The sequence below is a fragment of the Streptomyces sp. NPDC001220 genome, from assembly GCF_053597895.1.
The window spans coordinates 56,898-172,240 of the sequence record NZ_JBSFJE010000014.1 but is presented as its reverse complement, the minus strand read 5'-3'; the positions used below and the strand labels follow the sequence as shown (position 1 = coordinate 172,240).

Sequence of the window (115,343 nt, the reverse complement as noted above, 5' to 3'; positions counted from 1 at the left end):
CCGGACGCCCCGGTCGTCGTGTGGTGGCCGGTGGAAGCCCCGGACACCCCGTCCAAGGACCCGCTCGGCGCCCTCGCCCAGCGCCGGATCACCGACCTGTACGCCGTCGAGCGGCCGATGGAGGTCCTGGAGGCCCGCGGCCGCAACTACGCGCCGGGCGACACCGACCTGGCCTGGACCCGGCTCACCCTGTGGCGGTCCATGCTGGCCGCCGCCCTCGACCAGGCCCGGGCCGCCGTGACCTCGGCGGCCGTCGAGGCCGAGGCGGACAACCCCAGCGCCGAACTCCTCGCCCGCTGGCTGGAGGCCCGCCTGGGCGTCAAGGTGGACCGCGTGGTCTCCCCCGGCCCGGTCGTCACCAAGGTACGGCTGGGCACCGCGACCGGCGAGATCGTCATCGACCGCCCCGAGGGTCCGCTGGCCACCCTGACCCTGCCGGGCCAGCCGCCGCGCACCCTCGCGCTGAAGGTCCGCGCCACCTCGGAACTGATCGCCGAGGAGCTGCGCCGCCTCGACGCCGACGAGATGTACGCCATCGCTCTCCGAGGCGAGGGCACCAAGGAGACCGCTTCCGATGTCTGACACCCCCCGGCTCACCCGGCGGCCCGAGTGGGCCGCCCTGGAGGACCACCGCGCCCAGGGACAGCCGGTCCTGCGTGAGCTGTTCGCGACGGACCCGGCTCGCGCCGAGCGGTACGTCGTACGGGTCGGCGACCTGTACATCGACTACAGCAAGCACCTGATCACGGACGAGACCCTCGCCCTGCTCCAGGAACTGGCCACCGCCACCGACGTGTTCGGGCTGCGGGACGCGATGTTCCGCGGCGAGAGGATCAACGTCACCGAGCGGCGGGCGGTCCTGCACACCGCTCTGCGTGCCCCGCGGGACGCGGTGGTCGAGGTGGACGGCGAGAACGTGGTGCCGGCCGTGCACGCGGTCCTGGACAAGATGGGCGACTTCGCCGGGCGGGTCCGCTCCGGCGAGTGGACCGGCCACACCGGCAAGCGCATCAGGAACGTCGTCAACATCGGCATCGGCGGCTCCGACCTGGGCCCGGCGATGGCCTACGAGGCCCTGCGGGCCTTCACGGCACGGGAGCTGACGGTCCGTTTCGTGTCCAACGTGGACGGCGCCGACCTGCACGAGGCGACCCGCGACCTGGACCCGGCGGAGACGCTGTTCATCGTCGCCTCGAAGACGTTCACGACGATCGAGACGATCACCAACGCGACCTCGGCGCGCAAGTGGCTGCTCGACGGTCTCGACGGTGACGAGAAGGCGGTGGCGAAGCACTTCGTCGCCCTCTCCACGAACGGCGAGAAGGTCACGGACTTCGGTATCGACCCGGACAACATGTTCGAGTTCTGGGACTGGGTCGGCGGCCGCTACTCCTACGACTCCGCCATCGGCCTCTCGCTGATGATCGCGATCGGCCCGGACCGCTTCCGCGAGATGCTCGACGGCTTCCACCTGGTCGACGAGCACTTCCGCACCGCCCCCGCGGAGGCCAACGCGCCCCTGCTGCTCGGCCTGCTGGGCGTCTGGTACGGCAACTTCTTCGACGCCCAGTCGCACGCGGTGCTGCCGTACTCGCACTATCTCTCCAAGTTCACCGCCTACCTGCAGCAGCTGGACATGGAGTCCAACGGCAAGTCGGTGGACCGGGACGGCCGTCCGGTGGACTGGCAGACGGGTCCCGTGGTGTGGGGCACGCCCGGCACCAACGGGCAGCACGCCTACTACCAGTTGATCCACCAGGGCACGAAGCTGATCCCGGCGGACTTCATCGGCTTCGCCGAGCCGGTCGCCGAGCTGAGCGGTGAACTCAAGGCGCAGCACGACCTGTTGATGGCGAACTTCTTCGCCCAGACGCAGGCGCTGGCCTTCGGCAAGACGGCCGAGGAGGTCCGCGCGGAGGGCGTCGCGGAGGAGCAGGTCGCGCACCGCACCTTCCAGGGCAACCACCCGACCACGACGGTCCTGGCCCGTGAGCTGACCCCGTCCGTGCTCGGCCAGCTGATCGCGCTGTACGAGCACAAGGTGTTCGTCCAGGGCGCCGTCTGGGACATCGACTCCTTCGACCAGTGGGGCGTGGAGCTCGGCAAGGTCCTCGCCAAGCGCATCGAGGCCGCCCTGACCGAAGGCGCCGACGTGCCCGGCCTCGACCCGTCCACCACCGCTCTGGTCTCCACGTACCGCACGCTTAGGAAGTGAATCTGACATGGCAGCCATGCAGTTGGGCCTCATCGGCCTCGGCAAGATGGGCGGCAACATGCGCGAGCGGATCCGCCGCGCGGGCCACACCGTCATCGGCTACGACCGCAACCCGGACGTCTCCGACGTCAAGAGCCTTGCGGAGCTGGTCGACAAGCTCGACGCCCCGCGCACCATCTGGGTGATGGTCCCGGCCGGCACCGCCACCCAGTCCGTCATGGACGAGCTCAAGGACCTGCTGTCCGAGGGCGACACGGTGGTCGACGGCGGCAACTCCCGCTGGACGGACGACGAGAAGCACGCCGCCGAGCTGGGCATCAAGGGCATCGGCTTCGTCGACGCCGGCGTCTCCGGCGGTGTGTGGGGCCTGCAGAACGGCTACGCCCTGATGGTCGGCGGCGACAAGGAGCACGTAGCACGGCTCCAGCCGATCTTCGAGGCGCTCAAGCCGGAGGGCCCGTACGGCTATGTGCACGCGGGCCGGGTCGGCGCCGGGCACTTCTCCAAGATGGTCCACAACGGCATCGAGTACGCCATGATGCAGGCGTACGCCGAGGGCTGGGAGCTTCTTGAGAAGGTCAAGTCGGTGGACAACGTCCGCGAGGTCTTCCGCTCCTGGCAGGACGGCACCGTCATCCGCTCCTGGCTGCTCGACCTCGCGGTCAACGCCCTGGACGACGACGAGCACCTGGACAAGCTGAAGGGCTTCGCCCAGGACTCCGGCGAGGGCCGCTGGACCGTCGAGGCGGCCATCGACAACGCGGTGCCGCTGCCGGCGATCACCGCCTCCCTGTTCGCGCGGTTCGCGTCCCGCCAGGACGACTCCCCGCAGATGAAGATGATCGCGGCCCTGCGCAACCAGTTCGGCGGCCACGCGGTCGAGTCCGCGAAGGAGTGACCGACGGTGGGGGACCTCCTTCTGGTCCGCCACGGTGAGACGGAGTGGAGCCTGTCGGGACAGCACACCAGCTGGACCGACCTGCCCCTCACCCAGCACGGCGAGGAACAGGCCAAGTCCCTGGCCCCGCTGCTCACCGGGCGAACCTGCGCACTGGTGCTGGCCAGCCCACTGAACCGTGCGATACGCACGGCGGAACTGGCCGGCCTCACCGGGGTCGTGCCAGACCCCGACCTGCACGAATGGGACTACGGCGGCTACGAGGGCATCACCACGGTGGAGATCCACCGCTCCCGCCCCGACTGGTACCTGTGGACCGACGGCGTGCCCCCGGGCCCGGCGGGCCACCCCGGCGAGTCGCCCGAGGAGATCGGGGCCCGGGCCGACCGGGTGCTCGCCAAGGTGGACAAGGCCCTCGCGGGCGACGACGGCGACGTGGTGCTGGTGGCCCACGCCCACTTCCTGCGGGTGCTCACCGCCCGTCGCCTGGGGCTGCCGCCCGCCGAGGGCCGGCTGTTCCAGCTGGCGACCGGGACGGTCAGCCGGTTGTCCGTGGAGCACGGGTGGCCCGTGATCGCCGAGTGGAACAAGACGCCGTAGGACGTCTCGTGACGGCCCGTCAGTAGCAACTGGCGGGCCGTTTGCACGTGTTGGACCGCGCCTGGCGACACCCGCCGTTCGCGCCGAGGCCCGAGCCGTAACGCGGCGAGTTTCTACGGCCCCTTTCCTAACCCCTTGTCGAAAGTCCGGCGAAGCCCATAGCCTTGCGCCGCGCCGGTGCCGTCGTACGACCGGGCCCGGTCGTGACGGGATGGGAGGGGCAGCCGCGTGAAGCGCACATCGCGTGACATCCGCACCGCGAACCGCTACGAGGTGCTGCGCCAGGTCATCGCCCGCTCCCCCACCTCCCGGCAGACGCTGGCCGCCGCCACCGGACTGAGCGTCGCCACGGTCGCCACGCTCGTCGGTGAACTGCTCGACCTGCGGATGATCACGGAGGTCGGTTTCGAGGACTCCGCGGGCGGCCGCCCCCGGGGGCTGATGGCCGTCAACACGGCGGGCGGCGCGCTGATCGGCGTCGACATCGCGGAGACCTACGTCCGGGTCGAGCTGTTCGACCTGGGGCTGAACGTGCTGGCCCGCGCCGTGGAGGACACGCGCCCCGGCGAGCACCGGCCCGAGCAGGTGGTCGGCCATGTCGCCGCCGCCGTGGGCTCGGTGGTCGCCCAGGCCGGGGTGGAGGGCGCGCGGGTGCTGGGCGTCGGGGTGAGCGTGCCGGGCCAGGTCGACCGGAACACCGGTACCGCCGAGTACGCGCCCAACTGGGACTGGCACGACGTGCCGTTGCTGGATCTGCTGGCCGAGCACATCGCCTACCCGCTGTACCTCGACAACCCGTTGCGGGCGAGCGCGGTGGCCGAGCTGTGGTTCGGGGCCGCACGCGGGCACGAGAACGCCGTGGTGGTGAACCTCGGGACCGGGGTGGGCGCCGGACTGGTCCTGGGCGGCGGGCTCTACCGGGGGGTGAGCAACAGCGCCGGGGAGTGGGGGCACACGACGCTCGTGCTGGACGGCCGGCTGTGCCACTGCGGCAACCACGGCTGTGTCGAGACCTACGTCGGCGCTCCCGGCATCATGCTCAACCTGCGCGAACTCAGCCCGAGCAGCACGCTGTTGCACCCCGAGGACCAGACGGCGACCATCGACGCCCTGGCCCACGGGGCCGGCGTGGGCGATCCGGTGGCCGTCAAGGTGGTCCGCGACACGGCCCGCCACCTGGGCGCGGGCGTCGCGGACCTGGTGAACCTGTTCAACCCCGAGGTGGTCGTGCTCAGCAGCTGGGTCGCCAGGAAGCTGGGCACACCGCTGCTCGACGAAGTGCGCGAGGCCGTCCGCCGGCACGCGCTGAGGCGGCCCTTCGCCGCCACCGAGATCGTGCTGTCCCCCGTCCCCACCGACCCGGTGTGCCTCGGCGCGGCCACGTTCGCGCTGGAGGGCGCCCTGCAGTCGGTGGGGCAGCGGACCCCCAGACGCACCACCCCCGCAAGGAGCCGTACCGCACCACCTTCATGACGACGGAAGGGATGCCGTTTTGAACCGCACGACCCGTAGGAAGAGATCGGTCCTCGCCGCGGCCACGGCGGCGGCCGTACTGACCGTCACAGGGGGTCTGATCAGCTCCCCGCACGCGAACGCCGCCGACACCCCGGACACCACCGGCGGCGCCGGCACGGCCCCCGCGGAGGTCTCCCCGCATGCCGCCCAGACCATCGACGACATCGGCGCCTCGGGGGCCTGGTGGGTCAACGACCTCCAGCACTTCTCCCCCAAGGTCCAGGCCAGGGTGGCGAAGCTGCTGTTCTCGAAGCAGGGCCTGGACCTCAGCTCGTACCGCTACAACATCGGCGGCGGCGGAGTGGCGGTCACCACCCCGGCGCGCGTGGCCGAGGACTTCCTGAACGCCGACGGCTCGTACGACTGGAGCAAGGACAAGGGTGGGCAGACCTTTCTGAAGTACGCCGCGAAGTACGGCGTCGAGGACCTGATCGGCTTCGTGAACAGCGCGCCCGCCCGGTGGACCACCGACGGGCAGAGCTGCGGCGGCCGGTTGAAGGCGGAGGACGAGAACGCCTACGCCGGGTACGTCGCCGAGGTCACGGACCACCTCGCCCGCCAGGGCGTGAAACTGGACTACATCAGCCCCTTCAACGAGCCGGACAACGACTTCGGCTCGTGCGGCCAGGAGGGCATGCAGGTCACGGTCGACCAACGCGACGACATCGTGAGGGCGCTGGGAGCCGAGCAGCGGGCCCGGCACCAGAGGACCGGGATCATCGCCGACGAGTCCAGCAGTACCGTGCAGTTCACCACCGAGGTCCCGCAGTGGCTGTCCCGGCCGGACACCGCGCAGTACGTGTCCAGGCTGGCCCACCACACCTACAACAACCCGGGTGACGGCCAGCTGGGCAACGTCTACGAGACGGCGAGGACGGCCGGCAAGGCGTCCTGGGCCTCGGAGATCTGCTGCTTCGGCAAGGGCTCGACGGGCTGGAACCAGGAGTACGACCCGACCATCGACAACGCCCTGCTGATGTCCCGGATCATCTACAAGGACTTCGCGAGCTCCCACGACTCCGCCTTCCAGTGGTGGGTGGCCCTCGCGAGCGGGTACGGCAGCGACCCGGACACCAGGAACGACGAGGGCTGGAACGACGGCCTGATCTACTACGACCCGGGCTACGCGACGAACGGCGACCAGACGCTGTACTTCACGAAGCGGTACTACGCGCTCGGCCAGTACAGCAGGTTCGTCAGGCCGGGCTCGGTCGCGCACAACGTGACCGGCGCGCCGGACGGGGTCGAGGTGTCGGCGTACGACCGGGACGGCAGGTGGGTCGTGGTGGTCAACAACCAGAACACCACGGACACCCCGCTGAGCCTGCACTTCAACGGCAAGACGCCGAAACGCGCCAGGGAGGTGGTACGGACCTCGGCCACCGAGGACTGGGCCGACGTCGACAAGCCGAAGGTGAGTTCGGGGACGGTCTCCGCCACCCTCGCCGCCCGCTCCGTCACGACCTTCGTCTTCGACCAGAAGGGCCACGGCAGTTCGGCCGTGACCGGCGCGCTGGTGGGCAGACAGTCCGGCAAGTGCCTGACGGCGGACGCCTCCGGGGCTGCCATCGCCACCTGCACGGGCGCCGGCGACCAGTCCTGGTCGTACGACGCGAAGGGCGCCCTGAAGGGCGCGAACGGCTACCTGACGGCTTCCGGTTCGGGTCTGACGACCACCGCCGCCTACACCGGTGAGGCGGGCCAGCGCTGGCTGCTGAACGCCAACGGCCAGATCCTCGGCGAGGCGTCCGGCAAGTGCCTGGACGTGAGCGGGCAGGCCACCGCCGACGGCGGCAAGGTGATCCTCTACAGCTGCACCAGTGGCGCCAACGAGGCCTGGACCAGGCAGTAGCCGCACCGCTCCGCACGAACCGAGGGCCGCCGGCCACCCCCGGACTCGGCGGCCTTCAACTCCCCCTGCCTTCCGGTCCGTTCGTGATTCCGAACCAGGTGCAACGTTTCGCGCAGACTTCGTCCAACCTCTTGCCGAAGTATTAGCCGAAGGTTAACGTCCCGCACCGCAGCGCAATTCCAGCCATCTGGCTTCCGGGGTTCCCCACGGCCGTAGAGCCGCAGCCGCACTCGACAGACAAGGACGTCAGCATGTCGGCACTCAGCAACAACAACTGGTCCCGCCGGTCCCTCTTCCGGGCGGCCGCGGGCATGGCCGCGGCCGGCACGCTGGCCGCGTGCGGCGGCAACAACGGGCGGGGCGGGGGCTCCGGGTCGGGCAAGCAGCTCACGCAGATGTTCCACGCCTACGGCGAGGCGGGCACCGAGCAGGCGATCAAGCGGTACGCCGCCGCCTACAAGGGAGCCGACGTCACCACGCAGTGGATCACCAGCTCCGACTACGAGAGCAAGCTCTTCGCCACGCTGCTCACCAAGGGCGCCCCCGACGTCTTCGAGTTCCATCCGCAGATCCAGATGGTCAAGAGCGGTCAGGTCGCCGACCTGAGCGACCTCATCGACCCCGTCAAGGACGACTTCAACCCGGCCGACATCAAGTCGCACACGGTGGACGGGAAGATCTACGGCATCCGGATGATCGACGACCCGCAGTTCTTCTTCTACCGGCCGTCGCTCTTCGAGAAGGCGGGCGTCAAGGTCCCGGAGACCCTCGACGAACTGATCGAGGCCGCGGCCAAGCTCACCACCGGCAAGACCAAGGGCCTGTACCTGGGCAACGACCTGCACGCGATCATCAGCCCGCTGATCTGGTCCGCCGGTGCCGACACGCTCGACGACAAGAACGAGATCGCGTACCACACCGACGGCGTCGTCGAGGGCCTGAAGAAGCTGCGCAAGCTGTTCACCAGCGGCGACCTCCTCCTCGGCGCCCCGACCGACTTCTGGGACCCGTCCTCGCTCAACCAGGGCCTGTGCGCCATCCAGTTCTGCGGTATGTGGGCCATGCCGCAGTTCCAGAAGGTGCTCGGCGACGACCTCGGGGTCTTCCCCTTCCCGAAGACCGTCGACTCCGGCAAGCAGTCCGTCTACAACGGCGGCTGGTCGATGTTCGTCAACGCCAAGGGCGACAACGTCGACGCGGCCAAGGAGTACGTCAAGTGGCTGTGGATCGACCAGAAGAAGTACCAGGAGGACTGGGCGACCTCGTACGGCTTCCACATCCCGCCGCGCACCTCGATCGCCGCGACGGCCACCAAGCTCAAGTCGGGCCTGCCCGCGGAGGGCGTGAAGCTCTTCAACGAGTTCGGGCACTTCGACAACATCAGCTGGACCCAGGCGATGATCCAGGGCACATGGGACCTGCTCTCCAACTGCGTCCGCAAGGACGGTGACCCGGAGAAGGCGCTCGACCAGTGCGACAAGACCGTCAACCGCGAGCTGAAGAAGCTCTTCGGATAAGTCGCGGACGGACCGGAACCATGTCGACGACCACGACGCGCGACCTCGCCAACCCCGCCCACGCGCAGGCCTCCCCGGCCAAGCCACGGCGGGGCCTGCGGGGCGGCCGCACCCTCAGCTTCTGGCTCTTCGTCAGCCCCTTCCTCATCGGGCTGATCGTCTTCGTCTACGTGCCGATCGGCTGGAGCATCTACCTCAGCTTCTTCGACGCACGGTTCACCGTCACGCCGGACAAGTTCATCGGCCTCGACAACTACACCTACATGCTGACGGACCCCAAGTTCGTCGGCTCGCTCGGCACCTTCACCGTGTTCGCCGCGTTCATCGTGCCGACCACCTGGGCGGTGTCGCTGGGCCTCGCCCTGCTGGTCGACCGGATCCGGTTCATGCGGGCGTTCTTCCGGTCGGTGTTCTTCCTGCCGACCGCGTGCAGCTATGTCGCCGCGTCCATGATCTGGAAGATGTCCCTCTTCAGCGGGGTCCGCTTCGGCCTGCTGAACACGGTCCTCGGCTGGTTCGGCATCGACAGCGTCGCCTGGCTGGCCTCCCCCAGTCCGCCCTGGTACTGGCTCGTCATCGTGACGCTCCGGCTGTGGCTGCAGTCCGGTTTCTACATGATCCTGTTCCTGGCGGCGCTGCAGAACATCCCCGGCGAGCTGTACGAGGCCGCCGCCATCGACGGCGCCAAGCGGGGCTGGCAGACCTTCCGGTACATCACCCTGCCGCAGCTGCGAGCCACCTCGACCGCGGTGGTCCTGCTGCTGCTCATCGCCGCGTACCAGGCCTTCGACGAGTTCTACAACCTGCTCGACAAGACCACCTGGGGCCGGCCGCCGCTGGTCGAGCTGTACGCCACCGCCCTGGGCACGTCACAGGACTACGGCGCCGGCAGCGCGGGGGCCGTCATCCTGACCCTGCTGATCATCGTCGTCACCCTGTTCCAGGGCAAGCTCATGGGCTTCGGAAGGGGGGAGGAGTCCAAGTGACCACCACCACGCCCGGCACACACAAGTCCGCGCCCTCGAAGGGACGGCGCGGCGGCGGAGTGATCGGCAACACCGGCCTCTGGATCGCCACCGGGGTCGCCACCCTGCTCTTCCTGGTCCCGTTCTACGTCCTGGTCCGCAACGCCCTCACCACGGACACCGCGATCACCGGACCGAGCTGGCAGTTCTTCCCCACACACCTGCAGTGGGGCAACATCAAGGAGCTGTTCGACGACCCGCAGGTCGACTTCGCCCAGTCCATGTGGAACTCGCTGGTCGTCGCCGTCTCCATGACCGCCGGCATCCTGCTGGTGTGCTCGCTGGCCGGCTACGCCCTGGCCCGCATCCCCTACAAGCACGCCAACAAGATCTTCTACGTGGTCCTGGGCACCCTGATGGTCCCGACCTCGGTGACCTTCGTGCCCAGCTTCGTGCTGGTCTCCTCGCTGGGCTGGGTGGACACCTACCGGGGTCTGATCATTCCGGGCCTGTTCAGTGGTTTCACCTGCTTCCTGTTCCGGCAGTACTTCCTGGGGTTCCCGAAGGAACTGGAGGAGGCGGCACGCGTGGACGGGCTCGGCTACTGGGGCGCGTACTGGCGCGTCGTCGTACCCAACTCGCTGAACTTCTTCGCGGCGATCGCCACCATCACCTTCATCAGCGCCTGGAACGCGTTCCTGTGGCCACTGGTCATCGGTCAGGACCCGGGGGCGTGGACCGTCCAGGTGGTGCTCTCGTCGTACATGACCAACCAGACGGTCGTCTTCCACACGATCTTCATGGCCACCGCCATCTCCATCCTGCCCCTGGTGTTCGTCTTCCTCTTCCTCCAGCGCTGGCTGGTGCAGGGGATCGCGCAGACCGGCATCAAGGGCTGACCCGCTTCGAACGACCTGGAGACCGATGTCTTTCCGAACCTCCGCCACCGACTACGTCGAGGACGTCTCCCCGGGCGCAGGCGCCCTGCCGCCCCGCGCCCGGTACCCACGCTCGGACGCCGGGTCGCTGTCGCTGAACGGCAGTTGGCGCTTCCGGCTGTCACCCACGGCCGACGCCGAGGACGACGCGTTCGCCGCGCCGGGGTACGACGCCGGCGGCTGGGCGGAGGTCTCGGTCCCGGGCCACTGGGTGCTCCAGGGCCATGGCGCACCGATCTACACGAACCACCTCTACCCGTTCCCGGTCGACCCGCCGAGGGTCCCGACCGAGAACCCCACCGGCGACCATCTCCGCGTCTTCGATCTGCCCGAGGGCTGGGACCCGACCGACGGCGGGGCGGTCCTCCGCTTCGACGGGGTCGAGTCCTGCGCCCGGGTCTGGCTGAACGGCACGGACATCGGCGAGTTCAAGGGCTCCCGGCTGCCGCACGAGTTCGCGGTCGGCCACCTGCTGAGGCCGGCCGGCAACGTGCTCGCCGTGCGGGTCCACCAGTGGTCGGCCGGCTCCTATCTGGAGGACCAGGACCAGTGGTGGCTGCCCGGCATCTTCCGTGACGTGACGCTGCTGCACCGCCCGGCGGGCAGTGTCCTGGACTTCTTCGTCCACGCCTCCTACGACCACCTCACGGGCGAGGGCACCCTGCGCGTCGACTCCGATGTCGACGGGCGGGTGTCCGTGCCCGCCCTGGACATCGATGTCGCGACCGGCGAGCCGGTGACGGTCCCGGTCGAGGCGTGGACGGCGGAGACCCCGAAGCTGTACGACGGGGTGCTGGCCACCGAGGGCGAGCGGGTGCCGTTGCGGATCGGCTTCCGGACCGTCGTCCTCGAAGACGGGCTGATCAAGGTCAACGGGCGGCCTCTCCTCTTCAAGGGCGTCAACCGGCACGAGTGGCACCCCGAGCGGGGCCGCGCCCTCGACCTGGAGACCATGCGCGAGGACGTGCTGCTGATGAAGCGGCACAACATCAATGCGGTCCGCACCTCCCACTACCCGCCGCACCCGGACTTCCTCGACCTGTGCGACGAGTACGGCCTGTGGGTGATCGACGAGTGCGACCTGGAGACCCACGGCTTCACCGAGCAGGCCTGGCGGGACAACCCGGTCGACGACGACCGCTGGACCCCGGCCCTGCTCGACCGGGCGGCCCGGATGGTGGAGCGCGACAAGAACCATCCGTCGGTGGTGATCTGGTCGCTCGGCAACGAGGCCGGCACCGGCCGCGGCCTGACCGCGATGGCCGAGTGGATCCACGGCCGGGACGCGTCGCGGCTCGTGCACTACGAGGGTGACATCGACTGCCGGGACACGGACGTCTACTCACGGATGTACGCCGACCACGCCGAGGTCGAGCGGATCGGCCGGAAACTGGACGGCGGTACCCATCGGCGTCGTCAACTCCCCTTCATCCTCTGCGAGTACGGGCACGCGATGGGGAACGGTCCCGGCGGCCTCGCCGACTACCAGCGGATCTTCGAGTCGTACGACCGGATCCAGGGCGGCTTCATCTGGGAGTGGATCGACCACGGCATCGAGGACGAGCGCCACGGCTACGCGTACGGCGGCGACTTCGGCGAGGAGCTGCACGACGGGAACTTCGTCTGCGACGGACTGGTCTTCCCCGACCGGGAGCCCTCCCCCGGGCTGTTGGAGTACAAGAAGGTGATCGAGCCCGTCCGGATCGAGGGCGACGGCGCGGACGGGACCGTACGCGTCACCAACACGTACGACTTCGCCGATCTGTCCGCGCTGGACTTCGAGTGGTCGTACCAGGTCGGCGGCGAGACCGTCGAGTCGGGCCCGTTGGCCGTACCCGCTCTGGCGGCCGGTGAGTCGGCCGAGGTGAAGCTGCCGGAGCCGCCGGTCGCCACCGGCAGCGGCGAGACGCAGTGGACGGTACGGGCGATGCTGGCGGCGGACACCGGCTGGGGACCGCGGGGGCATGTGGTCGCCTGGGGTCAGTTCCCCGTCTCGGGGCGGCAGTTGCCGTCCTTCGCCGCCTCCGCCGGACCGGCGGTGTCCGGCGACGGGTCGATCACCCTCGGCCCGGCCGCCTTCGACGCGCGCAGCGGGGCGCTGCGGAGCATCGGCTCGGTGGCGGTGACCGGACTCCGGCTGGACGTGTGGCGGGCGACGACCGACAACGACGACGGCGCGGCCTGGCAGAGCGACGTCCGTCACGGCGCCCTGTGGCGGAAGTTCGGTCTGCACCGGATGCGGCACCGGCTGGACGCGGTGGAGCAGACCGCCGACGCCCTGACCGTGCGCACCCGGGTGGCGCCCGCCGCCTGGGAGTTCGGGCTGGTGACGGTCTACCGCTGGACCACCGACGGCAGCCGTCTCCGGCTCGCCGTCTCGGTGACTCCGGACGGCGACTGGACGGTGCCGCTGCCCCGGCTCGGCGTCCGCTTCGGGCTGTCGGCGGCCGACCGGGTGCGGTGGTTCGGCGGCGGCCCGGGCGAGGCGTACCCGGACACCAAGACGGCGTCGGTGGTGGGCCGTTGGCAGTCGACGGTGGACGACCTGCAGACGCCGTACCTCCGTCCGCAGGAGAACGGCGCCCGCGCGGACGTCCGTTGGGCGGAGCTCGGCGGACTGCGGATCGAGGGCGACCCGGAGTTCTGGTTCACGGCCCGCCGCTGGACCACCGAACAGCTGGACGCGGCCACTCACCGCGGCGACCTCGTCCCGGGTGACACCGTGTGGGTGAACCTGGACCACGGCCAGCACGGCATCGGCTCGCAGTCCTGCGGCCCGGGCGTCCTGCCGCCGTACCGACTCCACGCCGGACCGGCCGAGTTCTCCTTCGTGTTCTCGGACATCGGCTGATCCGCACGGCCCTGGAAGGCCCCGGACCGTGCGTGGTCCGGGGCCTTCGGGCTGCTCAGCGACCGTGCCCGGCGGCCCCGCAGCGGTACAGGGTGTAGCGCGCGACATGGACCGGTGAGCAGTGCCCGATGGCCCAGCGGACCAGGGCCCGGCCCGGGGTCTTCGCGCCCCGGGCGCGGTGGGTCAGGTCGGCCGCGGAGAGCAGGACGTAGCGGAGCCGGCCGGTGTCGATCAGGTGGTGGAAGGTGCCGGGCGCGGGGTACGGCACATGGGCGGTGAAGCCGCCGAGCGGGAGGACGGAGGCGTTGTCCGAGAGGATGTACGGCGCCGCCATCTGCCAGCGGGGCACGGCGGCCAGGTAGCGGGCGCCGTCGCGGTGGGCGGTGAGGTAGGCGAGGACGCGCTGCTGGGCCGGGTTCAGGGCGGAGGCGCCGTTGCGGGTGGCGATGGAGCCCGGTCCGATCCGGCCGAACCCGCCGGGCTGGTTGTAGCGCAGGGAGGTCGCGGACACGGACCAGACCGTGGGCACGACCAGGACCGCGGCGAGGGCCACGGCCAGGGCGGTCCGGCGCGGAGGCGACCCGCCGACGGCGAACATGACCAGCGCCGGCAGGGACAGGACCGCGGCGACAGCGACCGACCAGCTGAAGAAGCGCGGGAAGTACAGGGTGAGGGCCGCGCACCAGCCGACGTTGACGGCGAGGACCGCGCACAGCACGCTCCGGCGCCGTACCCGGGTCACGGCCGTGGCGGCCAGGGCCGACAGGCCGACCGCCACCACGCCCATGTAGTAGGTGTGGCCGGTCACGCTGCCGAAGCTGAAGACCAGGAAGAACGTCACCAGCCAGACTCCCCAGAGCAGGTATCCGGCCACGAAGGGATCGGTGCGCTGCGGGCGGCGGCGCCACAGCGTGACCAGCCCGGCGGCCAGGCCCAGCGCCGCCAGTGGGTACAGCCAGCCCGTCTGACTGGCCAGCCCGGGGCTGAACATCTTCCAGACGCTGTCCCCCATCCCCACCGAAGCCCTGCCGTGCGCCCGGTCGGCGACGATGCTGCCGGTGCCCGCCGCGTCGATGCCCAGCGCCTGGAAGCGGGTCAGGAAGTTGTAGCCGACGACCAGGGCGATCGGCGAGTTGTCGGTCGTGCCGTCGAGGTAGGGGCGGGCGGCGGCCGGGGTGAGACCGGCGGCCAGCATCCAGGACAGGGAGACCACCAGCATGACCGTCCCGGACACGGCGAGGTCCCGGATCCGGCGGCGCAACGTGGTGGGAGCGGCCACCAGATAGGTCACGGCCAGCGCGGGCAGCACCGCCCAGGCCTCCAGCATCTTGCACTGGAAGGCCACCCCGACCCAGACGCCCGCCAGGACGAGGGTGCGCAGCCGGGCGTGGGCGGTGGCCCGCTGGGTGGCCTCGGCGGCCAGCAGCAACAGCAGGACGAACGGCGCGTCCTCGGTGACCGAGCGTCCGAGGCCCACGGTCACCGGGGTGAGCGTGAGGAAGGCGGCGGCCAGCAGCCCGGCGGGTACGCCGGCCCAGCGTCGTACCACCACGTGGAGCAGGACCACCGAGGCCACGCCCTCCAGTGCCTGCGGGACCACCAGGGACCACGGGTGGAAGCCGAGGACCAGCGCCGACAGGGCCTGCGGCCACAGGAAGCCGGGCAGCTTGTCCAGCGTGATGGAGTTGCCCGGGTCGAACGAGCCGTAGAGGAAGGCGACCGGGTTGTCGGTCATGCTGCGGACCGCGCTCGCGTAGAAGGCGTGGTAGGCGCTGTGCCAGATGCCCCAGAAGAAGAGCAGCGCGGCGACGGTGGCGATGCCGGCGAGGATCGGGCGCTCGTAGCGCTGGGTACGGGTGCGCGCCCGGTCCGGCGAGGGCGGCGGCCCCTCGGCACGGACGAGCGGCTCGGCGCTGACAGGGCTCGGCATCGCGGACGGCCTCCAGGACTCCCGGTGTCCAGGACTTCCAGAACGCCCTGGACTTCTCCGGCCTCTAGGACGACTGGATCTCGACGAACGTCACATCCGGAATGTCAAGGAACATTCAGGATGTTCGTGAGTATCGGACGTGGAAGCCGTAAGAATCCTGAACCCCGCCGGTGTCTCACCGGCCTCTCACTGCACGCTCACCCGGCACCGGTTCAACGGGCCGGCCGCCCGGCGTGCTGGGCCGCGAGCCGCACCGGCGCGTTCTGGGCGCCGTAACCGCGATACCCGGGATCCCGCTCGACGAGTTCGAAGAACACCCGTCCGACCGTCCGTGTGTAGCAGTGCCGGAAGCCACCGCCCGCGTCCCGGTCGTAGAGGATGCCGAGGTCGCGGTACGTCTCCAGCTCGCCGTCGGCGAACTCGTACCGGGCGGCGAGGTCGTCGTGGTAGTTGGCGGGGATCGGCAGCAGAACGCCACCGGCCGCCCGGAAGGCACGGGCGGCGGCGACCACGTCCGCGACGGCCAGGGCGATGTGCTGGGCGTGCAGGGTGTCGTCGGCCGGGGCCGCGCCGACCCCGAGGGCGATCCGGACGCTGCCGTCCGCGTTGGTGACGGCCCGGGAGCGCAGCAGCCCGTAGGGGTCGGCGACGTCGACGCTCTCCTGGGCGTGCAGGCCGAGGACGCTGCGGTGGAAGAGGGTCGCCTCGTCGAACTGGTGCCAGGGCTGGGTGAGCGCGAGGTGGTCGAGGTGCGCCGGGCCCGGCACCGGCTCGTGCGGCACCTCGGCGAAGTCGGCTCGCCAGTCGAGGAGTTCGGGGGCATGGCCGGTGACGCAGAAGAACAGTTCGGTGCCGTCGGGGGCGGCGACCGCGTCGAGTGGGGCGTCCTCGGGGGCGCGGCGGCGGGGCAGCACGGGGGCGAGCAGGGCCTCGGCGCGGCGGGCGGCGGCCCGGGGATCGGGTGACTCCAGGCCGATCGCGGCGAGCCCGGTGCCGTCGCGGCGGGCGGCGGGACCGGTGTTGACCAGGATCCGGGCCTCGCCCTGCTCCCACAGATCGACCGGCTTGCTGCGATGACGCGCGGTCCGGGCGAAGCCCAGGGCACCGAGCAGCGCCGAGACCGGTTCGGCGTCCGGCGTGACGAGTTCGGCGAACGCGACCCCCGTCGGCACGACCGGCGCGGGCAACTCCCCCACCCCGACGGCCTCCTGGAGCACCAGCAGTGAACGGTGCGCGTCGACGGCGGTCGGTCCGGCCTCGGCCTGCCGGAAGACGTCGTTGAAGACTTCCAGGGAGAGCGGCCCGTCGTACCCGGTCCGCAGTACGTGCCGGACCAGCCCGGCGACGTCGAAGCCGCCCTGCCCGGGGAAGCACCGGTAGTGACGGCTCCACTGGAGCACGTCCATGGCGAGCAACGGGGCGTCGGCCAGCTGGAGGAAGAAGATCTTCTCGCCGGGGACGGCCTCGATGCCCTTGGGATCGGAGCCACGGGACAGGATGTGGAAGCTGTCGAGGCAGGTCCCGAGGGCGGGATGGTCGGCCGCCTCCACGATCCGCCAGGCATGGTCGTACGTACTGACGTGCCGCCCCCACGCGAGCGCCTCGTAGGCGACTCGGATGCCGGACTCCTGGGCGAGCGCCGCCAGTCGGGAGAGCTGTTCGGCCGCGAGGTCGTCGTCGTCGATCCCGAGCGGGGAGACGGAGGAACAGACGAGAACGGTACCGGCCCCCAACTCCCCCATCAGCTCGAACTTGTGCCGGGCGCGACGCAGATTGCGCGCGAACTCGTCGGCGGGGACGGCTTCGACGTCCCGCATGGGCTGGTAGAGGTCGACGGTGAGCCCCAGATCGGCGCACCGGGCCCGTATCTCGCGGGGCGGGAGGGGGCTGGCGAGCAGGTCGTTCTCGAAGATCTCCACGCCGTCGAACCCGGCCCGGGAGGCGGCGGTGAGCTTCTCGGTGAGTGACCCACTGAGCGAGACGGTCGCGATTGAAGTGTGCATTGCGGCATTCCTCACGTGTTGTGCGACGCCCCTTCCTTTGGGGGCGCGGCGCTGTATCGACATGCGGCTCCGCCGCCCGGGCGCGACCAGCCACAACCGGTCCGCACGAGTCACACGACCTGCCCGGCCGAGTTCTCGGCCAACTCCGCGATGTCGGCGAGCATCCGACCGCTGTCGGGCTCCCTCCCCGTGAACAGCCGAAACGCGTCCACGGCCTGGAACACAGCCATCCCGCCCCCGTCCAGCACCGCGCACCCCGCCGCTCGGGCGACCCGCAACAGCTCGGTCTCCAGCGGCCGGTACACCACCTCGGCCACCCACAGCCCGGGACGCAGCAGCTCGGCCGGCAACGGAAGCCCAGGATGCGCGGCCATCCCCGTAGGCGTCGCATGCACCAGTCCATCGGCATCGGCCAGCAGCCCCGCCAGCCGGTCCGGCGTCGCGGCGACCGCCCGCCCTTCGCCGAAATACCGGTTCAGAGAGCCCGCGAGATCCGCGGCCCGGTCGGCGAGCGCGTCCACGACAGTGACCCGCTCGGCCCCCAGCGTCAGCGTCGCGTGCGCAACCGCGGCCCCCGCACCCCCCGCGCCCAGCTGCACGACCCGCTCCAGCGGAGCGTCCCGCAGCCCCCGCGCGAAGGACGCCGCGAACCCGGTGACGTCCGTGTTGTGGCCGACCGCCCTTCCGCCGGCCTCGAAGACCACCGTGTTGACCGCGCCCAGCGCCTCGGCCTGCGGGTCGAGCGCGTCCAGGTGCTCGATGACGAGCTGCTTGCAGGGGTGGGTGATGTTGAGCCCGTCGAAGCCGAGGTCACGCGCGGCCCGCACCAGATCCCCCACGGCCTCGGGCTCCACGCCCAGCACGTCGATGTCGATCAGCCGGTACAGGTACCGCAGGCCCTGCCGCTGGGCCTCGCGCTCGTGCAGGGCCGGGCTGAGCGACGGTCCGACTCCGGAGCCGATCAGTCCGACGAGAAACGAGTCCTTGGCCACGGGGACCTCCTGAGCTGAGCTCTAATGTACGAACTAGTACGTTAGCTATATCAGGCGGACCGCCCTCCGGGAAGACCCTGGCCGCCGGGCCCGGCCCGCCTTCTAGAATCTCCGGCACCGGAGCCGTACTCCCGAAGGAACCCGATGACCAGCGTCGAAGAACCGGCACAGACCAACGGGCGGACCCGTGACGCCGCCCGCACCCAGGCCGAGATCCTCGACGTGGCCACGCAGGAGTTCGCCCGGGCCGGCTACGACGGTGCCCGCGTCGACGAGATCGCGGCCCGCACCCGCACCACGAAGCGGATGATCTACTACTACTTCGGCGGCAAGGAACAGCTGTTCACGGCGGTCCTGGAGCGGGCGTACGGCGTGATCCGGGAGGCCGAGCAGCAGCTGGACGTCGAGCATCTCGACCCGGTCGCGGCGATCCGCCGGCTCGCGGAGCTGACCTTCGACCACCACGAGCAGCACCCGGACTTCATCCGCCTGGTCAGCATCGAGAACATCCACGGCGCCGAGCACATCGCGGCCTCCGAGAAGCTCGGCAGGATCGGCTCGCCGGCCCTTGAGGTGATCCGCCGGATCCTGGGCCAGGGCCAGGAGTCCGGCCTGTTCACGGCGGACGTCGACGCGGTCGACCTGCACGCGATGATCAGCTCGTTCTGTTTCTTCCGGGTCGCGAACCGGGCCACCTTCGGCGCCCTGTTCGGCCGTGACCTGGTGGACCCGGCACAGCGCGCGCACTACCGGACCATGCTCGGCGACATGGTGATCGCCTACCTCACCGCGGAGCGTGCGGCGGGCTGACCCCCCGTGGCGGGGCGGCGGCCCGACCGCGGCGGGCGGGGAACCGCACGGCCTCTTGACAGCGGGGAAACACGAGCGCAACATCCCTACCCATCGCGACTAACTATCCAGTGGGTTAATTAGCCCCCGCCCGCTGGGTCCGCCGACCCGTCATCCCTGGGAACCGGCCCTCTCCCCCGCCGCTCTCTCCGCCTACGTCGGAGTTCTCCGAAGGAGCACCGCCGTGTCCGTCCCCGCCCCGCCCGCCGCCACCGCCGTACCACCCGGCGGCCAGGCCAGGAAGGCCGCTCTGGCCGCCTGGATCGGCAGCGCCCTGGAGTACTACGACTTCTTCGTCTACGGCAGCGCGGCCGCGCTGATCTTCCCGAAGGTCTTCTTCGACGAGTCGGACCCGGCCACCGCCACCCTGCTCTCCCTGGCCACCTTCGGGGTCGCCTACGCGGCCCGCCCGGTCGGTGCCCTGTTCCTCGGCCACTTCGGGGACCGGGTCGGCCGTAAGAAGATCATGCTCTTCACGCTGCTGCTGATGGGCCTGTCGACGTTCCTGATCGGCTGTCTGCCGACCCGCGCCGAGGTGGGCGGCCTGGCGCCGGTGCTGCTGGTGCTGTGCCGGGTGCTGCAGGGCGTCTCGGCCGCCGGCGAGCAGGCCAGCGCCAGTTCCATGAGTCTGGAGCACGCGCCGCCGGACCGGCGCGGCTTCTTCACCAGTTTCACGCTGAGCGGCACCCAGGGCGGTCAGTTGATCGCCACCCTCGTCTTCATCCCGGTCTCCCGGCTGCCCGAGGACCAACTGCTGTCCTGGGGCTGGCGGGTGCCGTTCTGGCTGAGTGCCGCGGTGGCGGTGGCCGGCTGGTTCATCCGCCGCACGGTCCAGGAGACGCCGGCCTTCGCGCGGCAGGCGGCGACCGACGGTGTCGTACGGCTGCCGCTGGTGACGCTGCTGCGGCACCACTGGGCGGACGTCCTGCGGGTGATCGGGGGCGCGCTGATCGCCTCGGTGAGCACGATCTTCACGGTATGGGCGCTGGCGTACGCGACGAGCGACTCGGTCGGGATGTCGAAGACCTCGATGCTGTGGGTGAGCGCGCTGGCGAACCTGGTGGCGCTGGGCGCGATCCCGGCGTGGGCGACGCTGTCGGACCGGATCGGCCGACGGCCGGTGTACCTGATCGGCGCGGTGGGCAGCGCGGCGGCGATGTCCGGCTACCTGTGGGCGATCTCCACCGGCTCCTACCCGCTGGTCCTGGTCCTCGGCGTCGTGGCCTTCGGTGTCGTCTACAGCGCGGCGAACGGGGTCTGGCCGTCCTTCTACGGCGAGATGTTCTCGACCCGGGTACGGCTGTCCGGCATGGCGATCGGCACCCAGATCGGGTTCGCGGTGGCCGGGTTCGCGGTGACCTTCGCGGCGCAGATCGCGGGTCCGGGCGGAGACGACTGGTCGGCGGTGGCACTGTTCACGGCGGCGTTGTGCGTGCCCCCGGTCGTCGCCGCCCTCTCGGCACGCGAAACCCACGAACTGGCCACGGAGGACCTCGGCGCACACACCCCCCGGGAGGCGTCCCGCCCGGAGACGGTCACTGCCTGAGCCTCCTCGCGGGTGCCCTCCAGACGGTCACGGCCGGAACCTCCCTCGCGGGCGCCCCGGTGCCGGTCACGGCCGGAACCTCCTCGCGGGCGCACGAAGCAGGCGTACGTCCGCCCGGACCGGGGTCCGGGCGGACCGGGGCCGTCAGCCTTCGGCGGCCTGCCGGATCAGCGGCTCGAACTCCCGCCGCACATAGGCGTCGAACGGCTCCGACAGCGCCCCGTCGATCACCCGCCGCACCTGGTGACCTGCCGCGAACTCCTTGATCCGGGCGCGGGATTCGGGCCCCACTCCGCCACCGATGATCAGCACCTCGAACTCCCCGGTGGCCAACAGCTTCCGGGCCTCGTCGTCGGTGCTCACCCCTTCCGCGTCGAAGCCGTCCGCACGCAGTGTGGCCAGCACGGCCGTCACCCTGGCGGGCGTCCTCCCGAGTACCAGTGTCCTCATGGCCGTTCCCCTCCCGTACATCGGCGTCAGCACTCCCGACCCTAGAACCTCAACCGGACTTGAGATCAAGCGTTCCCCCGCGGACGGGCGACGGCGATTTGGTCCCGTGCCGTTCACACCCTGGACATGAGCGATGACCTGCGGGGATGCCCTCGGGTGCGATCGTGTGGCATAGGCCGCCGAGCATGCTGCACAGCGCACGCGTGCGTCTTCTCCCGGTCGGTCCGGCACCGTGTCCGACACCCTTGAGCAACGGCGGGGAACCGATGAACCCGAGCAGAACCGACCGTCCCGAACAGGTCGTCACCGAAGGCGACGCCGACACCGCGGCCGGGGTCAGGCCGCTACTCGACGCCCCGCAGACGGCGGCCGCGGGCATCGCGATGTGGATCTTCGTGGTCGGCCCGCTGATCGGCCTGGTCGTCGCGGTGCCGCTGGTGTGGGGGCGGGGCCTGTCCGCGCTGGACGTCGCCATGGCCGTGGTCGCCTACCTGGTGTCCGGCTTCGGTCTCACGGTCGGCTATCACCGTCTCTTCACGCACCGCTCGTTCAAGGCGAAGCGGGGTCTGCGCATCGCCCTGGCCGTCGCGGGCTCGCTGGGGGTCGAGGGCTCGCCGGTGCAGTGGGTCGCCAACCACCGCCGCCACCACGCCTTCGCCGACCGCGAGGGCGACCCGCACTCGCCCTGGCGCTTCGGCACCGACACGCGTGCGCTGCTCAAGGGGCTGCTGCACGCGCACATCGGATGGATGCTCAAGCGTGAACTGAGCAACCGGGACAGGTTCGCGCCCGACGTCGCCGCCGATCGCGACCTGCGGCTCGTCGGCCGGCTCTTCGGGCCGCTGACCGCCGTGTCGCTGCTGGCTCCCGCGCTGGTCGGCGGGCTCGTCACCGGCACCTGGGCCGGCGCGCTCACCGGGTTCTTCTGGGCCGGCGTGATGCGGATGGCGCTGCTGCACCATGTCACCTGGTCGGTGAACTCGGTCTGTCACGTCGCGGGCAGGCGCCCGTTCGCCAGCCGGGACAAGGCCACCAACTTCTGGCCGCTCGCGCTGCTCTCCTTCGGCGAGAGCTGGCACAACTCGCACCACGCCGACCCCACGGGCGCGCGCCACGGTGTGCTGCCCGGCCAGATCGACCCGTCGGCCCGCCTGATCCGGATCTTCGAGAGGCTGGGCTGGGCGTACGACGTCCGGTGGCCGAGCGCGGACCGTCTCAGCGCCCGCCTGCTGCCCGAACCGGCCGCCCAGCAGGAGTCCGCGGCCTGACGCCGCGCAGCGAGGACCCCGCCCACGGCAAACCGCTGAGGGCGGGGTCTTCGGGCCTCCTGCCCGGGAGGATGCGAACGGGCAGGCTGCTCGGGGAACACGTGGCTCAGCCGGACACCAGCAGCTCCGTCCACTCCTTCGCCACCCGTTCCAGCGAGAAGCCCTCCCGAACCTGGCCGCGGGCCGTTTCCCCGGCCGACCGCCAGTCATCCTGCTCACCCAGTCCGGCGATCGACTCGGCCATCGCCTCCGGGGTGTCGTGGATCCAGCGCCGGTCGTAGATCTCGTCGGCGCCCGGCCACGGGAGGAGCGCGGGCACCGCACCGGAGGCCATGCCCTCGGCCGGGGCGAGGTGGAAGCTCTCGTCGTCGCTGGTGGAGAGCACATGGCCGATGCGGCGCAGCCAGTTCGGCACGTCCGGCCCGAACTGGTCGAAGACGACGGCCCCTTCGAGCAGCGGTGAGGTCTGCATACGGCGCAGGATCGCCTCGTAGTGGGCGCGTTCCTCCGGCTTGTTCCAGATCCACCAGTACTCCCACGGCGGCTTGGACTTGACCGAGAGGTGCCAGCGCCGGTCGTGGGCCCGCAGTACCTCCAGGACGTCGAGGCCGAGGTCGAGGCGTTTGCGGCTGGGCGCGATGCCGATCATGCCGAGACGGTGCCGGGCGCCGGGCGCCTTGGGCCGGTCGAGCTGGTCGACGTCGACCCAGTTGCCGATCGTGGTGATCTTCGAGGCGGGCCAGCCGGTCCGCTCCCGGGTGCTGCGGGCGTAGTAGGGGCTGACGCAGACCACGTGGTCGACGGCGTCGATGTCGACCTGCTGCGGGTAGCCGGCGTCGAGTTCGAAGCGGTGCAGGCGGACGATCAGCCTGCTGCCGCGCCGCTTGTGGCGGCTGTACCAGACCGCCGCCGGGCCGCACCACTCGACGACCACCACATCGGCCCAGTCGGCGAGTTCACGGCTCGCGGCCGGGTCGTGCCGGGCGAGCGCGGGCCAGGCGTCGACGCGTACGTCGAGACCGGGCAGGGCGCGGAAGTGGTCGAGCAGCCGGGTGAGGAACTTCAGGTCGTGGCCGGCCACCCCGATCCGCAGCGGGCGCCCGCGGCCCGCGACGGCGGCCGGCGCGACGGGGAAGGCACCGTCGAGGTGGGCACGCCAGCGGGCGGCCGCGGCCTCCATGGTGTACTGCCGGGCGGCGGCCGCACACCGGTCGGCCGCGAGACGTCTGGCCTCGGCGTCGCGTACGGCGACGGTGACCGCGTCCACCGCGTCCGCGAGGGCCGCGTCGCCGGGCACGAACAGCGGGTAGTCGGTGCCGAGCAGCGCCTCGTGCGCGGGGGTGCGGTTGAGCACGACGGGCAGGCCGAGAGAGCCGAACTCCAGCACCTTGGTGGAGAGTTCGAGGCTGGCGTCGAGGGAGGCGTCGCGCCAGCCGAGGCCGAGGTCGCAGTCGGCCGCGATGCGCATGGCCTCCTCGCGGGGCACGCCGCCGTGGTGGAGGACCTCGGGGGTGGTGTGCAGCGCCTCGGCCATGGCGGTGTCGAAGCCGGGATGGGCGGCGTCCTTGTGGATCTTGTCGCCGACGGCGTGGAGTTCCGCCCGGATGCCGCGTTCGGCGAGCCGCGCGGGCAGCCGGGTCATGGGCAGGGTGTTCCAGCGGGGCGCGAACTTGCCGGTGTAGACGAGGCGCACCGGGTCGTGCAGTCCGTCGCGCTGCGGGACCGGGAGGCCGGGTTCGGGCACCGCGGGCGGGCAGAGCACGGCCCGGCCGCAGGCCTCCGGCACCCAGGCCTCCAGGAAGCTGCGCAACTCCTCGGTCTGGCAGAGGAGTTGCCGGGAGGCGTTGGCGATGCGGACGAGGTCGACGCGGTCCTGTTCGGTCATCTCGGCCGGGGACTGCGGGATGTCGGTGAGGTAGGCCCAGATGCGTCCGTGGAAGTGACCGTCGCCGACGATCTGCTTCACCAGCCGGCGGCCGCGCAGCACCAGCAGGTCGCAGGGCTCCTCCTCGTCGAGGCGGGCGAGCAACTGCGAGGCCTGGTAGGGGGACAGGGGGTGCGCGCCCTGGCCGGGAACGAGGTGTTCCTCGTACGGGCGGACCACGGTGACCCCGGGCAGTCCGGCCAGCGGGTCGGTCAGCCGGCCGGTCTCCACGGGGGCCTTGAGGACGAGCCGGGTCCGGCAGCCCGCGCGGGACAGCGCCTGCACCGTCGACTGGGCCCAGACGGCGGATCCGTCGATGAGGTTGAGGTCCACGTCGCCGTAGACGAGCGCCCTGAGGGTGCGGGTCATGACGGCTCCTTTCCACGCACGGCGAACAGGCGGTGCCCGGCCCGCGACCAGGTGTCCGGTGGGGTGCCGGTGTCAAGCAGCGACCGGCGGACGAGCAGCGGTTTCAGGGTCGGTACGAAGGCGTAGTCGTCGGCGGCGGGGGTGTGTCCCACCGCGTCGGCGCCCGAGAACTCCTGGGCGCAGAGCAGGTCGAGCAGCAGGGTGTCGGGGCGGTCCTCGGTCAGGTCCGTCCAGTCGGCGACCCAGGGTGCGGTGGGCGGTCCTGAGTGCACGGTGACGGAGGCGGCGGTGAGTTCGCCGAGGTCGAGCCCCGCCGGGTCGGCGACGACGACCTCGGAAGGCCGGTGCAGCTGACCGAGGGTCTGGGCTACGAGCCGGGCGACGTCGGTGGCGTCCCGGGGGGCGGCCAGTACGGCGACCCGGCGCTCGGCCGTCGGGGCGGGGGCGCCGGCCAGCTCCGCGAGGCGGGCCAGCCGTACCCGGGTGCTGTCCTGCTGGAAGACGTCCCGGAGCCGGTCGCGGCCGTCGGTGACCGGGTCGAGGCGGGAGAGCGCGGTCCCGGTGTCGCCGTCGAGGACGGCGTCCCAGGGCAGTTGGGACAGTCCCGGTGCCAAGGACGCCGGGCCGTCCCGCCACAGCACCGCCGCCCGGCCCAGTCCCCGTGCCTGGCCGATCAGTTCGGCGAGGCGGCGGTCCAGGTCGGGGGCGTGTCCGGTACCGGTGAGCGTCCAGGGGCCGGCCTCGGCGGTGCAGGCGCCGAGCTGCACCAGGAAGACGTCCGGGTCGGTGCGCTCGACCAGCAGCCGGCCGTCGTGCGGCAGCACCCGGCTGACCACGGCGTCCGCCGCGAAGTCGGCGGCGGTGCGGTCGGTCAGCACGCCGGTGATCACCAGCCGGTCGCGGGGGGCCACGGACAGCGCGCGGTGGGAGAGGTAGAAGCGGTCGTCGGCGGGCGCCTCCGGTGCCGGGGCGGCGCTCGCGGCCCGTGCCGGCCGCCCCTTGACCTTCCGCTGCCGCCACAGCCCGTACAGCTCTCCGGGCAGCCTGGCCGCGCCCCGCTTGGGTGAACGGGCCGCCGACACCAGGGCCTTGCCGACCCGCAGTGAGGTGGAGCCCTCCAGCATGGCCACGCGGGCCTCGAGCACGCCGGTCCGTTCCCGGGCCCCGCGCAGGGCGGAGGCGAGCTGGTCCTTGTCCCGCAGGGCGGTGGCCAGCCGTTCGGCCAGGCCGTCCTCGCGGCCGCTCTCCAGGGCGCGGGCGGTCTCCTCGGCCGCCCGCTCCAGGTCGATCAGGCGGGCCCGCTGGGAGCGGGAGACGAAGTCGGCGAGGACGTACTCGTCGGCGATCCGCAGGGCCGTCGCGAAACCGTCGGCCGGCAGCGGGTGGCCGAACCAGTCGTGCGGCGGCAGGAGTTCCTCGGTGCAGGCGAAGACCGCGCCGGCGTGCAGATGCGTGTAGCCGAGCGCGGCGGCGTGCAGCACCTGGCAGCGGTGGGCCACCAGGGCGTCGAGGAGCCGGTGGTAGGGCAGGTCGGTGCCGGGGTGGCCGAAGACGATCAGGCCGCGGCCGCCGGGCCGCATCCGTTCCAGTGCGGCGAGACAGTCCGCCTCGTCGCCGTGCAGGGCGGGGTCGGGGCCGTAGCAGAGAAGCATCAGCTCCCCCTCGCCCACCGGCTGTTCGTGCCGGGTCGAGTCGACGCCCGGCGGGAGGTGCAGATAGGGGTCAAGACGCAGGCCGCCGCTCGTCGCGTCCACGACCGAGGTCACGTCGTCCAGGTGCGGGTGGAGCAGATCGGTCAGGCGCATCAGCGGGTCCTCGTGAAGACATGGAAGCCGACCCGGTTCTCGCGGAAACCGTAGGGCCGGAAGAGGGAGTGGCTCAGGCCCAGGGGCTCGAGTTCCTTGCGGTAGGCGGCGATCGGCCGGTGCACGATGTAGTCGCCGCGCGGGACGGGCTCGTCGGTGTGCTCGTCGGTGACGATCAGCCGGCCGGTGATGCGGACCAGCGAGGCGAGGTTGCGCAGGCCGGCCGCCCACTCCGCGTCGTCCAGGACGTGGAAGAGGACGTCCACGCACATCACCACGTCGTAGAGCCAGGGGCTGCGCCACTCGTCGAGGGCGGCGAGGGCGTAGCGGGGTCCGCCGCCCTCGGCCCGGGCCTGGACGACGGCCTCCTCGCTGGCGTCGAAGGCGTCCACGTGGTGGCCGCACCGGGCCAGGGCGCGGGCGAAGTGCCCCTTGCCGCAGCCGGCGTCGAGCACGAACAGCGGGGACGCCGGGCTGGACAGGTCGCCGATCAGGGTGAGCAGCTGGCCGAGCCGTACCGCGTAGAAGATCTCGTTGCCGGGCCGGTCCAGGCCGATGTGGCCGCCGGAGGCGAGGTCGTCGCGTTCGCGGTGCCGGGTGTCCCAGTAGGTGCGGACGGTGTGCCCGAGGGTGCGGGAACCGTCGGGGCGGGTGCGGGTGGCGTCAGTCATGGCGCTCCAGCCACTCGGTGAGGACGCGGGCGATGCGGGGGCCGGCCTTGCCGTCCCACAGCGGCGGGCCTTCGGGGTCGGCCGCCGGCGGTCCGTCCAGGACCTTGCGCAGGGCGGGCACCAGTTCGCCGTGGCTCACCAGGCGGTTGGTGCCGTGGGTGACCGTGACCGGGCGTTCGGTCGTGGTGCGCAGCGTCAGACAGGGGACGCCCAGCACGGTGGTCTCCTCCTGGACCCCGCCGGAGTCGGTGATCACGGCGGCGGCGCCCCGGACCAGGCCCATGAACTCGACATAGCCGAGCGGTTCGAGCAGATGGATGCCGGGCGCGTCGGCGAGGCCCGCCTTCCGCAGCGCCTCCCGGCCGCGCGGGTGCAGGGGCACGGCGAGGTCGAGGTGGCCGGCCGCCTCGGTCAGGGCGCGGGCGGCGGCCGCGGCGGCCTCGGGGTCGTCGACGTTGGCCGGGCGGTGCAGGGTGACCACGCCGTACCGCTCGGGCAGTGCGTGGGCGGCGCGAGCGGCGGCCGGGTCGAAATGGTCCAGATGGGTGAGCAGGGTGTCGATCATCGGGTTGCCGACGAGGTGCACCCGGCCCGGGTCGACGCCCTCGCGGGCCAGGTGTCCGACGGCTTCCGGGCTGGTCGCGAAGTGCAGCTCGGCCAGCTGGTCGACCAGGCGCCGGTTGACCTCCTCGGGCATCGCCATGTCGAAGCTGCGCAGGCCCGCCTCGACATGGGCCACCGGGATGCCCAGCTTGGCGGCGGCCAGCGCCGCGGCGAGGGTGGAGTTCACGTCGCCGTACACGACGACCAGGGCCGGGTCACGGGCCAGCAGCTCGCCCTCCAGCGCCACCAGCAGGTCGGCGGTCTGCCGGGCCTGGCTGCCGGAGCCGACGCCCAGGTCGGTGTCCGGGGCGGGCAGGCCCAGCTCCCGGAAGAAGATGTGCGACATCCGTTCGTCGTAGTGCTGACCCGTGTGCACCAGGACCTGGTCGTGCCCGGTCGCGCGCAGGGCGGCGACCACGGGCGCGGCCTTCACGAAGTTCGGCCTGGTCCCTACGACATGGAGTACGCGGCCGTTCATGTCGTACGTTCTCCGCTCTGTCGGCCTACCTTGACGACATGGCCCGACTTCTGTTCCGTCCCATGCCGCGCCGTGTTTTCTGGATCCCCCGTGCACTCAGCTTGGCCGCATCCGTCGCATGGGGCGAGTTGCGGAACGATCCCGCGCGGGCCGCACTGCTCGGCGTACGGCTGCTGCCGGGGCGGGTGCGGCGCGGGCTGCGGCCGGTCGAGCGGCGGCTCGCCGCCCGGGCCCGGTCGGCCGGGCCGGCCGCCATGCCGTCCGCCGCCCGGATCCCGGGGCCCGCCGGGCGACCGGTGCGGCCCGAGCCGGGCCGGGTGCTCCATGTGGTCACCAACGGGCTGCCGTTCAAGCACGCCGGTTACACCGTGCGTACCCAGGCCCTCGCCGAGGCCCAGCGGGCCGCCGGGCTCGATCCGCACGTGGTGACCCGGATCGGGTTCCCGGTGGCGCAGGGCGTCCTGGACGCCCGCCCGCTGCAGATCGTGAACGGGGTGCCGCAGCACCGGCTGCTGCCGCTGAACCTGCCGTACGGGCAGGGCCCGGCGCTGGCCCGCAACGCCGAGCTGGCCGGACGCCTGGTGGAGCGGCTGCGGCCCGCCGTGCTGCACGCGGCCACCGACCACGGCAACGGGCGGGTGGCGCTGGCCCTGCGGGAGACCTACGGGCTGCCGGTGGTGTACGAGGTGCGCGGCTTCCTGGAGGAGACCTGGCTGACCCAGGCGGCGGGCCGCACTCCGGACGACCCGACCTACCGTGCGCGGCGCGCCCTGGAGACGTACTGCATGCGCCAGGCCGACCTGGTGCTGACCCTGGGCGCGGCGATGCGGGCCGAGATCGTGTCCCGTGGGGTGCCCGAGGAGCGGGTCCTGATCGTGCCCAACGCGGTGGACGACGCCTTCCTCGCCCCGCCGCCGGACGGGTCGGAACTGCGGGCCCGGCTCGGTGTCGCGGCGGACGACTATGTGGTGGGCACCGTCAGCAGCCTTACTCCACACGAGGGAATCGGCACATTGCTCCATGCGGGTGCCGAGCTGCGCCGCCGAGGGGTTCCGCTGCGGCTGCTGATCGTCGGTGACGGACCCGAGCGCGGGGCGCTCGAGGCGCTGGCCCGCCGGCTGGGACTCGGCGCCGGCGTCGCGCTGTTCACCGGCCGTGTCCCGCACCACCAAGTGCGCTCCTACCACGCGGTTCTCGACGTTTTCGCGGTGCCGCGCACCGATGAACGGGTCTGCCGGCTGGTCACCCCGCTGAAGCCGGTCGAAGCGATGGCGAGCGGTGTTCCCGTGGCGGCCAGTGATCTCACAGCCCTGCGAGAACTGGTCGAATCGGGAGTCACCGGCCAGCTGATCTCGCCTGAATCTACGCATGCTTGGGCAGAAGCTCTCGAAGTATTGCTTTACAGTCGAGAACGGCGGCATGAATGGGGAGCGTCCGCCCGCGCTCTGGTAGCGCGTGATCGCACCTGGAAGAGGGTCGCTGCCACGACCCGAGACGCGTATCGCGCTCTTGGATGTGTCTGAGGCCCCCGTCGCCCGGAATCGCACCGTCCGGGCCCTTCGATCCATACGGCGTCTGCCGTTGAGGGCGGAGAATCCCTATGCAGGTCGAAAAGGCCGTACCGCTCGGGGAATTGAGCGAATCGCTCGGGGACGCAGAACGGACCGACGGCTTCGAACTGGCCGTCATCGGGCTCGGCTACGTCGGACTTCCGCTCGCGCGGGAGGCGTCGCTGGTCGGGCTGAGAGTGGCGGGGCTCGACCTCGACCCACGGGTCGTGGAGGGCCTCAACGCCGGACACTCCCATGTCGACGACGTCTCCGACGACGACGTCGCCCGCATGCAACAGGCCGGCTTCACCGCGTACACGGACGACGCCTGTCTGGCCCGTGCGCAGACGATCGTGATCTGTGTGCCGACCCCGCTCAGCGAGGACGGCGGTCCCGATCTGAGCGCCGTGACCTCCGCGGCCCGGGCGGTGGCGCGCAGGCTGGGCCGCGGGCGGCTCGTCGTCCTCGAATCCACGACCTATCCGGGCACCACCGAGGAGGTGGTGAAGCCGATCCTGGAGGAGTCCGGACTACGGGTGGGCGACGACTTCTCGCTGGCGTTCTCACCGGAGCGGATCGACCCCGGCAACACCACCCACGGGCTGCGCGAGACCCCGAAGGTGGTGGGTGGCTGCACCCCGGCGTGCGCGGCCCGGGCGGCCGCCTTCTACGGCAAGCTCGTCGACACCGTCGTCCAGGCCAAGGGCACCCGGGAAGCAGAGATGGCCAAGCTCCTGGAGAACACCTACCGGCACGTCAACATCGCCCTGGTCAACGAACTGGCCATCCTGTGCCAGGAGTTGCGCGTCGACGTCTGGGACGCGATCCGCTGCGCCGGTACCAAGCCGTTCGGCTTCCAGGCCTTCCGGCCGAGCGCCGGGGTGGGCGGCCACTGCATCCCCATCGACCCCAACTACCTTTCGTACAAGGTGCGTTCGATCGGCTACGAGTTCCGGTTCGTGGAACTCGCCCGGGAGATCAACGCGCACATGCCTGAGTACGTCGTCCGGCGCGCGCAGGATCTGCTCAACCACGAGGGCCTCGCCCTGCACGGCTCCCGGGTGCTGCTGCTCGGCGTCACCTACAAGCCGGACGTCGCCGACCAGCGCGAGGCGCCGGCGGTGCCGGTGGCCCGGCTGCTGCGGGCCCGGGAGGCCGAGATCGCCTTCCACGACCCGTTCGTGCCCGCCTGGTTCGTGGACGGGGAGGCCGTGCCACGCGTCACCGACGTCATGGCCGCCGTGCGCTCGCACGACCTGACGATCCTCCTCCAGGACCACTCCGCCTACGACCTGCCGGCCATCGGCGACGAGGCCCGGCTGCTCTTCGACACCCGCGGGCGGATCTTCCGGCCCGGTGTCGAGGTGCTGTAGGCGACCTCAGCGGCAACTCCCTTCCCGCCGCCCGGAGTCCGAGGGCTCCGGGCGGCGGGGTCGAAAGGCGCTCAGATGCGGATACTCGTCGTCACCGTCGTCCACCACCCCGAGGACGCGCGCATACTGCACCGGCAGATCACCGCACTCCGGGAACGGGGCCACCACGTCGTGTACGCGGCGCCGTTCTCGGCCCGTGAGGTGCGCCCCCGCGCGGACCTCGAGGGCATCGACCTGCCCCGGGCGGCGGGACGCAGCCGCCGGGCGGCGGTGGGCGCCGCCCGCGCCCTGCTCGCCGACCGCGGCGGCGAGGCGGACGTGATCCTCCTCCACGACCCGGAACTGCTCCTGGCCCTGCCCGGCACCCTGCGCCGCTGGCGGCGGTCCGAGGCGGCACCGGTGGTCGTCTGGGACGTCCACGAGGACACCGCCGCCGCGCTCGCCATGAAACGCTGGGTGCCCCGGCCGCTGCGGCCTCCGCTGCGGCTCGCCGTGCGGGCGGCCGAGCGGCTGGCGGAACGCCATCTGCGGCTGCTGCTCGCCGAGGACGCCTACCAGGAGCGGTTCCGCCGCGCCCACCCGGTGGTGCCCAACTTCACGACGGCGCCGGTGCAGGCGCCCGAACCGCCGGGCAGCGAACGGGTCGTCTACGTCGGCCACCTGTCCCGGGCGCGCGGCGCACTGGACCTGATCGAGACCGCCCGGCACCTGGGGCCCGGTCTGCGCGTCGAGGTGGCCGGCGCGGCCGACCCGGACGTCCGTGCGGCGCTGGCGGCGGCCGACCGGGACGGCGTGCTGCGCTGGCACGGCTTCCTGCCCAACGACCGCGCCCTCGCACTGCTCGCGGGTGCCCTGGCCGGCCTCTCCCTCCTGCACGACCAGCCCAACTACCGTCATTCGCGGCCCACCAAGGTCGTCGAGTACATGGCCCACGGCGTCCCCGTCGTCACCACGCCCACCCCGCTGGCGGCCGACATGGTCGAGCGGCACGGCTGCGGTCTCGTGGTCCCCTACGAGGACCCGCGCGCCGCGGCGGCGGCGATACGACGGCTGAGCACCGACGCGATACTGCGCCACACCGCGGCCCAGCGCGGCCGCGAGGCAGCCGTGACGCACTTCAACTGGCCCGACAAGGCGGCCGAGTTCACCCACCTGCTGGAGACCTGGGCACGGGAGGAGGCCGGCGTCGGACGCGCGGGTGGCGAGGCCGGTACCGGGCGGCCGCGCCTCCGCCCGGCGACCGGAAGCCGGTCACCCGGCCCCGGGCCGCGCCCTGGGCGGGTCGGCTGAACTCGACGCGCACGCAGATCACCACAGGTGCCACGTTGATCACACGCGGAGGCCGGCGGCGGGCGGGCTGAGCGGCAAGCGCTGCCGGCTACGCGTTGGACCAGCCCCGCTCGCAGAGCACGAGCCGGTATCCGTCCGGGTCCTCGACGGTGACGCCCCACCGGTTCCAGTACGGGTTCGGTGACGGCACCCGCTTGCCGCCGTGCTCCTCCAGCCGGGCGACCAGGTCGTCCGGCACCGGGCCGTCGACGTAGACCACCAGCAGGTCCTCCTCGGTGGGCCGCGGCTCGACCGGCCGGCCCGGTTCACGGACCAGCTCCAGATGCCAGCCGGCGTCCGGCCAGCCCAGCATCAGCAGGTCGTGCTCGCCGGGTTCCGGTCCGCCCTCGGCCCGCCACACCACACCGAGGCCCAGCCCGCGCACCCAGAAGCGCTCGGCCGCGGCGAGATCCCGGGAGGGCCGGGCGACGCGGATGTGACTGCGACCGTTGACGGGCATCCTGACCTCTTCCTGAGCTGCCGTTCCCTGCTCGGCAGCCTAGGCATCCGGCCCGCACGGAACCATCGGCCGATCGCCCTCGGTCACAGGGCCTAGGGCCGGCCCCCGGGATCCGCTCAGGCGCGCGGAATGCCGTACGCCCGCTCCACGCGCAGCCGCAGCACCAGCCGGCGGTCGCGGACCATCGCGGCACGGTAGTCGTCCCAGTCGGGGTGCTCGCCCTGGACGTCACGGTAGAGGCGGACGAGTTCCTCGACGGTCTCGTCGTGGGGGTCCTGGGCGACCGGCGAGAGCTCGGCGGTGCCCTCGGCGACCGTGTACGCCCACCGGTCGGGACTGGTGACGTGGTACGAGGCACGCGGGTCACGGCGCAGGTTGCGGGTCTTGGCGCGGTCGTCCGTGATCGAGACCCGGACGGTCCGCTCGTCCGGGTAGTACGCGTGATTGACATTGGACAGCTGGGGACGGCCGTCGCTCTTGAGGGTGACCAGCACCCCGTTGTGGCCTTCGGCGAGCAGCTTCAGAAGAGCGTCCTGGGTCATGCGTGGAACAACCCCGCGGCGCCCGCCCGGCATTCCCGCCACCAGATTTGGTAGACAGTGTCTACCGCCTCCTGGTAGACAGTGTCTATGAACGAGTCCGACATGAGCCTGCGGGACCGGCTGGTCGACGTGGGCGTGGTCCTGGTGGCCGCCGAGGGCGCCGGGGCGCTGACCCTGCGGGAGATCGCCCGCCGGGCCGGGGTCTCGCACGGGGCACCGCGCCGCCACTTCCCCACGCATCTCGAACTGCTCTCCGCCATCGCACGCCGGGGCTTCACCGAACTGGCCGTACGCGCAGAGGAGGCGCTGGGTGACAAAAGGGCAGCGCCGCGCGCACAGGTCGCCGCGCTGGCCCGGGTGTACCTGGAGTTCGCGCGCGACAACCAGGGCATGTACGAGCTGATGTTCCGTCATGATCTGCTGGAGAGCGGTCACCTGCGGCTGCGGGAGACCAGCCTGCCGCTGTTCGGCCTGCTGGCGGACCTGGTCGGCCAGGCGCGCCCCGGTGCGGACGCACGGCTCGTCGCGGGCGCCCTGTGGGCGAACCTGCACGGCATCGCCCAGCTGTGGGCCTGGGGCAGCCTCCGACTCGCCACCGGCGCCGACGACTTCGCGCCGCTGCTGCGTGCGGCGCTGGACGCCCACCTCGGGCCGGAGGCCGGCCGGTGAACAGGCGGCTGACGCTGGCGAGCAGTGTCGTGGGCGCCATGGTCGTCGCTCTGGACGGCACCGTCCTCACGGTCGCCCAGCCCACCCTGCAACGGGAGTTGCACGCCTCCTTCGCCGAAGTCCAGTGGACCAGCACCGCCTACCTCATCGCGGTGGCGAGCCTGCTGGTGTGTGCCGGGCGGCTCGGCGACCGGTACGGGCAGCGGCGGATGTTCGGGCTGGGCATGCTCGGCTTCGGCGCCGCCTCCGCGGGCGTCGGCCTCGCGCCCGGGATCGGCTGGGTGATCGGACTGCGGGCAGTACAGGGTGTGTTCGGGGCACTGCTGCAACCGGCCACGCTCGGCATGCTGCGGGCCGGGTATCCGCCGGACCGGCTCGCCAGGCCACTAGCAGTGCGTACGGCGGCCATCGGGCTGTCGGCCGCGGCCGGGCCGTTGGTCGGCGGCGCACTGGTGACGGGGCTGGGCTGGCGGGCGGTGTTCTTCCTCCATGTGCTGCCGACGGCCGTCCTCGGGGTGCTCGCGCTGGCCCGGCGGGAGCAGGAGTCTGCGGTCCGCACGCCGCTGGACGTGCCGGGCGCGGTGCTGCTGGCGGTGACCGCGGCCGGCCTGGTGCACGGACTGGTCACCGGTACGCCGCTGAGCCTCGCGATGGCCGTGGTCACCGGGGTGGCGTTCGTCCGGCACGAGCGGCGGTCGGCGAGTCCGCTGCTGCCGCCCGGGCTGATCGGCGCCCCGGCGGTCGGGGCGGCCCTCGGCATCCTGGTCGCCGCTTCGGCGGCCCTGTCCGGCACGCTCTTCGTCGCCGTGTACGCCCTGCAGCGCACGCTCGGCCTCGATCCGTTCGCCAGCGCCCTGCGCGGTCTGCCACTGCCGGTACTGATGGTGGGGTCCGCCGCCGCGTGCCCGGTCCTCCTGCGCCGCCTCGGCCCGCGCCGCACCACCGCGACGGCGATGGCGCTCCTCGCGCTCGGCGTCCTGCTGCTGATCCGGCCCTCGGCGGCGCCCGCGCTGTACGGCGGGTTCGGGCTGCTGGGTGCCGGGTTCGGCACCGTGATGGTGGCGGCGACCCAGGTCGTCGTACGGCAGGCGGACGTGGGGTCGGCCGGGGTGGCGGGCGGGGTGCAGCAGACCGCGCTCAACCTCGGGCCCGCGTTGGGGGTGGCCGTGGCGGGCACGTTGGTGGGGTCAGGGGTCGTAAAGCCGCTGCTCGTACTGGCGTTCCTGGCCGTGCCCGGCGTGGCGGCCGCGTCTCCCTTACCCGGCGCCTCTTCTATAGCGTCCGTCACACCACACGCGGATGAGCGGGTCGGTTCCCCGCTTCCTGCGCGACGATGAGGTCCGAGGTCGGACCGCACAGCGGGACGACACGACCGGAGGAGAGCGATGGCACAGCTGCGACAGGAAGTCGACCCCAGCGAGGTCGGGCTGGACGTGAAGGCTCTGGACCGCCTCGACCAGCACTTCGCCCACTACGTCGACGAAGGGCGCCTGCCCGGCTACCTGGTGGCCCTGGCGCGCGGCGGCCGGATCGCCCACCTCACCACGCAGGGCCACCGTGACCGCGAGGCCGGACTGCCGGTCGAGCCGGACACCATCTGGCGGGTGTACTCGATGACCAAGCCGGTCACCGCGGTGGCGACACTGCTGCTGGTGGAGGAGGGCCTGCTCTCCCTGGACGACCCGGTCGGCCGCCTGCTGCCGGAGTTCGCCGATCCCCGGGTTTACGTGAGCGGTTCGGGCGCGGACATGGTGACCCGGCCGGCCGACGGGCCGATCCTGATCCGGCATCTGCTCACCCACACCGCCGGACTGACCTTCGCGTTCTACCACTCGCACCCGGTGGACGCCCGCTACCGCGAGGCCGGCCTGGAGTTCTCGGTGCCGGCGGGCGCGGACCTCGCCGAGACCATGCAGGTGTACGCGCGTATGCCCCTCCAGTTCGAGCCGGGCACCCAGTGGAACTACTCCGTCGGCTTCAACGTGCTCAGCCGCGTCATCGAGGTGGTCTCCGGGCAGCGGCTCGACGAGTTCTTCGCGGAGCGGATCTTCCGCCCGCTCGGCATGCCGGACGCGGGCCTGCACATCGCGCCCGAACAGGCCGACCGGCTCTCGGAGTTGTACGGCGAGACGGAGGACGGCGGCCTCGCGGCGATCCCCGGGCTGCCGTTGCGCGGCCGCCCCCGCCTGCTGTCCGGCAGCGGCGGCCTCGCGGCGACGGCCTACGACTACCACCGGTTCACGGAGATGCTGCGCCGGGGCGGCGAACTGGACGGCGTCCGGCTGCTCTCCCCCGCCTCGGTGGCCCTGCTGTCCAGCAACAACCTGCCCGGCGGCACCGATCTGCGTACCTTCGGCGCCCCTCCCCACCAGGAGCCCGGCAACGACGGCCTCGGTTTCGGCCTGGGCGTCTCGGTGGTGATCGACCCCGGCCGCACGTTCTCGCCGAGCAGCCCGGGCACCTACGGCTGGACCGGAGCGGCCACCACCGCCTTCTGGGTGGACCCCACGCACGACCTCACCGTGCAGTTCTACACCCAGGTGCGCCCCAAGACCCTGAAGATCCTCCCGGAGCTGCGCCGGCTGGTCCACGAGACGATCCAGGACTAGCACGATCCAAGACTGGCACGATCCAGGACTGGCACGATCCAGGACTGGCACGATCCAGGACTGGCACGATCCAGCACCAGGAGGGTCGTGGACCAAGGGGTGTCCGGTCAGACCAGGTTGGTCTCGGGACGGGACGCGTCGGCCGCGAACCGGCCGGCGCCGAGCGGGCGGACGTCCAGGAAGGGGGCGCGCCCCAGGTAGAGGTCGCGGATCACCTCGCCGACGGCCGGGCCCTGGAGGAAGCCGTGGCCGGAGAACCCGGTGGCGTACAGGAACCGGGAGACCGAGGTCGCCTCGCCGATCAGGGCGTTGTGGTCCGGGGTGTTCTCGTACAGGCCGGCCCAGCCGCCGGTGCGGCGCAGGTCGAGCAGGGCGGGCGCGCGCCGCTGCATCGCCGCGCACAGACGCGGGACCCAGCGGTCGTGCGGGTCGGTGGCGAAGCCCGGCTGCTCGTCCGGGTCGGACATGCCGAGCAGCAGTCCGGGGCCCTCGCCGTGGAAGTACAGGCTGGTGCTGAAGTCGATGGTCATGGGGAGTGTCGGCGGCAGTCCCTGGACCGGTTCGGTGACCGCGATCTGCCGGCGCAGCGGCTGCACCGGCAGGTCGACGCCCACCATCGCGCCGACCGCCCGTGACCAGGCGCCGGCCGCGCAGACCACCGTCTCGGTGGCGATCCGGCCGAGGGTGGTGTGCACGGCGGTGATGCGGGCGCCGTCCTGTTCGATGCCGGTGACCTCGGTGTGACGCAGGATCCGGGCGCCGTGGGCGCGGGCGGCGGCCGCGTAGCCGTGCACGACGGACTCGGGGGTGCAGTGGCCGTCGTCCGGGGAGTAGGCGGCGGCCAGCAGTCCGTCGGTGGCGACCAGCGGGGAGAGCCGGGCCGCCTCCTGCGGGGTGAGCATCCGGCTGGGCACACCGAGGTGGTTCTGGAGCCGGACGCCGGCCTCGAAGGAGGCGACCTCCTCGGGGGTGGACAGGAGGAAGAGGTAGCCGACGCGGCGCAGCCCGATGTCGTACCCGATCTCCTGCCCGAAGCGGGCGAAGGCCTCCAGGCTGCGCGCGCCCAGCTGGATGTTGAGCTCGTCGGAGAACTGGGCGCGCACCCCGCCGGCGGCCTTCGAGGTGGATCCGGCGGCGAGTTCGTCCCGTTCGACGAGGACGACGTCACGGACGCCGGCGCTCGCCAGGTGGTAGGCGATGCTGGTGCCCATCACCCCGCCGCCGATGATCACGACCTGGGCCCGAAGATTCACGCGTGCGCCTCCTGTCGGTCTCCCCTGTTCCTTCCCCGGGAGGCCGCCCGGTACCTCAGGACCAGTGCGCCACCGCGTCCAGGTGGGGCAGCACGTGGTCGAGGCGCTCGCGCTTGGTCCGCAGGTAGGTGATGTTGTTCTCGCACGGCTCGATCAGCAGCGGGACCGTCTCGGCGACCTCGATGCCGTGGCGGACCAGGGACTCGCGTTTGCGCGGGTTGTTGGACATCAGGCGTACCGAACCCACCCCGAGGTCGCGCAGGATGCCGGCGGCGACACCGTAGTCGCGGGCGTCGACGGGCAGACCGAGCGCGAGGTTGGCCTCGACCGTGTCCAGGCCCTCCGCCTGGAGCGCCATCGCGCGCAGCTTGGCGAGCAGTCCGATGCCGCGGCCCTCGTGCCCCCGCAGGTAGACGACGATGCCGCTGCCCTCGGCGACGACCGCGCGCAGGGCGGCGGCCAGCTGGTCGCCGCACTCGCAGTGCTGGGAGCCGAACGCGTCACCGGTGAGGCACTCCGAGTGCAGCCGGGTCAGTACCCGGTCGCTGTCGATGTCCCCGTAGACCAGGGCGACTTGCTCGTCACCGCGGTCGTGGTCCAGGTAGCCGATCGCCTGGAATTTCCCGTAGACGGTGGGCAGCGGTGCATTGACGACGCGTTCCACGCCCGAACGCCGTGGGGACTTCTTGCCGAGTACGCCGATGTTCTCTGTCATGATCTGATTCCTAAGAGGAGACGAAAGGCCGTGAAAAAGATGAATGGTTCGGGCGCGCGTACGGCGGCATACGGCTTGTTGCCGACGGACACCACGGAAGAGGTACGGACCAGGGGGGCGGGCGTTTCAACTCAGGTCGCCGTCCTTCCCGTGGGGAGCTTCGAACAGCACGGTCCCTTCCTTCCGCTGGCGACGGACACGCTCGTCGCCTGTGCCGTCGCCCGGGAGATCGCCGACGCGTTCCCGGTGCACCTCCTTCCGCCGGTGACGATCTCCTGCTCGCACGAGCACGCGGCCTGGCCGGGGACCGTCAGCATCTCCTCGGTGACCCTGCACGCGGTGGTCCGGGACATCGCGGAATCGTTGCGCCGCTCGGGCGTCGAGGCGCTGGTCGTGGTCAACGGCCACGGCGGCAACTACGTGCTGGGCAACGTCGTCCAGGAGGCGTCCGCGCGGGGCGAGCGGATGGCCCTGTACCCGGCCGCGGAGGACTGGGAGACAGCGCTTTCGCGGGCCGGAGTGGAGACCTCGGCGCTCACCGACATGCACGCGGGAGAAATCGAGACCTCGATTCTGCTGCACGCTCATCCCGAATTGGTCCGCCCTGGTCACGAGTCCGCCGATTTCACCGCTGACGACCGCCGTCATCTCCTCACCCTGGGAATGTCCGCCTATACCGAGTCGGGCGTCATCGGCCGTCCCTCCCTGGGGTCGGCGGAAAAGGGGAAGGAACTCCTGGCGAGCCTCGCCGATTCCTTCGGCGCGGTTTTCGAACTGCTCGCCTCGGGGCGGGAGTAGCGCATCCCGGTGTACCAGCGGACGACCAGGACCACCAGCCCCGGCAGGGCCGCCACGAAGCTGAGGACGCCGTAGACGACGGCGGTGGCGAGCCCGCTGTCCGCGCCGAGGCCTGCCGCAGCGAACGCCCAGGCGGTGACGCCCTCCCGGGGGCCCCAGCCGCCGACGTTCAGCGGCAGGCCCATGGCGACCAGGGCGAGCACCGCGATCGGCGTCAGCGCGGCCACGGAGGCGGCGGAGCCGGCGACCCGCGCGGCCACCACGAACATCCCGACGTGCCCGGCGAGGATGACCGCCGAGGACAGCGCGACGCCCGGCCCGGTCCGCCGTGACAGCAGCGCCGTGCGGGCCTCGGCGAGCGTCGCGCGCAGGGCGCCGCCACGCTTGCCCGTGGCCCTGTTCATGCGGACCGCGACCACGACCGCGCAGGCGCCCGCCAGGCCGGCCGCGACCAACGGGGCGAAGCTGCGCGCCTGGTCGCGGACCGGCGAGGGCAGGATCAGCAGCGCGCCCGCGCCGAACACCGTCAACGCGATCTGCCCCGCGGCCCGTTCCAGCACGACCGCGCGGACCCCGCGCCCGATGTCGCCCTCGCTCTGCCCGTGCCGGACCGCCCGGTGCACATCGCCGAGGACCCCGCCGGGCAGGGCCGCGTTGAGGAACAGCGCACGGTAGTAGTCGCCCACGGCGGGCCCGAGCGGCAGCCGCAGACCGAGGCTGCGGGACACCAACTGCCAGCGCCAGGCGCTCAGTACGGTCGTGACCGCCCCGATCACCAGGCCGGCGACCAGCGTCGGGGTGTCGATGCGGCGCAGCCCGTCGACGAAGACGCCGGTGCCGAGCCGCCACAGCAGCACGGCGATGATGGCGACTCCGGCGACGGTGCCCAGGTGGGCGCGGACGGCACGGAAGGTGAGACGCCGGGGCACGGTCACCGGGTCGACGGGCGCGGTCCCGCGGACCAGGGTGGGGGTGGTCATGAGCTGCCTCCGGTCGGCCGGGCGAGTGCCAGCAGGTCGCTGTGGTGCAGGACGACCCGCAGTTCACCGGTGGCGCAAGCGGCGAGCCGCTCGGCCAGGTAGGCCTCGGCGCGCTCGGCCAGTTCGGGACGCTCCTCGACGGCCGCGCCGACCCAGCCGCGCAGCCACTGCTCGGTGAGCGCCTTCTCGTCGGGGCCGAGCCGCCAGGGGCTGGGGTTCACCTTCACGGTGGCGCCGCGGTCGGCGAAGGCCTCGCAGGCGGCGGTGACGGCGTCCGGGCCGAGCATCCCGCCGCGCCGCTGGTGGGCGTTGAAGGCCTCCGTCAGCTCCGCGTCCAGCGGGTGGGGGGTGTCGAACTCGACCCGTCCGGCGACCGAGAGGGTGAGCAGGGCGGGGCAGCCGGCCCCGGCGCAGGCCTCGGCGAGGGTGTCGACCTCCTCGCGGGTGAGCACGTCGAGGAGTGCGGAGGCGGTCACCAGCGAGGCGCCTATCAGCGCGTCGGGGGTGAGCCGGGCGACGTCACCGCGGCGGGTCTCCACCGTGACCCGGCTGCCGTCGGCGGCCACCCGGGGCGAGGCGACGGCGGCGAAGTGCAGGAGGTAGGGGTCGCGGTCGTGCAGGATCCAGTGCTGGGCGCCGTCCAGGCGGGGCGCGAGCCAGCGGCCCATGGAACCGGTGCCGCAGCCCAGGTCGTGCACGACCAGACCGCCCGCCTTGCCGGGCAGGTTGGCCAGCCGGATCCGCAGCGGGTCCAGCAGGTCGTGTGCCCGGGCGGCCGCGTCCGCGCTCTCCCGCAGCTCCAGCCACTCGGGCGCGTACCGGGCCGGCTCCTCGGGCTCGCTCTCGCGCAGGCGTACGGTGGCCCGCTCGCCGAGGCGTACGACAGGTCCGGCTCCGGCTATGACCTCGGTCCGCCCGGGTTCCCCGGAGGCTGCGGCATCCATGTGCTCTCGTCCCACCCCTGCATCGGTGACATCCGTGGGCCCGGGCTGCGCGGGGATCGCGCCGACCGGAGTAGTGGTGGTCGTCTCGCTGCTCATGCCGCCCTCCGGGGTTCGTCGGGGAGTCTCAGCAGGACTCCGGCCAGGCTGCGGGCGGTGGTCGCCCAGCCGTCGAGCGCCGCCCGCCGGCCGCGCGCGGCGGCCTTCAGACGACGGCGTACGTCCGCCTCGCCGAACCAGCCGCGCAGTTCGGCGGCGAGCGCGGCGGGGTCCTCCGGCGGCACGAGGATGCCGGGTACCCCGCCGTCGGGAGCCCTACCGACCGCCTCCGGCAGGCCGCCGACGTCGGTGGCGAGCACCGGGATGCCCCGGGCGAGGGCCTCGGTGACCGCCATGCCGTAGGTCTCGGCGTACGAGGTGAGGACCATCAGGTCGGCGGCGGCGTAACTGGCGTCGAGGTCGGCGCCGGAGCGGGGGCCGGCGAGGTGCAGCCGCTCCGTCAGTCCGTGCCGGGTGATCAGCGACCGCAGATGGGCGACGTACTCGGGGTCCTGGCCGAGGCCGCCCACGCAGGTGCAGGTCCACGGCAGGTCCCGGACCGCCGCGAGGGCCTCGACCAGCCGGTGCTGGCCCTTGCGCGGGCTGACGGTGGCGACGCACAGCAGGTGCGAGACCCCGTCGGTGCCGCCGGCCAGCGGGGCGATGTCGGCACCCGGGGCGGCGACATGCACCCGTTCGGGTGCCAGACCGTGGTGCGAGACCAGCCGCCGTACCGCCCAGTCGCTGGTCGCCACCACGGCCGGCACGGCGCGCAGCACCGCGCGCTCCCGGGCGTCCAGGTCGGCGGCCACCGCCGGGTCGAGCCCGGTCTCGTCGCCCAGCGGCAGGTGCACCAGGACGGCGAGCCGCAGCCGTTCGGCCTCCGGTACGACGACCTCGGGGACCCCGCACGCCACCAGGCCGTCGAGGAGGACGACGGCGCCGTCGGGCAGCTCCCGCAGGGTGCGGGCGAGGGCGTCCCGGCCGGCCGCGTCGGGGCGCGGCCAGGAGCCGGGCACCGGGTGCCGGGTGACCTGCCAGCCGAAGCCGGGCAGGTCCAGGCAGACCCGCCGGTCGTAGGCGTTGCCGCCGCTCGGGGTGGCCAGGTCGTCGACGCCACCGGGCATGACGAAGTGCACGACGCGCAGGGACATGGGCAGGATCCCGATGTTCGCGGGGGCGTTCTCGACGGCCGGGTCGGTGGTCGCCGCGCGCTGCGCGGGCACGTAGGTCAGGGCCGGTGCCCGGCCGAGGGACACGTCGGTCACAGGGCACGCTCGTAACTCGCCCAGGCGACATGTGACTCGTGCAGGGTGACGGTGAGGCCCGCGAGGCCCCGGGCGCCCTCGCCCAGGGCACCCTTCTCGATGCGCTCGGCCAGCCGGTCGGCGATGACCTTCGCCAGGAACTCCGTGGAGGTGTTGATCCCGGCGAAGTCCGGCTCGTTGTCGAGGTTTCTGTAGTTCAGCTCGCTGACCACGGCGCCGAGTTCCTGGGTGGCAAGACCGATGTCGACGACGATGTTGTCGTCGTCCAGCTGCTCACGGCGGAAGGTGGCGTCCACCAGGAACGTGGCGCCGTGCAGTCGTTGCGCGGGCCCGAACACGTCGCCGCGGAAGCTGTGGGCGATCATGATGTGATCGCGGACGGTGATGCTGAACAACGGACGACCCTCCAGGTGCGGCGCGTCTGGTCCCCCGGCTGATCCCTGCCGGGGGATGCCCTTAATACGGCTCTTGGCTTCCCCGTGTTCAGTCCACTCTCACTCTTTTCTCAGGTCAGGACCTCTTGGCGGCCCGCATTGGACATTCCGTCAGCCGACGTCGCCGTAGCGGACCCGGTGACAGAGCGCCGGGATCTCCCCCGAGGCGAGTTTCGGCAGTACCTCCGGGAGCTCTTCGAACGCGCTTTCCCCGGTGATGAGGGCGTCCAGGGCCGGATCGGCGAGCAGGTCGAGGGCCAGGGCGAGCCGGTCGGCGTAGGTACGGCCGGCCCGGGCGGCCGGAGAGACCGTGCCGACCTGGCTGCTGCGCACGGTGAGACGGCGGGAGTGGAAGGCCTCGCCGAGCGGGAGGGCGATCCGCCGGTCGCCGTACCAGCTCAGTTCGAGGACCGTGCCCTCGGCGGCGAGGAGCTCCAGGGCGCGGGTGAGGCCCTGTTCGGTGGCGCTGGCGTGCACGACCAGGTCGCAGCCGTCCAGGGCGTCCCCGGGCGTCGCGAAGTCCACCCCGAGGGCCTCGGCGGTCTTGGCTCGGGCCGGGTCGGCGTCGACCAGCTGGAGCCGTACGCCGGGGAAGCGGGCGAGCAGGGCGGCGACCGAGCAGCCGACCATGCCGCCGCCGATCACCGCGATCCGGTCGCCGACCAGGGGCGCGGCGTCCCAGAGGGCGTTCACGGCGGTCTCCACGGTGCCCGCGAGCACCGCACGCGCCGGTGGTACACGATCCGGTACCACCGTCACCGCGCTCACCGGAACGACGTAACGCGTCTGATGCGGATACAGGCAGAACACCGTACGGCCGACCAGCTCAACCGGACCCGCCTCCACGACGCCGACGCTCAGGTAGCCGTACTTCACCGGCCCGGGGAACTCGCCCACCTGGAACGGCGCCCGCATCACCGCGTGTTGGCTCTCCGGTACCCCGCCGCGGAACACCAGCGTCTCGGTCCCCCGGCTGACTCCGGAGTACAGCGCGCGCACCAGCACCTCGCCCTCGGCGGGCTCCGCGAGGGTGACGTCACGCAGCTCTCCGTGGCCCGGAGAGCGGAGCCAGAACGCGCGGGCCGAGCGGTTCATCGGCATCCTCCTGAACGATCGGGAAGTTGTTCACGTACCGAGATGTGCACAGCGAGAAGTGCACAGGCCGCGCACAGTACGCGGCGTTGATCGACTCTGTCACTCGGCCGGAGGACGTGCGGTGGCCCTGAACAACACATACGAAGCCAGGCTGGTCCAGCAGGAGACCGCTGTGGGAGCGGGCGTGCAGATCCTGTTGCTGACCTTGCTCGGGTCGGCGATCGGCATGGGGCCGGCCGGATGGCTGACGGGGCTCGCGTTCGCGATAGCCACCTGGGCGGTGCTCTCCCGGGCCCTGCACCGCACCCGGCCGCGCACGTTCGGCCCCGCCAACCGGGTGACCCTCGGCCGCGCGATCCTGGTCGGCGGTGTGACGGCCCTGGTCGCCGACTCCTTCGAGAGCTCCCCGCCGGTCACCCTTTTGGTCGGCCTGACCGCCGTGGCCCTCATCCTCGACGGCGTGGACGGCAAGGTGGCCCGCCACACGGGTACTTCCACGGCCCTGGGAGCGCGCTTCGACATGGAGGTCGACGCGTTCCTGATCCTGGTGCTGAGCGTGTACGTCTCGACGCAGCTGGGCCCGTGGGTGCTGCTGATCGGCGCGATGCGCTACGCGTTCGTCGCGGCGGCGAAGGTGGCGCCCTGGCTGAACGCCCCGCTGCCGCCGTCGATGGCCCGCAAGACGGTCGCCGCGATGCAGGGCATCTGCCTGCTCCTCGCGGGCGCGGACCTGCTGCCGTACCTGGCCAACCTGGCCGTGGTCCTGCTGGCGCTCGGCTCGCTGCTGTGGTCGTTCGGCCGCGACGTGGTGTGGCTGTGGCGCAACTCGCGGACGGCGGAGGCGACGGTGACGGCGCGGGAGGCCACGCCGGCGGTGACGGCGACGGAGCGGGAGGCGGCGCCTGCGGTGGCCGCGGTCGCGGAGGAGGAGCGGGTGACGGCCCGGGCGGCCGAGCTGCGCCTGACGGTGCGCGCCGAGGCGCGGGTCGAGGTGCGCACGGAGGAGATGGAGATGCTGGAACTGGCGGTCCGGTGAACTGACCGAGCGCGGCACAGGGGCCCGGACCGGGGGATGGTCCGGGCCCCTGCTGTTTGCCTACGAGCGTGCGCCCCGCGTCCGGACGAAGGCGAACGTGGCCGCCGCCAGGCCCAGGGCGCCGACGATCAGGCCCGCGATGCCGAGGCCCCGCGCGGTGGAGTCGCCGGCGTCGGCCGAGGCGGTCGTCGTCGCCTTGGCGCTGCTCTGCGTCGCCGGTGCCGTCGAGGCCGTGGCGTCGTCGCCCGCCGTGAGCTTGAGCGTCGGCGCCGGGTTCTCCGGCTCCTCGCCGCCGCTCTGCGCCTCCTCGATCCAGCGCACGACCTTGCCGTCGGAGTAGGTCTGCAGGGTCTTGAAGGCCAGCTGACCGGTGTCCTCGGGCAGCTGACCGAAGGCGACGTCGAAGTCCTCGAACTGGCCGGCGCCGATCTTGCCGCCGGTCCAGGTGATCTCGGAGGCGGCCTCGGTGATGGTGCCGTCGTCGGTCTTCACCGGGGTCTTGAGCTTGGTGGTGGTGACCTTGGCGGTCCAGCCGTCCCGCGGCGAGACGAGGACGCCCAGGACCGGGTGGTCGGTGGGCAGGAAGACCTGCACCTTGGTGGTGCTGGCGGTGTTCTCCTCGTTGGGCACCCGGAAGGTCAGCACACCGTCGGTGGCTCCCTTGGCGTAGCTCTCGGGGTGGACGGTGACGTGCGCGGAGGCGACGCCGGCGGCGGCGAGGACCGACGCGGCGGTGAGCGCGGTGACGGTGGCGGCGCGGCGCAGGGCGGAGTTGGCAGACATGGGCGAGTGATCTCCGTACGAGTGAAGTCTGTTAGAGGGTCTTACGGGTGTGAGATCGGGTACGGGATCACGGAAGGGGGGCCGCGCCGGCTCACCGCGTGCCGCAGGGCGAGCAGTCGGCGGGGGCGGGTCGGACCGGCCGGGGCCGAATGCGGGCCGGCGGCCGCGCCGGGCAGCGGGGCGTCGCGCCACCAGGCCGCCAGACCGGGCACGAGGGCGACCGCGCGGCGCAGCAGTGACCACAGCGCCGCCTCACCGCACCGCAGCCACCAGGAGGCGACCAGGGCGGCGAGGACATGGGCGAGGGTGGCGTGCGCGGTCAGGGCGTGGGCGTGCGGGTACGGATGCACCACGCCACCCATATCACCCATACCGGCCATGACATGACCGTGCACATGCATGTGGGCCATGGTCATGGTGGGCGCGGGAGCCGGGGATACCGCGCGGGCCGCGTCGAAGCCGAAGTGCAGGCCGGCCTGGGTGAGCAGCATGCCGACGCCGATCTCCGGCAGTCCGCGCTCGCGCCCCGCGAGGGCGCGCCCCAGGCCGAACACGGCGACGAACCCGGCCGCGTCGGCCCACAGCGGCGGCATCTGTCCCATGGCCAGCGCGTGTCCGGCGGCAGCCAGGAGCACGCACACCGCGGCGAACACCGCGGCACGCAGGCTCCGTACCGCCGGTGACGCATTCATGGTGAGCGATCCTCCCACGGTGGGGGGATACGCGAGGCACGGACGCCCCGTTCACCCACGGCTGGGGTTTTCCCGTGCGACGGCCGCGGTTTGCTGTGCGGGCGGCGGCCGGGCGGCGGCGGACCGCCGCCCGGCTGGGAACCGCTACTTCTTCTGCTCCACCCGCACCCAGTCCACCTCCGCCTGCACTCCCCCGGCCGCGATCTTGTCCACGCTGGACTGGGGCAGGCCCCAGTAGGGGGTGGTGACCTGGTTCCAGCCGGCGGGGTAGGCGCCGCCGAGGGCGAGGTTGAGGATGACGTACTGGTTGTGGTCGTAGACCCACTGGCCGCGGGTGGACTCCACCTTGTTGCGGGTCGTCTCCTGGACCAGGGTGTCGTCGACGTAGAAGCGCATCGCCGTCGGCGTCCACTCCACCGCGTAGGTGTGCCACTGGTCGACGGTGCCGCCGTTCGGGAAGGTCTGGCGGGCGCCGATGTTGCCGTCGGCCGAGTAGCCGGGCCCGTGCAGCGCGGTGCTCGTCCACGTCGGGTAGCCGATGTTCTCCATGATGTCGGTCTCGCCGGAGGCCGGCCAGGAGACCGAGGGGTTGTCGACGTTGCTGCCGAGCAGCCAGAAGGCGGGCCAGAAGCCGTCGCCGACCGGGAGTTTCATGCGGGCGCTGACCTTGCCGTACGTGAAGTCGAAGTGGGTGTTGGTGTCGATGCGGCCGGACGTGAAGTCGTAGGTGCCGCCGGCCGCCTGGGTGCAGCCCTTGCAGTACTTCGCCTTGAGGATCAGTTCGCCGTTCTGCGTCAGGACGTTGTTCGTCGAGTCGACGTACGCCTGGGACTCGCCGTTGACCGGGCCCATCTCGGTCCCGGTGCGGACGACCCGCCACTTGGAGCGGTCGAGTGCGGTGCCGGTGAAGTCGTCGAAGAAGGTGGTCTGGTAGGTGCCCGACTGGTCGCCTGGGAGGGCGGGGTAGGCCGCCGACGCGCTGCCGCCGGTGCCCCAGACCTGGAACTCGTAGAGGGAGTAGCCGAACTGCGCGGTGTAGGGGGCCGGGTTGTAGAAGCTGCGGCGCTCCTTGCCGAGCATCCTGACGTACCGGCCGGTGGCCGGGGAGGGGAGGGTGACGGTGTCGTGCAGGCCCGCCGCGTCCCCGGGGGCCGCGACGTTCGCGCGGCGGGCGGCGACGGCCGCGGCCGAGGGCTCGTACACCGTGCGCCAGTTGACGTTGTCGTCGGAGACCTGGAGCAGGTAGTCGACCGCGAACGCCGACTCCCAGTACAGGTCCACGGAGGAGATCGTGGAGGTGGCACCCAGGTCGACCGAGAGCCAGCGGTCGGCGTTCCAGTCGCTCGACCAGCGGGTGTAGTCGCCCTTCAGGTCGGCCGGCCAGCCGCCGTCGGTGGCGAACGCCGGTGAGTTTCCCGCGTGCTGGTAGTAGTTGGAGTACGCCGGGTGGTTCAGGGCGAGGTTGGTGACGGTCGAGGACGCGGGGGCCGGTTCACCGCCGTAGACCTTGAAGTTCCAGAGCGAGTAGCCGTAGGGGGTGGCGCGTTCGACGCCGCGCATCCTGACGTAGCGGCCGGTGACCTCCTGCGGGTAGGTGCTCGCGGTGACCGAGCCGCCGGTGCCCGCGGTCTCCGTGTAGAACGGCGTCCAGTCCGTGCCGTTCTTCGAGGCCTCCAGGACGTACCTCTTGCCGTAGGCGGCCTCCCAGTCGAGGACCACCCGGTCGATCCGGATCGTCGTGCCGAGGTCGATCCGGATCCAGGCGTCGTCCGCGAAGTTGCTGGACCAGCGGGTCGCGCCGTTGCCGTCGAAGGCCAGGCCGGGGGTGGTGCCGCCGTTCTCGCTGCCGGAGGCGGTGACGGCGTTCGGGTTCGCGGTGTAGGCGGTGTTCGCGCGGTCGGTGTCCCAGGTCACGGCGGCAGCGGCGGCGGACGCCGGTACGGCCAGGACCGGGCCCGAGGCCAGCAGGGCGGCCGTCGCGAGGGCGGCCAGGAGGGTGCGGGGAATGCGGGTCGGCATGCGGGTCTCCTGAGTGTCGATGGTGCACACGTTGTTGCGTTCATGACAGATCAGAGGGTGGTGTCCATGGACCGTCGTGCATGCGTGTGACAGTGCGGTGCGGTGGACGCGGAACTCCCCTGTGCCGCGCCCACCGCCGTTCCGGTCAGGCCGCCCGGCGGGCCTGTCCCCGGTGGTCGCGGATGATGTCCGCGTACCGGTGGCCGCTGCCCTTGATGGTGCGGACCTGGGTGCGGTAGTCGACGTGGACCAGGCCGAACCGCTTCTCGTAGCCGTACGCCCACTCGAAGTTGTCCAGCAGCGACCAGGCGAAGTACCCGGCCAGCGGGGCGCCCTTGCGGGCCGCCGAGGCACAGGCGGCGAGGTGGCCGGCCAGGTACTCCTGGCGCTCGGGGTCGTCGATCGTGCCGTCGGGGCGGACCACGTCCGGGTAGGCCGAGCCGTTCTCGGTGACGTAGAGCTTGCGGGCGCCGTACTCGTTCGTGAGGCGCAGCAGCAGCGTCTCGATGCCGCTCGCGTCGATCTCCCAGTCCATGCCGGTGCGCGGCACGTCGGGGCGGCGCACCGAACGGGCGTACGGAGCGGGCCCGTCGGGGTCGTTCTCGATGTAGGCCGGGAAGTAGTAGTTCAGGCCCAGCCAGTCCAGCGGGGTGGCGATGGTCTCCAGGTCGCCGGGGCGCTCGGGGAGTTCGACGCTGTACGTCTCGACCATGTCGGCCGGGAAGCCGCGGCCGTGCACCGGGTCCAGCCACCAGCGGTTGACGTGCCCGTCGTGGCGGCGGACGGCGGCCTCGTCCTCGGGACGGTCCGAGGCGGCGAACACCGTGGAGAGGTTGTTCACGATGCCGACCTCGGCGCCGGGCGCGGCGGCGCGGATCGCCTGGGCGGCCAGGCCGTGGCCGAGCAGCAGGTGGTAGGAGGCGCGGACGGCGGCCGTGAGGTCGGTCAGGCCCGGGGCCATCTTGCCCTCCAGGTGGCCGATCCAGGCCGAGCAGGAGGGCTCGTTGAGGGTGGTCCAGTGCCGGACCCGGTCACCCAGCCGTTCGGCCACCACGGAGGCGTAGGCGGCGAAGTGCTCGGCGGTCGCCCGCTCGGGCCAGCCGCCCCGGTCCTGCAGGGCCTGCGGCAGGTCCCAGTGGTAGAGCGTGACCGACGGGGTGATCCCCGCCGCGAGCAGGGCGTCGATCAACTCGTCGTAGAAGTCGAGGCCCTTGGCGTTGACCGGGCCGTCGCCGCCGGGCCGCACCCGCGGCCAGGCGATCGACAGCCGGTAGGCGTTGGTGCCGAGCCGGCCCATCAGGCCGATGTCCTCGCGCCAGCGGTGGTAGTGGTCGCAGGCGATGTCACCGTTGTCGTCGCCCGCGATCTTCCCGGGGGTGTGCGAGAAGGTGTCCCAGATCGAGGGTGAGCGGCCGTCCTCGGCGACGGCTCCCTCGATCTGGTACGCCGCGGTTGCCGTGCCCCACAGGAAGTCGTGCGGGAGTGCGGCGAGGTCGATGGTCACGTAATTCCTTTCGCGACAAGCTTCGGAACTGGGGGGGTTCACTTGACGGCGCCCGCCGTCAGCCCCGCCACGAGGTAGCGCTGGAGCAGCAGGAAGCCGGCCACGACGGGGACGCTCACCACGAGCGATGCGGCCATGATCTGGTTCCAGTACACGTTGTTGAGCGTGGAGTAGCCCTGGAGGCCGACGGCCAGGGTGCGGGTGGTGTCGTTGGTCATCACCGACGCGAACAGCACCTCGCCCCAGGCGGTCATGAAGGCGTAGACGGCGACCGCGACGATGCCGGGGATCGCGGCGGGTACGACGATCCGCAGCAGCGCGCCGAGCGGCCCGCAGCCGTCCACCAGCGCCGCCTCGTCCAGGTCCCTGGGCACCGAGTCGAAGTACCCGATCAGCATCCAGATCGAGAACGGCAGCGAGAACGTCAGGTAGGTGAGGATCAGGCCGCCGCGGGAGCCGAACAGGGCGATGCCGGTGGCGTTGCCGATGTTGACGTACAGCAGGAACAGCGGGAGCAGGAAGAGGATGCCCGGGAACATCTGCGTGGACAGCACGGTGACCGTGAAGACGCGCTTGCCGCGGAACTCGTAGCGGCTGACCGCGTAGGCGGCGAACACCGCGACGACGACCGAGCAGACGGTCGCCGCGACTGCCACGATCAGCGAGTTCACGAAGTACCGGGCGAGCGGGATCGTCGACCAGATGTCGATGTACGGGCGGATGGTCAGCCCGCTGGGCAGCCAGCGGAACTTGCCGGTGACGTCCGCGAGGGGCTTCAGCGAGCTGGAGATCATCACGTACACGGGGATCAGGACGAACCCGGTGAGCAGCGTGAGGAAGATCCCCCGGGCCCAGAGGAAGGAGCGCGGCGGGGCCATGGGCGAGCTAGACATCCGAGGTCCTCCGTCCGCGCGAGGTGAACACCAGGTACACGCCGGTCACCACCAGCAGGAAGAGCAGCAGGAGCACGGACATGGCCGAGCCGGTGCCGAAGTTCCAGGTGACGAAGGAGGCCTGGTAGATGTGGACCGAGATGAGGTCGGCGGCCTCCGGGGCGGACCTGCCGAACAGGACGAACGGCGTGTTGAAGTCGTTGAACGTCCAGAGGAACAGGACCAGGATCAGCACCTGGTTGACCGGGCGCAGCGAGGGCAGGGTGATCCGGCGGATCTGCTGCCACATGCCGGCGCCGTCCAGGGCGGCCGCCTCGTACAGCTCCCGCGGGATGTTCTGGAGGCCGGCCATCACGATCAGGAAGGCGAACGGCCAGCCCTTCCACACCGACACGGTGAGCAGTGCGTAGAAGCTGTTGTCGCCGATCAGCCAGAAGGACGGCTTGTCGGTGAGGTGCAGCTGGTCGTGCAGGACGTGGTTCACCAGGCCGTTGTCGTGCTGGAACATGAACACCCAGGTGATGACGGCCGCGTAGACCGGCAGCGCGTAGGGCACCAGGAACAGGGTCCGCAGCAGGCCCCGGCCGCGGAAGGTGTCCTGCATGAACACCGCGGCGGCGGTGCCGATCAGCCAGCACAGGCCGACCGAGAGCAGGGTGAAGCCGACGGTGACGAGGAACGAGTGCAGCAGGGCCTTGCCGACCGGGGCGTTGAACTCGATCGACGTCCGGTAGTTGTCGAACCCGGACCAGGGGGCGGTGCCCCAGTCGCGGATGTAGAACTGGGTCAGCTCCTTGAAGCTCATCACGACGCCGATGACCATCGGTATCAGATGGACCAGGAGTTCGAGCAGCAGGGCGGGCAGGAGAAGCAGGTAGGGCAGTCCGATCCGGCGGATCCGCCCGGGGCGGCGGCCCGAGCCGCCCGCCGCCCCGGGGGAGTTCGCACGCACCGGCTCGTGCACGGCGGTGGTGGTCGTCATGGTGCTCAGGCCGCCGGCATCTGCTGCTGGGCCTTCTCCAGCTCGGCCTTCACGGAGTCGGTGGTGACGGCGTGACCGCCCGCCGCGGCGGCGAACAGGTTCTTCACGGCGGTGCCGACGGTCGTCTCGAACTGCGACTCGGCGGCCACCTGGGGCAGGGCCGCGGCGCTGGTGGCGAGCGTGTTCTTCAGGACCGAGTTGGCGGGAGTGTTGAAGGCCGGGTCCTCCTGGGCGGCCTTGACCGGCGGGATGGAGCTGTAGGCGGTGTTGAGGATCTTCTGCTCGTCGTCGCTGGTCATGAACTTCACGAACTTCGTCGCGCCGTCGAGGTTCTTGGTGTTCTTGAAGACCGCCAGGTTGATGCCGGCGACCATCGAGTTGACCTGGGCTCCGGTGCCGGGGGTGCCGGACTGCACGGGCACGGGGGCGATGCCGTAGTCGCTGTCGCTCATGCCCTGCGACTTGAGGTTGGAGGACGCCGACTGCCACAGCAGCATCGCCAGCTTGCCCTTGGCGAAGTCGCTCACCGACTGGTTCTGCGCGTACTCGGCGTCGCCGGTCGGGATGGTCTTGTCCTTGGCCATCAGGTCGACGTACTGCTTCACCGCGGCGACGACCTTGTCGTCGGTGAAGTTGGGCTTGCCGTCGGCGGTGAAGAAGTCGGCGCCGTGCTGCTTGGCGAAGACGAAGGTGTGGTGGATGTTCTCCGACACGTTGCCGCCCTCGGCGCCGAGCACCGACTTGCCCTTGGCGGATATCTTCTTGCCGTCGGCGATCAGCTCGTCCCAGGTGACCGGCGGCTTGGCGATCCCCGCGTCGGCGAAGATCTTCTTGTTGTAGTAGAGGGCGTAGGCCATCGAGTACAGCGGTACGGCCGCCGGGTCCTTGCCCTCGGCGCCCGTGGAGCCGAGCGCGGAGTCGACGAAGCGGTCCTTGCCGCCGATCTTGCCGAAGTTCTTGGCGTCCCAGGGCAGCAGCGCGCCGGTCGCCTGCAGCGAGGCGCTCCAGGTGTTGCCGATGTTCAGCACGTCGGGGCCCTGGCCGGAGGTGGTCGCGGTCAGGATCCGGTTGAGCAGGTCCGACCAGGGCACGACCTCCAGCTTGACCTTGATGCCGGTCTGCTTCTGGAACTTGTCGAGTTCCGGCTGGAGTACCTTCTTGTCGATCTCGATGCTGGCACCCTGGTTGGAGGCCCAGTATGTGAGCGTCTTCGGGGAGTCGTTGGACCCGCCCCCGGTGGACGAACCGCCACCGCAGGCCGTGGCCGCGAGGGCGAGAGACATGGTGACGGCGCCTACGGCCGCGGCTCGGATGCTGCGCATGGCTCCAGCTGTGCCTTTCCGGGAGTCGAGAACCCCGAGAGGGCTTCGCGAAGGCCGGCACCCGCGATTGCGAAGGCCGAGACCGTCGTTCGGCTTCCGAAGCCCCTCATGGCTTAATTTAGGACGTGAGTTAATCCCCCGAACAGTAGCTCGTCAAGGGATCCGGCACGGGTATCCGTGCAGGCGGGCCGGGGAACACCCGGTTCCGGCCCGGCGGTCCCGCCACGCCAAGCGGCGTGACCTGCGCCGAAGCCGGGTGACCTGGGCAGAGAGCACTCACGGGGCGTTCCACAACGGTTGTGTTTCGACGGGGGCGCGGCGCGGCGAGGGGCGGGCCACCGGGACGGCGACGGGGGCACGGCGCGGCGAGGGGCCGGCCACCGGGACGGCGACGGGGGCGCGGCGCGGTGCTGCGAGGGGCGGGCCACCGGGACGGCGACGGGGGCGCGGCGCGGCGAGGGGCGGGTCACCGGGACGGCGACGCCGGCTCGGGGAGATTGTCCCTGGACCCCCTCCCGGTGTCACCGAGCGGTGGCCGCGGCCGGCGCCGGTACGGAGGCGGGCCTCGACGGCGCGCGGCGAGGGCGGACAGGACCCGGCCGCGGCCGGCAGCGGTTCGATGCCCCGGTCGCGGTGGGCGGAGCCGCACCGGACCGGCTCCGTCGAGGCCGGCGCCCGAACCGTCCGGCTTGTTGACGAAGGTGCTCCGGGGGATGCCGTGCCGGGCGCAGCCGGCGGCCGCGGCGGAGACGGTGACGGCGCGGTCGCGTTCCTGGGGGCGAAATCGGTGACGGTTGTGCCGTCGTACTTCTCGCCGCGTTTGTGGATGGTGCCGGCGGCGAAGAGGATGCGTTCGGTGACGGTGGTCTTTCCGGCGTCGGCGTGGGCGAGGATGCCGAGGTTGCGAACGGCCGCAAGGGAGTCGACGGAGTTCGGGTGCAGTTCGGCGCGCATGGCCCGTCGCCTTTCCCCTGCGATCCCGGGACGGGACCTGGAATGGGCAGCGCAATTTCCCTGCCGCGGAGTTCACCGAGTCACAACTGACGGGACGTCAATTCATCGGCACATGCCAGATGTCGCCGAGCCCGACCGGGCTGCACGGAGTCCGGTACCGGCCGCGCGGCGGGTACCGGGGAGACCGGGACACGAGGATCAGCTCGTAGCGGGAACGGGAAGAGACGGCGGTCGCGCATGACCCTCTCCCCTCATCGTCCGAACTCGTCACGGTAAAGCGCCGCGACCACCTTCCGCGGCTACGGTGCGTGATACCGGGCGAGTCCGGGCAGGGAACGTCGGACACCGCGCCCGCCTTTCCGACCAGGGGACTTGCACTTCCCGGAGATACCGGTTCGTTCGCTTTTCGCCGCCCCTCGGGGAAAGGGTCGACTCGTCGCCCCGACCTTTTCCGGACATTCACGCGGGCGGCATCCATAACCCCGCCGCACCGGAAGGCGCTTTCCGGTTCGGCGAACGACGTGGAGCAGGCCCATCGGAAGAGAACGCCGCAACTGCAGCGATTGGCCGAAAAACGCGCTTTACGGCTCCCAGCGGGACATCGGGACCCTCATACCCGTACCGGTCCGGCCGACTCGGGAAAGGACGTCCGGAACGCCCCGGATGCGCATCGTCGCGGGTGGCGCGCGGAACACGCCGACCTCTTCCGGTCCGGCCGGAGTTGATGTGGAACATGTGTGGACATTCGGTGAAGTGCTGCTTGTGGCTGAGAAATTAGGATCGCGCACCGGGTTCCGGCAGAGGACGCAAAGGCCGGAAAGCACCCCGTCCCGGTGGCCGGTGGATGCTCCACCACTCGACGAACAGGCCTAATCTGATCGGCGAGCAGACCGAATGCGTACGGCAAGTGGACGGATTGGACTGGATTGGACACGCAAAAGACGCGGAGAGCACCGCTCGCCGCGCTGCGCCGGGGTACTGCGATGCCGGTCGCCGCGCAGGTGCTCATCGCGGGAACGCTGTTCTCCCGTCTCGGCGACACCCTCGCCTCGCTGGGGCTGGTGCTGAACGCGGCGGACCGGGACTTCCGCTTCGGGGTGACCGAGGTGATGCTCGCCGAGCTCATCCCCACGGTGCTCGCGGCACCGCTGATCGGCTCCGTGGTGGACCGGTTCAGCGCGCGCACGGTGTGTCTGTGGGCGCTGCTGGCCCAGTCACTGTCCCTCGCCGCGGCCACCGCCGTCGGCGGGTTCCATGTGCGGGTCGCGCTGATCGCGCTGTCCTCTCTGGCCGGAGTGGCCTCGGTGGCCGCCGGGTTCAAGATGCTGCCCGCGGTGGCCGGTGACCGGTACACGGGTCGGGCGAACAGCCTGCTGATGGCCGGAATGTCCGTTGCGGGGCTGCTCGGGCCCGCGCTGGCCGGCTTCCTCAACTCCCGGTGGGGCACCGGCGTGCTCCTCGGGGCGGACGCCGTGTCCTTCCTCGTGCTCGCGGGCTGCACCCTGGTGGCTGTGCCGGCCACCGTGGACGTGGTGATCGGCCGCCGCCCCGCCACGAAGTTCGGGGACGGCTACCGGGCTCTGCGCGACGCCCCGGTGGTGGGCACGCTGATGCCCGCGCTGGCGGCGGCGATGCTGGCCACCAGCATCGAGAACGTCGCCGGCGTCTTCTACCTGCGCGACGTCGTCAACGGCAACGACACCGTCTTCGGCCTCTTCCTGGCCACCTGGGCCCTGGGGTCCGTCCCCGGCGCCCTGCTCGCGGGCCGCGCGGGCTGGTCGGACCGGCACACCCTGCTGATCGTCGGCGGTATCACCGGCATCGGCCTGGGTCTGCTCCTCACCGGTCTGATCCCGGTCGCCGCGGTGATCTTCCCGCTGTTCCTGATCGCGGGCTTCGGCAACGGCGCGTGCAACGTCGGCCTTCGCAACGCGGTGCACTCGCGGGTACCGGCCGAGGTGCACGGCAGCGCCTGGGCCTGCTTCCAGGCGCTGTCCCGCAGTTGCATCGGCCTCGGCTATCTCCTGGGCACCCCGAACCACCTGGTCTCCAGCCAGGGCCAGGTGATCGTCTCGGGTGTCATCCCGCTGGCCGCCATGGCGTGGGCGGGTCTGGTCTTCGTCCGGCGCGGCGAGCACACCGTGACGGAGCCCTCGGCCTGAGCGTCCGACCGGCCGGTCGGACAGCAGCCGGGCCGAACGACGGCACGGGCACCAGTCTTTCGATCCCGGACAGCCGCCCGGCCTTCGCTCGTCATCTGCCGTCCGCCCGCCCACGGGCCCTTCTGGGTAGCGTCGTCGCCGTTTGGACCATCGACCCGGAAAGGCCCCATGTCCATGCAGGATGACACTCCGTCACAAGAAGCGGCCGGACAGAGCAGGCGTGGTTTCCTCCGCAACGCGGCGCTGGCCGGTGCGGGCGCGGCGACCGTGGGCGCGGCCACGCTCGGCGGCACACCCGCGTACGCCGCGGACACCGCCGCCGGCAGGACCGGCACCTGGAGACCGGATCCGACCGCCCTCCGGTTCACCCTCGCGGTGATGCCGGACACCCAGTTCCTCTACTGGGGGAGCCAGGACAGTGTCGACCGGGCGCCGCAGGAGGAGTCGTTCCGTTACGTCATCGGCAACAGCGGCAGGGCCTCCGACGACAACATCGTGTTCATGGCCCACCTCGGCGACCTGACCCAGGACGCCGACCCGTCCTCGTTCCAGCAGGTCGACAAGGCCTTCGGCCTGCTGGACGCGCAGGGCGCCGCCTACAGCGTGCTGGCCGGCAACCACGACGTGAGCGGCGACGACAGCCGCGGCGACACCGCGTACCTGCGGACCATGGGCCCGCACCGGTTCAGGCGCGCGAAGACCTTCGCCGGGGCGGACGCGACCGGCTACAACACCGCGCACGTCTTCGAGGCCGCCGGCCGCTCCTGGCTGCTGCTGGCCCTGGACTGGCGGACCAGCGAGCAGGGCTTCGCCTGGGCCGACGGCGTGATCAAGGCGCACCCGAAGCTGCCGGTGATCCTCACGACGCACGACCTCGTCTACTCGGACTACGATGACAACGTTTTCCCGTACGAGTCCGGTGACCCGGAGGACAACGCCGTACTCTCCGACTACGGCCGCACGGTCTGGGACCGGCTGATCAACGACAACGACCAGATCTTCCTCACCCTCAACGGCCACTACTGGCCGCCCGCGCGTACGACCGCGAAGAACGCCGCCGGCAACGAGGTGCACCTGCACATCACGAACTACCAGAACCGCTACTTCGGCGGTGGCGGCATGATCCGGCTGTACCACTTCGACCTGGCCCGGAACACGATCGACGTGGAGACGGTCAACCCCTGGATCCTGGCCCAGAAGCCGGAGTCCCGCACCGAACTGGCGGCCCAGCACGCCCGGATCACCGGCCCGGTCGACAACTTCTCGGTGCCGATCGACTTCGCCGAGCGCTTCTCCGGCTTCGCCCCGGTGCCGGTCCGGCCGTCCCGTCCGGCCGCCCGGGAGCTGGTGAAGGGCACGCTGGCGTACTGGCGCTTCGACGGGCAGGGCACGCCCGGCAGCGCGCTCACCGCCGGCCAGACCGTCCCCGACCTGTCCGGCAAGGGCAACGACCTGACGGTGGTGACCCTGCCGGGCACCGCCGCCTCCGCGCTGACCTGGTCCGACGACCATCACCCCGACCAGCCCGCACACGCCAGCCTGACGTTCGCGGGCGGCCGGAACCCGCTCCACGGCTCGTATCTGACCACCGGGGCGCAGGCTCCGCTGAACGCCGAGACGTTCACGTCGGGGTACACCATCGAGACGTTCGTACGGATGCCGCTGGACTGGGACGCCGGCCGCAACGGCTGGGCGTCGATACTCAGCCGCCGGGGTTCGGCGGCGGACGCCGGCAAGCACGGCAAGAACACCGATCCCGGCGAGCCCGTGCTCCAGCTCGCCATCTCGAACAACGGCCGCGAGCCGCAGTTCAACCACTACCCGCTCAACGACACCTATCCGACCACCAACTGGGGCCACGGCCTGGTGGAGCTCCGGTGGTGGCACCTGGCGGTGGTCAACGACGGCCGCCGCACGAGGCTGTACGTCGAGGGCGCGCCGGTCGTCGACAACCCGAAGCGCCTGTCGGTCGGCCTCACTTCGCTCGGGCTGCCCTGGCTGGTGGGCGGCCACGAGTACGCGGGCGCCGTCGACATCGTGTTCCACGGCGGCATCGGGGACATCCGGATCGTCGACCGCCCGTTGTCCGGCGACGAGTTCCTGACCGCGAAGTAGCCCGGTGTCCCCCGTCTCCGGCCCGGCCACCGCCTGCCGGAGACGGGCGGCACGCGTCTTGACAGAGCCTTTGGTCTAGTCCTCTTGACGGCGGAGACCTCGAGGAGTTTGGTATGTACCAATACCTGGTCCGGCCCCTCCCCCACCCCTCCGCCCTCCCCGGGCATCCCGAAAGGGCCACTGTCATGCACCTGGCAAGACTCGCGGCTTCCGCGTGCGCCCTGGCCCTCACGGCCACCGGCGCCGCCGTCGCACTGGCCCCCGCCGGCAACGCCGTGGCGGGCAGCGTCTACTCCGTGGCTCCCTACGTCGACATGTCGAACGGTCAGGAAGGCCTGCTCGACACCGCCATCACCGGCCACCACCTCAAGGCCTACACGGCGGCCTTCGTCCTCGGCGTGGGCTGCAACCAGATCTGGGGCGACACCCTCCCCATCGGCAACGACTCCTACACCGACCCGGAGATCGCCAGGGCCAGGTCCGAGGGCGCCTCCGTGATCATCTCCTCCGGCGGGGCGAGCGGCGAGCCGCTCGCGTGGACGTGCTCGAACCAGAGCAGCATCGACGCCGGCTACCAGGCCATCATCAACGACTACGGCGTCACCCAGCTCGACTTCGACGTCGAGGGCGCCGCCGTGGCCGACACCGCGGCCGTGGCCCGTCAGATGCAGGCGATGAAGGACCTCAAGGCATCCAACCCGGGCCTCCAGTTCTCCATGACCCTGCCGGTGCTGACGAGCGGGCTGACCGGCGACGGCGTCAACATCCTCAAGGCCGCCAAGAACGCCGGCGTCAAGATCGACGTCGTCAACATCATGACCATGGACTACTACGCCGGCACCGGCACCGAGATGGGCCAGGGCGCCCTCTCCGCGGCCCGCGCCACGCTGGCGCAGATGCAGTCCGTCGACTCCGGCTACGGCTACGCCAACCTCGGCATCACCCCGATGATCGGCAAGAACGACGACGGGTCCACCTTCACCCTGGCCGACGCCCAGACGGTGGAGAGCTTCGCCGCGCAGAACGGCGTCGGGCGGCTGGCGTTCTGGTCGGCCAACCGGGACCAGCCGTGCAGCGGCAGCGCCAACTCACTGTCCACGTGCAGTGAGATCAGCCAGAACCCGCTCGCCTTCACCGACGCGTTCGTGCCCTACGAGGGCAGTTCGGGCGGCGGCGGAGGCACCACCACCGACTTCTCCCTGGCCCTGTCGCCCGGCTCCGCGTCGGTCGCCCAGGGAGGGTCGGCGACCGCGGCCGTCTCCACCGCCGTCACCTCCGGCAGCGCCGAGTCCGTCGCTCTCACCGCGTCCGGCGCGCCCTCCGGGGTCGGCGTCTCCTTCAGCCCGGCTTCGGTGACCTCCGGGGGCAGTTCGACGCTGACGGCGACGGTCGGCTCGTCGGTGGCCGCGGGCAGCTACCCGATCACCGTCACCGGCACGGCCGCGAGCGGCAGCCACAGCGCCACCTACACGCTCACGGTCACCTCGTCCGGCGGAGGGGGCGGCGGCGGCTCACTGACCAACGCCGGCTTCGAGACCGGCAGCGCGAGCCCCTGGACCTGCACCGGCGGCAGCACGGTCGTCTCCAGCCCGGTCCACAGCGGCAGCCACAGCCTCCAGGTCACGCCGAGCTCCAGCGGAACCGGCGAATGCGACCAGACCGTCACCCTCTCCCCCAACCACACCTACACGCTCTCCGGTTGGGTGCAGGGCCCGTACGCCTACGTCGGTGTCAGCGGCGGTGCCACCGCGAGCACCTGGTCGAACAGCGCGAGCTGGAACCAGCTCAAGGTCACCTTCACCACCGGCAGCAGCGGAACGGTCACCGTCTACGTCCACGGCTGGTACGGCCAGGGCAACGTGAACGCGGACGACTTCGGCCTGAGCTGAGAGCGGCACATCGCGGAGGGGGCCGGTTCCCCGGGCGTTCGCCCGGGGAACCGGCCCCCTCGTCCGTGCCGCGGTGCCGCCTACTGGCCGAAGCCGTAGGCGAACAGGTGGGCGGTACCCGTGGAGCCGGTCACCGGCAGCGTCACCGACGCCACCTGCTTGGCCGGGTCCAGCGGCACCTTCGTGGCGAAGACGTAGGTCTTCACGCTGTCCCGGCCGCCGCTCCCGGTGTTCCGGTAGCCGGTGGTGACGGCCGTCGTGTCACTCGGCAGCGGCTTGGCCGACCCCCCGTTGAGCGTCCAGTCGGAGAAGCCCACCGTGGCATGCGCGGTGCTGCCGTCGGTGTAGGTGACGGTCAGCGTGCCCGAGGTCCCGCTGCCGTCGGTCGGCGCGTTGGCCGCCGCCCCCAGCAGACCCAGCGACGCACCCGAGGTGCCGGCCGGCATGGGGATGGTCTGGCCGGCCATCTCCAGGTTGTCGGCCTGCCCGGACTTCACCGTCGGCCAGGTGTAGGAGACGCCGTCGACGGTGAGGGCGGAGCCGCTGCCGACACCTGCCGCCGACAGGGCGTTCTGCGAGTACGCCCAGCCACCGCCGTCGAATCCGCCCGAGTAGCTGCTGCCGTCGGGGTAGACGCCCTCGTTGGTGTCGTACGGCCACAGCGCACCGGCCTTGGCCACGGCGACCCGGAGGGCCGCCCCGGACAGTGCCGCACCGGTGTCGTGGTCGGTCAGGGCGAACGTGACCGGGAACGTGCCCTCGTCCGGACCCGCCGTCACATGGACCTTCGCCTCGGCGCTGCCCGAGGCCGGCACGGTCAGCGAGCCGGACGCGGTGTCCACGGCGACGCCGGCGGGCGCCGTCGCCTTCCAGTCGACCGTGACGGCCTTGCCGCCGAGGTTGGTCAGGTCGAGGGTGCCGTCATCGCTCGTGCCCGGCCGGAGGACCAGACCGTTGCTGGGACCGGTCGCCGCCAGTACCCGGCCGCCGCCCGTGGTGTCCGACGGCGGCGCCGCCGACGGGCCGGACGCCCAGGAGGTGTCGGGCTCGGTACCGAGCGTGAAGTCCATGGTGCCCGCGCCCCTGAACTGCTGGTACGTCAGCCAGGAGGTGTTCCATGCCTTGCCCTTGACGTCGAGGGACTGCACGTACGGCGCGTCGGTCGCGGCCTGCGGGGCGTTGATCCGCACCGTCTTCCCGCCGAGGGTCACCTGGGCCACCGGGAACACCGGGCTGCCGAGCACCAGGGTGTCCGCGCCCGGGGTCTCCGGGTACAGGCCCAGCTCGGACCAGACGTACCAGGAGCTCATGGCGCCGAGGTCGTCGTTGCCGAACGAGCCGACCGGGGCGTTGAAGTACAGGTTCTGCTGGGCGTCACGGACGGCCGCCTGCGTCTTCCACGGCTCGCCGGTGTAGTCGTACTCCCAGGGGATCTCCACGCTGGGCTCGTTGCTCAGGTCGGCGTCGGTGTTGCCCGGCCGGGTGATGTCGTCGAGCAGGCTGTCCAGGTAGGACGAGTACGCCTTGGTGCCGCCGCGGGCCTGGATGAGCTGCTTCAGGTTGAAGGGGACCATGGGGGTGTACTGGGCGGAGGTGCCCTCCACGAAGCCGTTGGAGGTACCGGGGGTGAAACCGGTCGCGAACTGGCCGTCCTTGTTCTTGGCCTGGAGGTAGCCGGACTGCGGGTTGAAGACGTTCATCCAGTCCTGGGCGCGGGTGGCGAACTTCTCGTAGACGGACGCCTTGCCGAGCGACTTGGCGAAGGCGGCGAGGGCGTAGTCGGCGGAGTCGTACTCCAGCTGGGTGGAGACCGGGCCGTAGAAGTTGCAGCAGCCGTAGCTCTCGTCCAGCGGGAGGTAGCCCTTCGCGTCCCGCACCGACTCGCCGGGGCGGTCGTTGTTCGGGACGGTGGCCTCGTGCTGGAGGGCCGCGAGGGCCTTGTCCGTGTCGAAGCCGGTCGCCCCGAAGGCGTACGCGTCGGCGATGATGCCGGCGGCCGGGTCACCGACCATCACGTAGCTCTCGCCGTTGTTCGAGGCCCACTTGGGCAGCAGGCCGGTCTGGTCGTAGCCGTTGAGCATCGAGGTGACGACGTCGCTCGCCACCTTGGGCTCGACCAGCGCCATCAGCTGGGTCTGGGAGCGGTAGGTGTCCCAGCCCGAGTAGTTGGCGTACTGGGCCTGCTGCCCCTTCGCCAGCTTGTGGACCTGGTTGTCCATGCCCATGTACTGGCCGTTGGCGTCGGAGAGGACGTTCGGGTGCAGCAGGGCGTGGTAGAGCGCGGTGTAGAACTGCGTCCGCTGGTCGGTGGATCCGCCGCCGACCTGGATGTTCTTCAGCACCGTGTTCCAGGCGTCGTGGTTGGCCTTCTCGACGGCGCCGACGTTCCGGTTCCCGATCTCGGCGCCGAGGTTGGCCGCCGCGTTCGCGTCACTCGTGTACGAGATACCGACCTTCGCCGTCACCTTGGGGTTCGACGACGTGTCGAAGGTCAGGTACATGCCGTTGGCGCCGGTCGTGGGAGGCTGGGCGGCCTTGGCGGCCTTCGACAACCGGGACGCGGTACTGGCGCTCGGTGTCAGGGAGGCCGCGCCGGAGGTCTTGGCACCGCTCCCGTGGATCGTCGGGGCCGGCTTCGCCGGGACGGTGAAGTGCTTCTCCTTCAGCGGCGCCGACTTGGACGCCTGCGGGGGCCGGCTGACCTTGCCCGCCTTCAGCGACGTGGCGTCGGGGGTGATGGTGGAGCCGACCCAGGTCCCGCTCGCGGTGAACGGCCGGTCGAACTTGATGTCGAAGTGCAGCGTGTACCGGTTGGCCGCGCCGCAGAAGTGACCGCTGTCGACCGCGCCGCTGATCTCCTTGCTGTTCACCACCTGGACGCGGGTCCCGTCCACCTGGGTGGCGCCCCCGCTGAGCTTGAACAGCAGGTTCGCCTGCTGGTCCGAGGGGAAGGTGAAGGTGCCGATGCCGGCACGGGTGGTGTCGGTCAGCTCGGTCGCGACCCCGTTGGCGTCGGTGACCTTGTAGGAGCCGATGCCGGCCTGTTCCTTGTCGTGGCCGAAGCCGACGGACGTGTTGCCGAGGTCGCCCGTCAGGGCGCCGGTGACCGGCAGCACCGGCAGGTCACCGGCCACGGGGCAGCCGGGCCCGGAGACGTGGGTGAGGCTGAAGCCGGAGATCTTGCTGTCGGCGTACTCGTAGCCGCCGCCGTCCGTGCGGTGGGGCGTGGTGTCGGGGCCCCACTGCACCATGCCGGCCGGCATGTCGGGGCCGGGGAAGGTGTCCACCGCACCGGAGGTGCCGATGAGGGGGTTGACGAGGGACGCGGGGTCCTTCACGAGGGGCGGCGTCGCGTTGCCCGCGGCCTGGGCGCTTCCGACCGCCTGAAGCGGCAGCGCTGCCATGCCCAGGACACACACCGCGACGAGGCGTCGGCGGAATCTTGCTCGGTCGGCTGGTGCAGCTGGACGTCGGGGTCTCACCATCGGTTGCCTCCGCAGCAGTTCGTGCTTCGCACATCAGGTGTCGGCGCGCCGAAAAACACCGGAATGCCGGCGACAGGCAACGGTTCGGGTCGCTCCCACGGCCTGACAACGTTGCCATGCACGAGTGTCGAGTGAAACGCCTGTGCTTGTGGCGTGTCAACGAGGCCAACAAGACTTTCTGAGTGCGAAGTTCACGGCCGACCGCGCACCGGACGCCGGCGGCCGCGGCCCGGGCCGGTCCGTCCACCCGGGTCCGTGCCGTCGCGGACGGGCCCTGGCCGGTCCGTGCACCCGGGTCCGTGGCGTCGCGGACGGGCCCCGGCTGGTCCGTCCTCCCGGGTCCGTGGCGTCGCGGGCGCGAGTCGGCCTTCGGCGCGGGAGGGTCCGGGAGCCGCGCCGAACCGTGCGATTCCTTGCGGGAGTTACGGCCTTCCAGCAAAGGCTCCTCTCCCGGCGGGGGCGAGCCTCGGCCGGGGCGGCGGCAGCGCCTCCGGAGCGTCGGGCGGCCCGGCCGAGCGCCAGGTCACGGCCGGTGCGCGGGGTCAGATCAGTGGGCGAGGTCCGGTCGGTGCACCGGGTCACGGCCGGTGCGCGGGGTCAGGTCAGTGGGCGAGGTCAGGTCGGTGCGCGGGATCCGGCCGGTGCGCCGGGGCCGGTCGGTGCGCCGGGTCCGGTCGGTGCGCCGGGTCCGGTCGGTGCGCCGGGGACGAGGGGTGAAAGGGCGGTGTCCTTTCACCCCTCGTTCTCATCCCTCGTTCTCACCCCTCGTCGCGCAGCTGGGCCGCCAGGGAGGTCAGCGACTCGGTCTCCTCGGTCCGGCCCAGGGCGGTGAGGCGGGAGACCGCAGCGTCGAGGCGGGTGAGGGCGGGGGCGGGGCGCTCCAGGTAGAGGCCCTCCACGACGGACGCGAGTCGGACGCACTCGGCCCACTCGCCGGCGTGGTCGTCCTCGGGTCCCGGTTCGCCGAGCAGAGTGAGGGCCTTTTCCAGCGCGTCCAGGGCGGTGTCGTACGCACCGGCGTAGGCGTTGACCCGCCCGTGTTCGTAGGCGAGGGCGCTGCCCAGGGAGCGGTCCCGGGCCTCGTACCCCGCGTCCCGGGCCTCGTCGGCCACCCTGCCGGCGTCGGCGAGGAGGGCGAGGGCGTCGGCCAGCCCCTCGGCACCCTGCCGCTGGGCCTGGAGGCGGGCGATCTCGCGCAGGCAGCCGCTGAGCTGCTCGTAGCGCGGGGCCTGGGCGTGGGCGGCGAGGGCCTGGTCAGCGGCCTCGCGGGCGCGGCCGAACTCGCCGGACTCGGCGAGGAGTACGGCGGTCTCCGCGGCGATCGCGGCGTGGCTCGCGGGGTCGTCGTCCCAGCCGGCCGACTCGGCCGCGAGGGCGGCGAACTCCGCCGTGGCGGCCTTGAGGTCCTCCCCCGCGTGCAGCGCGCGGGCCCGGTACAGGCGCAGCTGGGCGACGAGACGGTCGCCCGCCTCGCCTGAGGCGACGTCCGGTTCGGCCAGGAGGGAGTCGAGCAGCGCGATGCAGTCCTCGACGCGGCCGAGTTCGAGGCTGAGCCGGGCCACGTTGCTGTAGGTGCAGAACGCCTCCGTCCGGCTGCCGTGGCGCAGTTCAAGCTCCGCGGAGCGCGTCAGGTGCCGCAGCGCCTCGTCGGGCCGGCCCAGGCGCATGCAGGCCTGGGCCAGGTCACCGTGCAGGCGTGCCGTGTCGGTGGAGTCGGACGGCCAGTCGGCGGCCAGCCGCAGGCCCTCGGTCAGGTCGGTGTGCGCGGCCTGCGCGTCCCTGAGGCCGAGCCGGAGCCGGCCGCGCAGGCCGAGCGTGCGGGGCAGGTGCCAGGCCGGGCCGTCCGCCGTCAGCCGGTCGAGGAGCGCGTCGACCTCGGTGACCGCGGCGGGCAGGTCGCCGGTGAGGGCGCGCGTGGTGGCCCGCAGCAGCCGGGCGCCGGAGACCTGTCCGGCGATCCCGTGCCGGGTGGCGAAGGCGAGCAGCAGGTCCACCTCGGCGAGGACCGGCGCGATGTGCTCCTCGTCCCCCGTCGTCTGCAGCCGCAGGCCGAGCGCGCTCGCCCGCAGCCGCAGCACACGGGCCTCCTGGTACGGGGCGAGGCCGGTCGTCTCCTCGTGCAGCCGGACGAGGGCCTGGTGAGCGGCGGTCAGCGCGGCGGCCTTCGCCTCGGGTCCGTCGCCGCCCTCCGCGGGGATGTCCCCCGTGGGGAGTACGGCGCAGGCACGGGCGAGCGCGGCGTGACCCGGTGCCCCGGCCTCGTCGTACAGGCTCGCGGCCGCCTCCCACAGGGCGGCCGCCTGGTCGAAATCGTCCTTCTGGCCGGCCCGGCCCGCCTCGTCGGCCAGCAGGTCCGCGCGCAGCTGGGCGAGCGGCCCCACGGCCGGGTCGTCGGGGTGGGCGTAGCCGGGGTCGGCGACGAGGGTGCGCAGCCGCGCCCAGCAGACCACCGCGTCCGGATGCCCCTGCTCATCCAGCTCCCGTGCCCGGACGATGAGTTCGGGCAGCGACTCGGGGACGGCGGTGGTGGCCGGGCGGGCGGCGGGCACGGCGGCCGGGGCCACGTCGTCGAGGCCGCGGGTGCGCAGGGTCAGCTCCAGCGCGTCCAGGAGAGGGGCGCGGTCGAGGCGGGCCCGACGCCGGTCGGCGTGGGCCGTGGTTCCGTTGCGGGCGTCGAAGCGGGCGGCGAGGTCGTCGGCCCGGCCGCGTACCTCGGCGCGCAGGCCGGACACCGTCCAGCTGCGGCCCGCGTACCCGGCGGCGGGCAGGTCGCCGTGGCCGAGGAGTTCGACGCGCTGCAGGAGGACCTCGACGCCGGTGAGGAAGGCGAGCAGGTCCAGCGGCGAGTCCACGTCGTCGAACAGGTTCCGGTTCTCCGCGAGGAGTTCCAGGCCGCGTGCCTCGTTGCCGGTCAGCGCACAGAACTCCAGGTGCCGGCCGACCTCGCCGGACATCGAGGGGTTGCGGCGGCAGCCGCGGTAACCGGCCAGGTGCAGCTCGCGGGCCCGGTCGGCGCCGCCGGTGCGCAGCAGGGGAAGCAGCGCGTAGGAGACGGAGCGGGCGGGTTCCTCCTGGCAGGACTCCTTCCCGGCCAGGACGGGCTCCCAGGCGCGCAGCGCCCGTTCGTCGTCGCCCGCCGCGAGGTGGTGGAGGGCGCGCTCGCAGATCTCGCAGGCCTCGCAGTCGCTGAGCTGGGTACGGTCCCGTCCCGCCCACAGCTCGTAGGCCAGGTCGGTGCCCTCGCCGACGTGGGCGGCGAGGTGGTACGCCTGTCCGTAGTAGGGCTGGAGTCCGAGACCGGCCTTCTCGTACCGGTCACGCATCTCGGTCAGCCACTGGCGCAGGCTGGCCAGGGGTATCTCGGGCAGGGCGAGCAGGGCGCCCGCGACCCACTTGAACCGCCAGAACAGCGTGTGCCGCAGCCGCTCGTCGAAGACGTCGGGCTGCTCGTCGAAGAGGGTGAGCACGCGGGCGAAGACGACGGGCGACTTCCTGGGCTCGGAGCCGTAGTTGTACGCCTTCTGGAGTGCGAGGAGCGCGTGGACCAGCGGGCGGGGCTCCGCGAACTGCTCGGCGGTGTCGACCAGTTCCTCGGCCGTGACGGTGCGGGTACGGCCGTAGGGGCGCCGGTCGTTCTCCTGGAGCGCCTGGTACAGCTCGTCCGTGTTCTGGGGATGGGGTGCGGTCGGCATCGTCAGCTGTCCTTGCGGAGGGCGTGGGCGAGGAGGTCGAGGAAGGAGCGGTTGATGAGGCTCGACTCGGCGGGCCTGAGCGGGCGCCGGGACAGCATCGCGGCCTGCCCGTAGAGTGCTTCGGCGCTGGTGCGGGCCAGTTCCGGCTCGTCGATGGTGACCGCGGTGCGGACCAGCGGGTTGAGCTGGTTGAGGATCAGCTGGGCCCGCGGGGCCTCCTGACGCAGGTGGCCGAGGATGTCGCCCCACACCCCGCCCTGCTGTTCGCGGGCGAGCTGGGAGCGGGTGCGCTCGTGCCGGGCCTCGCGGCTGTCGAGGAGGAGGGCGGGGGCCGAGGCGGGCTGGAAGGTGCGCAGCGCGACGTCGCAGTCGAAGACGGCGAGGGCGTCACGGGCCTGGGCGAGGTAGGCCGCGGCGGCGAGTTCCGTCTCCCGGTCGACGGGGTCGAGGTGGGCGGTGAGCGTGGCCGGGTCGAGGTCGGCGACGCTGACCTCGGGCCTGATCTCCGGGAGCCGGTGGACCAGTTCACGGTCGTAGGTGTAGCCGCCGTTGACGACGCCGAGCCCGGCGGCCGAGGCGATCGCCGCGACCTGCCGGAACTCCTCGACGCTGGAGGTGACGAGCACGGTGCGGTGGGTGCGTGCGAACTCGTCGAGCGTGGCGTGCCCGGCGGTGGTCTCGAACGGCAGCCAGGGCAGCAGCATCCGCAGGATCTCGTCGTCGTGCACGGCGAGGGACTTCACGGCCAGGTGGTGGGCCTGGAGGAAGCGGCCGAGGAGGTCGGGGTCGCTGGCGGCGGTGCGGGCGATCCAGGCGCGCAGCCGCTCGGCGAGGGCCTCACGGACGGCGGCGAGGGTGTCGTCCTCGTACAGGGACTCCCGGGACGCGGTCGGGCGCAGGCTCTCGGCGTCGAGGACGCAGCGGACGAAGAACGCCCACTCGGGCAGGATCTCCTCGGCCTGCTCGGACAGCAGCATGCCCTTGACGTGCACGCGGTGGCCGTGCCGGCGCCCGGCCGGTACCGCGTCGGGCAGCACGCACGCGATGCCCTTCAGGCCCACGGCCGGCAGGTCCAGCTCGATGGTGTCCAGCGGAGTGAACCCGAAGGTCTCCTCGCCGTAGGCGGCCAGCGCGCGGGCGCGTGCTCCCGGCGTGGGATGGGTACGCGCCCAGGGTGCGGGCTCGGGGTTGACGGACGCGCCCCGGCCGCCGGTGCCGTCGTCGAAGGTCACCGGGTGACGCAGCAGCGAGCCGAAGTGCCGGGCCAGCGCGTGCACCTGGGCCGGCCGGGTCCAGTCGCCGGTGTCGGCCCGGGGCGTCAGGGTGACGGTGGTGCCGGGCTGGGGGCGGGCGGAGGCGGGCAGGGTGCGGACGGAGTAGCTGCCGTCGCCGCGCCCCCGCCACTCCACGGCGGGGGCGTCGGGGGTGCGGGCGGACCGGCTCAGGACGTGGATCTCGTCCGCGACCAGGAAGCAGGAGAGCAGGCCGATGCCGAACTGGCCGATGAAGTCGCCGCGCTGCTCGGCGATCTTCTCGGCACGCTTGCTGCTGCGGCCGATGGTGGCGAGGAAGGCGTGCACGTCGGCCTCGGTGAGACCGACGCCGTCGTCCTCCACCCGGACCACCGAGCCGTCGGCGTACAGGCGGATGCCGAACGCGTCGGCGGGGGCGCCCGGTTCGAGGGTGTGCCGCGCCGTCAGCGCGTCCACCGCGTTCTGCAGGAGTTCGCGCAGGTAGACGCGGGGGCTGGAGTAGAGGTGGTGGGAGAGGAGGTCGACGAGGCCGCGCAGATCCACCTGGAAGGTGCGGTCGGCGCCGGCGTCCTGGCTCAAAGGGGTGTGGGGCAGAGTCATCGGGCAGTCCGGGGTGAGATGAGCGGCGGGCGGGGTGGCGGGTTCAGGCGTTGCGCCGGGCGCGGGCGTACATCTTTTCCGGCTCCGCCGTGTACCTCCACGGCCACTCGGTGAGGGCACCGTCCAGCTCGCGGAAGACATACGGCAGAGCGATCCGCTCCGAGGCGAGGGACAGGGCCATGGCGAAGACGTTGAAGTCCTGCTGCCAGCCAGGGCGGCGCTCGTAGTCGGGGTGGAGGACGCTGCGCTCGGCCGCCTCCAGCAGCTCGTCCTGGATCTCAGGGGTGACGAGGCAGTTGTAACGGTCGGACTCGACCCAGTCCTCGATGTGCGCGACGGCGACCACACAGCCGAGGCGATGTCCGTCGGGTGCCTCGGCGAACGCCGTGCGGGCGAAGGCGAGGGCCTCGCCGGGCTCGCCGTTCCACCGGGGTTGGAGGTACGACACCCACTCGACGTGGCTCTCCAGGTCCAGCGGATCGCGGCGCAGGGCCGCGTCGAGGCGAGTCTCGTTGACCGCGCGGCCGAGCGAGATGCCACGGCCGGAGGTGAGCAGGCGACGCCACGGGGTGACCCACTCCGGCCGCAGCTCGGCCGCCTCCAGCAACTGCTCTTCCGCGATGTGCAGCCGCTTCCGGAAGACGCGCCACTGCTCGGGCGTGACGTCCATGGCACTCGCGCGGGTGCGGGCCTCCCAGCCCCAGCTGACGTGGCGCGCACCGGATATCAGCAGGGCGGTCGCCCGGTGCTCCTTGTCCTCCTCGACGGCGCGGCCGATCCAGTCCTGCACACCGTCCAGGTCGGCCAGTTCACCGAGGACCAGGTCGTCTCGGCCGAGATCGAAGGGGGCCAGCGCCGCCCTGACCGCCGCCCAGTCACCGGCGCCGGCCGCCTCCACCAGCGCGAGCACCCTGGTGTCGCCGAGAGCGCGCAGCGGGTACGTCCCGTTTCTCAGTTTGCGCGGCACGGGAAGGGCGTGCGGATCCGCCGCCGGTCTCTCCCCGCCTCTGCCGAACAGCTTGCCGAACATGCCGCGCCCTCCCCAGGATCCGCGTGATCATCGGAGTGCAGCATAGGCGGCCCCACCGACATCACTTCCACAGGGTTTTCACCGGGGGCTCACGGCCACCGGAGGGTTCAGCGGCGGTGCACGCTGACGGCGTAGCCGCCGCCGTCGTAGGGGTCGGCGTCCCAGGTGGCGAAGCGGTCGGCGAGGGTGAGGCCGGCCGCGGCGCAGCAGTCGTCGTACTCGGGCAGGGTGATGCCGGGCGGCACGGGCAGATGGGCCTCGTCCAGGCCGAAGCCGGCGACCAGCAGGCCGCCGGGGCGCAGGGCCGCGGCCAGGCGCTCGACCACCGCGGCCTCGGTGCCGGGCGCGAGCAACGGGAAGATGTTCCCCGCGGTGACCACGAGGTCGAAGTCCGCCGCGATGCCGAGCCGGCGGGGCTCGAACCCGGCCAGGTCGGCCTGGAACCAGGGCAGTCCGGGCGCCTGCCGTCGTGCCACCGCGAGCATCGACGCGTCGAGATCCACTCCGACGCAGTCGTACCCGAGCTCCGCGAGCCGGATCATGACCCGTCCGGTCCCGCACCCGGCGTCCAGCACCCGCGCTCCGGCGGGCACGAGCGCGGCACAGAACCGCGCCTCGCCGTGCACGTCCTTCCCGCTGCGGGCCACGGCAGCGAACCGTGCGGCGTAGTCCGCCCCGGATGTGCCCCCGGTCAGTTCGTGCCAGCGACTCATGTGACGAACTATAGGCCGAGGTGGGCGGGGTATCAGGCCCCGAAGACCTGGAACTCCGAGACCTGCCCGGCCGGCCAGCCGTTGTTGGCGGTGATGGTGAGTCGTACGTAGCGCGTGGTGACGGTTGCGGGGAGCGTGAGGGTCGCGGTGTTGCCGGTCGCCGGGTCGAAGGTGTAGCCCGCCGAGGCGAGCAGCTGGGCGAAGGTGCCGCCGTCGGTGCTGCCCTGGACGGAGAGCGTCTGGGTACGGGTGGACCAGGCGGTCGCCGGGGGAAGCTTGAGGACGATCCGTTTGATGCCGGTGGCGGCGCCCAGATCGACCTGGATCCACTGTGGGAAGGCGTTGTTGGCGGACTCCCAGTAGGTGTTGGTGTCGCCGTCGGTCGCGTTGCCCGAGGCGTAGACCTGGGTGTGGCTGCTCTCCGAGGTGGGGCGGTGCAGGGCGAGGTTGGTGGTGCCGGAAGGGGGGTCGGTGGTGACGGTGACCTGGTTGGAGGGCTGGGACACGTTGCCCGCCGCGTCGAGGGCGACGACGTCGAAGGTGTACGCGGTGGACGCGCCGAGTCCGGTGACGGTGAACGAGGTGGCGCCGGTGGTGCCGACCTGTGTGCTGGTCGAGCCGGAGACCTGAAGGACGCGGTAGCCGGTCACGCCGACGTTGTCGGTCGCGGTGTTCCAGGCCAGTGCGACGGAGGTGCTGGTGTGCCCGGTGACGGTCAGGCCGCCCGGTGCGGCGGGCGGTGTGGTGTCGCCGCCGGTGGGGAGGGTCGGCCGGGTGGGGCGGGTGGCGGTCAGCGCGATCTGGCCCTTGAGCATGCGGCCGCCGTCGCCGGTCAGGCGCAGGTAGTAGTCGGAGGAACAGGCGGTGCCGTCCTCGTCGAGGGCGAGGAATCCGGAGTTGGTGGGCACCCAGGCCTGGGTCTCGGCGGTCTTGGCGATCTGGTTGCCCTCGTTGTACTCGTCGAACATCGAGATGTAGATGCCCTGCACCCCGGCCCGGACCACGTTGTAGAACTGCCGCCACATGAAGTCGCCGTGCGCGCGCTGCCGGCCGGAGACGTCGCCGGGCAGCACGCACGGCTGGTAGTCGATGCCGTTGGCGTTGCAGTCGGCCTGGTCGGGGACGGTGTAGGTGGTGTAGGCGTTGTCGGCCTCGGTCACGTTGCCGATCGCGCCGACCATCCACGGCGAGATCATGTTGAAGGCGTGGTAGACGCCCAGGAAGCCGGGCTGCGAGCCCCCGGTCCCCGTCCGCCATTCGCGCGGGACGCCCCCGATGACGTAACACCCCTGGCTTTTGAACCAGTTGACGACGTCGAGGCAGGCGTCGGCGGTGAAGGGGTGGTTGGGGTCGTTGAAGCCGAAGCCCCAGATGCAGACGACCGGCTTGCCGTTCTGCTTCGCGTACGCCGGGGACGCGGTGTACGCGGACATCTTGTTCGTCCAGTCCGTCTTGATCTCGGACTGCATGTTCGTCCAGTTGGAGACGTCGTACATGATGTAGAACTTCCGGCCGTACGACTCGGCGGCGCCGCGCACCCTGGTCGCCATGGCGTCGCGGGTGGGGCCCTCGCCGCCGGTGGGGTTGAAGCGCTGGAGTGCCGCGGTGTCGATGTTGTTCTGCTGCATCCACAGGAAGTGGGTGTTCACGGTCTGCTGGTCGTAGGAGGAGAACAGGGTGGCCGGCTGGCCGTTGCCGAGGCTCGCGTACGAGGTCTGATAGGTCTTGGTGAACTCACGCACGTCGGGCCAGCACTTGATGTTGGTGTTGGTCGGGGACGGCGACCGGCCCCAGTCCTGGCTCCAGTGCCACCAGCCGTTGATGGGTGCGCCGTCGCCGATGCAGGCGAACCAGCCCTGGTAGCCGACGGTGACCTTGCCGACCACGTCGCCCGGCGCACTGGCCGCTGACGCGGTGGGGGCGAGCACGGTCCCGGTGGCTCCCACGGTTCCCACCGCGGTGGATGCGATCGCGGCCCTCAGGAAGACTCTGCGTGTGACACCCATCTGGACTCCTCTGGTCGAATGGCCTTCCGGTGGTCGGTGCCGCCGGGCGCGCCCGCGCCCGGCGGCACCACAGGTCGGGTCAGGTGTTCCAGACCTGGAACTCGGAGATCTGACCGGCCGGCCAGCCGTTGTTCGCCGTGATGTTCACCCTGACGTAGCGCTGGGTGGTCGCGGTGAACGTGATGGTGACCGTGTTGTTGGTGGTGGGGTCGAAGGTGTAGGTGGCCGACGATTTGATGGTGGTGAAGGAGGAGCCGTCGGTGCTGCCCGACAGGGAGAGCGTCTGGTTACGGGCGCCCCAGCCCGCGGGGAGCTGGAGGACGACACGGCTCGCACTCTGTGCGGAACCGAGGTCGGCCTGGACCCACTGCGGGAAGGCGTTGTTGGCGCTCTCCCAGTAGGTCCCCTGGTTGCCGTCCGTCACGTTCGACGACGGGTAGACGTCGGTGTGGCTGGACTCGGTGGTGGCCGCGCCGGCTGCCAGGTTCCGGCTGGTCGCGCCCGCACCGGTGCCGGTCAGCGCGACCGTGGTCGTGCCGTTCGACGCGTTGCTGGCGATGCTGAGGTCGCCGGTGCGGGTGCCGGACGCGGTGGGCCTGAACGTGACGTTCACCGTGCAGGAGGCGTTCGCCGCGATCGACGTACCGCAGTTGTTGGTCTGCGAGAAGTCGCCCGTGACGGTGATGCCCGAGACGGTGGCGGCCGCGGTTCCGGTGTTGGTCACCGTGACCGCCTGCGCGCTGCTGGAGGTGTTGAGCGCCTGGGTGGGATACGACAGTGACGTCGGGCTGGCCGACAAGGTCGCCGGCGAGGAGCCGCCGCCGCTGGGGAACACCTCGAAGTCCGACAACTGGGCCGCGTTCCAGCCCGTGTTGGCGGTGATGTTCACCCGGACGTATCTCGCCGTGGCGGCGCTGAACGTGATGGTCGCCGTGTTGTCGTTGGTGTTCGGGTCGAAGGTGTACCCGGCCGACGCCTTGATCGTGGAGAAGCTGGAGCCGTCCGTGGAGCCCTGCACCGACAGTGTCTGGGTGCGGGCCGACCACGCCGTCGCCGGCGGGAGTTTGAGCACGACCTTGCCGACGCTGTAGTTCTGGCCGAGGTCGACCTGGGCCCACTGCGGGAACGAGCCGTTCGTGCCCTCCCAGTACGTCGAGGCGTCCGGGTCGGTGAGGTTCGAGGCGACGTAGGGACTGCTGCTCGAACTCGCCGTCGCGGGCCGCCCGGCGGCGACGTTGGTGGTGCTGTCGATGCCGCTGCCCGTCAGGGAGACGGTGGTCGGGCTGTTGTTGGCGTTGCTGGTGACGGTCAGGTTGCCGTTGCGGGTGCCGCCCGCGGTGGGCTTGAAGCCGACGGTCACCGTGCAGGACGCGCCGACCGCGAGGGTGGAGCAGTTGTTGGTCTGGCTGAAGTCACCGGAGGCCGAGACTCCCGAGACGGTAGCCGACGTGGTGCCCGAGTTCGTCACCTTGACCGTCTGCGCGGTCGCCGACGAGCCGACCACCGTGCTCTCGAAGGACAGGCTCGCCGGGTCGGTGTTCAGCACCGGGCCCGGCGCGGTGCCGGTACCGGAGAGGCTGACGGTGCTGGTGTTCCCGCCCGCGTTGACGGTCAGAGTGCCGCTACGGCTGCCGGTCGCGGTCGGCGTGAACTTCACGCTGACCGTGCACGAGCCGTTCGCCGGGATCGACGAGCCGCACGTGTTGGTCTGGGAGTAGTCGCCGCCGACGGAGACCGACGAGACGGACGCGGCGCTGTTGGTCGGGTTGGAGACCGTCACGGTCTGCGCCGCGCTCGTCGAACCGGTCGCCACCGAACCGAAGTTGAGCGCGCCGGGGGTGGCCGTCACGCCTTCGGACGGGTAGGGCGGGTAGACCGGAGCGGGCCACCCTCCGCAGTACGGCGTGCCGCTGATGCCGGAGTTGCCGCCACCGTCGGTCACGACGAAGTTGCCGCCCGAGCAGTTGTACACGGGGGACGAGTAACCGACGCCGGTCGCCGTGACGTTGGTGAACTTCGCGGCGCCGCCGGTCTGTTCCTGAAGGGCGAAGGTTCCGGTGCCGGCGATGGTCACGTTGTTGAGGTTGACGCCGCTGATGGTGCCCTCGACCCACTGGACCGCCTCGTACGGGCTCTGCTGGATCAGCGCGTTGGTCACGTTGATCGGCCCGTTGATCGCGCCCTGGCTGCCGTCGAACCAGAGTGCGCCCACACCGAACTGCCAGTTCGGGTCGAGGCTGCCGTCCCGGATCAGGGTGTTGTCGGAGATGGTGGTGGTGCCGACCGGTGTGGACGTGAAGCGCTGCCCCACGTGGATGCCGCCGCCCTGGGCGATACCGGAGTCCACCACCCGGTTGCCGCTGACGGTGTTGTCGTGGCCGCCGTAGATCGCGATGCCGTTGGCGAGGATCTGCAGGGACACGGTGTTGTTGGAGATCGTGTCGTTGGCGTCGGCACCGAGGGCGGAGTCCGCCCAGGTGGCGATGCCGTCGTCGCCGGTGTTGCGGATGTCGCTGTTGGTCACCTTGGAGTTGGTGACGCCGCCGTGGAAGTTGATGCCGTCGGCGGTGGTGTCCCGGATGCGCAGGCCGGTGAAGGTCAGCCCGTCCATCGGCCCGTCCATCCAGGCGCCGACCTTCATGTGGTCGATCCACAGGTTGGAGACGGTCGAGTCGCTCATCGCGCCGCCGATGCCGTTGACCTGCGCGCTGTCGTTGCGCTCCTGCACATTGCCGAAGATGGCGAAGTTCTGGAGCCGCACGCCGGTGCTGGCCGAGGGCGCGGAGTTGCCGTAGAAGCCGGGTGCCGTGCCGGTGACGGTCGAGTACCACATGCCGGCGCCGGCGATCGTGACGTTGTTGACGCTGATGTGCCCGGGGATGTTGTAGGTGCCCGGCGGGATCCAGACGGTGCCGCCGGGTCCCGCCGCGCTGATCGCGGCGTTGAACGCGCTGGTCGCGTCGCTCACGCCGGTGGAGTCGGCGCCCTTGCTGGTCACCGACACCGCTCCCGAGGGTGCGGTCAGGGCGGCGCCGACCTGCTCGAAGTCGGCGAAGTCGATCGTGTACGAGGAGGCCGTGTCGCCCGCGTCGACCTGGAGCTTGAAGGTCGTGCCCGCCGGATAGGTGGTGGAGAACAGGCGGTGGGCCTCGTCGTAGAAGTGGTGCGGGTTGCTGCCCGGTGTGTTGGTGAAGGGGTAGCTGCCGTAGTACCAGCTGTAGGCGTTGGTCAGGGTGAAGTCGGGCTGCTTGACGCCGTTGATGTACAGCGACAGCGCGGCGGTGTAGACCGAGCCGCCCGAGGTGTCGGGGATGCTGTACCGGAAGTTGATCGAGTTGGTGGCCACCGGCGTGGTGAAGGTGACGTACTGGCCGGTGCCCTGCAGCGTCGTCGCCTTGCGGTACGACGCCTCGTCGGCCAGCTGGCCCTGGGTGTAACTCGGTCCGATGGGCGAGCCGTTGCTGGCGGAGTTCTCCGCCTGTACCTCGACGTACGGCAGGCTCGCACCGCTGCCACCGGTGGCGGCGGTCGCCGCCGCGGCCGGTTGGACGGCCAGCGTGAAGACGCCGACGACAGTCAGCATCGCGGTACTGACCGCCCAGACGAGGGCTCGTCTCAGATCTCGGATGGAATGGAACACTTGCCACTCCTTTGATCACGAAATGCCGGAACTGTGCCGCTGACACCGCCAGAGAGGGAGGGACGGGACGCAAAGAGAGAGGGGGGAGACAGGAGGCGGTAACGACGCGAGTGGGACCGTAATATCCTCGACATGGACACGCAAGAACTAGACAGAGCATTGCAACAATAAAAATTCAGCCCGCAAGATCTAATGTGCCGTCGGAGGCCGCGCCCGGTGCCGGGCCGCACACATGCCGGTGCCGCCGGACAGGTTGTCCGGCGGCACCGGCGGAGGACGGGGTCAGGAGGTCCAGATCTGGAACTCGGACACCTGGCCCGCGGGCCAGCCGTTGTTGGCGGTGACGGTGACGCGGAAGTAGCGGCGGGTGGCGGCGGGGAAGGTGAGCGTGACGGTGTTCCTGGTGCCCGGGTCGAAGGTATAGGTGGCCGAGGATTTCAGGGTGGTGAAGGTGGTGCCGTCGGTGCTGCCGCCGAGGGTCAGGGTCTGGGTGCGGGCGCCCCAGGCGGCGGGCAGTTGCAGGACCACGCGGGAGGCGGTGCGGGCCGCGCCCAGGTCGACCTGGACCCACTGCGGAAACGTGTTGTTGGCGCTCTCCCAGTAGGAGCCCTGGTTGCCGTCCGTCACGTTCGACGACGGGTACACGTCGGTGTGGCTGGACTCGCTGGTGGGCCTGCCGGCGGCGAGGTCGGTCCCGGGGGTGTCGGTCGTCGCGGCGAAGTCCAGGTGGTTGATGTTCCAGCCGCCGGTGTCCTGGTCGAGTGTCAGGATCTGCCGGCCGGCGGGCAGGGTCACGCGGGTGGTCACGGTGGCCCAGGTCTGCCAGTCGCCGGTGGCGGGCAGGTCGACGGCTCCGGTGAGGTCGGTGCCTGCGGTGTTCGACAGGTGCAGCGCACCAGTCACCGCGGACGGGGCCGCGACACGGAGGCCGAGGGTGTAGGTGCCGGCCGTGGCGACGTCCACGGTGTAGCGGAACCACTGTCCGCCGCCGGTCCACCCCAGGTTGTAGCCGCCGCCGGTGTCCGAGGTGCTGTCCAGGTCCATCCCGTCGGCGCGGTAGGCGTTGGCGTTGCCGTTGACGGAGGTGACGTTGTAGGCCACCCCCTGGCCGCCGGTGTCGTAGTTTTCCGCCTGCACCGTGCCGGGCACGGCGGCCGGGGTTCCGCCGTACGGGCCCTCGGGAGCGGCCGGCGGCCAGTGGTTGTCGCTCAGTGTGGCGACGAACCCGCTGGAGTTGTTGACGTAGGCCGAGGCACCGGCACCGAGCCCGGTGACCGTGTTGCCGGTGATGGTCGCGGAGCCGGTCGGCGCGGGGTAGAACGACGGCGAGATCGCGATGCCGTTGCGGCCGGGATCGTCGACGGTGTTGTCCTGCAGCAGGGTGTTGGTCGAGGTGGAGAAGCCGATCCCGTCGTAGAGGGAGTCGGTGACGGTGTTGCCGGTCACCGTGACCTTGTCGACGATCCCGGTGTTCTGCCCGTCGCCGCCGTTGCCGATGTGCAGCGCGGGCTGGCCCTGGCTGTAGGCGTTGCCGCCGGAGCGGACCACGGTGTTGCCCGTCACGGTCGCGGACAGCAGGTCGCTGCCGTTGACACCGAAGCGGCCGGCGCCCAGTCCGATGTAGCGGGCCGTGTCGCTGATGTAGTTGTTCCTGATCTGGTGGCCGCTGCCCCCATAGATCCCGACACCCTTGCCGCCCCACGGCGCGATCGAGGTGTTGTCGCTGACGGTGACGTCGGTCATCGGGTGGTAGTAGGTCTTTGAACCGTCGCTGTTGGTGTTGTAGTTCACCGAGTTGACGGCGATCGCGTCGTCCCCGGTGCCGCGGACGAAGTTGTCGGTGACCGTCAGGTCGTTGCCGGTGTCGGCGCCCAGCGACACGTTGTTGACGTTGATCCCGTCCGCCCAGATCGACGTCAGCCTGCTGTTCTTCACCGTCCCGCCGGTGCCGGAGGCCCAGAAGCCCGACATGGTGTGCTGGGTCCAGATGCCGTCGGCCAGCCAGTCGGTGCCGGTGGTGTCCATCGCGCCGCCGTCCCCGCCGACGGTGCTCCGGCTGACGGCGTTGGCGTCGATGTGGAAGTCACGCACGGTGCACGAGGTCAGGTCGAACAGAGCCGCCAACGGCGTGTTGTTGGGGACCGGGACGTCCCGGTAGACCGTGCTGTACCAGAGCCCCGCGCCCGCGATGGTGATCCCCTGCGCGTTCAGTCCCGCGGTGCCCTTCACATAGAAGGTGCCCCGGGGGATCCAGAGGGTCTTTCCCTGCTGCTGGGCCTGGTCGATGCAGTTCTGGATGGCGGCCCGGCTGTCCACCGACTGGCCGTCGGCCGCGCCGTTGGTCGGGTTGTCGTCCGCCACCGCGCCGCAGCTCGTGATCGAGATCGAGTTGGCCGGCTGTGTCAGCGGCGCCGGCGGGTTCTCCACGTCGACGGAGTCCACGTCGTAGAAGGACGCGCTGTTGGCGGAGTCCTTGCGCAGCGAGAAGGTGGCGCCCGCCGGGATCGGGGTCCCGGTGACGAAGGTGTGCGACTCGTCCCAGAAGACCCTCGGATCGCCGTCGGCCGGGTTCTGGTTGTCGCTCGTGTTGTAGTTGCCGTTGCCCTCGTACACCCAGCTCTGCCGCGAGTTGAGGTTCAGGGCCTGCCGGAACACCCCGTTGACGTACAGGTCGAGCGTCCCGGTGACACCACCGCCGGACGCCGAGTCCGGGATGCTGGCACGGACGTTGAGGAAGGAGATCGGCTGCCCGGTGCTGTTCGTCCACTGCACCGACTGGCCCGTGTCGTCCAGGTGGACATAGGAGTGGCCCGACGCCTCCAGGGCCGCGCTCGAGTACTGCGTCGTCGGCGCCGAGGTCAGCGACCGGACGGCCGCGCCGCCGGCCGGCGTGCCCGCCTCGGCCTCGTACACCGAGAACGGCGTCGCGGCGCCCACCGCCGCGCCGGCCTGCGTCTGCGCGTGCGCCTGCGTCTGCGTCTGCGTCTGCGTCTGCGCGTGCCGGGGTGCCTTGAACGACGGCGCCCCCTGTGTGGCGGCGGCCGGTAATACGGACACGCACATCGCGCCGACCGCGGCGACGGCGGCCACCGCCAGCCGCCGGGGTCTGAAGATCGTCAGCATCTGAAGCTCCTCAACGGTGTGTGGGGGAACTGGCGCCCCGACCGTACAGAGCCCTCATGCGGCCCGCTAGATTCTGACGAAGCGAAGAATGATTCGCGCAAGGATCTGCAACTTTCTGGCCAAAGTCCGCAAATCCCGGATGAAGCGGTTCTCGACGCAGGGAGGCGCCAGAAATCCCGACATGGAGGCACCGGACGTCCCGACTTGGAGGCGCCGAAAGTCCCGACATGGAGGTGGCGAAAGTCCCGACATGGAGGTGGCGAGAAGCCCCTGCCCGTGGCGGATCTCCCGCCATGTGGGTGGGCGTTCTCAGGTCCGCTTCGGCAGCGCCGGCACGCACCGCCACGCGAGGCACGCGGCGGCCAGGTAGGCAAGCGCGCCGATGGCCATGCTGGTGCGCAGCCCGGTGTCGTAGTCGGTCGCGGTGGCGAGCAGACTGCCGCCGAGCGCGACGCCGGTGGCGCTGCCGATCTGGCGGGTGGTGTTGAACAGGGCGGAGGCGGCGCCCGAGTACGCCGAAGGCGCGGCGCCCATCACGGTGGCGGTCGAACCGGTGAGGGCGAACGAGGTACCGAACCCCGCGGCCATCATCGGGGCCACCAGCAGCGGGTAGCCGGGGTCGGCTCCCGCCGCGGCCCAGCCGGCCAGTCCCAGGGCGGCCAGGAGCATGCCGGTGACCACCAGCGGGCGGTCGCCGGTACGGCGGGTCAGCCGACCGGACAGGACGGAGGCGAACATGGTCATCACCACCGCCGGGAACAGCGCCAACCCGGTGCCGAGGGCGCTGAAGCCGCGCTGGTGCTGGAATTCCAGACTGGCGGTGAACACCATGCCGTAGAAGCCGAAGTTGAACAGCAGGCCGATGGCGGCGCCACCGCTCATCGCACGGGACCGCAGCAGGCTCGGCGGAAGGACGGGAGAGCGGGCCAGCCGCTCACGTACCGCGAACGCCGCGGCGGCCAGCACGGCCAGGACCACCCCGGCGAGAACGGCCGGATCGGACCAGCCTCGCCGTCCGGCCTCGTTGAGCGCCGCGGTCAGCAGCGCCACGGCCGCCACCACCGCACACTGCGCCGGCCAGTCCAGGGCCCGGTCCGTGCGCCTGGGCGAGCGTGCCACGTGCCGCAGCGTCAGCGCCAGGCAGGCCACGCCGACGGGCAGGTTGATGAGGAACACCCAGCGCCAGCCCATCGTGGAGACGAGCAGCCCGCCCAGCAGCGGACCGGCGGCGGCCGCGATGCCCGCCATCGAACCCCACAGCCCGAAGGCCCGCGAGCGCTCGGCCGACGCCGGGTAGGCCTGCTGGAGCAGGGCCAGGGAACCGGGCACGATCAGAGCCGCACCGAGCCCCTCCGCCAGCCGCGCCGCGACCAGGAACGGGGTGCTCGCGGCGAGCGCGCACGCGGCCGAGGACAGCGTGAACACGGCGACGCCCGAGCAGAAGATCCGGCGGTTGCCCAGCCGGTCGCCCAGCGCGCCGCCGGTCAGCAGGAACCCGGCGAAGACCAGGGTGTATCCGTCGGTGATCCACTGGATGCCGGTGAGCGAGGCCGACAGCTCCCGGCCGATCACCGGCACGGCGACGTTGATGGCCGTCACATCCAGGATCACCATGAAATACCCGGCGCACACCGCCAGCAGCGGCGCCCAGGACCGTCGTCCGGACGCCGGGGCCGGTTCCGTGAACGCCACGATCCGCACTCCGTCCCGTCTGCCGACACACGACCCAGAAGCCACCATAGGGGACGTTTCGCAAACCTTGGTGGCACTTCGGACGCGGCCCCGCCGCCGCGCGTGGCGTCAGCGCGCGAACTTCTCCTTGGCAGCCGGGGTGACCGGGGTGAAGAAGTTGACGAGGTTGCCGTCGGGGTCGCGGAACAGCAGCGACCGGTTGCCCCAGGGCATCGTGGTGGGCTCGGTGACGAACTCGGTGACGAAGCCGGTCAGGTCCCGGTGGACGCGGTCCACGTCGTCGACGAGGAACTCGGTGATCACACTGCGGTTGTCCGCCGGGTGGGCGGAGCCAGGGGCGAACAACGGAACCGTGCGGGTCCCGGCGATCGCGAGGGTGGCGCCCGCGGTCCTGAGTTCGGCGAAGTCCGCGGTGGCCCACGCCGCCCGCGCCCCGGTGGCTCGCTCGTAGAACTCGACGAGGCGCGCCACGTCGCCGGTGATGATGCGGATCGAGACGAAGTCCATGGGATCTCCTTGGCTGCTGTGCTGAAGACGTGCACTGCGCAGGCTAGGGAAAATAGTGGACAGAATCAGTCCGGTATCCGCGCTAGGTTAAGACCATGCCTCGCCCCACCGGCCGCGTGCTGACCCTCCTGGAGCTGCTGCAGTCCGGCGGCACCCGGACCGTGGCCGAACTCGCCGACCGGCTCGGCGTCGAGGGGCGCACCGTGCGGCGGTACGTGAACCAGCTGATCGACCTGGACGTGCCCGTGGAATCGGTGCGCGGCCGCTACGGCGGGTACCGGCTCGCCCCCGGGTACCGCCTGCCCCCGCTCATGCTCAGCGACGACGAGGCGCTGGCCGTGCTGCTCGGCCTGGTCTCCGGCCGCCGGGCGGGGTTGACGACGGCGGAGCGCACGGCGAACGAGACGGCGTCGGCGAAGATCCGGCGGGTGCTGCCCCAGCACCTCGCCCGTCGGCTCGACGCGCTCCTGGAGACGCTCGCGTTCACCGAGCGGCCCGGCGGTTCCGACACCCCGGACGCCGGTGTCCTGCTCACCGTCGCCGATGCGGTGCGCCACCGCCGACCGGTCTCGATCCGCTACACCGACCGCGACGGCCAGCGCAGCGAACGCACGCTGCACGCGTACGGGATCGTCGCCCACTCGGGCCGCTGGTACGTCACGGGCCGGGACGCCCGGGTCGGCGAGGACCGGACCTTCCGGCTCGACCGCATCACGGACGCGAGAACCCTGCCCGGCTCCTTCGAGGTGCCCCCGGGGCCAGGTCCGGCAGAGCGCGTGCTGTCCGGGTTCGCGACGGCCGAGTACCGGCACGAGGTGACCTTGCGGATCCACGGGACGGTCGAGCAGATCCGCGCCCGCCTTCCCGCCTCCGTCGCGAACCTGGAGGCGTACGAGCCGGTGGCGGACCAGGACCCGGCGGGCGAACGGTGGCTGCGCGTCGAGCTGCGGGCGGAGCGGCTCGACTGGCTGCCTCCGGTGCTCGCCTCGCTCGACCGGCCGTTCGTCGTGGAACGCCCCGACGAACTGCGCCACCTCGTCGCCGCGCTCGCCGACCGCCTCGCGTCCTACGCCCGCGAAGCGTGACGGCGAAGGCGGCTCAAGCTCCGCGATCCGCCCGGTGCCCTCGCTGCCTCCCCATGAGAACCGGCATCCCGCGGGCGCATGCGTCCGGGCCTCCGCCGTCCAGCGGGATCACCCGGCGCAGTCAAGCCAGTGGGCGAGCGGAGGCCGGTGCAGGCGCGACTGCGTCACCCGGCTTACGGGTCGCTTCTCGGGGGTCGCAGGACGGCGGCGCCGGCCCGCACCATCACGGACACCGTTGACCCCGCCCATTGCACGAGGTCACGCGGCAAGCCGGAGTCGAGCTCGATGGTCACCCGCACGTATCGGGTGTGCAGCTGAGTGACTTTGACGGGACGCGGTACGACGGCGTCCGGTCCCCGCTGCAATGCGGCTCGGTAGGTGTCCTTCCGCTGATTCATGCCTTGTCCTGTCGCTTGATGAGTTCGTCCGCGAGGTCCATGTACGCCGAGGCCTTGACTTCCACCGGACTTCCGAATGACTGGGCGTACAGGTCGAGCCGCGGAATGTGCGTGGACAACACGTCGAATCCCCGCTCGGTGAGAGCTTCGCGGGCGTCGGCATCGGGACCCGTACGCGTCGCTTCGGCGCGATTCGTTCGGTTCAGCAGAACGGCGGCGTGGGCCGGCTGGACGCGCAGGGACTGTACGTCGCCCATCTCGCCGCCGATGGGCGCCATGCGATCCAGCTCGATGGGAGCTGGAGTCACCGGCACGATCCATTCGCTCGCGTACCTCATGATGCTGCGGGCGATGTGCGCGTGGTCCTCCATCTGCGGAGCGTCGAACACGACGGCCTGCCGGTCGCCCAGGAAGTCGTTCACGCGCCGGTGCACATCGCCCACCGGGAGAGCGACCACAGGAAACGGGAAGCCACCTGCCAATTCGCTCCAGCGCAGCGCGGAGGAGGCGGGGTCGCTGTCGACCAGTAGCGGGGGGACACCCGACTCGTGGAGTGCGTGGGCCAACCAGACCGCGCTGGTCGTCTTTCCCACCCCGGGCTTCAGGTTCACAAAGGCGTAGCTCAGCGGCACACGAGTCAACGTATGGTCGCGAGCGGCTGCCCGGCCGTCGACTCGGGGCGCACAGTGCCGTCATTCACCCTGCGGCGCCGGTGAATCATTCGTATGGGCCAGTACGGAACTCGCAAGGCCCGAGGGGGATCGACAGTGAGCCGGCAGCTCTCGCCGGGACGATGGCCGGCTCGTCGGACGGCCTCGTGGGGGTGTGCAGGCCGCAGTCGTGTCGCTGGTCTTCCCGGCGTTGGTGACGGTCACGACGACCCGGTCGCCGGGCTTTGCGGTGCAGCTCTTCGAGGACGTGCACTCGTGGCTCTGGCGGGCGCACACCACGACCCGGGACGCTCCCCCGACCCGGGCCGCTTCGACGTCCGGCGGCCCGCAGGCGCTCACGTCGCCTTCGGCCACGGCATCCACTGCTGCCTCGAGCGCCGCTCGCCCGCGCCTCCGGGCAACCCTGGGCCGCACCCGATACGGCTCGCCCAGGGGCCCGCGGAACCACGCGCTGCCCTCGAGGACAACCTCGTGAGTCTCGGGCTCCCACAGCTCTCCCTGGTCAACTACCTTGCGGGCGCGGGTGCCCAGCCGGCCGGACTGTCGGCCCGACCCCGGTCAGCGTTTGATGCCCACGCCCGCCAACAGGCTGATCTCGGCGTCCGCGATCTCCGCACCGTCGGCGGGTCCGGCGGGCCGCCAGCGGTGGCAGCAGACGATGCCGGGTTCGATCAGGTCGAGCCCGTCGAAGAAACGGCGGACGTCGCTGTGCGAACGGAACTGCACCGGAGACCCGGAGTTGGTGTAGGCCTCCGCGACCTTGTTCCAGGTGACGGGATCGAAGTCGGGCGTGCAGTGGTTCATGGCGAGGGCGCTGCCCGTCGGCAGCGGGTCGAGCAGCCGGTGGACGATGGCGTACGGGTCGTGCGGGTCTGTGACGAAGTGCATGAGCGCGTTGAGGGAGAGGGCGATGGGCTGGTCGAAGTCCAGGATGTCGGAGTCCTCCACGGCGCTCATCAGCGCATCGGGGTCGGTGACGTCGGCTTCGACGTAGGCCGTGCGTCCCTGCGTCGTGCTGCGCATGAGGCGTTCGGCGTACTTGAGGACGAGGGGGTCGTTGTCGGCGTACACGACGCGGGCGTCGACCGCGACGGACTGGGCGACCTGGTGCAGGTTGGGCTCGGTCGGGATGCCCGTGCCGATGTCGAGCCACTGGCGGATGCCGTGCTCCTGCGCCAGCACGCGGGTGGCCCGGTGCATGAACGCACGGTTCTCGCGCGCGGTCACGGGGAGGCCGGGGTGGGCCTTGGCGGCGACCAGGGCGGCCTCCTTGTCGACCTCGAAGTGGTCCTTGCCGCCGAGGAAGTAGTCGTACATCCGGGCCGAGTGCGCCCTGCTCGTGTCGAGATTCCGGCTGGCCTGACTGGTGGTCATGTTCTCCCTTTCATGCGTGTGTTCATCGGCCCGCAGGCCAGGAACGGGACCGGTGTCGTTGTCCCTTCTGACCGCCGCCGGTTCACCCGGCGGCCAAGTGATCAGCCAGGCCCTCCTTGACCCCGCGGATGAACGCGGCGGTCTCCTCCGGCGGGTAGATCTCGCCGGTCCGGCCGGGTCGGTCGACCGCCGTACGGCCTCGCGGCCGTCGGCGAGTTGTTTCGCCTCGACGCACTGACCACCGTTCGGCCCGCCAGGGCCGCTCCCAGCCCTGTTCCCCGAGACTGTGGGCCGGCATCCCGTTGCGGATGCCCTCGTCGGTGATCGTCATGAGTACTCCTTGCGCATGCGGTTCAAGAGCGCCCTGCTGTCCTCGGACGACGTCAGCAGCGCCATACGGGAATGCGCCTCGAGATGGGCGACGACGTCCGCGCGCTGGTCCAGGTAGACGGAGGCGGACAGGAGTTCGCTGTAGACGATGTCGGGCAGCTCGGGTTCCTCGAACCGGAAATACGTGAAGGGAGCACACGCCCCGACGTGCGCACCCGCGGCGAAGGACACGATGTCCAGGCTGACATGCGCGAGCTGGGACACGTCCAGGAGCCGCTCGATCTGCTCCCGCATCACGTCAGGGCTGCCCACCGCCCGGTGCAGGACGGCTTCCTCCATGACCACCCACAACGTGGGGGCGTCCTCCCGCTCCAGCAGGCTCTGGCGGCGCAGCCGCAGCTCCACGCGGCGCGCGAGCTCCTCCTCGTCGCCGTTCGGCAGCCCGCCGCGCAGCACGGCGCGCGCGTAGTCGGGAGTCTGCAGGAGGCCGGTGACGTACTGGGGTTCATAGGTGCGCAGGGTCTTGGCGCTGGTCTCCAGGCTGACGTAGGCAGTGAACCAGCTGGGGACGACGTCGCGGTAGGAGTGCCACCACCCGGGCTCGTTGGCCTGCTCGGCCAGGTCGACGAACTCGTCGATCTCCTGGCGGTCCGCGCCGAAGGTCTCCAGGAGCTTCTCCACGTAGAGAGGCTTCAGCGCGACCTCGGCCTTTTCCAGCCGACGGATCGTCAGAGTCTTCACGCGCAGTGCTTTTGCCGCGTCCTCCAGCGAGACACCGGCACCGAGCCGCATGTCCCGCAGCCGGCGGCCGAGGACCATGCGCAGGACCGTCGGCGCACTGGTCCCGGAATGGGCTTCACCCACGCCGAACCTCCTGAAGGATCATCAACAACACCATTCTTGCAGTGACTTGATGACCACGCCAGGGTGATATCCGACTTCTGAAATTATCAGGGAGTCGGTTGCAGCGGGAGCACGATCACGCGCATAGTTGACATGTGAGCGGTCAAGCCACAGCTCTGACGCAGCATCCGGCCCGGAGCTGACGGCCGGCCCCTGACGCCATGGGCACCGGCCGGCGCGGAATGTGGCGTCAACCCCGGCAACGACGGCCCGGATGCGGCGTGGCCAGGCCCGGCCTGCTGCGCAGCAGGCCGGTTCCCGCCGTCCGACGGCAGAGACCGCCGTCGGCACCGCACGGCCCCGCTACGTCCCCCTTCACGCGGCGAGGAACCCCTTCTCCTCGATCGACCTACAGAAGGCGCCCATGGCCCCCCACAGCGAAACCGCTTCTCCCGTCGTGCTGTACGTATGCGCGGACCGAGCCCCGGGTGCGCGCGGGGCGGCCACGCTGTGCGCACAGACGGAGGGCCACGCGTTCGCCCAGGAGCGCGGACTGACGATCGCCGAGGTCGTCACCGACACGTACGGTGAGCCCGACCCGGCCCAGCGCAGAGGGTGGCAGCGGGTGAGGGAGCTGGTACAGACAGGCCACGTCATCGCGGTACTCGTCCGCTGGCCCAGCGCCATCGCCCCGGAGTCCGCGCACGAACTCCGGAACCGCGAGACCACCTGGCTCCACGACCACGGAGTGCGCATCCAGTACACCTGGGCGCCCTTGTCTTCGCGCAGCGACGAGGCGCGGTGATCCCCTTGCCGAACCTCATCCATGCAGGTGGGAGCGGCTGCCGCGGGTGTCCGGAGCACGGCCGTACGTGCTCGCGGTGATCGAGCACACGAACCGGCGCATACGGATCCTGGGCGCGACCGGCCCGCAGGCGAGCTGAGAGGTCTACGCCCGGTTCCGCTCCGAACTGGAGCGCTCCTACGCCGACACCCACAAGGCCGAGGACTCCGCCCGACGCCTCGGGTACGGCGTCAAAACCCTCACCCGCGTCTGCCGGGGCCCGCAGGGATTCCCGAACCCGGGCTTCACTGCCGTCAGAACCCTGACCGCTCGGCCCTCACAACCGCGGCCTGTTCAGTCGGACTGCCGAGCGATTGTTTCGAGTCGATCGATGACCGACATCTGGACAGCGCGCCTGGGCACGTGGGACGTCCCGCCCCGGCGTGCGCACCGCGTCACACATCGCACCCGCACCCGCACCCGCACCCGCCCCGAAGTCGGACGCGACGCACAACATCGCCGGCATCAAGGACCCGTCGGTCGTCTACTACAACGGCAAGTACCACGTGTTCGCCAGCACGGCGAGCGCCTCCGGGTACAACCTCGTGTACCTGAGCTTCAGCGACTGGTCCCAGGCGGGCTCCGCCACCCACTACTACCTCGACCGCAGCGCCATCGGCACGGGATACCGCGCGGCTCCGCAGGTGTTCTACTACGCGCCACAGCGCCTGTGGTACCTCGTCTACCAGACCGGGAACGCCTCGTACTCGACCAACGCGGACATCAGCAATCCCAACGGCTGGAGCGCCCCGCGGAACTTCTACTCCTCGATGCCTGCGATCATCGCGCAGAACATCGGCAACGGGTACTGGGTCGACATGTGGGTGATCTGCGACAGCACCAACTGCTACCTGTTCTCCTCGGACGACAACGGGCACCTGTACCGCTCCCAGACGTCCGCCTCGCAGTTCCCCAACGGTTTCACCAACACCGTCATCGCCGCACAGGACACCAACAAGTACGCCCTCTTCGAGGCGAGCAACGTGTACAAGGTGCAAGGCAGCAACCAGTACCTGCTCCTCGTCGAGGCCATCGGATCGGACGGACGACGCTATTTCCGGTCCTGGACCTCCAGCAGCCTCGCGGGCTCGTGGACCACGCTGGCCGCCTCCGAGAGCAACCCGTTCGCCCGGGCGAGCAACGTCGCCTTCCTCGCCGGGACCTGGACGAAGGACATCAGCCACGGTGAGATGATCCGCGCCGGCTACGACCAGACGCTGACCATCCCCGCCTGCAAGCTCCAGTACCTCTACCAGGGCCACGACCCCAGCGCGAGCGGCGACTACGACACTCTGCCGTGGCGGCTCGGACTGCTGACACAGACCAACTCCGCCTGCTGACCGCTCCCGGACGATCCCGCCGCCTGTGGGGCGCGGGATCCGCCGGGATCCGTTCCTCGACAGGGTCGAGGAACGGATCCCGGCGGTCACACACCGCGGACCCGCACCGACCTCAAAGTGAAGCTCGCTCCAACGAGGACGGCCGGACCGACGGCCAAGATGCCCATGCGGGCCGCGTACGACGCCCGCGCCGACGAACTGTATGTGGCGTACGCCGACGCCCCCGGTCCGAACGGACAGTCCAACGGCAGCGTGCACAAACTGGCCGTCGCCGCCGGATCTTTTGCGGCGGCGACTCGTCACGCTGCACGATGCCCGGCCGCAGAGAAACCCCGATGAGGTGTCGTCCGTCCGCACAACTCGCCTTTTTTCAACGTCCGTCGGGCGCGCGCCCCGGTGTCTCCCCGCCTGATCCGCCGGTGTCGCCGCCGGCGAGCAGCTTCTCGGGAAGCACGACGGCGAGCACGGCACCGACGAGGAACAGCGGGACCAGGTAGGCGAAGACCGGTGCCAGGGCGTGCTGGTAGGCCTCAACTACGGCGTCCTGAACCCGAGTCGGCAGAGCATGGACGAGTGCGGGGGTCAGGGACTCCGTGTCGCCGACTGTCGTGCGGCCGGTCGAAGACAGCCGGGTGCCGAGTTGGTCGGTCAGCCGGCTGGTGAAGATCGCGCCGACCGCGGCGTTCCCGACCGTCGCGCCGATCTCCCGGAAGAAGTTGTTGGCGGAGGTCGCGGTGCCCACGTCGGCGGCGGGGAAGGCGTTCTGGACGGCCAGGACGAGGGTCTGGGACATGAGGCCGATGCCCACGCCCATCAGGAAGAGGTAACCGCAGATCAGGGCGAGAGGCGTGTCCACCTGGAGAGTGGAGAGCATCAGGGCCGTGACGGCGATGACGAGCGAACCGGCGATCGGATAGATCCTGTAGCGGCCGGTCCGGCTCATCCGCAGGCCGACCGGCAGGCTCGCGCCCATCAGGCCGACCACCATCGGCAGCAACAGCCACCCGGACTGCGCGGCGGTGACGCCGTAGACCATCTGCAAGTACGTGGGCATGTAGCTGACGACCGCGAACATGCCGACGCCGATCACGATCATGCCGATGAGGGTGGCGATGTCGAAGATGGAGCTGCGGAACAGGCGCAGCGGGATGATCGGTTCGGCCACCCGGCTCTGCGAGTAGAAGAACAGGGCCCAGGATCCAACACCCGCGCCTGTGAGGCCGAGGACGAGCGGGTCGCTCCACGAATAGTCGGTTCCACCCCAGTCCGCGACCAGCACAGTCTCTTGCGCGTTCATCCCACTCGGAACAGCAAGTCGGCGTCGCGCTGTTCAGTGGCCGCGCGAGGCGAACACCACGATCTCCACGGTCGCCGTCGCCCGGCGCAGCAACCAGCAGCTCGAACATCGCCCGGTGACAGTTCTCGGAAGCATGGCGGGCCTTCTGAGCAGGTCGTGGACTCCCTCGCCCGATACGGACCGGTCACCACCTCGCTCGTCCTGCGCAGCTACCCACCCAAGTCGTTGCCGACGGCAGTGTCGACAACACCCTGACCAGCGGCGCTTGGCCCGCCCCCTACCCGAAGACCCTCCGCTTGATTTCCTGACGGTAATCCTCGAGCGTCCTGTCGAGATGCACGGCGGTGGCCTGGGCCGCGGCTTCCGACCGGCCGTCACGTACGGCTTCGTAGATGGCGGCGTGCTCCTCGACGGCAGCCTCGGACTGTGCAGTCAGCGTGTCATGGATACCGAGGGCACTGGACTGTCTCTGCAGCCGACGAGCGTCGCGCACGGCGTCGACCAGGAAGCTGTTGTGGGAGGCTGCCGCGACTGCGGCATGGAAGTCGTCGTCAGCCTGGTTGAACACGTCGACCCGTCCTTGGACGAATCCGTGACGACACGTCTCCACGGCCACTTCCATCGCCCGGAGCTCGGCAGGGGTCGCACTCGTCGCCGCAATGCTGGCCGCGGCCATCTCCTGGATCCTGCGGAACTGGAACAGCATGAAGATGTGGTCCAGGTCGGTAGGTCGGAAGAACCCACCCCAGCGACTGGCACTGAGCATGCCCTCGTCGTCCGAGACGAAGAGACCCCGGCCCTTGTGCGCTCGGATCCGCCCGAGGGCAGAAAGGATCTTGACGGCCTCGCGCACCACCGCCCTGCTGGTGCCCAGCCGCCCGGCCAGATCGTTCTCTGTCGGCATTCGGTCGCCGGGGACCAGCCCTGACTCGGCAATGAACTCCAGGATCCGCTCCGCGACGAGCTCATAGCCCGGACGGTAGTCGCGCCCCGCGGCCGCCCCTCCGCCCAAAGGCGTCACCGCGTTGGACACCGACGAGGTCCCGGTCGTGGACGTGTCGTTCATCTGCTTACCCCCATCGCTGGTCTCACAGAGCGAGCCCATCCCGTCGAAGTCACTCTACTGAACACCTCACCCAACCAAATGAATCGTACTTATCTTGTGGAGCTCCCGGCAACTGCTCACTGTTTCTCATCGCATATTCAGCCACATAACTGACTAATCGGTACAGATCAGCGGACTACGTGGTCAGGGAAGCCAATTTTTTGACTGCACATCTTCTTGACCCGAACGCATATAAGGCGCCTAATTTCGAGCGATGACCCTCTGGACGCCAGCCACGTAATGGAGTCGCTCATGACCGCGATGAAGCAGTCCGTTGTCCGAAGCAGAGCGCTGGCCGAACGGCGATCGGTTCTCCTCGCGGGGTGCGTGGCCGTCGTGATCGCGACCGCCACGGCCTGCGGGGGCGGGGCCGCGAGCACGAACAGCAAGGACGGCTTCAACCAGGTGCCGCAGAGGGACGGGGCCCTGACCGTCTGGGTGGACTCGACCCGGCTGGCTGCCGCGAAGCTCTACCAGAAGCTCCACCCCGACGTGAAGCTCGACATCGTCACCTACGACGGCGACGCCAACGGATCGAACTACCTGCAGACGAAGGTCCAGCTCTTCAACCGCACCGGCAAGGGCTGGCCGGACGTCGTCTTCAGCTCGCAGAACAACGAGGTGACCTGGGCGGTCGACGCCAACTTCGCGGCCCCCTTGGACAAGGGCCTCGTCCCGGCGCAGACCCTCGGGAAGTTCGCCGAGGGCGCCAACGACGTCTGCACAGTGGGTGGCACGGCCTACTGCCTGCGCAACGACCTCTCCCAGGCCGTGCTCTGGTACAACGCCCCGCTGATGAAGCAGTTCGGCTACACGGTGCCCACGACCTGGGAGAAGTACCAGCAGCTCGGCGAGAAGGTGGCCGCCGAGCACCCCGGATACCTGGTCGGCGACGCCGGCGACTCCTTCACTCCGGAGATCTACCTGTGGGCCGGCAAGTGCGGCGCCAACCACATCACCGGCGCCAAGTCCGTCTCCGTGAACACCACCAGCGCCGAGTGCACGAAGATGGCCGAGCTCATGGACGTACTGATCAAGAAGAAGTCCATGTCCATCAGCGGGGTCTTCAGCACCGACTTCGGCAAGAACAAGGCCGACAGGGTGCTGATGATGCCCGGCCCCTCCTGGTACGGCGGCGCGCTGTTCAAGGAAACCTTCAAGACCCCGGCCAAGCAGATCGCGGCGGCGCCCATACCCCAGTGGAGCGGTGAGACCTCACCGTCCACCGGCAACGTGGGCGGCGGTACCTGGCTGCTCTCCCAGCACTCCGAACACATCAAAGCAGCCACCGACTTCCTCACCTGGGTCACGACGGACGATGCCTACCAGGGCAAGGTCGCCCCCGGCTTCCCCGCCTACGCCCCGGCGGCGGAGACCTGGCTGAAACAGCAGAACGCCTCCGGCTACTTCGCGGGGGACATCCATGTGCTGAAGGACGCTTCCACCGAGGTCTGGCCGGGCTGGGGCTCAGGTCAGTTCAGCCAGGAAGCGATCTGGGCCGCGACGGTCAAGCCCGGTCTGACGCAGGGCAAGACCATCGTCTCGCTGTTGCCCGCCTGGCAGGACTCCATCGTCAAGTACGCCCGGTCCAACGGATACAAGGTCGCGCAGTGACCGTGACCCACTCCCCCGTCGGCTCTGTCGGTCGGCATCCCCGCGGCGCCCGGCGGCAGAGCCGGGCGGGTGTCGCGTTCGTCGCCGCCTACGTCGTACTGCTGATCGCGTTCGGTGTCGTCCCGACCGCCTATGCCGTCTACTTCGCCTTCAGCAACGCCCAGGGCGCGTTCACCGGCTTCGACAACTTCGTCACCACGATGCGGGACTTCCGGTTCGTGCCGGCCCTCGGGCACGTCGGGCTCTACCTGCTGTTCTGGCTCGTCTCGCTCGTGGTGACCGTGGTCGGCCTCGCGTTGCTGCTGCACCGGCTCGCCTCCGACGGCGCCGGGAAGGCCCTGAGATTCCTCTTCTACATTCCCGGTGCCCTCGCGGGCGCCGCGAGCGTGCTGGTGTGGCTGTTCATACTCGACCCCACAGTGAGCCCGGTCAGTTCCCTCCTGAACGCCCTCGGATACGACACGTTCGGCGAAGTCATCGCCCCCGGCCACCTGCCGCTGCTGTTCACGATCATCGCGTTCTGGACCGGCGCGGGCGGCTGGATCGTCGTCATCTACGGGGCGCTCAACAACATCCCCAAGGACGTGATGGAGGCCGCCCGCATCGACGGGGCGGGTGCCTGGCAGACCGCCTGGCGGGTGCAGATCCCCATGCTGCGCAAATGGATCGTCTACATGGTGATCCTTGCCTTCGCGGGCGGCGCACAGCTCTTCGTCGAGCCACAGCTGCTGTCCCTGGCCAGCGTGGGAGTGGCGGGACGCGACTACTCGCTCAACCAGTTGTCGTACGACTTCGCCTTTCAGATGAACAACATCAACGGCGCCGCGGCCGTCTCCGTCGAGCTCCTGATCGTGAGTCTGTCGGCCGCCGCCCTCTTCGTCGCACGGTCGGGATTCTTCGATGCCGAGTGAAACCCCCACGCACCCCGGTGTGCGTCCACGTCACGGAAAAGTCGGCGTGAGCCCGAGCCAGCCGCTGCGCAGGCCCACCCGTTCCCGCCGCCCTCCCGCCCGGCGCTACGCGTCCCGGGCGCTGATGGCCGCCGTACTGGTCGCGTTCACGGTGTTCTTCGTCCTGCCCGTGCTCTGGCTCGTCCTGGCCGCCACCAAGACCGACCACCAGCTCGTACACGGCAACCCGCTCTCCTTCGGCTCCTGGCACGCGCTCAAGGCCAACTGGCACGCGCTGACCGTCTTCCAGGACAACGCGATCCTGCTGTGGCTGCGCAACTCGGCGATCTACGCGGGGATTTCCCTGGTCATCACGCTGTGCGTGGCCGTGCCTGCCGGTTACGCGCTGGCGATGACGGAGTTCCGCGGACGCCGCGCTCTGCTCGTCGCCACGCTGATCGTGATGCTGATGCCGAACGCGACGCTGGTGGTCCCCCTGTTCCTGGAGCTCAACGCCGTGCATCTCATCGGGACGATGTGGTCGATCATTCTGCCGTACTCGTTCTACCCGTTCGGGGTGTATCTGACGTACATCTACTTCACCACCGCGGTGCCCCGGGACCTGCTGGCGGCCGCCCGCATCGACGGATGCAGCGAGTTCGGGGTCTTCCGGCACATCGCCCTTCCTCTCGCATCGCCCGTCGTCGCCCTCGTCGGCTTCTTCAGCTTCGTGGCCAACTGGACCAACTACTTCCTGCCCTACGTGATGCTGCCCGAGAGCGACCAGATGCCGGTCCAGGTGGGTGTCGGCACGCTGCTCAGCAGCGTGCCCTCCTTCAATCCGACGGTCGGATCCCTCGCCATCGAGCGGCCTCAACTCGCCCTGGCCACCTTGGTCGCGATCACTCCGGTCCTGGTCGTATTCCTGTTCTCGCAGCGCTTCCTGGTCGCCGGAATGCTCGCCGGCGCCACCAAGGAATGAAGACGCGGACCGCCGTCCCGCCGACCCTCGCGCGCTTCCGCTGCCTTCCCCTCCCGAACGGAGACGTTCCCATGCCCTTCAGTCCTGCCGATCGTTCTGCCGGCGAGGACACCGCCTCCTCCGACGGCCCGGTGTCCTCTGCCGGAGTGCGAGCCAGTGTGCCCCTGCTCGAACCTCCCGGCTGGGCGCCGGCACAGCGCGCGCTGTTCGACCTGCTCGACCACGCCTGGCGCCGTTTCGAGCGCGAGTTCACCGGCCCGGACGGCCGCCTCAACTACAACGGGCGGCTCACCACCCGTGACGGCGTCGACGACTTCTACGAGGTGTTCTTCAACTGGCCGCAGCTGTATCTGCTCGGCGGTGCGGACGACTTGCTGCCCGCCGCCGAGAGGCACTGGGAGGGCGTCACCCGGCAGCTGACCGAACTGGGCATGCTCCACGACGAGTTCGAGCGCGGCTACGACTGGTTCCACCAGGGCGAGAGCCTGCTGCTGCTGTACTTCCTGTGCATGGCGGCCCCCGAGCGCTGGTCACAACGCGCCGTGCGCTTCGCCGAGTTGTACGTCGATCCGGCGAAGGGCAACTACGACCCCGCCCACCGCATCATCCGGCGCCCGCACAACGGCAGCGACCCGGAACGGCGCGGTCTGTCCGACACCGACTCCTACCCCTGGCTGCCCCAGGAAGCCGAGTTGTACGGCTTTCCGCTCGACTGGATCCAGCCGGCCGACGCCCCCGCACCCCCGCTGTCCGCTGACCCGCGCCTCGGTAGCCAGATGCGCGATCGCATGGGCAGCGGCGACACCGCGGTCAACCTCGCCGCGGCCGGACTGGTCCTCAACGCCTGGATCCTGTCGGGCGAGGCACGCTACCGCGACTGGATCGTCGAGTACGTCGGCGCGTGGCGTGAGCGTGCGAAGGCCAACGGCGGCGTGATACCCGACAACGTCGACCCGGACGGCACGGTCGGCGGCCTCCTCGAAGGGCGCTGGTTCGGCGGGCACTACGGCTGGTCCTGGCCGCACGGCTGGCACAGTGTGGGCCATGCGGCATGCGTGGCGGCACTCGCGGCGGCGACGGTCACCGGTGACGACGAGTACCTCTCCATGGTCACCACCAGCCTCGACACCCTCATCGGTCACGGCAAGGTGATGGCCTTCACCGAAGCCGATTCCAGCCTCCCCGCGAAGTGGCTCGCCCAACTCGGTCCGGACATCTTCACACCCACACTGCACATCCCCTTCCGCCACAACGACTCCGGATGGTTCGACCACAACCCCGTCACCCCCGCCGTGCCGGTGGCGCTGTGGCACCACACGGCCGCTCCGGCCGACCGGGCCCGCCTGGAGGGACTGCGCGTTGCCAGCGGACTCGACTGGCGTGGCGTGCGGGCCTTTCGGGCCAAGGAGGAGTCCGGGCACGAAGAGGCGTGGTTCGCCTTCCTCGCCGGCGACGATCCCGGCTACCCGGAACGGATCCTCGCCGCAGCCCAGGCGCAGGTCCGCCACCGTCTCTCCCGCATGGACCGCTACCGCGATCTGGACGTGGCCGAGGAGGACATCCACGTGTGGCAGCAGTCGAACCCCGTGGTCACCGAGGCGCTCGTACAGCTGACGTGGGGCGGTCCCCAGGTCCTCTACAACGGCGGCCTGCAGCAGGCGCGGGTGCGCTACTACGACGGCGAGGCGCGCCGCGCGGGACTGCCGCCCGAGGTGGCTGCCCTGGTGACCTCGATCGCCCCTGAGGCCACCGTCGTCGAGTTGGTCAACCTCTCCGCCGAACATGCCCGGACGGTCGTCGTCCAGGCCGGTGCCTTCGCCGAACACACGATCACCTCAGTGCGCTACACGACATGCGACGACGACTCGTGGGTCGGGGACATGTACGACTACGGCCACGGTGAGCCGACCGTCGCCGAGGTGGAAGCGCCCGTCGGCAGCAACCTGCTCACCGTCGTGCTGCCCGCCTCCACCCGCACACGGCTCACGCTCCGGCTGAGCCTGCGTACGCGGACACCCAGCTACCGCACGCCGTTCTCCGCGGATGCGCCCGGGGGGTCCGGCGCCTTCCTTCTCGGCGGGGAGGCCGGGGAGTGAAGAGGATCGCCCAGACCATCAGGCTCCGCCCGGAACGGCGCAAGGACCACCTCGCCCTGCACGCCACTGTCTGGCCCGCCGTCGAAGCCGCGCTGCGCCGCGCCCACGTACGCAACTACAGCATCTTCCGCCATCACGATCTGGCATCTCGGCGACCCGGGCACCGACCGCCCCTCCTAGAACGCAGGCGACGTGCGGGACTTCCCGCGACGCACTGCGCAACGAGGTAAGGAGAACAACAGCATGAGACCCGCACGGCTCATCGTGGGACTGTTGCAGACGCTGCTGGTGGCAACAGCCGTCGTCCTGCCCGCACAGGCGGCGCACGCGGCAGACACCAGCTTCTACGTAGACCCCACCAACGGCAGTGACAGCAACTCGGGAACCAGCACATCAGCGGCCTTCAAGACGATCGCCAAGGCACGCGACGTGGTGCGTACGGTGAACTCGGCCATGTCCGGGGACATCGTCGTGAATCTGCGCGGGGGCACCTACCCCCTCACCAGCCCGGTCGACTTCACCAGCGCCGACTCGGGAACCAACGGCCACAACGTCATCTACAGGGCGTACGGCTCGGAGACCCCGGTCGTCTCCAGCGCCAGGTCCATCACCGGCTGGACATCGGCCGGCAACGGCCAGTACAAGGCATCGGTCGGCGACCTCGACTTCCGGCAGCTGTACGTCAACGGCGTGCGGGCCACGCGCGCCCGCTACCCGGACGTCGGCTCCCACTTCCAACTGCAGGGCAGCGACAAGACGGCCCAGGTACTGAAGGTCCTCAGCTCCCAGGTGGCGAACTGGGACCACTTCAGCCGCGTCGAGATGGTGCTGCAACTGCAGTGGGCCGAGAACTACCTGCGGCTGAAGTCGTACACCACGAGCGGCGGCCTGGCGAGCGTCTCGATCCAGGACCACGAGGCGGGCATCCTCTTCCAGCGACCGTATCCGCTGCTGTCCAACGGCTCTCCCCTGCACTTCGAGAACGCCCACGAGTTCCTCACCGAGCCCGGCGAGTTCTACCTCGACAGGGACGCGCAGACGCTCTACTACCTCCCCCGGGCGGGCGAGACCATGGCGTCGGCCACCGTGCAGGTCCCGACCCTGGAGACCCTCTTCGACATCAAGGGAGACAGCCTCGGCTCTCCCGTCCACAACCTGCGGTTCTCGGGCATCACCTTCACCCAGACCAACTGGACCGAGGCCGGCGACAACGGCCTGCTCAACGGTCAGGGCGGCAACTACAACATCTCCGCAGACCCCAGCAACAAGCAGTACGTCAACCGGCCGCCGGCCGGTGTCTACGCCGCGAACGCCGACAACCTGTCCTTCACCGGCAACACCTTCACGAAGATGGGCTCGACAGCCCTGGACCTGCACCACGGCGTCCACAACTCGGCAGTCACCGGAAACGTCGTCCAGGACATCGCGGGCAACGGGATCGTGGTGGGCAAGTTCTCGGATCCCGGCGTCGAGTACCACACGGTGTACAACCCGCCCGCCTCACCCGCGGGTGAGGACGCCCGCGAGGTCGTCAGCGGGGTCACCGTCACCAACAACCTGATCAACCGCACCGGTCAGGACTATCTCGGCACCGCGGGCATCAACGCGGGCTTCGTGCACGGCACCACCATCGACCACAACGACATCTCCGACTCCCCCTGGGCCGGGATCTCCCTGGGCTGGGGCTGGCAGTCCGCCACCAACGCGGAGGGCGACAACTCCATCAGTTACAACCGCATCGGCAACGTCGTGAACCAACTGTGCGACACCGCGGGCATCTACCACCTCTCCAACGACCCCGGGACGGTGATCAACAACAACTACGTCCACGACGTGGTCCGCACACCCACCGCGTGTTCCTCGGGCGTGGGCGGCATCTACCTCGACGAGGGCTCCAACAACATGACCGTGGCGAACAACGTCCTGTCGCACACCGACAACTTCGTCATCCAGAACGTCAACGGCTCCAGCGTCACCCTCTCCAACAACACGACGACCGGAGTCTCGGTGATGCAGGCCTCGGGTCTTGAGCCGGCCTACCGAGGACTGTCGGCGAAGATCGATCTCGCCTACGGCAGAACGACCACCGCATCGTCCGTCTACGGCTCCAACTGGGCACCGTCCAAGGCCAACGACAACGACCCCGCGACCGGCTGGTCTCCCACGGGGAGCGACGCCGCGGCCTGGTGGCAGGTCGACCTCGGCGATGCCTACGCACTCGGCCAGTACTCGTTCACCACCCGCCAGGACATCGACCAGCCCGCGACCCGCGGCGACTTCGAGATACGCGGCTCCAACGACCCCACGTTCGCCGACTACACGGTGCTGGGACGGCAGGACGCCACGATCCTCCCCTACAACGCGACGCTGACGGCCAAGATCGACGCACGCCAGAAGTTCCGGTACGTGCGCGTCGCCAAAACCGACGGCGGCTACTTCTACATCGGCGACTTCGGCGTCCAGCAGGCAGGCGGCGCGCTGGAGAATTCGCCCACCACACCATCCTTCAACGCGTCGACGTACTACACGATCAAGAACGTCAACAGCGGCCTGCTTGCCGATGTCTACCAAGCATCGACCGCGGACAACGCGAGCGTGGTCCAGTGGCAGAGCAACTCGGGCACCAACCAGCAGTGGAACATCGTGCGGGTCAGCGGCAACCTCTACAAGATCGTCAACCGGAACAGCGGCAAGGTCCTCGACATCTCCGACGGCTCCCACGCCAAGGGCGCGGCCCTGGTCCAGAAGACCTACAACGGCGGCAACAACCAGCTCTGGTACTTCGAACCGACCAGCAACGGATACGTCATGCGCAACTTCGAGAGCCGACAGGCCCTGGAGGTGCCTGGTAACTCGACCACCGGAGGGACCGCGCTCGGCCAGTGGACACCGCTGAACCAGACCAACCAGCTCTGGACCATCCAGTGATGCCCATCGGGTGACGACAACTCGCCCCCTCCCAGGTCGATTTGACCGACGCAGGGCGACCGGCCCTCGCCCCCCCCTGCCTTGAGCGAGCCGGCTCGTCATAGGGCGAGGATCTGCCACTGTTCCTGGGGGGCTCGGTTGTAGGTCCACTGATCGACGTTGGCCCCGTCCTCAGTGGACCCGCCGTCGACGTTGAGCGAAAGTCCGCTCAAGCGGTTGGTCAGGTAGTAGTAGCCGTCGCCGGCGGGAGTCACGGCCCAGTGCTGCTGCGGCACACTGTCGTCCGACCAGATACCTACGTTGCCGCCGTCGTCGCGGGAGAGGCCGGCCACTTCCATCAGCTTTCCGCTGTTGACGTTCTTGATCTTGTAGTAGCCATCGCCGGTGGATATGAAGGTCCACTGCTGTGCCGTGTTGTTCAGCCAGGGCCACTGCTGGACGTTGCTCCCGTTCGCGGTACCGAAGTTGTAGACGTCGGCCACCTCGCCGCTCCTGCGGTTCACCAGACGGTAGACCGTCGTGTCGCCGGGCAGGACCCGCGACTGCAGAACCGGCTTGGCGGTCCTGCCGCCGATTCTGACCCCGCCGACGTTGGCGTAGCCGCCGGTCCCGGCATCGGCCTGGATCCGCACGTACCCCACGCGCCGGGCGGGCCACTCGGCCACTTTGGTGGCGCGGTCTCCTGTCCACGTACCGGTCGCGACCTGGGTGAACGTCGCGCCGTCGGTACTGGTGTAGATGGTGTAGGAAGTGATGTCCCCGTCCGTGTTCCCGGTGCGGCTCCACTGCTTGGGCAGGTACTCCAGAGTCGAGATATCGCTCCACACTCCGCCGAGGTCGATGGTGATCGCTTGCGGGAGTGACAGGCTCCAGGTCGACCAACAGGTCTCGAAACCCTTGTCGCTCAGCCCGTCGATCGCGTTCATCGGCCCTTCTCCGGTGTGGAAACCGGTCGCGTAGGCACTGACCGGCGTCACCGGATGTTCCGCGCGCAGCATCTGCGTCGGGAGCGCCGCCCGTGAGGTGTCGGGGCTCCAGGCTGCTCCGACCTCGGAGAGCCGCGTCACGATGTTCGTGTCCAGGAGACCGTCGCGGGCGGGCGGGCAGTTGAGGATGAACGAGGTGTACTTCGGTTCCAGATCCGCCAGATGGGACAGGATCGACGCCTTGCTCAACGGGTCGGTGGTCGGCGTGGAGGGATGCCAGAACCATCCGTCGCTGATGGTCTGGCCCTGCAGGGACGCATAGGTGTTGCCGGCAGGGGAGGTGACGCCCAACGGCTCCTCGAAGTAGATCGCGTCCCCGAGGAAGGGCACCGACAGCCCGCCGTGGTCGATCATGACAATGTCCGGCTGGAGCGACTTCACGTGCTTCCGGATGCGCTGGTAGGAGACAGCTGACTGACCCATCTGCCACGCGTAGCCGTCAGTGACGAACATGTCGATGGCGCCGTAGTTGGTCAGCAGTTCGGTGATCTGGTTCAGGATGTACGTCAGATCGGCCGGCTGGATCACCTGGTCCGCGGCCACGCCGTGACGGGTGTCGTAGGCCTGCACGGTGTAACTGCGGTCCCAGATCGAGAAGTACAGGCCCACCTTCAGGCCTTTGGCTCGGAATGCCGTGACGTACTGGGCGACGATGTCCTGCGGATAGGAGCTGTTCGCGACGTTGTAGTCGTTGTACGCGGTCGGCCACAGGCAGAACCCGTCGTGGTGCTTGGTCGTCAGCACCCCGTAGCTCATCTTCGCCGCCGCGGCCGCCGCCGCCCACTGCGCGCAGTCCACCGCCGACGGGGCGAACAGCTTCGGGTTCTGGTTGGGCGCGGCCCACTCCTCATTGGTGAACGTGCCCATGTTGAAGTGGTTGAACATGCCGAACCGCATGTTCACCAAGTTGCTCAGATTGGTCTGCGGGCCGGCCGCCACCGCTTCGGCCACCAGGCCGGACAAGGCCGGCAGCACCGGCAGTCCGGTCGCCGCTACCGCGACACCTGCGGCGCCCAATAGCGTCCGCCGGGACAGTCTTCCAGAAGACATGCTCACACTCCCAGTTCCATGTGGTGTGGAAGAGACCGGTCGCGCCAGGACAAAGTGCGCGGAGAAAGCCGAGAAGCTGGGTGGGCACGGAAGGCGCCATACGCACGGGTCTCAAGCGCCAGGTGTTACACATGAAGTTCGAGCATGTGACCCGCTGGTGTCAACGGCTTTGCAGGGATGAAAAGCCTTTCACAGAACGGCGTTTTGGTCGTGATGAACTGATATGACGGCTTTCATCACGCGACAGACATTCCATGTATGCACGTTGCCGTACGCCCGATCGGAGCGCGGACCAACGCCGGCTCGGACCTGCGCGAAGCACTGCACGACCTTGCCATCGACGCCGTCGCTTTTCCGTCCAAACGCGCGGTTATCATCAACGTCACCGTTGGCATGCGGAATCGGAAACAGATCACGCAGGACGAGGAACTCCACCTCAGTGTCTACTTGTGGAATTCTGGGCCGGTCCGCGTCTCCAAGGGCTGACCAAAGCGGACATACCCGTTGACGCCGTCGAGGCAAGGAGTTCCATTTGTCCCTGACGGACAGAGCCATCGAACAGATCCGGGAGCTCATTCGAACGGGAGCACTGCCTCCCGGGTCGAAACTGCCGCCGGAACCGGATCTGGCCGGCCAGTTGGGCCTGTCCCGCAACCTGGCTCGCGAGGCAGTCAAGGCCCTGGCCGTGGCGAGGGTCTTGGAGGTGCGACGCGGCGACGGCACCTATGTCACCAGTCTTCAGCCCAGCGTGCTGCTCGAAGGCCTCGGCGGCGCGGTGGAACTGCTCCAAGGCGACTCGGGTGCACTGCTGGATCTGATGGAAGTACGACGGTTGCTCGAGCCCGCTGCCGCCGCGCTGGCCGCCACTCGTATGTCGGACACAGCTCTCACCGAGGTGAAGCGGCACCTGGACGCGATGCGAGAGGCGCACGAGGACGTCGAGTTGCTGAACTTCCATGACGCGGCTTTCCACCGCGCTGTCGTCTCGGCCACCGCGAACGAAACACTCCTGACCATCCTGGACGGGATCTCGGGCCGCACTCTGCGCGCCCGCATCTGGCGCGGACTTGTCGATTCCCAGGCCGCTGGACGGACCCTGGCCGAGCATGAAGCCATCTATGAAGCATTGGCCATCGGCGACGCCTCTCTCAGCCAGGCAGCCGCGCTCATGCACGTCAACAGCACCGAGCGGTGGCTGCGGGAACACTTGCGCCGACCTCGGAGCGGTTCCACCGCGGCTACGACGGTGGAACCGCTGTCCGGCATGCCACCGTGACGTCCAGGGTGTACGGGCAGCTCATCCATGGTGTGGATAGGCGGGATAGCGGATTCGGATCGTGGGGAGGATGGCGGCCGAGGGCCCGACGACCCATAGTCGTCCGTACCGCACGCCGCTGTCCGGACCAGTCGCCGGTGTGCGGCCGTCCCCGGCATGCCGTGCGCCGTCGGTGCCCGTGTCAGGCATGCCCGCTCCCGTACACCGTCCCTGGAGTCGCCATGCCCGGTTCCGTTCCGTCGCCGTTCACCACCGCGGTCGACGATGCCGCTCCGTCCTCTGTCCCCGTCTCGGGCCCGGCTCATCTGCTGCGCGTGTCTCTGCTGATGGCGGGCAGCTGTCTGCCGATCCTGGGTGCGGTGCTCATCGCCCCGGTGCTGCCGAAGATGCAGGACCACTTCGCGTCCGTCCCGGGAGCCAAGGCGCTGGTGCCGCTCGCGCTGACCGTTCCGGCGCTGTCGCTGGCGGTGTTGGCCCCTTTCGCCGGGGTGATCGTGGACCGGCTGGGCCGTAAGCGTCTGCTGATTGTGGCGACCCTGCTGTACGCCGGGTTCGGCACCGCGCCGATCTGGCTGGACTCGCTGGGGGCGATCATCGTCAGCCGCGCCCTCGTCGGTGTGGCCGAGGCCGCGATCATGACCTGCTGCACCACACTCATCGGCGACTACTACTCGGGCCGCCGACGAGTGAAGTACCTCGCCCTGCAGACCATGTGCGCCTCCGCGTCGGCCACCGTCTTCTTCGTGCTGGGCGGCGCCGCCGGGTCGGCGGGCTGGCGTGTGCCCTTCTGGGTCTACGCCGTGAGTCTGGTACTCGCCCCGCTGATGGCCACCGTCCTGACCAACCCGGCACCCCGCACGACAGCGGAAGTGACCTCGCCCCCGGTCGTCACACACCAACGCGGCTTCCCCTGGCGGCAGTTGGCGGGCATCTGCGCCCTCACCTTCTTCGGGGCGATGGTGTTCTACACCGTCCCGGTCGAGATGTCGTACCTGCTCGACGACCTGGGGGTGGAGAACTCCGGCGTGATCGGCCTGGCCACCGCGATCGCCAGTGCCGCCACCGTGGGCGGAGCGGTCACCTTCGCCCGCCTCAAGCGCTCCCCCGACCCGATACTGCCCGCCGTTCTCGCGGTCTGCGCGATCGGCTTCGGGGTGATGTTCCTGGCGGGGAACGCCCCGCTGTTGGTCGTCGGAGCAGTCGTCAACTGCGTGGGCACCGGCGTGCTGTTGCCCGCTCTCCTCACCAGTGCCATGTCCCGGCTGGCGTTCGAGGACCGGGGCCGCGGCACGGGGCTGTGGCTGGCGGCCTTCTTCGGCGGCGAGTTCGTCTGCCCGCTCGTACTCCTCGCCGGAGAGTCGGCGGTCGGCAGCCTCGCCGGTGCGGTGGGGGTGCTGGGGCTGCTCGCCGCAGCCGTCGCGATAGGTCTGTGGGCACCTCATAGGCATACGGCAGGACAACCCACCTAGGGGCGCGGGGAACTGCGCGACCAGCCACCGACACGCCACGGTCGCAGCTGCCACGGACTGTGCATCGGCGGGTGCGGCTGTTTCGTGGCTGGTCGCGCCCACGCGGCGGAGCCGCACATTGATACAGCCCCGCGCCCCTTAGGGGGCTTTCGTGAGCGTTGCGCCTACCTCCGCGGCCTTCCGCCTCAGCCAGATATGCGCCGCATCCTGCGCATGCACCGGGTGCCACCACATCGCCTCCTGCACCGGCACCGCCTCGAACGGGCAGGGCAGGACACGCACCGCGGCCGAGCGGACCGCCCGACGCGCCAGGCGCTCCTGGATCATCGCGACCCTGCGGGTTCCCTCGACCATGTGGGGGAGCAGCTGGAAGGTCTGCACCGAGACCTCCACCCGGGGGCTGATGCCGATCATGCTGAGCTGCCGGGTGGCGGGGGCGTCGTAGGGGCGCTGGTAGACGGCCCACGGCAGGCGGGCCAGTTGGTCGAGGGTGAGTTCGTCGCCGACCTCGGGGTTGTCGTCGGCGACCATGCACAGCCAGCGGTCCTGGTGGAGGTCGACGGCAGGGAAGCCATCGATGATTCCGTGCGGCAGCAGGAGACCGTCGACAGTGCTCAGCACCGTGGCCGTGTTCTCCACCGCTGCGGGCGTCGAGTGCTCAAAGGCGAGCCGGATGCCGGGCGCCTCCCGGTGCAGGGCGCGGGAGAGCGCGGCGCCGAACACGGCCGCCCCGTAGTCGGAGGCGAGCAGGGTGAACTCGCGCACCTCGGCGGCCGGATCGAAGTCGGCCTGGCTGGCGAAGACGCGTTCCAGCAGGTCACAGGCAGTGGCGCTGCGATCCCGCAGGGCCACCCCGAGGGGTGTCAGCTCGTAGGCGTTGCCGGTGCGGGCGAGTAGCTCGTCGTCGAAGTGGCGGCGCAGCCGGGACAGCGCGGCGCTCATCGCGGGCTGGCTGAGCCCGACGCGCTCGCCGGCCCGGGTGACGTTGCGCTCCTCCAGCAGCGCACGCAGCGCCAGGACCAGGTTGAGGTCGAGTCGGGACAGGTTCACCAGGCACCACCTATGCGAGCAGGAGCCATTCACGCCATGGATTTGGAGCATCCACAGGATCTATTTCCGTGATTGGTCGATCGAGGCCACAGTAGACCGCAACCCAGCAGGAGGAAATCTGATGGCAACGCTCGCGCAACCTGCCGGCCCGTTCGCGCTCGGCACGTTCTCCGCTCCGGACGGTGATCCGTTCCCCGGCCTCCTGGCGAAGGAGCGTGTACTCGATCTGAGCAACGCCCTGGACTGGGCGCCGTCCGCCCTGCGCGCCGTGGTGGAGCGGTGGGAGGAGACCCTCCCCGTCCTGCACTCTCTCGCGGACGACGACACTCTCGGCTGGCGGCCCCTGGAGGGCCTGCGCGTGCACGCCCCGATCGAGCCGCGCCAGATCTTCCAGTCCGGCGCCAACTACCGTCAGCACGTGATCGATCTGGAGGTCGCCCACCGCTCCCCCGACGACCCGCGCACGGTCGAGAAGGCGCGGGCGGAGATCGCCGCAGTGATGGATCGCCGGGCCGCCGAGGACCTCCCGTACGTGTTCATCGGCCTGCCGAGCGCCATCACCGGCCCGTATGACGACGTCGTCCTCCCATTCTGGGCCCGACAGCCGGACTGGGAACTTGAGTTGGCGGCCGTCATCGCCAAGGCCGCCCACCGGGTGTCTGTCGAGGAAGCACTCGACCACGTCGCCGGATACACGATCGCCAACGACCTCACCGACCGCGCCACCGTCTTCCGCCGGGACATGCAGGCCATCGGCACCGACTGGCTGCACAGCAAGAACGCCCCCGGCTTCACTCCGCTCGGCCCGTGGCTCGTCCCGGCCGAATCGATCGCGGACCCAGGTGACCTGCGCGTCACCCTCAAACTGAACGGCGAGACCATGCAGGACGAGTCGACCAAGGACATGCTGTTCGGGGTCGCCCGCCTGGTGTCGTACGTCTCCCAGACGTCTCAACTCCTGCCCGGTGACCTGGTGTTGACCGGCAGCCCGGCCGGCAACGGCATCCACTGGGGACGCCTGCTGCGCGACGGCGACGTCATGGAGGGTTCCATCACCGGCCTGGGCGTACAGCGCACCCACTGTGCGGCGGAGGCATCGGCATGAGCCTGGACCGCCACGACCCCGAGGGCGCGATCGCCGAGGCCGCCAAGTCGTACTCGAACTGGGGGCGTTGGGGCGAGGACGACGTGCTCGGCACCCTCAATTTCCTCGACGAGGCCAAGCGCCGTGAGGGGGCCGCGCTGGTCCGCCGGGGTGTCAGCTTCTCGCTCTCGCAGTCCTTCGACATGGACGGCCCGCAGAAGGGCTGGCGCCGGCGCACCAACCCGGTACACACCATGCTCGACACCGGCACCGACGCCGCCCTCGGCAACCAGGGCTTCCCGCACGGCATCGGCGGCGCCGACGACGTGATCGCGATGCCGTTGCAATGCTCCACCCAGTGGGACGGACTCGGGCACATCTTCGACCACGGCAAGGCCTGGAACGGCCGAGCGGCCGAGAAGGTCGTCACCTCCGACGGCGACCTCGTCACCGGCATCGAGCACATGGCCCCGTACGTCGCCGGACGCGGGGTGCTGCTCGATGTCGGCCACGTCTTCGGTATGGACGGCGAGTTGCCCGACGGATTCGCGATCACCGAGGAACACCTGAAAGCGACCGCCGAAGTCCACGGCGTGAGCGTCGGCCGCGGTGACATCGTGGTCGTCCGCACCGGACGGCTCACCCGCGCTCGGCGGGAGGGCTGGGACGAGTACGCGGGCGGACCCGCACCCGGGCTGTCGTTCACCACCGCAGGCTGGCTGCACTCCACCGAGATCGCCGCCATCGCGACCGACACCTGGGGCTTCGAGGTGCGGCCCAACGAGTTCGACCACGCCTTCCAGCCGCTGCACCAGGTCGCCATCCCCAACATCGGGCTGCTCATCGGCGAGATGTGGGATCTCGACGCCCTCGCCGACGACTGCGCCGACGACGGTGTCCACGAGTTCTGGCTGACCGCCGCGCCCCTCCCGATCACCGGGGCGGTCGGCTCCCCCGTGAACCCCATCGCCGTCAAGTAGCCCACTCGGAATCGCCGTCAGGAAACCCGTTCGGCCGCCGGATGCGCCCTTCCCGGACAGCAAGCGGCGCATCCGGCCCGCACCCCCGTCCCCACCCCTGGCCCGCGCTCCCCGGCGGGCGAGCCGCACCCCGCCGCCCGAAGCCGCGCGGCCCAACCCGGGAGGTATCCCGCGACATGGCTGACAGCCCCACCCTCCCCCGGCCCGAGGCTGGAGAGACGCCCACCGTCCTGGTCATCGGCGGGGGCGCCTCAGGAAACGCCATCACCATCCTGCTGCGCCACGCCGGCATCGACGTGGACCTGATCGAGGCCAGGCCCGACTGGAACGCCACCACCGGCTCGGGCATCACCCTCCAGGGCAACGCCCTGCGGGTCCTGCGTGAACTCGGGGTGTGGGAACAGGTGGAAGCCTCCGGGTACGCCTTCAGCTCACTGGGCGTGACCACTCCCGACGGCACCGTCCTGTTCGTCGCCGAGGACATCCAGACCGGCGGCGACGACCTGCCCGCCACCCTCGGCATGCAGCGCCCCCAACTGCAGCAGATCCTCATCGACGCGGTCCGCGCCTCCGGCGCGGGCATCCGCCTGGGCACCACCGCCGAGATCCTGGACCAGAACGGCGACGGTGTCTCGGTACGCCTCAGCGACGGCACGACCGGCCGCTACGACCTGGTGATCGCCGCCGACGGCGTCGGCTCGATCACGCGCGCCGCGATCGGTATCACCGACAAACCCGAGCCGACCGGCATGGCCATCTGGCGCATCGCCACCCCACGCCCCGCGAGCGTGACGCGCACCGACCTCGCCTACGGCGGCCCCGCCTACATCGCCGGGTACTGTCCCACCAGCGAGACCACGATCTACGCCTACCTCGTCGAGGCATGCCGCGACCGCGCCGCGATCGATCCGGCCGCCTACCCCGACGAGATGCGCCGCCTGGCACAGGGCTACGGCGGAGCCTGGCCCGAGATCACCGCGCACATCACCGACCCGAGAGAGATCAACTACACCTGGTTCGACCGCCTGTTGGTCGAGGGTTCCTGGCACCGTGGCAGGGTGGTGCTGATCGGCGACGCCGCCCACTGCTGTCCGCCCACCATGGCCCAGGGCGCTGCCATGTCCCTGGAGGACGCCCTCGTCCTCGCCGAACTGCTCGGCAGCGGACAGGACTGGGGCGACGAACTGTTCCAGGCGTACTACGACCGTCGCATTCCCCGGGTGCGCACCGTCGTCGAGGCATCCGTGCAGATCGGTCAGTGGCAGCTGGACGGCGTGCATGATGCCGACATGCCCGGGCTGATCGGCCGCACCATGACCCTCCTCAAGGAGCGCCCGTGACCGCCACCGCATGGTCCGCCCCGACGATCGACGTCCACGCCCACCTTCTGCTCCCGGAGGTGGAGGAGACCGTGGCCGGTCATCCCGGCCTCGCCGAGGCCCGTGCCCTCGACGCGCGCCGCAACGGCCCGGCCGCCCTGGCCGTGAGCGGCCCGATGGTCGGCGCCCGCGTGCCGAAACTGACCGACTCCGCCGTACGCCTGGCGGCCATGGACGCACAGGGCGTGGACATCCAGGTCGTCAGCCCGTCACCGTCGCACTACCACTACTGGGCCGAACCCCAACTTGCCGCGACAGTCTGCCGGTTGGCCAATGAGGGCACCGCGGCACACTGCGCGAAGGCCCCGGACCGACTGCACGGCCTCGGCCTGGTCCCGCTCCAACACCCCGACCTCGCGGTCGAGTTGCTCGACCACGCACTGGAGCAGGGACTGAGAGGGGTGGAGATCTCCTCGCACGCGCTCAGCCGCGAGCTGTCGGATCCGGCGTACGAACCCTTCTGGTCGCGGGCCGAGGAAACAGGAGCCCTCCTCTTCCTGCACCCCTTCGGCTGCACACTCGACGAGCGCCTGGACCAGTGGTACCTGTCCAACACCGTCGGCCAGCCCACCGAGAACGCCGTCGCCCTCTCCCACCTCATCTTCTCGGGTGTTCTGGACCGCCATCCGGGCCTGAAGCTAATCGCGGCGCACGGCGGCGGCTATCTGCCGACCCACCTCGGCCGCTCCGACCACGCCTGGCGGGCCCGCCCCGACGCACACAACTGCGCACGGGAGCCGAGCAGTTATGTGCGTCAGCTCTACTTCGACTCCCTCGTCCACGACCCGTACGTACTGCGGGAGTTGGTCCGCACCGCAGGCCCTGATCGTGTCCTGCTCGGCTCCGACTTCCCCTTCGACATGGGCGCGGACGACCCACTGGCCGCCCTCCGCGCGGCGGATCTGACCGACCACGACTTCCACTCCGTGCGCGGCGCGAACGCCGCCGCCCTGCTCAACCTCGCCTGAGGAGGAACCCCCCATGGGCAACCGTCTGCTCACGCACCTGCGGCACGTCGACCTCGCCGTGCCGGACTACGACAAGCAGCTCGACTTCTACTCCGGCGTCTGGGGCCTGACCCAGGTCGCCGAGGACTCCGGCATCTCCTTCCTCGCCGCCGAGGGCAGCCCCGAGCAGTACGTCGTACGGCTGCGCAAGGCCGGCGAGAAGCGCCTCGACCTGGTCTCCTACGGCGCCGCCTCAGCCGCCGACGTGGACACACTGGCCGAACAACTCCTCTCCGGTGGAGTTCAGTTGATCTCCCAGCCGGGCAAGGTGGACACGCCCGGCGGCGGTTACGGCTTCCGCTTCTTCGACGTCGACGGCCGCACCATCGAGGTGTCCGCCGACGTGGCGGTCCGACAGCACCGCAGGATCGAGGAGAAGGAGTCGATCCCGGTCAAGCTGTCGCACGTCGTCCTCAACTCTCCCGACCTCGACACGACCCGTGCCTGGTACGAGCAGCACCTCGGCTTCCGCCTCTCCGACACGCTCGGCCATCCGCACATCGGTGACGTGATGCACTTCATGCGGATCAGCAACCAGCACCACTCCATGGCCATCGCCAAGGGCCCGCACACGTCCCTGCACCACGTCTCCTTCGAGATGCGCGGCATGGACGAGTACATGCGTGGCTCCGGTCGCGTGATGCGGGCCGGCTTCCAGAAGATCTGGGGCCCGGGCCGGCACATGGCGGGCGACAACACGTTCACCTATTTCCTCGACCCGCACGGCAACACCGTCGAGTACACGACGGAGCTGGAGGTGCTGGACGAGGACACCTGGCACCCCCACGTCTACGACTTCTCCCGGCCAGAGGTCACCGACCAGTGGGGCACCGCCAACCCCATGAACGAACTGGTCACCAAGGAGTCCTTCAACGACGTCGACCGCGGCGTGTTCGTCGCCCCTCCGGTCTGACCCCGGTCGGGCCCCCGTCCGCCGGGGGCGCGGCAGCCCTGTCATGCCCTGACTCCCCGCCGCGTCCCCGGTCTCGTTCCACACGCCCCGCCGACAGGACCTCGCCCATGCGTTTCGCCACGTACGAGTACCGCAACCGACGCCAGGTGGCCGTCGTCGAAGGGGACGGCACGCTCTGTCCCCTGCCCGGTGTCAGCTCACTGACCGGCCTGCTCGCCGAGGGAGGCGGCCTGCCCGAACTGCTGGACGCGGGCTCCGCGATGCTCGACGTACCGGCCGGCCCGCACGTCTCCGACGTACGGCTGCTGCCACCGCTCCAACCGCCCACCGTGCGGGACTTCGTCACCTTCGAGGAACACGTGGAGGGTGTACGGCGGTCCGTGGACGGCGCCGCCGGTGTACCGGACCGGTGGTACGCGGCCCCCACGTTCTACTTCGGCAACCCCTACGCGATGTACGGACCGCGCGACGACATCCCCGTGCCGCCGGGGTCGGACGTGCTCGACTTCGAACTCGAGGTCGCCGCCGTGATCGGCAAGGAGGGCCGCGACCTCACCCCCGAGCAGGCCCGCGACCACATAGTCGGCTACACGATCTTCAACGACTGGTCCGCCCGGGACCTGCAGTCCGCCGAGATGAAGGTCGGCCTCGGCCCCTGCAAAGGCAAGGACACCGCCACCACGCTCGGGCCGTACCTCGTCACCGCCGACGAGTTGGAGAGGTACCGCGACGCGGACGGCTTCCTGCGCCTCGCGCTCACCGCCGAGATCAACGGCGAGGTGGTCGGCAAAGACCTTCTCTCCAACATGAGTTGGACCTTCGAGGAGATGGTCGCCTACGCCTCCCGCGGCACCGTCGTCCGCCCCGGTGACGTCCTCGGTTCCGGGACCTGCGGCAACGGCGGCTGTCTCGCCGAACTGTGGGGCGTACGGGGTGAGCAGTCCCCGCCTCCCCTGAAGCCCGGCGACACGGTCACCCTCACCGTCGAGGGCATCGGGTCCGTCTCCAACACCGTGGCGGCCGGCCCGGACCCCACGGCCGTTCCCGTCGCCCGACGCCGCACGCGGGAGCGGCCGTGAGCGATCCCCATTCAGGATCCCATCTTCGCGGCCCGACTCGGACTGACCGACGCGGCAGGGGAGATGGTCGAGCACGGACTTGCCGACTCCCACCGGCGCTTCCCCACCTTCTGGGGCCCCCACTTCGACTGGGCACCCGATTTCAACCACGGAGGCAGCGCATCGATCGCGCTGCAGGAGATGCTCCTTCCGTGTGACGGCCGGACCATCCGTGTCCTCCCTGCCTGGCCACGAGACTGGGACGTCGAGTTCACACTGCACGCCCCCTACCAGACAACGGTCGGCGGCGCATGGCGCGACGGCGTGCTGGAACGTCTGACGGTGACGCCGGCAGAGCGGGCCGCCGATGTCGGCGTACACCTGCCGATTGCCGATAGCGAAGCCACCCGCTCGCGCGGACGACGAGAACGGGCAGATCCTCGCTGTCCGCCGCCCCATGTGGCGTGGGTTTAGTGCTGGGCGAACTGGACGCTGGTGGGCTGGACGACGTTCGGCCGGATCGCGGTGCCGTTCACGGTCAGTCGCTGCCCGTAGATGTCGGTGATCCTGATCGCGCCGCCGCAGCCGGTGCCGTCGCCGGAGAGGAAGTAGTTGTAAGAGGTGCGGCCCAACTGCCGCCAGCCTCCCGAGGTACGGACCTCCAGTGCCGCCACCGGATTGCGGTGGTTGAGGACCTGGATGGCACACCAGTACTGGCTGGAGCCGGTCTTGTAGCGGACCGAGAGGGTGCCGGGGTTCGCGGGGCTGACCAGGTTCCAGGTGATCGCGATCCGGCCGAGATGGAGGTCACCGAGTTGGGAGAACGCCTCGTGGCTGAGATCGATCTGTCCGGGCGCGCAGGGCAGCGGGCACTCATTGGTGATCCGGACAGTGATGGAGCGGCCGTTCGCCGCCCGGACGTGCACGTACGCCCCGCATGCCCTGGCCGTCTCGTAGTCGGTGGTGTTCATCGCCCCGATCATCATGGTGGAGCTGGGACCGAACCCGCAGGCACCGTCCCCGACGCCGGCCTCGTAGGCGGTGGCGACACCTTGGTAGTCGGTACCGGGCTTGATGCGTCCGGCTAGCGAGACCGTGGTGGACCCAGCGTTCGCCAAAGGCGTGGTCTTGGCCGGGGCCGGTACGGGCTTCTTCTTGACGGTGGTCCTGGACGGCTTCGGGGAGGCGGTCGCGCTCCGGGACGCCGACGGGCTCGGGGACGCCTTCCCCTTCGCCGACGGGGTGGACAGCGTCTGCGCCGCGTCCGACGTCGCCTCGCCGGCGGCGACGGTCGTGCTCGCCGCCGGCTTCGCGTCGGACTTGTCGTCGGGCAGCAAGGCCATCACCAGGCAGACCACCACGCTCGCGGCGACGAGTGTCAGGGTGCCCAACATCAATCTGCGCTTGCGCCTGCGCTCCCGCGCGACCTGCCTCGTTGTGCTCATGTCCGTCCGTTCCGTGGAGGAAAACCGATGGTTCACTCCTCAGTGGCCGCCGCACGCGAAAAGGTTGCCGGGGAGGTGATTTCTTCTTTGCCTCCATGTCCGTCCCTCACGCAGAACGTCCAGGCCGCAGGGAGCACCGCCACGGGTGAGGCGAACACGGATGTCGGGATCCCTCGGTGAGCTCCCCTCATGCCATGCCGAAAGTCCAGCGGGTTCCGTCCCCCGGCACGGGGCACGGAACCCGGGACTGTGCGTCTGCCGAGCGCTACGTGGTCTGCGCGCCGGCTATCGAAGCCCAACTTGCCTTGGACGCCGAGTTCTTGTTGCCGGTGACCGTGACCTTGAGGGTGTGGATCGCCGACGGGTCAAGGTTGTTGACCGTGAACACCGGAGCCGTCGCACCCTGGGGGGAGTTGCGGTACAGGTCCACCGAGGCCGCCGCGCCACCGTCGACCGAGACGGAGACCACGCCCTGGCTGTCGTAGACGATGGAGTCCAGGGTCGCTCCGCTGCCCTTGAAGGTCAGCGTGGCGGTGTCACCCGCGGTGTTGGACCAGGTGTTGCCGCCACCGCTGGACCACGAACCGGAATACTGCCATTGGCCGGTTCCGCTGCCCGTGATGCTGTACGGCACGCTCTGCGGCGTCCCGACGACGGCGGATGCGATGGAAGCCCAGCTTCCCTTCGAGGACGAGTTCTTGTTGCCGGTGACCGTGACCTTGAGGGTGTGGGTCGCCGTCGAGTCGAGCCCGTCGGCGGTGAACACCGGAGCGGTCACACCTTGCGTGGAGTTGCGGTACAGGTCCACCGAGGCCGCCGCGCCACCGTCGACCGACACGGAGACCACGCCCTGGCTGTCGTAGACGATGGAGTCCAGGGCCACGTAGCTGCCCTTGAAGGTCAGCGTGGCGGTGTCACCCGCGGTGTTGGACCAGGTGTTGCCGCCACCGCTGGACCAGGAACCGGAGTACTGCCATTGGCCGGTTCCGCTGCCCGTGGTGCTGTACGGGACCGTCATCGTCTGCGAGGTACCCGCGAGCGGCTTGACGTCCAGGTTGGCGAACTGGCCGCCGGCGGTGTAGCTGCCGGTGAACAGCCCGACCTTGCCGGCGTTGTAGGACCCGTCGGTGACAGTGCTGACGATCGTGCCGTCGATGGCACCGGTGATCGACGCGCCGTTGACGGAGAGGGACAGGTGGTGCCAGCTTCCCGTCCCGGCCGCGCTCGGCACGGTGCCGCTCGCGAGGGTCACGACGTTGTCCGAGAAGTCCGAGCGGGTGACGGACCAACCGCCGTTGTCACGCAGCGAGAACCAGTAGCCCTTCACCTTGGAGGGGTCCTCTCCGTTGTTCTGCTGCTCTCCGGCGTTCTGTACCCGTGCGGCGATGCCCGCAGATCCGGAGACCTTGTTCATCACGTCGGCGGAGACCTGGTAGTTGGTCCAGTTGACGCTGCCGCCCGCG

84 protein-coding genes and 5 pseudogenes (2 of these 89 cut by a window edge) are annotated in these 115,343 nt (G+C 70.5%); 42 read left to right on the top strand and 47 right to left on the bottom strand.

Annotated features, from left to right (window positions below; translation table 11 throughout):
- The 10 genes from opcA to ACWDGI_RS30930 form a co-directional block, all read left to right on the top strand.
- Positions 1-582, top strand: partial view of a glucose-6-phosphate dehydrogenase assembly protein OpcA gene (gene opcA, locus ACWDGI_RS30975; RefSeq protein WP_450764609.1) — the 3' portion only. Its footprint begins 354 nt before the window's first position; 582 of the gene's 936 nt are visible here — the last part of the coding sequence; its start codon lies beyond the left edge, outside the window; its stop codon occupies positions 580-582.
- Complete coding sequence (gene pgi, locus ACWDGI_RS30970; protein WP_450764607.1) at positions 575-2,215, top strand: glucose-6-phosphate isomerase; 1,641 nt, start codon at positions 575-577, stop codon at positions 2,213-2,215. The genes opcA and pgi overlap by 8 nt, the downstream gene beginning before the upstream one ends.
- Before the next feature lie 7 nt (positions 2,216-2,222).
- Positions 2,223-3,113: a phosphogluconate dehydrogenase (NAD(+)-dependent, decarboxylating) gene (gene gnd, locus ACWDGI_RS30965; RefSeq protein ID WP_450764606.1), complete on the top strand. Its 891-nt coding sequence runs from the start codon at positions 2,223-2,225 to the stop codon at positions 3,111-3,113.
- Positions 3,114-3,119: 6 nt separating this feature from the next.
- Positions 3,120-3,713 (top strand): histidine phosphatase family protein, encoded by a 594-nt coding sequence (locus tag ACWDGI_RS30960; RefSeq protein ID WP_450764604.1) that lies wholly within the window; start codon positions 3,120-3,122, stop codon positions 3,711-3,713.
- Between the two features lie 228 nt (positions 3,714-3,941).
- Complete coding sequence (locus ACWDGI_RS30955; RefSeq protein ID WP_450764602.1) at positions 3,942-5,186, top strand: ROK family protein; 1,245 nt, start codon at positions 3,942-3,944, stop codon at positions 5,184-5,186.
- Positions 5,187-5,205: 19 nt separating this feature from the next.
- Positions 5,206-7,080 (top strand): glycoside hydrolase, encoded by a 1,875-nt coding sequence (locus ACWDGI_RS30950; RefSeq protein ID WP_450764600.1) that lies wholly within the window; start codon positions 5,206-5,208, stop codon positions 7,078-7,080.
- A gap of 251 nt (positions 7,081-7,331) precedes the next feature.
- Positions 7,332-8,597, top strand: a complete 1,266-nt coding sequence (locus tag ACWDGI_RS30945) for an ABC transporter substrate-binding protein (RefSeq protein ID WP_450764598.1) — start codon at positions 7,332-7,334, stop codon at positions 8,595-8,597.
- Positions 8,598-8,617: 20 nt separating this feature from the next.
- Positions 8,618-9,583, top strand: a complete 966-nt coding sequence (locus ACWDGI_RS30940) for a carbohydrate ABC transporter permease (RefSeq protein ID WP_450764596.1) — start codon at positions 8,618-8,620, stop codon at positions 9,581-9,583.
- Complete coding sequence (locus ACWDGI_RS30935; protein WP_450764594.1) at positions 9,580-10,461, top strand: carbohydrate ABC transporter permease; 882 nt, start codon at positions 9,580-9,582, stop codon at positions 10,459-10,461. The genes ACWDGI_RS30940 and ACWDGI_RS30935 overlap by 4 nt, the downstream gene beginning before the upstream one ends.
- 25 nt (positions 10,462-10,486) lie before the next feature.
- Positions 10,487-13,351, top strand: a complete 2,865-nt coding sequence (locus ACWDGI_RS30930; protein WP_450764592.1) for a glycoside hydrolase family 2 TIM barrel-domain containing protein — start codon at positions 10,487-10,489, stop codon at positions 13,349-13,351.
- Between the two features lie 55 nt (positions 13,352-13,406).
- On the opposite strand, the gene ACWDGI_RS30925 is transcribed toward ACWDGI_RS30930, so the two are convergent.
- The 3 genes from ACWDGI_RS30925 to ACWDGI_RS30915 form a co-directional block, all read right to left on the bottom strand.
- On the bottom strand, positions 13,407-15,281 hold the full coding sequence (locus ACWDGI_RS30925) for an ArnT family glycosyltransferase (RefSeq protein WP_450764590.1): 1,875 nt from the start codon (positions 15,279-15,281) through the stop codon (positions 13,407-13,409).
- 212 nt (positions 15,282-15,493) lie between these two features.
- Positions 15,494-17,284, bottom strand: a complete 1,791-nt coding sequence (locus ACWDGI_RS30920) for a TIM barrel protein (protein ID WP_450764588.1) — start codon at positions 17,282-17,284, stop codon at positions 15,494-15,496.
- A 110-nt stretch (positions 17,285-17,394) separates the two neighbouring features.
- On the bottom strand, positions 17,395-18,276 hold the full coding sequence (locus tag ACWDGI_RS30915) for a shikimate dehydrogenase (RefSeq protein WP_450764586.1): 882 nt from the start codon (positions 18,274-18,276) through the stop codon (positions 17,395-17,397).
- A gap of 144 nt (positions 18,277-18,420) precedes the next feature.
- On the opposite strand from ACWDGI_RS30915, the gene ACWDGI_RS30910 reads away from it, so the two are divergent.
- Both ACWDGI_RS30910 and ACWDGI_RS30905 read left to right on the top strand, forming a co-directional pair.
- Entirely contained in the window at positions 18,421-19,086 is a 666-nt protein-coding gene (locus ACWDGI_RS30910) for a TetR/AcrR family transcriptional regulator (RefSeq protein ID WP_450764584.1), read from the top strand.
- 223 nt (positions 19,087-19,309) lie between these two features.
- Positions 19,310-20,671, top strand: coding sequence for an MFS transporter (locus ACWDGI_RS30905; protein ID WP_450764582.1), 1,362 nt, complete (start codon positions 19,310-19,312; stop codon positions 20,669-20,671).
- A 144-nt stretch (positions 20,672-20,815) separates the two neighbouring features.
- On the opposite strand, the gene ACWDGI_RS30900 is transcribed toward ACWDGI_RS30905, so the two are convergent.
- The gene (locus ACWDGI_RS30900) at positions 20,816-21,121 is read right to left on the bottom strand and encodes a hypothetical protein (RefSeq protein WP_360488123.1); all 306 of its coding nucleotides are present in this window, start codon (positions 21,119-21,121) and stop codon (positions 20,816-20,818) included.
- A gap of 266 nt (positions 21,122-21,387) precedes the next feature.
- Between ACWDGI_RS30900 and ACWDGI_RS30895 the strand changes: the two genes are divergently transcribed.
- Positions 21,388-22,389, top strand: coding sequence for an acyl-CoA desaturase (locus tag ACWDGI_RS30895; RefSeq protein WP_450764580.1), 1,002 nt, complete (start codon positions 21,388-21,390; stop codon positions 22,387-22,389).
- A 106-nt stretch (positions 22,390-22,495) separates the two neighbouring features.
- Here ACWDGI_RS30895 and ACWDGI_RS30890 read toward each other — a convergent pair whose 3' ends face one another.
- From ACWDGI_RS30890 to wecB, 4 genes are read right to left on the bottom strand one after another with little or no spacing between them, the layout of a single operon-like run.
- The gene (locus ACWDGI_RS30890) at positions 22,496-24,682 is read right to left on the bottom strand and encodes a glycosyltransferase (RefSeq protein WP_450764578.1); all 2,187 of its coding nucleotides are present in this window, start codon (positions 24,680-24,682) and stop codon (positions 22,496-22,498) included.
- Positions 24,679-26,487, bottom strand: a complete 1,809-nt coding sequence (locus tag ACWDGI_RS30885) for a hypothetical protein (protein ID WP_450764576.1) — start codon at positions 26,485-26,487, stop codon at positions 24,679-24,681. Before ACWDGI_RS30885 ends, ACWDGI_RS30890 begins: the two co-directional genes overlap by 4 nt.
- Entirely contained in the window at positions 26,487-27,158 is a 672-nt protein-coding gene (locus ACWDGI_RS30880; RefSeq protein ID WP_450764574.1) for a class I SAM-dependent methyltransferase, read from the bottom strand. The genes ACWDGI_RS30885 and ACWDGI_RS30880 overlap by 1 nt, the downstream gene beginning before the upstream one ends.
- The gene (wecB, locus tag ACWDGI_RS30875; protein ID WP_450764572.1) at positions 27,151-28,239 is read right to left on the bottom strand and encodes a non-hydrolyzing UDP-N-acetylglucosamine 2-epimerase; all 1,089 of its coding nucleotides are present in this window, start codon (positions 28,237-28,239) and stop codon (positions 27,151-27,153) included. The genes ACWDGI_RS30880 and wecB overlap by 8 nt, the downstream gene beginning before the upstream one ends.
- A 101-nt stretch (positions 28,240-28,340) precedes the next feature.
- Between wecB and ACWDGI_RS30870 the strand changes: the two genes are divergently transcribed.
- From ACWDGI_RS30870 to ACWDGI_RS30860, 3 genes are all read left to right on the top strand, one after another.
- Positions 28,341-29,762 carry a glycosyltransferase gene (locus ACWDGI_RS30870; protein WP_450764570.1) on the top strand — a complete coding sequence of 474 codons (1,422 nt, stop codon included), beginning with the start codon at positions 28,341-28,343 and terminating at the stop codon, positions 29,760-29,762.
- 77 nt (positions 29,763-29,839) lie between these two features.
- Positions 29,840-31,162: a nucleotide sugar dehydrogenase gene (locus tag ACWDGI_RS30865; protein ID WP_450764568.1), complete on the top strand. Its 1,323-nt coding sequence runs from the start codon at positions 29,840-29,842 to the stop codon at positions 31,160-31,162.
- A gap of 75 nt (positions 31,163-31,237) precedes the next feature.
- Positions 31,238-32,452 carry a glycosyltransferase gene (locus ACWDGI_RS30860; RefSeq protein WP_450764566.1) on the top strand — a complete coding sequence of 405 codons (1,215 nt, stop codon included), beginning with the start codon at positions 31,238-31,240 and terminating at the stop codon, positions 32,450-32,452.
- A gap of 88 nt (positions 32,453-32,540) precedes the next feature.
- Here ACWDGI_RS30860 and ACWDGI_RS30855 read toward each other — a convergent pair whose 3' ends face one another.
- Both ACWDGI_RS30855 and ACWDGI_RS30850 read right to left on the bottom strand, forming a co-directional pair.
- Positions 32,541-32,951: a VOC family protein gene (locus ACWDGI_RS30855; RefSeq protein ID WP_450764564.1), complete on the bottom strand. Its 411-nt coding sequence runs from the start codon at positions 32,949-32,951 to the stop codon at positions 32,541-32,543.
- Between the two features lie 116 nt (positions 32,952-33,067).
- Positions 33,068-33,493, bottom strand: coding sequence for a PPOX class F420-dependent oxidoreductase (locus ACWDGI_RS30850; RefSeq protein ID WP_450764562.1), 426 nt, complete (start codon positions 33,491-33,493; stop codon positions 33,068-33,070).
- A gap of 87 nt (positions 33,494-33,580) precedes the next feature.
- On the opposite strand from ACWDGI_RS30850, the gene ACWDGI_RS30845 reads away from it, so the two are divergent.
- The 3 genes from ACWDGI_RS30845 to ACWDGI_RS30835 are packed head-to-tail and all read left to right on the top strand — an operon-like array spanning position 33,581 to position 36,771.
- A complete protein-coding gene (locus ACWDGI_RS30845; protein ID WP_450764560.1) occupies positions 33,581-34,162 on the top strand; it encodes a TetR/AcrR family transcriptional regulator in 582 nt (193 codons plus the stop codon).
- The gene (locus ACWDGI_RS30840; protein ID WP_450764559.1) at positions 34,159-35,499 is read left to right on the top strand and encodes an MFS transporter; all 1,341 of its coding nucleotides are present in this window, start codon (positions 34,159-34,161) and stop codon (positions 35,497-35,499) included. Before ACWDGI_RS30845 ends, ACWDGI_RS30840 begins: the two co-directional genes overlap by 4 nt.
- Positions 35,500-35,547: 48 nt before the next feature.
- Positions 35,548-36,771 carry a serine hydrolase domain-containing protein gene (locus ACWDGI_RS30835; protein ID WP_450764557.1) on the top strand — a complete coding sequence of 408 codons (1,224 nt, stop codon included), beginning with the start codon at positions 35,548-35,550 and terminating at the stop codon, positions 36,769-36,771.
- A gap of 107 nt (positions 36,772-36,878) precedes the next feature.
- On the opposite strand, the gene ACWDGI_RS30830 is transcribed toward ACWDGI_RS30835, so the two are convergent.
- Together ACWDGI_RS30830 and ribA are read right to left on the bottom strand one after the other, a co-directional pair.
- Complete coding sequence (locus tag ACWDGI_RS30830; RefSeq protein WP_450764555.1) at positions 36,879-38,024, bottom strand: NAD(P)/FAD-dependent oxidoreductase; 1,146 nt, start codon at positions 38,022-38,024, stop codon at positions 36,879-36,881.
- Between the two features lie 55 nt (positions 38,025-38,079).
- Positions 38,080-38,739, bottom strand: a complete 660-nt coding sequence (ribA, locus tag ACWDGI_RS30825) for a GTP cyclohydrolase II (protein ID WP_352222015.1) — start codon at positions 38,737-38,739, stop codon at positions 38,080-38,082.
- A 39-nt stretch (positions 38,740-38,778) separates the two neighbouring features.
- Here ribA and ACWDGI_RS30820 point away from each other — a divergent pair, with 39 nt between their 5' ends.
- Positions 38,779-39,537, top strand: a complete 759-nt coding sequence (locus tag ACWDGI_RS30820; RefSeq protein WP_450764840.1) for a creatininase family protein — start codon at positions 38,779-38,781, stop codon at positions 39,535-39,537.
- Positions 39,538-39,635: 98 nt separating this feature from the next.
- On the opposite strand, the pseudogene ACWDGI_RS30815 reads toward ACWDGI_RS30820, so the two are convergent.
- From ACWDGI_RS30815 to ACWDGI_RS30795, 5 genes and pseudogenes are all read right to left on the bottom strand, one after another.
- Positions 39,636-40,517 (bottom strand): annotated as a pseudogene (locus ACWDGI_RS30815) (lysylphosphatidylglycerol synthase transmembrane domain-containing protein); the annotation flags it as partial.
- A complete protein-coding gene (locus ACWDGI_RS30810) occupies positions 40,514-41,461 on the bottom strand; it encodes an SAM-dependent methyltransferase (RefSeq protein ID WP_450764838.1) in 948 nt (315 codons plus the stop codon). The pseudogene ACWDGI_RS30815 and the gene ACWDGI_RS30810, both read right to left, overlap by 4 nt.
- A 92-nt stretch (positions 41,462-41,553) precedes the next feature.
- Positions 41,554-42,765, bottom strand: coding sequence for a glycosyltransferase family 4 protein (locus ACWDGI_RS30805; RefSeq protein ID WP_450764553.1), 1,212 nt, complete (start codon positions 42,763-42,765; stop codon positions 41,554-41,556).
- Positions 42,762-43,160 carry a 6-pyruvoyl trahydropterin synthase family protein gene (locus tag ACWDGI_RS30800; protein ID WP_351699293.1) on the bottom strand — a complete coding sequence of 133 codons (399 nt, stop codon included), beginning with the start codon at positions 43,158-43,160 and terminating at the stop codon, positions 42,762-42,764. The genes ACWDGI_RS30805 and ACWDGI_RS30800 overlap by 4 nt, the downstream gene beginning before the upstream one ends.
- A gap of 150 nt (positions 43,161-43,310) precedes the next feature.
- Positions 43,311-44,294 (bottom strand): dehydrogenase, encoded by a 984-nt coding sequence (locus ACWDGI_RS30795; protein WP_450764551.1) that lies wholly within the window; start codon positions 44,292-44,294, stop codon positions 43,311-43,313.
- A 121-nt stretch (positions 44,295-44,415) separates the two neighbouring features.
- Between ACWDGI_RS30795 and ACWDGI_RS30790 the strand changes: the two genes are divergently transcribed.
- Positions 44,416-45,330 carry a CDP-alcohol phosphatidyltransferase family protein gene (locus ACWDGI_RS30790; RefSeq protein WP_450764549.1) on the top strand — a complete coding sequence of 305 codons (915 nt, stop codon included), beginning with the start codon at positions 44,416-44,418 and terminating at the stop codon, positions 45,328-45,330.
- 60 nt (positions 45,331-45,390) lie between these two features.
- Here ACWDGI_RS30790 and ACWDGI_RS30785 read toward each other — a convergent pair whose 3' ends face one another.
- The 8 genes and pseudogenes from ACWDGI_RS30785 to ACWDGI_RS30750 form a co-directional block, all read right to left on the bottom strand.
- Positions 45,391-46,113 (bottom strand): YcnI family copper-binding membrane protein, encoded by a 723-nt coding sequence (locus tag ACWDGI_RS30785; RefSeq protein ID WP_450764547.1) that lies wholly within the window; start codon positions 46,111-46,113, stop codon positions 45,391-45,393.
- 41 nt (positions 46,114-46,154) lie between these two features.
- The gene (locus ACWDGI_RS30780) at positions 46,155-46,805 is read right to left on the bottom strand and encodes a hypothetical protein (protein WP_450764545.1); all 651 of its coding nucleotides are present in this window, start codon (positions 46,803-46,805) and stop codon (positions 46,155-46,157) included.
- A gap of 144 nt (positions 46,806-46,949) precedes the next feature.
- On the bottom strand, positions 46,950-48,824 hold the full coding sequence (locus ACWDGI_RS30775) for a discoidin domain-containing protein (protein ID WP_450764543.1): 1,875 nt from the start codon (positions 48,822-48,824) through the stop codon (positions 46,950-46,952).
- Between the two features lie 145 nt (positions 48,825-48,969).
- Entirely contained in the window at positions 48,970-50,328 is a 1,359-nt protein-coding gene (locus ACWDGI_RS30770) for a GH1 family beta-glucosidase (RefSeq protein ID WP_450764541.1), read from the bottom strand.
- A gap of 38 nt (positions 50,329-50,366) precedes the next feature.
- The gene (locus tag ACWDGI_RS30765) at positions 50,367-51,206 is read right to left on the bottom strand and encodes a carbohydrate ABC transporter permease (protein WP_450764836.1); all 840 of its coding nucleotides are present in this window, start codon (positions 51,204-51,206) and stop codon (positions 50,367-50,369) included.
- A 7-nt stretch (positions 51,207-51,213) separates the two neighbouring features.
- Complete coding sequence (locus ACWDGI_RS30760; protein ID WP_450764539.1) at positions 51,214-52,203, bottom strand: carbohydrate ABC transporter permease; 990 nt, start codon at positions 52,201-52,203, stop codon at positions 51,214-51,216.
- A gap of 5 nt (positions 52,204-52,208) precedes the next feature.
- Positions 52,209-53,525: an ABC transporter substrate-binding protein gene (locus ACWDGI_RS30755; protein WP_450764537.1), complete on the bottom strand. Its 1,317-nt coding sequence runs from the start codon at positions 53,523-53,525 to the stop codon at positions 52,209-52,211.
- A gap of 655 nt (positions 53,526-54,180) precedes the next feature.
- Positions 54,181-54,479: pseudogene (locus ACWDGI_RS30750) on the bottom strand (GTP-binding protein); the annotation flags it as partial.
- A gap of 983 nt (positions 54,480-55,462) precedes the next feature.
- Between ACWDGI_RS30750 and ACWDGI_RS30745 the strand changes: the two are divergent.
- The 3 genes from ACWDGI_RS30745 to ACWDGI_RS30735 all read left to right on the top strand — a co-directional run bounded on the left by ACWDGI_RS30745 (position 55,463) and on the right by ACWDGI_RS30735 (position 60,645).
- Entirely contained in the window at positions 55,463-56,641 is a 1,179-nt protein-coding gene (locus ACWDGI_RS30745) for an MFS transporter (protein WP_450764535.1), read from the top strand.
- A gap of 168 nt (positions 56,642-56,809) precedes the next feature.
- Positions 56,810-58,756: a LamG-like jellyroll fold domain-containing protein gene (locus ACWDGI_RS30740; RefSeq protein ID WP_450764533.1), complete on the top strand. Its 1,947-nt coding sequence runs from the start codon at positions 56,810-56,812 to the stop codon at positions 58,754-58,756.
- A gap of 185 nt (positions 58,757-58,941) precedes the next feature.
- Complete coding sequence (locus ACWDGI_RS30735) at positions 58,942-60,645, top strand: carbohydrate binding domain-containing protein (protein WP_450764531.1); 1,704 nt, start codon at positions 58,942-58,944, stop codon at positions 60,643-60,645.
- Positions 60,646-60,725: 80 nt separating this feature from the next.
- Here the strand turns inward: ACWDGI_RS30735 and ACWDGI_RS30730 are convergent, their stop codons facing one another.
- The 11 genes from ACWDGI_RS30730 to ACWDGI_RS30680 form a co-directional block, all read right to left on the bottom strand.
- The gene (locus ACWDGI_RS30730) at positions 60,726-64,049 is read right to left on the bottom strand and encodes a lectin (RefSeq protein ID WP_450764529.1); all 3,324 of its coding nucleotides are present in this window, start codon (positions 64,047-64,049) and stop codon (positions 60,726-60,728) included.
- Between the two features lie 628 nt (positions 64,050-64,677).
- Positions 64,678-64,866, bottom strand: a complete 189-nt coding sequence (locus ACWDGI_RS30725) for a hypothetical protein (protein WP_450764527.1) — start codon at positions 64,864-64,866, stop codon at positions 64,678-64,680.
- Between the two features lie 22 nt (positions 64,867-64,888).
- Positions 64,889-67,822: a hypothetical protein gene (locus ACWDGI_RS30720; RefSeq protein WP_450764525.1), complete on the bottom strand. Its 2,934-nt coding sequence runs from the start codon at positions 67,820-67,822 to the stop codon at positions 64,889-64,891.
- Positions 67,823-67,824: 2 nt separating this feature from the next.
- Positions 67,825-69,675, bottom strand: coding sequence for an HSP90 family protein (locus ACWDGI_RS30715; RefSeq protein ID WP_450764523.1), 1,851 nt, complete (start codon positions 69,673-69,675; stop codon positions 67,825-67,827).
- A 43-nt stretch (positions 69,676-69,718) separates the two neighbouring features.
- Positions 69,719-70,705, bottom strand: coding sequence for a hypothetical protein (locus ACWDGI_RS30710; protein WP_450764521.1), 987 nt, complete (start codon positions 70,703-70,705; stop codon positions 69,719-69,721).
- 107 nt (positions 70,706-70,812) lie between these two features.
- Complete coding sequence (locus tag ACWDGI_RS30705; RefSeq protein ID WP_450764519.1) at positions 70,813-71,418, bottom strand: class I SAM-dependent methyltransferase; 606 nt, start codon at positions 71,416-71,418, stop codon at positions 70,813-70,815.
- 32 nt (positions 71,419-71,450) lie between these two features.
- Positions 71,451-73,424: a discoidin domain-containing protein gene (locus tag ACWDGI_RS30700; protein WP_450764517.1), complete on the bottom strand. Its 1,974-nt coding sequence runs from the start codon at positions 73,422-73,424 to the stop codon at positions 71,451-71,453.
- Between the two features lie 79 nt (positions 73,425-73,503).
- Positions 73,504-77,064: a choice-of-anchor D domain-containing protein gene (locus ACWDGI_RS30695; RefSeq protein WP_450764515.1), complete on the bottom strand. Its 3,561-nt coding sequence runs from the start codon at positions 77,062-77,064 to the stop codon at positions 73,504-73,506.
- Positions 77,065-77,346: 282 nt separating this feature from the next.
- Positions 77,347-80,187 carry a discoidin domain-containing protein gene (locus ACWDGI_RS30690; RefSeq protein ID WP_450764513.1) on the bottom strand — a complete coding sequence of 947 codons (2,841 nt, stop codon included), beginning with the start codon at positions 80,185-80,187 and terminating at the stop codon, positions 77,347-77,349.
- Between the two features lie 309 nt (positions 80,188-80,496).
- Positions 80,497-81,888, bottom strand: a complete 1,392-nt coding sequence (locus ACWDGI_RS30685) for an MFS transporter (RefSeq protein WP_450764511.1) — start codon at positions 81,886-81,888, stop codon at positions 80,497-80,499.
- Between the two features lie 99 nt (positions 81,889-81,987).
- Positions 81,988-82,386, bottom strand: a complete 399-nt coding sequence (locus ACWDGI_RS30680) for a VOC family protein (RefSeq protein WP_450764509.1) — start codon at positions 82,384-82,386, stop codon at positions 81,988-81,990.
- A gap of 95 nt (positions 82,387-82,481) precedes the next feature.
- On the opposite strand from ACWDGI_RS30680, the gene ACWDGI_RS30675 reads away from it, so the two are divergent.
- Entirely contained in the window at positions 82,482-83,471 is a 990-nt protein-coding gene (locus tag ACWDGI_RS30675; RefSeq protein WP_450764507.1) for a helix-turn-helix transcriptional regulator, read from the top strand.
- A gap of 394 nt (positions 83,472-83,865) precedes the next feature.
- Here ACWDGI_RS30675 and ACWDGI_RS30670 read toward each other — a convergent pair whose 3' ends face one another.
- The 4 genes and pseudogenes from ACWDGI_RS30670 to ACWDGI_RS30655 all read right to left on the bottom strand — a co-directional run bounded on the left by ACWDGI_RS30670 (position 83,866) and on the right by ACWDGI_RS30655 (position 87,108).
- A complete protein-coding gene (locus ACWDGI_RS30670; RefSeq protein ID WP_450764505.1) occupies positions 83,866-84,501 on the bottom strand; it encodes a nucleotide-binding protein in 636 nt (211 codons plus the stop codon).
- 597 nt (positions 84,502-85,098) lie between these two features.
- On the bottom strand, positions 85,099-85,914 hold the full coding sequence (locus tag ACWDGI_RS30665; protein WP_450764503.1) for an SAM-dependent methyltransferase: 816 nt from the start codon (positions 85,912-85,914) through the stop codon (positions 85,099-85,101).
- 82 nt (positions 85,915-85,996) lie between these two features.
- Positions 85,997-86,245: pseudogene (locus ACWDGI_RS30660) on the bottom strand (DUF397 domain-containing protein).
- Positions 86,242-87,108, bottom strand: a complete 867-nt coding sequence (locus tag ACWDGI_RS30655) for a helix-turn-helix domain-containing protein (protein ID WP_450764501.1) — start codon at positions 87,106-87,108, stop codon at positions 86,242-86,244. Before ACWDGI_RS30655 ends, ACWDGI_RS30660 begins: the two are co-directional and overlap by 4 nt.
- Positions 87,109-87,511: 403 nt before the next feature.
- On the opposite strand from ACWDGI_RS30655, the gene ACWDGI_RS30650 reads away from it, so the two are divergent.
- The gene (locus tag ACWDGI_RS30650; RefSeq protein ID WP_450764499.1) at positions 87,512-87,892 is read left to right on the top strand and encodes a hypothetical protein; all 381 of its coding nucleotides are present in this window, start codon (positions 87,512-87,514) and stop codon (positions 87,890-87,892) included.
- A gap of 467 nt (positions 87,893-88,359) precedes the next feature.
- Positions 88,360-89,271: pseudogene (locus ACWDGI_RS30645) on the top strand (non-reducing end alpha-L-arabinofuranosidase family hydrolase); the annotation flags it as partial.
- Positions 89,272-89,641: 370 nt separating this feature from the next.
- Here the strand turns inward: ACWDGI_RS30645 and ACWDGI_RS30640 are convergent.
- Positions 89,642-90,568 carry an MFS transporter gene (locus tag ACWDGI_RS30640; RefSeq protein ID WP_450764497.1) on the bottom strand — a complete coding sequence of 309 codons (927 nt, stop codon included), beginning with the start codon at positions 90,566-90,568 and terminating at the stop codon, positions 89,642-89,644.
- 277 nt (positions 90,569-90,845) lie between these two features.
- On the bottom strand, positions 90,846-91,634 hold the full coding sequence (locus tag ACWDGI_RS30635; RefSeq protein WP_450764495.1) for a FadR/GntR family transcriptional regulator: 789 nt from the start codon (positions 91,632-91,634) through the stop codon (positions 90,846-90,848).
- Positions 91,635-91,925: 291 nt separating this feature from the next.
- Here ACWDGI_RS30635 and ACWDGI_RS30630 point away from each other — a divergent pair, with 291 nt between their 5' ends.
- The 6 genes and pseudogenes from ACWDGI_RS30630 to ACWDGI_RS30605 all read left to right on the top strand — a co-directional run bounded on the left by ACWDGI_RS30630 (position 91,926) and on the right by ACWDGI_RS30605 (position 100,183).
- Positions 91,926-93,287, top strand: coding sequence for an ABC transporter substrate-binding protein (locus ACWDGI_RS30630; protein WP_450764493.1), 1,362 nt, complete (start codon positions 91,926-91,928; stop codon positions 93,285-93,287).
- Positions 93,284-94,198, top strand: a complete 915-nt coding sequence (locus tag ACWDGI_RS30625; RefSeq protein WP_450764491.1) for a carbohydrate ABC transporter permease — start codon at positions 93,284-93,286, stop codon at positions 94,196-94,198. The genes ACWDGI_RS30630 and ACWDGI_RS30625 overlap by 4 nt, the downstream gene beginning before the upstream one ends.
- Before the next feature lie 124 nt (positions 94,199-94,322).
- Positions 94,323-95,159 (top strand): carbohydrate ABC transporter permease, encoded by an 837-nt coding sequence (locus ACWDGI_RS30620; RefSeq protein ID WP_450764835.1) that lies wholly within the window; start codon positions 94,323-94,325, stop codon positions 95,157-95,159.
- 71 nt (positions 95,160-95,230) lie between these two features.
- Positions 95,231-97,255 carry a hypothetical protein gene (locus tag ACWDGI_RS30615; RefSeq protein WP_450764489.1) on the top strand — a complete coding sequence of 675 codons (2,025 nt, stop codon included), beginning with the start codon at positions 95,231-95,233 and terminating at the stop codon, positions 97,253-97,255.
- Positions 97,252-97,398, top strand: a pseudogene (locus tag ACWDGI_RS30610) (L-rhamnose mutarotase); the annotation flags it as partial. The gene ACWDGI_RS30615 and the pseudogene ACWDGI_RS30610, both read left to right, overlap by 4 nt.
- A gap of 100 nt (positions 97,399-97,498) precedes the next feature.
- Complete coding sequence (locus tag ACWDGI_RS30605; protein ID WP_450764487.1) at positions 97,499-100,183, top strand: RICIN domain-containing protein; 2,685 nt, start codon at positions 97,499-97,501, stop codon at positions 100,181-100,183.
- Positions 100,184-100,281: 98 nt separating this feature from the next.
- Here ACWDGI_RS30605 and ACWDGI_RS30600 read toward each other — a convergent pair whose 3' ends face one another.
- Together ACWDGI_RS30600 and ACWDGI_RS30595 are read right to left on the bottom strand one after the other, a co-directional pair.
- The gene (locus ACWDGI_RS30600) at positions 100,282-102,219 is read right to left on the bottom strand and encodes an alpha-L-fucosidase (protein ID WP_450764486.1); all 1,938 of its coding nucleotides are present in this window, start codon (positions 102,217-102,219) and stop codon (positions 100,282-100,284) included.
- Positions 102,220-102,408: 189 nt separating this feature from the next.
- Positions 102,409-102,654: a hypothetical protein gene (locus ACWDGI_RS30595; protein WP_450764484.1), complete on the bottom strand. Its 246-nt coding sequence runs from the start codon at positions 102,652-102,654 to the stop codon at positions 102,409-102,411.
- A gap of 97 nt (positions 102,655-102,751) precedes the next feature.
- Between ACWDGI_RS30595 and ACWDGI_RS30590 the strand changes: the two genes are divergently transcribed.
- Both ACWDGI_RS30590 and ACWDGI_RS30585 read left to right on the top strand, forming a co-directional pair.
- On the top strand, positions 102,752-103,495 hold the full coding sequence (locus ACWDGI_RS30590; RefSeq protein ID WP_450764482.1) for a FadR/GntR family transcriptional regulator: 744 nt from the start codon (positions 102,752-102,754) through the stop codon (positions 103,493-103,495).
- Positions 103,496-103,716: 221 nt separating this feature from the next.
- Positions 103,717-104,964, top strand: coding sequence for an MFS transporter (locus ACWDGI_RS30585; RefSeq protein ID WP_450764480.1), 1,248 nt, complete (start codon positions 103,717-103,719; stop codon positions 104,962-104,964).
- Between the two features lie 138 nt (positions 104,965-105,102).
- Here ACWDGI_RS30585 and ACWDGI_RS30580 read toward each other — a convergent pair whose 3' ends face one another.
- Positions 105,103-106,014 carry a LysR family transcriptional regulator gene (locus tag ACWDGI_RS30580; RefSeq protein ID WP_450764478.1) on the bottom strand — a complete coding sequence of 304 codons (912 nt, stop codon included), beginning with the start codon at positions 106,012-106,014 and terminating at the stop codon, positions 105,103-105,105.
- A 121-nt stretch (positions 106,015-106,135) separates the two neighbouring features.
- On the opposite strand from ACWDGI_RS30580, the gene ACWDGI_RS30575 reads away from it, so the two are divergent.
- The 7 genes from ACWDGI_RS30575 to ACWDGI_RS30545 all read left to right on the top strand — a co-directional run bounded on the left by ACWDGI_RS30575 (position 106,136) and on the right by ACWDGI_RS30545 (position 112,909).
- Positions 106,136-107,119 (top strand): fumarylacetoacetate hydrolase family protein, encoded by a 984-nt coding sequence (locus ACWDGI_RS30575; protein WP_450764476.1) that lies wholly within the window; start codon positions 106,136-106,138, stop codon positions 107,117-107,119.
- Positions 107,116-108,078: a cyclase family protein gene (locus ACWDGI_RS30570; protein ID WP_450764474.1), complete on the top strand. Its 963-nt coding sequence runs from the start codon at positions 107,116-107,118 to the stop codon at positions 108,076-108,078. Before ACWDGI_RS30575 ends, ACWDGI_RS30570 begins: the two co-directional genes overlap by 4 nt.
- 176 nt (positions 108,079-108,254) lie before the next feature.
- Positions 108,255-109,418 (top strand): FAD-dependent oxidoreductase, encoded by a 1,164-nt coding sequence (locus tag ACWDGI_RS30565; RefSeq protein ID WP_450764472.1) that lies wholly within the window; start codon positions 108,255-108,257, stop codon positions 109,416-109,418.
- Positions 109,415-110,425: an amidohydrolase family protein gene (locus ACWDGI_RS30560; protein ID WP_450764470.1), complete on the top strand. Its 1,011-nt coding sequence runs from the start codon at positions 109,415-109,417 to the stop codon at positions 110,423-110,425. Before ACWDGI_RS30565 ends, ACWDGI_RS30560 begins: the two co-directional genes overlap by 4 nt.
- A 13-nt stretch (positions 110,426-110,438) precedes the next feature.
- Positions 110,439-111,377, top strand: coding sequence for a VOC family protein (locus ACWDGI_RS30555; RefSeq protein WP_450764468.1), 939 nt, complete (start codon positions 110,439-110,441; stop codon positions 111,375-111,377).
- Between the two features lie 107 nt (positions 111,378-111,484).
- The gene (locus ACWDGI_RS30550; protein WP_450764466.1) at positions 111,485-112,456 is read left to right on the top strand and encodes a fumarylacetoacetate hydrolase family protein; all 972 of its coding nucleotides are present in this window, start codon (positions 111,485-111,487) and stop codon (positions 112,454-112,456) included.
- A gap of 63 nt (positions 112,457-112,519) precedes the next feature.
- A complete protein-coding gene (locus tag ACWDGI_RS30545) occupies positions 112,520-112,909 on the top strand; it encodes a hypothetical protein (RefSeq protein ID WP_450764464.1) in 390 nt (129 codons plus the stop codon).
- On the opposite strand, the gene ACWDGI_RS30540 is transcribed toward ACWDGI_RS30545, so the two are convergent.
- Together ACWDGI_RS30540 and ACWDGI_RS30535 are read right to left on the bottom strand one after the other, a co-directional pair.
- A complete protein-coding gene (locus tag ACWDGI_RS30540) occupies positions 112,906-113,880 on the bottom strand; it encodes an expansin EXLX1 family cellulose-binding protein (RefSeq protein ID WP_450764462.1) in 975 nt (324 codons plus the stop codon). The genes ACWDGI_RS30545 and ACWDGI_RS30540 overlap by 4 nt on opposite strands.
- A 265-nt stretch (positions 113,881-114,145) precedes the next feature.
- Positions 114,146-115,343, bottom strand: the 3' end of a protein-coding gene (locus ACWDGI_RS30535) for a galactosylceramidase (protein ID WP_450764460.1). Its footprint extends 1,628 nt past the window's final position; only the last 1,198 of its 2,826 coding nucleotides appear in the window; its start codon lies beyond the right edge, outside the window; it ends in the stop codon at positions 114,146-114,148.

Coding starts and splice junctions, on each gene's coding strand:
- ACWDGI_RS30940 (WP_450764596.1), top strand. CDS start 8,618: ATGTCGACGACCACGACGCGCGACCTCGCCAACCCCGCCCACGCGCAG.
- ACWDGI_RS30850 (WP_450764562.1), bottom strand. CDS start 33,493: ATGACCCAGGACGCTCTTCTGAAGCTGCTCGCCGAAGGCCACAACGGG.
- ACWDGI_RS30920 (WP_450764588.1), bottom strand. CDS start 17,284: ATGCACACTTCAATCGCGACCGTCTCGCTCAGTGGGTCACTCACCGAG.
- ACWDGI_RS30865 (WP_450764568.1), top strand. CDS start 29,840: ATGCAGGTCGAAAAGGCCGTACCGCTCGGGGAATTGAGCGAATCGCTC.
- ACWDGI_RS30665 (WP_450764503.1), bottom strand. CDS start 85,914: ATGACCACCAGTCAGGCCAGCCGGAATCTCGACACGAGCAGGGCGCAC.
- ACWDGI_RS30900 (WP_360488123.1), bottom strand. CDS start 21,121: ATGAGGACACTGGTACTCGGGAGGACGCCCGCCAGGGTGACGGCCGTG.
- ACWDGI_RS30785 (WP_450764547.1), bottom strand. CDS start 46,113: ATGTCTGCCAACTCCGCCCTGCGCCGCGCCGCCACCGTCACCGCGCTC.
- ACWDGI_RS30550 (WP_450764466.1), top strand. CDS start 111,485: ATGCGTTTCGCCACGTACGAGTACCGCAACCGACGCCAGGTGGCCGTC.
- ACWDGI_RS30690 (WP_450764513.1), bottom strand. CDS start 80,187: ATGCTGACGATCTTCAGACCCCGGCGGCTGGCGGTGGCCGCCGTCGCC.
- ACWDGI_RS30720 (WP_450764525.1), bottom strand. CDS start 67,822: ATGCCGACCGCACCCCATCCCCAGAACACGGACGAGCTGTACCAGGCG.
- ACWDGI_RS30835 (WP_450764557.1), top strand. CDS start 35,548: ATGGCACAGCTGCGACAGGAAGTCGACCCCAGCGAGGTCGGGCTGGAC.
- ACWDGI_RS30715 (WP_450764523.1), bottom strand. CDS start 69,675: ATGACTCTGCCCCACACCCCTTTGAGCCAGGACGCCGGCGCCGACCGC.
- pgi (WP_450764607.1), top strand. CDS start 575: ATGTCTGACACCCCCCGGCTCACCCGGCGGCCCGAGTGGGCCGCCCTG.
- ACWDGI_RS30710 (WP_450764521.1), bottom strand. CDS start 70,705: ATGTTCGGCAAGCTGTTCGGCAGAGGCGGGGAGAGACCGGCGGCGGAT.
- ACWDGI_RS30700 (WP_450764517.1), bottom strand. CDS start 73,424: ATGGGTGTCACACGCAGAGTCTTCCTGAGGGCCGCGATCGCATCCACC.
- ACWDGI_RS30740 (WP_450764533.1), top strand. CDS start 56,810: ATGTCCATGCAGGATGACACTCCGTCACAAGAAGCGGCCGGACAGAGC.
- ACWDGI_RS30890 (WP_450764578.1), bottom strand. CDS start 24,682: ATGACCCGCACCCTCAGGGCGCTCGTCTACGGCGACGTGGACCTCAAC.
- wecB (WP_450764572.1), bottom strand. CDS start 28,239: ATGAACGGCCGCGTACTCCATGTCGTAGGGACCAGGCCGAACTTCGTG.
- ACWDGI_RS30775 (WP_450764543.1), bottom strand. CDS start 48,824: ATGCCGACCCGCATTCCCCGCACCCTCCTGGCCGCCCTCGCGACGGCC.
- ACWDGI_RS30650 (WP_450764499.1), top strand. CDS start 87,512: ATGGCCCCCCACAGCGAAACCGCTTCTCCCGTCGTGCTGTACGTATGC.
- ACWDGI_RS30540 (WP_450764462.1), bottom strand. CDS start 113,880: ATGAGCACAACGAGGCAGGTCGCGCGGGAGCGCAGGCGCAAGCGCAGA.
- ACWDGI_RS30675 (WP_450764507.1), top strand. CDS start 82,482: ATGCCTCGCCCCACCGGCCGCGTGCTGACCCTCCTGGAGCTGCTGCAG.
- ACWDGI_RS30795 (WP_450764551.1), bottom strand. CDS start 44,294: ATGAACCGCTCGGCCCGCGCGTTCTGGCTCCGCTCTCCGGGCCACGGA.
- ACWDGI_RS30755 (WP_450764537.1), bottom strand. CDS start 53,525: ATGCGCAGCATCCGAGCCGCGGCCGTAGGCGCCGTCACCATGTCTCTC.
- ACWDGI_RS30630 (WP_450764493.1), top strand. CDS start 91,926: ATGACCGCGATGAAGCAGTCCGTTGTCCGAAGCAGAGCGCTGGCCGAA.
- ACWDGI_RS30545 (WP_450764464.1), top strand. CDS start 112,520: ATGGTCGAGCACGGACTTGCCGACTCCCACCGGCGCTTCCCCACCTTC.
- ACWDGI_RS30765 (WP_450764836.1), bottom strand. CDS start 51,206: ATGGCCCCGCCGCGCTCCTTCCTCTGGGCCCGGGGGATCTTCCTCACG.
- ACWDGI_RS30620 (WP_450764835.1), top strand. CDS start 94,323: ATGGCCGCCGTACTGGTCGCGTTCACGGTGTTCTTCGTCCTGCCCGTG.
- ACWDGI_RS30930 (WP_450764592.1), top strand. CDS start 10,487: ATGTCTTTCCGAACCTCCGCCACCGACTACGTCGAGGACGTCTCCCCG.
- ACWDGI_RS30565 (WP_450764472.1), top strand. CDS start 108,255: ATGGCTGACAGCCCCACCCTCCCCCGGCCCGAGGCTGGAGAGACGCCC.
- ACWDGI_RS30705 (WP_450764519.1), bottom strand. CDS start 71,418: ATGAGTCGCTGGCACGAACTGACCGGGGGCACATCCGGGGCGGACTAC.
- ACWDGI_RS30600 (WP_450764486.1), bottom strand. CDS start 102,219: ATGTCTTCTGGAAGACTGTCCCGGCGGACGCTATTGGGCGCCGCAGGT.
- ACWDGI_RS30730 (WP_450764529.1), bottom strand. CDS start 64,049: ATGGCAGCGCTGCCGCTTCAGGCGGTCGGAAGCGCCCAGGCCGCGGGC.
- ACWDGI_RS30845 (WP_450764560.1), top strand. CDS start 33,581: ATGAACGAGTCCGACATGAGCCTGCGGGACCGGCTGGTCGACGTGGGC.
- ACWDGI_RS30820 (WP_450764840.1), top strand. CDS start 38,779: ATGAATGGTTCGGGCGCGCGTACGGCGGCATACGGCTTGTTGCCGACG.
- ACWDGI_RS30735 (WP_450764531.1), top strand. CDS start 58,942: ATGCACCTGGCAAGACTCGCGGCTTCCGCGTGCGCCCTGGCCCTCACG.
- ACWDGI_RS30885 (WP_450764576.1), bottom strand. CDS start 26,487: ATGCGCCTGACCGATCTGCTCCACCCGCACCTGGACGACGTGACCTCG.
- ACWDGI_RS30780 (WP_450764545.1), bottom strand. CDS start 46,805: ATGAATGCGTCACCGGCGGTACGGAGCCTGCGTGCCGCGGTGTTCGCC.
- ACWDGI_RS30605 (WP_450764487.1), top strand. CDS start 97,499: ATGAGACCCGCACGGCTCATCGTGGGACTGTTGCAGACGCTGCTGGTG.
- gnd (WP_450764606.1), top strand. CDS start 2,223: ATGGCAGCCATGCAGTTGGGCCTCATCGGCCTCGGCAAGATGGGCGGC.
- ACWDGI_RS30760 (WP_450764539.1), bottom strand. CDS start 52,203: ATGACGACCACCACCGCCGTGCACGAGCCGGTGCGTGCGAACTCCCCC.
- ACWDGI_RS30895 (WP_450764580.1), top strand. CDS start 21,388: ATGAACCCGAGCAGAACCGACCGTCCCGAACAGGTCGTCACCGAAGGC.
- ACWDGI_RS30680 (WP_450764509.1), bottom strand. CDS start 82,386: ATGGACTTCGTCTCGATCCGCATCATCACCGGCGACGTGGCGCGCCTC.
- ACWDGI_RS30575 (WP_450764476.1), top strand. CDS start 106,136: ATGGCAACGCTCGCGCAACCTGCCGGCCCGTTCGCGCTCGGCACGTTC.
- ACWDGI_RS30910 (WP_450764584.1), top strand. CDS start 18,421: ATGACCAGCGTCGAAGAACCGGCACAGACCAACGGGCGGACCCGTGAC.
- ACWDGI_RS30640 (WP_450764497.1), bottom strand. CDS start 90,568: ATGAACGCGCAAGAGACTGTGCTGGTCGCGGACTGGGGTGGAACCGAC.
- ACWDGI_RS30945 (WP_450764598.1), top strand. CDS start 7,332: ATGTCGGCACTCAGCAACAACAACTGGTCCCGCCGGTCCCTCTTCCGG.
- ACWDGI_RS30810 (WP_450764838.1), bottom strand. CDS start 41,461: ATGGATGCCGCAGCCTCCGGGGAACCCGGGCGGACCGAGGTCATAGCC.
- ACWDGI_RS30555 (WP_450764468.1), top strand. CDS start 110,439: ATGGGCAACCGTCTGCTCACGCACCTGCGGCACGTCGACCTCGCCGTG.
- ribA (WP_352222015.1), bottom strand. CDS start 38,739: ATGACAGAGAACATCGGCGTACTCGGCAAGAAGTCCCCACGGCGTTCG.
- ACWDGI_RS30635 (WP_450764495.1), bottom strand. CDS start 91,634: ATGAACGACACGTCCACGACCGGGACCTCGTCGGTGTCCAACGCGGTG.
- ACWDGI_RS30925 (WP_450764590.1), bottom strand. CDS start 15,281: ATGCCGAGCCCTGTCAGCGCCGAGCCGCTCGTCCGTGCCGAGGGGCCG.
- ACWDGI_RS30585 (WP_450764480.1), top strand. CDS start 103,717: ATGCCCGGTTCCGTTCCGTCGCCGTTCACCACCGCGGTCGACGATGCC.
- ACWDGI_RS30570 (WP_450764474.1), top strand. CDS start 107,116: ATGAGCCTGGACCGCCACGACCCCGAGGGCGCGATCGCCGAGGCCGCC.
- ACWDGI_RS30855 (WP_450764564.1), bottom strand. CDS start 32,951: ATGCCCGTCAACGGTCGCAGTCACATCCGCGTCGCCCGGCCCTCCCGG.
- ACWDGI_RS30615 (WP_450764489.1), top strand. CDS start 95,231: ATGCCCTTCAGTCCTGCCGATCGTTCTGCCGGCGAGGACACCGCCTCC.
- ACWDGI_RS30880 (WP_450764574.1), bottom strand. CDS start 27,158: ATGACTGACGCCACCCGCACCCGCCCCGACGGTTCCCGCACCCTCGGG.
- ACWDGI_RS30860 (WP_450764566.1), top strand. CDS start 31,238: ATGCGGATACTCGTCGTCACCGTCGTCCACCACCCCGAGGACGCGCGC.
- ACWDGI_RS30745 (WP_450764535.1), top strand. CDS start 55,463: ATGCCGGTCGCCGCGCAGGTGCTCATCGCGGGAACGCTGTTCTCCCGT.